Below are 114413 nucleotides of genomic sequence, written 5' to 3' on the forward strand. Positions count from 1 at the left end.
TGAAACATTTTCAGTTAGCAGGACATAAACCTGTGGCTTTAGTAGGAGGTGCTACTGGTATGATAGGTGATCCTTCAGGTAAATCGGCCGAGCGAAATTTACTCAATGAAGAAACTTTAAAACATAACCAAAATGCCATTAAAGAACAGTTGTCACGATTTTTAGATTTTGATAGTGATGCTGATAATGCGGCCCTAATGGTAAATAATTATGACTGGATGAAAACTTTCTCGTTTCTTGATTTTATTAGAGATGTGGGTAAGCATATTACGGTTAATTATATGATGGCCAAAGATTCTGTTAAAAAAAGACTGTCATCAGAGTCTTCTGTAGGGATGAGCTTTACTGAGTTTACCTATCAATTGGTTCAGGGTTATGACTTTTTGCATTTATATCGAGAAAAACAATGTACCTTACAAATGGGAGGAAGTGATCAATGGGGAAATATTACTACAGGTACAGAGTTGATAAGACGGGTTGATTCTGGTAAAGGCTATGCCTTAACCTGGCCGTTAATCACAAAAGCTGATGGTACTAAATTTGGTAAAACCGAAGGTGGTAATATTTGGCTTGACGCCGAAAGAACATCGCCCTATAAATTCTATCAATACTGGTTAAATACTAGTGATATTGATGCTGAAAAATATGTCAAAATATTCACATTCTTATCAAAAGAAGTGATTACATCGATTATAGAGCAACATCAAGAAGCGCCACATTTACGAGTGTTGCAGAAACGTTTGGCCGAAGAAATTACGGTAATGGTACATTCTCAAGAAGATTTAGATAATGCCATAAAAGCAAGTAATATTCTTTTTGGAAAATCAACAAGTGACGACTTGAAGGCACTCAATGAAAAGACTTTTTTAGATGTGTTTGAAGGTGTGCCACAAGCGCAAGTTGCAAGTGTCGAAATAGAATCAGGATTAGATATTGTAGGGGCTTTAGCAGAAAAAGGGGGCTTTTTAAAATCAAATGGAGAGGCTAGACGCGCTTTAAAAGAAAACTCTATATCCGTCAATAAAGAAAAAGTAAAAGAAGATTACCAGATTACCCCCAATGATTTAATCAATGGAAAATTTGTGTTATTGCAACGCGGTAAGAAGAATTATTTTGTTCTTCAAATTGTATAAAAATAGAGCCAGACTTTAAGAAGAATCGTCTAGCTCTATTTAGCTAACCAACTAATAATTAATTTTTCTTTTACTTAACACCTCTTTAGTCGGGAGGGTTTATAGGTGCTTACAATTATTTTAAATTTTTTTAAAAAACCATAAGATTACAGCCTCTAATGTCTGAGTTGTCAAAGCGGCCAATCACTTCAAATAGTCCATTTTTATAGGATTTTCCTAAGTCTTGAGTGGCAATAAATGAACATGAATTAATATTGGCAAGATCAATAATATTTAAGCCGCCTGTTGTGTTTGTGTCTTGTATAGAGAGCGCGTCTTCAGGATCTCGAGTTAAAACGTTCATCCACGGGGGGCATTCAAAAAGACCTTCACCTTTTGAATAAGCCTGACTCAAAAGCTCTGTCATACCATATTCACTATGTATGTGATTTACGCCAAATTCTGTTTTTAAAATATGATGTAGCTCTGTTCTAATGAGCTCTTTTCTTCGGCCTTTCATACCGCCTGTTTCCATGATAATGGTATGGTTCAAATTAAAGCTATGAGCCTCAACCAAATCTAATAAAGCAAAAGAAACGCCTATGAGTAATGTTTTTTTGCCTTTAGCATCTAGTTTTACCAAGGTGTCTTTCAATGTAGACAGATTGTTGAGGTAAAACCCGCTTTCATCGTGTTTTGATGTTTTTATCATGGTGTCTACCATGTAAATTAATGAAGAACCTTGGCGTTCCAAATAGGAAGGTAAAAGGCCTAAAATGACATAATCTTCAATGTTTCCGTAAAAGTGTTTAAATCCTTTGGTAAAACTCTTTATGTACAGATTTAAATCGGTTACATGATGCTTACTGGTGTTATCTCCTGTGGTTCCAGAACTTGTAAAGGTAGTTTGTATTTGGTTTTTTGAACTGACTATGGTTTTTGTTTTAAAAAACTCAATAGGGAGAAAAGGAATGTCTTTAATGGAATTAACATCACTAGGATGTATATAAAGTAAATCACAGAATGCACGATACACTTTGTTGTTTTGAAATTGAAACTTAAAGATTTGTAATGCTAAATCTTCAAATTCTTGTTCATTGCTAATATTAAATATTGAGGCTGTGTCAATCATAGATTTATGAAAGCTACAAAAATATGTAAAATAAAAAAGTGTTGCTATGGCAACGCTTTTTTATTAGTTTTAAAATTAAGGTTATTTTGTAACCAGTTTTTTTGTTATAGTTGCCCCGTTTTGATGAATTTGAGCTAAGTAAACACCTGCTTTTAGAGATGATACGTTTAAAGTATTTTGGGCGATTTCTGTATTTATTATTTGGTTTCCCAGCATGTCAAAAATTAAGACATCAATTTTGGTATTATTGTTACTTGATATGTTAAAGTATCCCAAAGAAGTTGGGTTAGGAAAAATAGAAAATTTATGTTTTTGAGTATTTTTTATTGTTAAGGTGTTATTATCAATCACTGAAAGGTCGTCCCAATATACAACTGCCGATCCATAAGTTCTAACTTCGAATCGTAAACCATTAACTCCAAATGATGGAGCAGTAACGGTGGTCATGTATTGTTGCCATGAAGCATTACTGGGTAAATAACTATTATTCGGTCCGTGTAAAGCATCATCGGTAGTAGCATCCATTACTGTGCTTAAGCCATTTAGCCAATAACTCCAAATTCTTGCGTCAGTACCATCTCCAGACTCAACGTAATACCAAAAAGATATTGTATACGATTCTCCTGGTATTATTAGTAAGTTTTGGGTTAAATCCGATGTTCCTGCGGCTTCAACTTTAGCAGAAAAGGTACCGCTATGTACTATACCTGATTCTTGACTTATATGTTCATATTTATCCCAATTAAGCGGGCTATGATCTCCCCAAATCTCTAAACCACCATTAATCAAAATTTCTTCTTGAGAAAAATTTAAAAAAGTCGATAACACAAAAAATAAAAAGCAAGTTTTTTTCATGTAGTTTTAAATTTAATTCACTCTATCTAAAGATAAAGAATTTTTTTGAATAAAGCAAAAAAACACACATGTAAATAGTTGGTTTTCAAGGCATAGTGCTTTGTGCTCTTTTTGTTTTAGGTGGAAGTATGGATGAAATAAATGTACTGAAAGTACCTTTAATGTAAGCTTTTATAAAAAGTAAAAAAAATCTAATGCATTAATGAATAACTAACTTACGGGTTTCACTAACATTGTTTTCCGTGATTTTTAAAAGATATACCCCAGTTTTTAAATTAGAGATGTTCAATTCTTTAGAGATGATGTTTGTGATTAAAATGCGTTTCCCAATCACATTAAAAATTTCTATTGTCTTTGGAGCGTTTAGTTTTGATGAGATATTGATATAATTATGATATCTATTGGCTGGATTTGGATAAATAGAAAGTCCTTCAATTCTTTGATCAAAACTTTCACTAGGCTTGTTTTCTTGAGCGTATGTGCAAGGTATTGAAAATAAAATTGTTATAATAAATAAAAAGAAAACGTAGTTTTTTTTCATTCGCTTTATTTAGTGTTATAAAGTTAAAGAATTAATGCAAAAGTGATGCCAAAAAATGTGTTAAAGGTTCGTTCCTTTGGTCGAAAGATTAAATTGGTGTAAGAGCTTTGTTATCTTAATGTTATTAATTTTGTAATTTTAATGAAATTATGTTAATAGTTTTATATTTGACTTAGACAAACAACCTTATAAAATGAAGAAAAAAGATATCAAGATTTTATTAGTTGATGATGAACCTGATATTTTAGAAATTGTTGGGTATAACCTATCTAATGAAGGGTATCAAGTTTTTACTGCCGAGAACGGACACGAGGGGGTAAAGAAAGCAAAAAAGGAACAACCGCATTTAATTATATTAGATGTTATGATGCCTGAAATGGATGGTATTGAGGCCTGTGAACTCATTAGAAAAAACCCAGATCTCAATAATACCATAGTTACTTTTTTAACGGCAAGAGGAGAAGATTATTCTCAGGTAGCCGGTTTTGATGCAGGAGCAGATGATTATATTACTAAACCTGTTAAACCTAAGGTCTTAGTAAGTAAGGTTCAAGCATTATTAAGACGCTTTAAAGAAGAAGATGTGTCTGATACTGTAAAAGTGGGTAACCTTGTTATTAATAGAGATGAATATAAAATAACATCAAAAGGCAAAGAAATTATTCTGCCCAGAAAAGAGTTTGAATTATTGTCTTTGTTGGCGTCTAAGCCAGGAAAAGTGTTTAAACGTGACGAGATACTTGATACAGTTTGGGGCAATGAAGTGGTTGTTGGAGGTAGAACTATTGATGTTCATATAAGAAAACTAAGAGAGAAACTGGGGGATGATAGCTTTAAAACAATCAAAGGCGTTGGGTATAAGTTTGTAGATTAATGCAGACCAAATTTAAGAAGTCATACAAATTTGCGATTAGAACCGCAGCTTATATAACCTTATATATAACACTCATAATGGGTGTTTTTTTATATGCGGTGTATGAATTAGAATGGTTGTATATAATACTTTTTGGGTTATGTGTGTTTCTTTTTTCTTTTCTTACCATTCAAATTAGTGTTGAACGGTTTATTTACAAACGTGTTAAGAAGATTTATGATGATTTAACCTTACTTGAATCAGCAAGCTTAAGTGATGGTCCTATTACCACCAATATGAAAACCTTAACCGAAGAAATAGATAAGTTTGCTAGAGATAAAAAGATTGAAATAGAAACCCTTAAGGTTCGAGAACAATACCGAAAAGAATTTCTTGGAAATGTATCTCATGAACTAAAAACACCACTTTTTACAGTTCAAGGGTATATTTTAACTCTGCTTGACGGTGCTATGAATGACAAAGATATTAGAGAGAAATATCTTTTAAGAGCTAGTAAAGGTATTGAACGTTTGGGGTATATAGTTAATGATCTGGATATGATTACCAAACTCGAAGTAGGTGATTTGAGTTTAGATATTCAAGAATTTGATATCGTTGAATTGATAAAGAGTGTGTTTGAAATGTTTGAGATAAAAGCCCAAAAAAAACGCATTACGTTAACTTTTGACAGGGTATATTCAAAGCCTATCATGGTTCGGGCAGACAAGGAACGTATACAGCAGGTTTTATCAAATTTAATTGTTAACTCTTTGAAGTACGGTAGCCAAAAAGGTACCACTGAGGTAAGTATAGAAAACCTCATAAAGAATAAAGTTATTATTAGAGTTACCGATAACGGAGAGGGTATCGCTGCGGTACATGTGCCAAGGCTATTTGAAAGGTTTTATAGGGTTGATAAAAGCGGTTCTAGAAAAGAAGGCGGATCTGGCCTTGGGCTTTCTATCGTAAAGCACATTATTGAGGCACATCACGAAAAGATTTATGTGGAAAGTGAGTATGGTGTGGGTAGTGAATTTTCTTTTACCTTAGAAAAGGTTGAATAATTCCTTAAAATTAGTTGTTTCTTTAGGCATAGTTAAACCTTTGTAAAGCGGTACATCAATTAATTTTTTTACAGTAAACTCATCTTGGGAGCAGCTAGGTACAATGTTTAGCTCTGTAAATCGTTTTGCTAAATATTCTTGTTCAAACTGCCCAGGAGTTGGGATAAAAAATGCCTGTTTCTCTAATTTAGCCAAATCCATAACAGTGGTATACCCCGATCTGCACAAAACGCCTGCACTTGTATTCATGGTTTTTTCAAGTTCTTCAGAAGTCATAAAGTTGTAAAGGGTTATTTTATCTCTTACTTCAACATGCTGCTCTTTTTCCATCAAACCTCTTACAACAATGATAGATCCGTGGTATGATTTTAGTTCCATTAATAATTTCTCTTCTAATAAGGTGCGCTGTGGTTCAGGTCCAGATAGAAGTACCAATAAGTTAGTTGTTATTTTTGTCTTACTCTTGTTAAACCTACTTAACGGACCAATGTATTTAACGGGAATATCGATTTGTTTAGATCTACTTAATTTCCCACTTAAGTTGTTGACGTTATCAAAATCAGGTACCCAGCAGGCGTCAAATTTTTTAATGAAGCTTAAGTGCATTTTGGTGCTTAACCATGAGGTGCTACCGCTTAAAACATTAAGCTGATGTGTAATAAATATAGAAGGAACGTTTTTATGTCGAACACCGAGTCTATTGTCTGAAATAATACCCGAAATTTCATTAAGCTCTAAAATTCTTTTAATAGCCTTTTTTTCTTCTTTTATAGCATTGATAATTTTGGGAGAATCTTTTAGTAATTTCAGTTTAAATAATTTTCCGTTTTTTGCATAGGTGATGTTATAGGAGGGTAATTCAATAGAAGACAGATTAGGAAATTCTTTACGCAGTAATTGTAATGCACTGCCATCACTAGCAATGATAGGAACAAAACCTTCACTAATTAGCGCTTTGACAATAGGAATACATCTTGTGGCATGCCCAAGTCCCCAATTTAAAGGAGCCACTAAAATTCGCTTTTTCATATTAACTGTTTTAACCTATCTGTTCTATCCTTAGATGGCTTTGTGCAAGTTATGCTATCAATTGCTCCATCACCAGAAGTAAGTTTTAATCAAAATCAAAGATAAGCATAGAGTAACTCTCGTATATTTCCGTAATTTTACCAAAAATATGATAATAATAAGAAATAGTTAATAGACCTTGGGAAGCAAGAATAAACTTAGGCGATTTAAAGAAAACGAAACGTTTAAAAACGTGATTCAACCAACACGAGACATGTTGGTACATTCAAACTTTAAATTGAAAGGAAAGTGGCGCGAAACTTTTTTTAAAAATGAAAACCCTTTGGTTTTAGAATTAGGTTGTGGAAAGGGAGAGTATACGGTGGCACTAGCAAAAAAGTACCCAAATAAAAACTTTATTGGCATTGATATAAAAGGCGCTCGATTTTGGCGCGGTGCAAAAACGGCTGTTGAGAAGCAAATAGAAAACGTAGCCTTTTTAAGAACCCAGATTGAACTTATTGATTATGCGTTTGGAGACCAGGAAGTTGATGAGATTTGGATAACTTTTCCTGATCCTCAAATAAAATATAAACGTACTAAGCACCGTATGACGAATGCTCAATTTTTAGAGCGGTATAAAAAAATTTTAAAACCAGAAGGCTTTATTAACCTTAAAACGGATAGTGAATTTATGCACGGTTACACACTTGGGTTGTTGCACGGTGCTGGGCATGAGGTGGTTTATGCAAATCATGATGTTTACAAACAGGAAGGTAGCCCAGAAGAAGTAACAAGTATTCAAACGTTTTATGAATCTCAATATTTAGAGCAAAATAAAGCTATAACATACATTAAGTTTAAAATTAAGCCGTAGTGGATATCACCTTTATCTTTTTACTCGGCTTATTTTTTGCTTTTATAGGGGTGATTCCACCTGGGTTGCTTAATATGACGGCTGCTAAAATTAGTTTAAAAGAAGGTCATGTACGGGGTATTATGTTTTCCATTGGGGCATGTGTTATTGTAGCTGCCCAAACCTATATAGCAGCTATTTTTGCAAGATATCTTAGTAAGCACCCCGAGGTCATTGATGTGCTTCGGCGTGTGGCTGTTGTCATTTTTATTTTAATAACGGTTTATTTTCTTTTTATTGCTAAATCTAAAGCCCAGCCTCAGGTAGAGCCTAAAACAAAGAGTAAGCACAGTCGGTTTTTTCAAGGGGTTTTTATGTCAGCACTTAATGTGTTTCCTATACCTTATCAAGCTTATATGACCATTACCTTGGCTTCCTTTGGATGGATGACCTTTGAAGGGATAAGTATATTTTCTTATGTGTCTGGAGCGGTTACAGGTACATTTGTAATGTTATACATGTATATTTTCTTTTTTGATAAAATAAAGAGCAAATCACTAACCTCTCAGAAAAATATGAATCTCATCATTGGCAGTATAACAGGTGTGATATCTATTGTCACAATAATAAGTATTATAAAAGAATTTTAATACGTTTTCATGAAAGCTGAAACGCTAAATTTCTTTGAAAGAGTCTATGAAGTAGCTAAACAAATTCCGTACGGAAGAGTCACGAGTTATGGCGCAATTGCTAAGTATCTGGGAGCCGCCAGGAGTGCTAGAATGGTAGGGTATGCTATGAATGGCTCAGTAGGAAAAGAGGTCCCAGCTCATCGAGTGGTTAATCGTAAGGGGCTGCTAACGGGGAAACATCATTTTGATGGTACAAATTTAATGCAGCAGTTATTAGAGAGTGAAGGTATTGAGATTCTTAATCATCAAATACAAAATTTTGAAGCCGTTTTTTGGGATCCTAGCATAGAATTGTAGTTGGTTTTTATCCTTTTAAAATGACACAGGGTAAATAAGTTACGGCTAATTAAAACATTAGAAAAACTTATTGGAAGTAGTTTTTCCCTTAAAGGGATATTAATTATCTTTGTTGTTTAGAATTAATCTGAATAAATGAAGCTGAATAAAAAAGACATTTTAAAAGCACTTGAAAGCATTACTGTGCCTGGAGAAGGACAGAATATGGTTGAAAGTGGTGCTGTAAAAAACATCGTTACTTTTGGTGATGAGGTAATTGTAGATATTACTATAAAAAATCCAAGTTTACAGGCAAAAAAACGTACGGAGGTTGATATTTTAAAAACCATTCATGAGCAGGTTTACGAAAAGGCCAAAATAAAAGTAAACGTTACGGTTGATGCACCTCAAAACCCAAAGCCCAATGTTATAAAAGGAAAACCAATTCCAGGTATTAAAAATATTATAGCGGTAGCTTCAGGAAAAGGAGGTGTTGGTAAGTCTACTGTCACAGCCAATTTAGCGGTTAGTTTATCTAAAATGGGCTTTAAAGTGGGGGTTTTAGATGCCGATATTTACGGGCCATCCATTCCAATTATGTTTGATGTGGTTGCCGAAAAACCGTTGGCTGTTACTGTTGAAGGCAAATCTAAAATGAAACCCATAGAAAACTATGGTGTTAAAGTGTTATCTATTGGTTTCTTTACAAAGCCTAATCAGGCGGTAGTTTGGCGTGGACCCATGGCTGCCAAGGCATTAAATCAAATGATTTTTGATGCCCATTGGGGTGCATTAGATTTCTTATTACTTGATTTACCTCCAGGAACAGGTGATATTCATTTGAGTATTATGCAATCCTTACCCATTACAGGTGCGGTTGTGGTAAGTACACCACAAAATGTAGCCTTGGCTGATGCCAAAAAAGGTGTGGCTATGTTCCAACAGGATAGTATCAGCGTGCCAGTATTAGGAATTATTGAAAACATGGCGTATTTCACGCCAGAGGAGTTGCCAGATAATAAATACTATATTTTTGGACAAGAAGGCGCAAAAAATCTGGCTTTAGATTTAAACGTACCATTCTTAGGAGAAATTCCATTAGTACAAAGTATTAGAGAGGCTGGTGATTTTGGGCGTCCGGCGGCATTACAAACAGGTACACCTTTAGAATCTGCTTTTGAAGTTTTAACACAAAATGTTGTTGAAGAAACCGTAAAGCGAAATGATGATTTGCCCCCAACAGAGGCTATAAAAATAACAACTATGGCAGGATGTGCTGCGGTTAAAAAATAAGCTATGAGTTCAGAAGAAATTAAAAATAATGTCATGAAGGCTTTAGATGAAATTCGTCCGTTTTTACAAAGTGATGGGGGCGATATTTCGCTTTTGGCTATTGAAGATAATGATACTTTGGTCAAAGTACAACTAAAAGGAGCTTGTGTAGGTTGCAGTGTGAATCAAATGACGCTAAAATCAGGGGTAGAAATGACCATTAAAAAGTATGCACCTCAAATTGAGCAAGTCGTTAATATTGAGGCGTAAACCCGTTATTAAGTGTAAAAGTTTTAATCAAAAGGACATTCCATTGAGAAAGGGAATCTAAAAAATATATTATTTTGATGATTTCACATTTTTGGTCAGTATCTCTAAATTTCACAAATCAATTTTATTAAATAATAGACAGTTAGGTTAAATTTGTGGCACGAATGATGACACACTTTACTAAGGTCTAAAAAATAGTAATGGAAGACGTAAATATTAAAATCACAGACAGAGACGGAGTAACCCATGAGATTGTAGCTCCTACAGATATGGCTATGAATCTTATGGAAGTAGTAAGATCATATGAACTGGCGCCAGAAGGCACCATAGGTGTATGTGGAGGTATGGCCATGTGTGCGTCATGTCAGTGTTATGTTATTAGCGATACGAAACTCCCAGAAATGAGTGATGACGAAGAAGCTATGCTATCAGAAGCTTTTGATGTAAAAGATAACAGCCGATTAGGGTGTCAAATTCAAATCACGCCAGAAATGGAAGGGCTTGAGGTAGAACTTGCCCCTGAAAGTTAGAAGACTATTTTCTACCTGATTATCCTTTCATTGTGTATTATTTAATGCATGATTTATCTATAATTGAGTCCGTTTTCAATACGTTTTCAGTATAAAAATAACAAAATAGCGGAATGAAATCTGGTTTCAATCCGCTATCTCTAATTGTTTTTTTAGGTTTTCCTAATGATTAACATGCGTGAAAATTTTGCTCACTATTTTCCAGTGGCCATCAATTTTTGTGAGTGATAAATAATCATAGTAATTAAAACCCAACATAGGTACATGTAGTTTAACCATGGCTATGTTACCTAAAATTTCTATTCCTAAAATTTTCATTTGAAAAGATTCATTTAATTCATTGGGACTTTGCCTGTTTTCTACACCTTTGAGGTATTCCTTACTGTTTTTTGAATATTCTGTACCATTAATATCTCCAAAAATTAAGGTGTCTTTTTGAAAGCAAGACGCAAGTTGGGAAATATTTCCGTGATATATACCTTCAAAGTAATTTGAAATTAACTTTTCGATGTCTTTTATATGGGTGTTAAACATAATTTTATTTTTTAAATAGCATGGCCAATGGTGTGCCCACCTGCCACATTAATAGTTTCTCCTGTTACAAAATTTGATGTGGCTAAATAATATGCGGCTTCAGCAACCTCTTTCGGTTCTCCAATTCGGTTTAACAGATGTAAACCAGAAAGACTATCGGCATCTTCAATTCCTATTTTAGCTTGTAACGGACTTCTAATTATACCAGGAGCAATGGTGTTGACTCTGATATTGTTTTTTCCAAATTCTGCGGCTAATTGTCTTGTTAATGTATGAATTGCACCTTTACTTGTTAACGGTGCTGTAGCAGGAAATCCAGCAATGGCGTGATCAACCAGAACAGTACCAATGTTAATAATAGATCCATTGTTTTGTTTCAACATTTCAGGAATTACTACTTGAGAGGTGAAAAATGTTCCTTTTAGGTTTACGTTCCAATATTGGTTCAAATCATCTTCTTCCACATCTAAAAATGGCTTTGGAGAAAACACACCCGCATTGTTTATTAAAACATCAATGGTCTCAAATTCTTTTAAGGCAAGATCTCTTAGTGCCAGACCTGTTTCTTTTTTACTAATATCTCCAGCTAAATAAATGACGTTTGAAGGTTTGCCTAAATCATCATACGCTTTTTTTAAGTTTTCTTCGTTTGATGAATTCATTACAACCTGATATTCATGTGAAGCAAAATATCGGGTCATTTCTTTTCCAATTCCTGTCGATGCCCCAGTGATAATTACGGTTTTGTATGTCATTTTACTTGATTTTTGGTTCCTGAATACTGTTGTCCATTTACGCCCCAATTTGACGCTGGAACTTCATCAATTACTACATGCGTTGTTTGTGGGTTTTTGTTGAGAATGTTAACCATTAGTTGTGTTGCTCCAGCAATTAATTGGCGTTTTTGTTCTGGTGTTACCTGTTCATCTGTAACTTTAATGTTAATGTATGGCATAATTTTTAAGTTAAAATATTGTCATACAAAGTTGAAGAGAAGTGAGTAGTTTGAAAAGGAGTTATGTCACAGTTTTAATGTGAGGTATGTCACATAACTAGCTCAAGAGTGAAGTTTTATGCTTTTAATCTGCTTAAGGTTTCTCTAGAAACACCTAAATAAGCGGCAATCATTTTTTTAGGAACACGCTGAAAGAGTTTTGGGTACTGCTCCAGAAGCAGATTATAGTTTTCTTTAGTTGAATTTTTCAATAAACATAAAATTCTATTTTGAAGTGCAATTCTGCCCATTTTGCTTTTTTTAGCCCAAAACCGTTCCATTTTATGCATTTGAGAGGTAAGTTTGTCTCTATTTTCAAACGATATGTATAGGAGTTCACAATCTTCTATACAATCTATAGAAATCTTTGACTTTGTTTGTTTTACAAAAGATTCATAATCTGTAATCCACCAATGTTCCATGGCAAATTGCAGGATGTGTTCTTTTCCCAAATAATCAACAAAGTAGCTTTTAATACATCCATTAATAATCCAATATTCTTTATTTACAATGTCTCCTTCCTGAACAAGGTATTGGTGTTTGCGTTTTTTTATAGCCGTAAAATGACTCAAAATAAAGTCGAATTCTTCATCAGTCAGACTAATAATTTCTTCAATATGTCTTCTTAATGGATGTGTCATTTTATGTTATTCAATGATTGATATAAAAATAGAAAAGTGATTTTAAACAGGAATTATCTATTTATAAAAAACTTGAAATGTAAGCTGTTAAACTTTGAGCGTCTAATCCAATACGTTTATGAAGTTCAGAAACCTTACCGTGTTCTATAAAATGGTCAGGAATACCAAGTGTTTTAATAGAGGAAGTATAGTTGTTTGATGCCGCAAATTCCAGTATGGCACTTCCAAATCCACCTTTAATGCTATTATCTTCAATGGTAATGATGGTTTTATGTGTTTTAAATACCGTATGCAAAAGGGGTTCATCTAATGGTTTTACAAAGCGCATATCAATATGTGAAACATCAAGATTACTTATGGCTCCAGTAACATGTTGCGCCATATTCCCTATACTTAATACAGCAAGGTTAGTTCCTTTTTTTAAGAAAGCAGCTGTACCTATTTCAATGCTTTCAAAGGGACGTTTCCAATCTATCGTCACACCACGCCCTCTAGGATATCGTATGGCAATAGGTTGGTTCAAACCAAGCTGAGCCGTAAACATAATGTTGCGTAATTCTATTTCATTTCGAGGAGCAAAAATGATTAGGTTTGGAATACTTCGCAGGTAACTTAAATCGAAAGTGCCATGGTGTGTAGCTCCATCTTCACCTACTAAACCCGCTCTGTCTAAACAAAAAATAACGGGAAGCTTTTGAAGTGCCACATCGTGAATCACTTGATCATAAGCGCGTTGCATGAAGGTAGAATAAATGTTGCAAAAGGGTATTAAACCTTGTGCTGCCATGCCAGCAGCAAGCGTCACTGCGTGCTGTTCTGCAATGCCAACATCAAAGGCACGTTGTGGTATTTCAGTCATCATAAATTTTAAGGAACTACCTGTAGGCATGGCGGGCGTGATACCAACAATACGTGCGTTTTTTTTGGCAAGCTCAACAATGGTTTTACCAAACACATCTTGATATTTTGGCGCTTGTTCCAGCGTTGAAGTTTCAAATAAATCCCCTGTTTTAGCATTAAATTTCCCTGGAGCATGATATTTTACCTGATCTTTTTCAGCTTGTTTTAAACCTTTGCCTTTGGTAGTAATGACATGTAAAAATTTAGGGCCTTTAATGTCTTTTAGTCGCTCCAATTCACTGATGACAGCACGTAAATCATGACCATCAATAGGACCAAAATAGTTGAAATTTAAGGCTTCAAAAATATTATCTTGCTTTTGGGTGCCTTTTTTTACGTTTGTTAGGTACATTTTTAAGGCGCCAACACTAGGGTCAATTCCAATAGCATTATCGTTTAATATAACTAAAAGATTAGCATCGGTTACGCCAGCATGATTTAAACCTTCAAACGCCATACCACCAGCAATGCTGGCATCTCCAATAACAGCTATGTGGTGCTGGTTAAAGTCGCCTTTCAGTTTTGAGGCGATGGCCATGCCTAAAGCCGCTGAAATTGAAGTAGAAGCATGGCCAACTCCAAAGGCATCATACACGCTTTCCTCTCGGTTTGGAAACCCACAAATACCATCTAATTGTCGGTTAGTATGAAAAATAGCTTTTCTCCCCGTTAGAATTTTATGACCGTAAGCTTGATGGCCTACATCCCAAATGAGTTGGTCTTTGGGGGTGTTAAACACGTAGTGTAATGCAATAGTGAGTTCAACAACCCCAAGGCTTGCTCCTAAATGCCCTTCTTTAGTGGCCACAATATTAATGATGAACGCTCTTAGTTCTTGAGCGAGTTTTGGAAGTTCATCAGGTTTTAAATGACGAAGATCTTCGGGTGAACTAATTTGGTCTAGGAGACTTTTTTCCATGTGACAAAAATACGAGAATGAAATTGTATTTTTGTTACTATGATAGAACCTTTTGATGATACTTATTTTATGAAAAAAGCGCTTCAGGAAGCTGAAGTGGCTTTTGAAAAGGGCGAAATTCCCGTTGGCGCTGTTATTGTGGTTGATAATAAGGTGATTGCCAGAGGGCATAACTTAACAGAAATGTTGTGTGATGTTACGGCACATGCCGAAATGCAAGCCATTACAGCCGCTGCTAATTTTTTAGGAGGTAAATATTTAAAAAATTGCACTTTATATGTCACGCTAGAACCCTGCCAGATGTGTGCTGGTGCTTTATATTGGAGTCAAATTTCCAGAATTGTTTATGGTGCAAGAGATGCAGAACGCGGTTGTATTAATCTGAATACAAAGTTGCATCCTAAAACGGCGATTGAAGGAGGTGTTTTAGCAGATGAAGCAGCTAGTTTAATGAAACGATTTTTTATTTTAAAACGGAATTTAAATTAGCCATAATCTTTTGTGGCATTTAATAGTTATTCTTGCGCTGGTTTTCACGCATTTTATCTAAGTTTTCCTTAGTAATCATATAATCTTTTACGTTTTTTCCTTTCCAGCGATAATAGGAAAATAATGGAAAAACTACCAAAAATAAGCCTGCTACACCATAACCAATAAGTTTTTCGGTATAGACTACGTTAAGGGTGAATCCTAGAATGATACTGGTAATCGCTGCTAAGGCGAGTATGGCTATAACGTATTTCATGACATTGATAAAAAACTATTGAGTGAAATTAATAAGTTGTTGTCTGTATGCGGTTAGTAATTTAGATTTTGAAATATAACCGTAATATTTTCCTTCCTTAATAACGGGCAAATTCCAAGCGCCACTCGTTTTAAAGCGTTCCATAATATCATTCATAGAGTCTTCATCATAATTAATGGTACCATGATCGGCATGCATTAGTGATGACGCTTTAACTTTGTCATATAAATTAGCGTCAAACATCATATGGCGCATATCATCAAGCCTAATAACGCCCAAAAATTCATGGTTGTCATTCACTACAGGGAAATGATTTCTGGACGACTTTGCTACGGCATTTTTCAAAATATATCCCAGTGTCATATCGGGTTTTAAAATCACAAAATTGTTCTCAATAACCTTATCAATGTCAAGCACCATAAGGACATTCTGGTCTTTGTCATGTGTCATGAGCTCGCCACGCTCCGCTAGTTTAAGGGTGTAAATGGAATGAGACACGTAGTATTTTGTCATAGAGAATGATATAGCAGAAACAATCATTAAGGGCACAAATAGTTCATAACCACCTGTAATTTCTGCAATGAGGAAAATGGCGGTTAAAGGAGCGTGGAGTACACCAGCCATAAGACCAGTCATACCAATAAGCGTGAAATTTGATTCTGAAACATGAAAATCTAGTCCCAAGTTATTTATCACTTTGGCAAAGCCATTACCAATGGCACTACCCATAACTAGCGTAGGAATGAAAACTCCTCCAACGCCGCCAGCCCCAAAAGTAGTAGTCATAGCTATGGCTTTAAAGGCAGCAATACCAAATAGCAATCCTATAACAATCCAAATATTATTCAAATCAAAATTAAAAGGTGTTTTACCAATAGCCGCCAAATGATCGCCCTTTAGTAAGTTGTTCATTATACCATAACCTTCACCATAAAGCGGCGGTATACAATAAAGCATAGATCCTATGGCTACACCACCAATTAATAAGCGGAATGCTCTACTGTCATACTGTTTGAAGTAATTAGAAATAGAAAAAAAGACTTTTGAAAAATAGACAGAAGCTAAAGCCGTTACAATACCCAGTACAGCATAAAACCCAATGTCTTTAACCATAAATTTGTCTGTTAGTTCAAACCGTAAAAGAACATCTGTGCCAAGAAATAAATAGGATGTTACCACAGCAGAAACTGAAGCGAGTAATAACGGAACCAATGAGGCAAACGCTATATCTAAACTAAAAATTTCAACAGCAAATACAATAGCGGCAATAGGTGCTTTAAACATAGAGGCCATGGCACCAGCAGCAGCACAACCAATAAGTAGCATTCGGGTTTTGGCATTCATATGAAAAAGACGCGCTGCATTTGATCCTAAAGCGGCACCCACACTTACGGCGGGACCTTGAAGACCTACAGATCCTCCAAATCCAGCGGTTAAGGGTGCTGTGATTAAGCCTGCATAAATATTATATCTAGGGATGATTCCATTTAGTTTTGAAATAGCATATAAGGTTGACGATATACCATGACCAATATGTTTTTTAAGCCAAGTTTGTTTGATAATATAAACCAATAACAAACCAATTATGGGTAATACAAAATACAAGGTACTTTGGTAGTCGTGAAAAATATATAAGCCAAAAAAGTAACGAATATAATGTGTTAAGTTTTTAAGCGTAACGGTACCCATTCCAGCCAAAAAACCAACTAATATGCTTAGTATATAAACAAATTGACGTTCTGAAATATGTTTGTATTTCCAGATTAAAAACTTTCTTAAAAGACTTTTACCTGTAGTGGGCATAGTATAAAATTACTAAAAAATCCTGCGTGAAGCAGGATTTTATTTTATGATTTTAAATTTAGTTTTAAGCTCAATTCTTCAAGCTGTTCATCATCAATAGGAGCAGGAGCGTCAATCATAACATCACGCCCCGAATTATTTTTAGGGAAGGCAATGAAATCTCTAATAGTTTCCTGTCCTCCTAAAATAGCAACTAATCTATCTAGTCCGAATGCTAATCCACCATGTGGCGGCGCACCATATTGAAAAGCATCCATTAGAAAGCCAAACTGTGCTCTGGCTTCTTCTGGAGTGAATCCTAAATAATCGAACATGAGCGATTGTGTTTCCTTATCATGTATTCTTATAGAGCCACCACCAATTTCGTTACCATTTAATACCAAGTCATAAGCATTTGCTTTTACTGATCCTGGATCTGTTTTTAGTAATTCTATTTGTTCTGGTTTTGGTGAAGTAAAAGGATGATGCATGGCATGATAACGCTCGGTGTCTTCATCCCATTCTAACAGCGGAAAATCCATGACCCATAATGGTGCAAATTCATTAGGGTTACGTAAGCCTAAACGTTCTGCTAGTTCCATACGTAAGGCACTTAATTGTGCACGAACTTTATTGGTGTCGCCAGAAAGTACACAAATTAAGTCACCTGCTTTGGCACCAGTTACTTCAGCCCATTGAGCCAGATCTTCTTGGGTATAAAATTTGTCAACTGAAGATTTAAAGGTTCCATCTTCATTACATCTGCAATACACCATGCCCAATGCTCCAATTTGTGGACGCTTTACCCAAGAAATTAATTGGTCAATCTCTTTTCTTGAATAACTATTTCCGCCAGGAACGGCTATGCCAACCACAAGCTCAGAACTATTAAAAACACCAAAATCTTTATGCTGCGTTACGGCATTTAATTCGCCAAAGGTCATTCCAAACCTAATATCTGGTTTGTCGTTTCCATATAAACGCATGGCATCATCGTATTGTATTCTTGGAAATTTATCAACATCAACACCATTAATTTCTTTAAGTAAATGACGAGTTAATCCTTCAAAAGCATTAAGAATATCTTCTTGCTCAATAAAGGCCATTTCACAGTCTATTTGCGTAAACTCTGGCTGCCTATCGGCACGTAAATCTTCATCTCTAAAACACTTTACTATCTGAAAGTATTTATCCATACCACCTACCATAAGTAATTGCTTAAAGGTTTGTGGCGATTGCGGAAGGGCATAAAATTGGCCCTCGTTCATTCTTGAAGGTACTACAAAATCACGAGCACCTTCAGGAGTAGATTTGATTAAATAAGGCGTTTCAACTTCAATAAAGCCTTCATTTGATAAATAATTTCTAACCTCTTGCGTTACTTTGTGTCTAAAAATTAAACTGTTTTTTACAGGGTTTCTGCGGATATCTAAATAACGATATTTCATTCGGATATCTTCGCCACCATCTGTTTTATCTTCAATAGTAAATGGCGGTAATTTAGCTTCATTTAAAACCGTTAACTTAGATACTAAAATTTCAATTTCTCCAGTAGGTAAGTTAGGATTTTTTGAAGCACGCTCAATAACCTGTCCAGTCACTTGAATGACAAATTCCCGACCTAGATTTTGAGCTCTTTCAATAAGTTCTTTGGAACTGCGCTCTTCATCAAACACTAATTGTGTGATGCCGTATCGGTCTCTTAAATCAACCCAAACAATAAATCCTTTATCACGAGATTTTTGAACCCAGCCTGATAATATAACTTCTGTATTGATGTGAGCAGCTCTTAATTCGCCGCAGTTGTGACTCCTGTACATAGTTGTAAAATTGAGGTGCAAATTTAGTGAAGTTAAACGATTTAATTTATGAAAAAAGCCTCAATAATTATATTGAAGCTTTTTTACAGATAATCGAGTTAGTCACACAATTAATTATATGTATTAGGCTATGTTATCACTGTATTTGGCTACCCTATCTTTAAATAACCACATTTTGAATTTAGTGACCAAGTAAAATAAAATGGGAACAACAACCAGTGTTAAAAACGTAGCTACTAATAAACCGTAAATTACGGTCCATGCTAATGGTCCCCAGAAAATAACATTGTCCCCACCTACATAAATATGGGGGTTAAATTCGCTAAATAAGGTAAAAAAGTTAATGTTTAATCCTGTGGCCAATGGAATTAATCCTAAAATAGTAGTAATAGCCGTTAGAAGTACAGGGCGTAAACGAGCTTTACCGCCTTTTACAATGGCTTCTAAAAGCTCATTTTGATTGATGTATTGATCTTCATTTAAGTTGTGTTCTACCTTTTTTCTGTCAATAAGCAGTTGTGTGTAATCAAGAAGAACCACACCGTTATTTACTACAATTCCGGCAAGCGAAATAATACCCATCATGGTCATCATAATAACAAATGAACTCCCTGTGACTACAATACCGCCAAATACCCCAATTAAACTTAAGAATATAGCGAGCATAATGATGCCTGGTTTTGAGACTGAGTTAAATTGAAAGATTAATATGAGAAAGATTAGACCCAAACCAGCTATAAACGCTCCATTTAAGAAGTTTTGTTGTTTTTGCTGTTCTTCAATTTGACCTGTGTAATCAATTTTAACACCATCGGGCTTTTCGGTAAAACCCTGCATGTCTTTCTGAATTTCACTAACAATAGCGGCGGCATCAATAAACCCTGGTGCTAGAGCCGAATAGAGGGTTACCACACGCTTTACATCTTTATGTTTAATGGCACTGAACCCCGAACTATTATTTTGTTTTGAAACTGCAGACACAGGAATTTCCTTTATTTGCCCAGAGGCCATATCTCTAAAGGTTATTTTTTGGTTGAAAATAGCACTGGTATTATACCTGTTTTCTTCATTAAACCTTACATAAATATCATAGTCTTCGCCATCTTCTTTGTAAATACCGGCCTTAGCTCCAAAAATGGCATTTCTTAACTGCTGTCCCACCTGACCAGATGTAATACCCAATTCTCCTGCTTTTTTTCTATCAACAAGCACTTGCATGGAGGGTTTTGATTTATTGACATCAATTTTTAACTCATCAATACCTTGAATGTTTTGAGCATTGATAAAGGCGCGCATTTTCTCAGCAGTAGCAATAAGCTCGGAATAATCTTCACCTTCCAATTCAATATTAATAGGGTATCCTGCTGGAGGACCAACGGCATCTTTTTCAACAGAAATAGCAACACCTGGATAGACGTCTTTAAGGGCTTCCTGAACTTTTTTGAGTAATTCCTGACTATCAGCTCCACGTCTAAATTTAAACTCCCTCATAGTAGCGGTAATCTTGCCTCGATGTGGCATCTCAGCAGCCGATCCGCCATCTGTTTGCGGATTTCCTGCACCTTCACCCACTTGAGAAACCGCACTTTCAGTAAGGAAATTATAATCACCATCCATATATTGAGGGTCATTTATAATTGCATACACCCGCTTTTCAATATCTTTTGTGATGGCATTGGTTTTGTTAATTTCAGTACCTTCAGGGTATTCAATGTAAACTATGATTTGATTGGGCGTGTTATCTGGAAAGAATTCCACTTTTGTTCTTTGAGTGCCAACAGAAGCACCAAAACCCATAAATGCAATAAAAAGTAAGACAATTGTGCTTATGGTTATTGCAACAGGTTTTCTGCCACTTAAAGCAAAACGCAAAGTTTTTTCATACGCGCGTTCCCAATTTGGGAGTATGTTGTTTTGAAATCCGTTAGCCCATTTTCTTAGAAAAAGTCTGTAAATCCATAATAGTATAACAGTAACTATCATTAATGTACCTAGACCTCTATACGCACCACCAAATATTAAAATTAATAAGCCAATACTACCAACAATTATGGAGATTCTAATAATGGACTTTAAGGGCATATTCTTATCTTCAACAGTCATAAATTGAGAGACTAATACTGAATTGAAAAATATGGCAACAAATAAGGATGAGCCAAGCACAACAGAAAGCGTGATTGGGAAGTAAATCATGAATTGCCCCATAACCCCAGGCCATAACCCAAGCGGAATAAATGCAGCCACTGTGGTAGCTGTTGAAATGATAATAGGAAACGCAATTTCTCCAATTCCTTTTTTGGCCGCTTCAATGCGGCTCATGCCTTCTTCAGACATGAGTCTGTAAACATTTTCAACCACTACAATGCCGTTATCTACCAACATACCTAATCCCATGATTAATCCGAAGAGAATCATAGTATTCATAGTATATCCTAAGTTGTTGAGAATCATTAGTGACATGAACATAGACATAGGAATGGCAAACCCAACAAACAGGGCGTTTTTAAACCCAAGGAAGAACATTAAAACAGTGACTACCAAAATAATACCAAAAATAATATTGTTGATTAAATCGTCAACCTGGCCAATGGTTTTTGAGGATTGATCATTGGCTATTGTTACTTTTAAATCTGGAGGGAATACATTATCAATGGCATCTTTTACTATAGTTTGAATTTGTTCAGCCGCAGCCACCATGTTTTTACCTGCTCGTTTTTTTACGTCGAGCATCACAACAGGGTCTCCAAACTCTCTTGCAAAGGTGGTTTTGTCTTCATCTTTAAAGGTGATTTTGGCAATGTTTTTAAGGTAAATGGGGTTGTTACGCTCAGACTTCACTACAAAATTTTCAAGTTCTTCAGGGTTTTGAATTTCACCTAAAATTCTGATTGTTCTGCGCTGACCGCTGGTAATTAAGTTACCTGCAGACATGGTCATATTTTCTCTGCTAATGGTATTTATAACATCATCAAAACTTACTTGAGCAGCCATCATTTTGTAAATATCAACAGCCACTTCAACCTCCTTTTCTTGGGCGCCTCGTATGTCTACTTGTTTAATCTCTTGAAGGCCTTCAATTTCATCTTCCAAATACTCCCCGTATTCTTTTAACTTATCTACAGGGTAGTCTCCAGAGATGTTAATGTTTAAAATGGGGATTTCTTCAGACATGCTAAGATCAAAAACGTTAGGTTCTACTTTGGCACCGTTAAATGTGGGCCAATCTTCGCCAGCTGTTTCAGAATCTACTTCGTCTTTCACCTTTTGTTTAGCGGCTTCAACCGAAATATTTTCATCAAATTCAACAATAACGATTGAATAGTCTTCTTGAGACGTTGAGGTAATCTCTACAACGTTGCTTACCGTTTTTAACTTATCTTCAATAGGATCTGTGATGAGTTTTTCAATATCTTCCGCAGTATTTCCAGGGTATATGGAACTTATATATATTTTAGTCTCTTTAATTTCAGGGAAGTTTTCACGAGGCATACTAAAGTAAGCGCCCGCGCCAAGAATAAGTATCAAGGCAATTAAAACATACATGGTTGTTTTATTGTTAATTGCCCATGATGATAGACCAAATTCTTTGTTTACTTTTTTCTGTTTATCAGTCATTTGCTTAGTCTTTGGAATTAATTTGAAGCTTCAATCTCAAGAATTTTAACCTCTTGCCCATCTTTCACGCTTCGGGCACCTTCATCAATGATTTCATCGCCATTTTCAACACCAGAAAGCACTTCAATCACGTCACCTTGTGTTCTACCAGTTTCAATGAAAGTACGTTTCACACTAGCTTTGTTTCCCGATTTATTCACAGTTGTGTAAACATATTGCTGTCCTTGAGCGTTTTCTGAAATAATACTTTGCGGAATTAAAATAGCTTTTGGATTTGTATAATCATTTATACTTAGTTTGGCTGTCAAGTTTGGCTTAATCGATTTATCTTCATTAGGAACAGCAACTTCTACTTTAAAGGTTCTGTTGGCTGGATTGATATAGTTTCCGGCTTGACGCACTTTGGTGTCTACCTCTTTATTAAGAATAGGGAAGTTTACCTTCACGGCTTTACCAGGAATGATATGAGATACATAACGTTCCGGAACATCTGTTTCTATGTACATGTGTTCTAGGTTTACAATTCTAAATAATTGAGATTGACCTGGAGCCACTACACTACCTTGTTCTGTAATCACATCATCAATAGTGCCTGAAAACGGAGCTCTTACTTCAGTTTTGGCAATTTGTTGCTTCAATTGGTCTCTGGCTTGAATTTGTGCTTCATAAGAAGCTTTTGCTTGTAAATATTGAATTTCACTGCCAATTTTTTGTTTCCACAAGCGGTCTTGACGCTCAAAAGTAGTTTCAGCTAAATTTGCTTGAATTTCTAACTGTGATAGTTGTTGACTCAAGCCGCCATCATCAATTTTAGCGAGAAGTTGGCCTTTAGTTACGTTTTGGCCTTCTTTTACATATACTTTGGTTAAAACCCCCGAAAATTCAGGGTAAATAACAATATTTTGTTTGGTGTTAACGCTGCCTTGCAATTCAACAAAGTGATTAAAAATGGTTTCATGAACTTTAATAGTGGTGATTAAAGGCACTTTAGATTGCGGACTTAATTTTTTTATTGCCGCTTCAAGCGCTTTAAGTTGGGCAGAAATATCTTGAGCCTCTAGGTCTAGTTCAGATTTCTTTTTTCTGATAGATTCCAGATTCTGTGATGCAATAATATCTTCAACTGAGTGTTTGCTGCCAGACCCACAGGACAATAATATAGCCGAAACGAAAAGTAAGGTATATAGGTTTCTCATTTTGTTTATGTTTTGAATGGATAATTTATTGGTTGACGGTGTTTAATAAGGTTTCAAGCTCTGCTTTTCTGGTGATAACATCTAGCATAGCCTTTAGAAAATCTTGTTGCGCGGTGTATAGTTGAATTTGTGCCTGTCTTAAATCAAAACTAGATGCAATGCCTTCAAAAAATTTAGTTTCGTTTTTGGCTTCTATACGTTTTGCTAAATCCAGATTTTCTTTTTTGTTTGAATAATCTTCCAGAGCAAATTGATAGGCGCTTCTAGCTGTTGCCACGTCAAGCTTTATACGTTGTTCGGTTTCCATAAGGTCATCTATGGATTTTTCTAAATTAATTTTAGCGCGCTGTGTTGATGCTCCACGCATCCCCGAACTAAAAATAGGAATGCTTAGGTTTACACCAAATAGGGATGAACCAAACCAAATTTGATCACGGTTGGTAAACGTAAATGTATTGCTGTTTCCTGTATATCCGCCATTAAGAAAAGCACTTAAAGCAGGTAGAGCTTTGCTTTGTTCTAGCTTTACCAAAAGTTCTTTTGATTCTTTATTATTTTCAGCAATTTGGTAGTCTATTGTGTTTTCAACAGAATATGGATCATTGATTAAATGCAAGTCTACATTTTGAGCTGTTAATGTTTCTAAATTATCAGTTAGAATTATAGGATGATCAATATCTAAACCTAAGGTCATATTAAGCATTTGATACGATACTTTCTTAAGTCTGGTATAATTATTTAATGCGCTTTCAATATCAGATAGGGTAATTTTTAGTTGTTCAACACTTTCTTCTTCTTCTAAACCATTTTCATAAATTTTGGTAAGCTCGTCTAGATTCTTTCTTAGTGTATTTCTGTTTTCAATTAGAATTTTTTCACCTTCTTCGGTTACCAAAGTATTTCCGTAGGCATTTATGATAGCCTTTCTAACTTCTAGGTCAGTTTTTATGGCAGCATTTTTTGAAATTTCTAAGAATACCTTAGTAGATTGCAAGCCTACAATATAGGTGCCATCAAATATTTTTTGTGTTACAGTGGCTGAGGCGTTAAGGTTTTGTTTGGTACCAAAGGTAATAGGAACAAAAGTGCCTGGTTCTCCGCCAGCAATTTCTCCTGGAAGTAAACTAACGGGCTGCTTAATAAAATTTTGGTACTCAATATTCGCATTCAACTGAGGTAAACCAATAGCAATGGTTTCCCATTTTTGTTTGTAAGCCGCTTCTATATCGCGCTTGGCATTTTTTGCATTTCTGTTATTCTCTAAGGCAAAATCTATAGCCTGATTTAAAGAAAAGGTTTGAGGCGCTTCTTGCGAATAACCAGAGATGACAAATACTAAACTAAAAAATACAATTAGTTTCTTTTTCATTGTTATGATTGATTTTTTGTAATAAACATATTTAATAATTCAAGTCCTTGAGGAGTCACAATGGCTCTTAAATGATATTCTAAATAACTCTCAATTAGGTATTCCATGGAGAAAATGGTCTGCGGAAAAAAAGTTTCGTCTTTTATGCCGGTCATACCATTAAAATAGATGCGTGATATGAAATTTACATCTAAATTTGATCGGAATAAACCCGTATCAACCCCCTTTTGAAGACTCTTTGTTACACAATCATGCATTTTTTCAAACTGTTTTATGTGCAGTTTTCTAAAAATATCAGGGTAGTATTTTTTAAGTTGGTATTGCGGCGAGGTTTTTTCGTTTTTTAGGTACTTTAAAACAAATAGTTTAATATCGTAAAGTTCTTCAATAGGATTGGTAGAGTTATTGCAAATACAATCAATACCATCACAAATAGTTTCAAAAACCTCAAAGGTCACGGCCTCAACAAGCTTGGTTTTGTTTTTAAAGTGTACGTATATCGTTTTCTTTGATATGCCTAATTCATTGGCAATATCGTCCATAGTAACACTTTTAAAACCAAGTGTTAAGAACAGTTCTGCCGATTTGTTTATTATTTTATGTCTCATATAGTGACGGCAAAAGTACATTAGGAAACTTTAAAAACCAAAATAGTTTCCGTAGTATTAATGATTTCTTAACATTAAATTGATGCAGGTGCTTTTTAATATGAGGAATTGCATTATTTTTGTTTGATGCATTCAGTAGAACACTACCAACAGGAATTTATCGATTATTTAAAGCGGTATGCCACCGTAAAGGAGCCGCATAATCTGTATGAGCCCATTGTTTATATACTTGGTTTAGGCGGCAAAAGACTCAGACCAGTGCTTACCTTAATGGCTGCTGATATTTTTGGCGGTTCTTATAAAGAAGCTATGAATGCAGCCTTAAGTGTAGAGGTGTTTCATAACTTTTCATTGGTTCATGATGATATTATGGATGATGCACCGTTGCGCCGCGGGCACACTACGGTTCATGAAAAATGGGATGTTAATACAGGTATTCTGTCTGGCGACGCAATGTTGATTATGGCGTATCAACTTTTTGAATATTATCATGCTGAAACGTTTCAGGCTTTGGCTAAATTGTTTAGTGTAACAGCCTTGCAAGTATGTGAAGGCCAACAATATGATGTTGATTTTGAAACAAGAACAGATGTAACGGTAGAGGCGTATTTAAAAATGATAGAATATAAAACAGCCGTTTTGGTAGCAGCAGCGTTAAAAATGGGTGCTATAGTAGCCAAAGCTTCAACCGCAGATCAAGAAGGTATTTATGATTATGGTAGAAATTTGGGGATTGCATTTCAATTACAAGATGATTATTTAGATGCTTTTGGTGATCCTAAAACCTTTGGAAAACAAGTAGGAGGTGATATTATAGAAAATAAAAAAACTTATTTATTTATAAAAGCTCTAGAATTTTCAAATGCAAGTGATAAAGCTGAATTAGCCCAATTATTTTCAACCAATCCTGAGGATGTTCAGGCTAAAATTCAAAAAGCTAAGCATTATTTTGTGGAATCAGGAGCTGCTAAAGCAACTAAAGCGGCCATTCAAAAGTATACAAATAAAGCTTTTTCGGTTTTAGAAACGCTTGATATTTCTAATGATAAGAAAGAGCTGCTAAAAGCGTTTGGCAATAGCCTAATGAATAGAACGGTGTAATGAAATTACCAATAACATTTGAGGGCTTAATAAAAGAAGCTAATCAATTACAATTATACCAAAAGCTCATCTTTCAACTCAACAAAGATTTTCAGTTGGCTAATATAGATGTTAGCTTTCATGAAGATATTTTGCCTGAAAGCTTAAGAGTAATACTCCAAGAAACGGTATTCAATTTAATTCAGAACAAATTTATGGAGTATTTGAATCTGCTATATATTATTGATGTTTCTGAAGATGACATTAAACGACTTGAAGAAGCTGATATACTTAGGCTTTCAGAAGCTGTATCTTTCTTAATTTTAAGACGAGAATGGCAAAAAGTATGGTTTAAGAATTATTATTAAGCTTTAATTAAGATAAATTAGTCTTAATTAATAAATTATTTATAACTTTGCACAGAATAAGGAAAGAGATATATGTTTTCAAAGGCTTGTGAGTATGGTATAAAAGCAGCTATTTTTATAGCAACTAAATCCTATGAAGGAGAGTTGGTAAGCCCAAAGGAAATTTCACAAGAAATTGATTCGCCTCAAGCGTTTACAGCTAAGATATTACAAGCGTTGGTGAGGCATGGTGTGGTTAATTCTATTAAGGGGGCCTATGGCGGTTTTCAAATTGATAAAAATAGAATTGCAACCGTGAAATTATCTCAAATAGTAAATGCCATTGATGGTGATGGTATTTATAATGGATGTGGCTTAGGCTTGCATAAGTGTGATGAAGAGCATCCTTGCCCAGTTCATGACAAATTTAAAACAATACGCACTGAGTTAAGAGAGATGCTAGAACACACTAGTTTAGAAGAGTTAGCGCTTGATATAAAATCGGGGGTGTCATTTTTAAAGACGTAAAAAAATTTAAAACAAAAGAGGACAAAAATATCCTAAATAAACGTAAATATGGAAGTAATAAGTAATAATGCACAAAAACAAATTGGACAATTTGTAGCAGATGATTTTAGAACAGCAGCAGTATTTGTAAATTATGGTATTGATTTTTGCTGTAGAGGTCACAGAACAGTTGAAGAAGTGTGCCAAAAAAATGGTATTGATACCAATGAGTTATTAGATAAACTGGATGCCGTATTAAGTTCAAAAGCAGATCAGTCTATTGATTATAAATCATGGCCTATAGATCTATTGATAGATTACATTGAGAAAAAACACCATAGGTATGTTGAAGCTAAAATTCCTGTGTTAAAGCAGTTTTTAGATAAACTTTGTCGTGTTCATGGCGAGCGTCATCCAGAATTATTTAAAATTAATGAGTTGTTTACGGCTTCAGCAGGTGAATTGGCTGCTCATATGAAAAAGGAAGAGTTGATACTTTTCCCATTTGTTAAAAAAATGGTTGATGCTACCATGAGTCAAAATGCTATTGAAGCGCCTCATTTTGGAACGGTTGAAAACCCTATAGAAATGATGAAGCATGAGCATGATAATGAAGGTGTTCGGTTTAGAGAGATAGCTGAATTAACAAATAACTACAATCCACCTGCAGATGCCTGTAACACCTTTAGAGTAACCTATGCTATGTTGGAAGAGTTTGAGCAAGATTTACATTTACACATTCATTTAGAGAATAATATTTTGTTTCCTAATGCGGTTAAGCTAGAAAAACAGTTTAGCTAACAAAAATAAAAGTTGCATCTGCATGAATGCCTACTTCGTTTAAAGCCAGAAAGTTTTATCTTTCTGGTTTTTTATTTAAAACTGTAAATTTTAAGAATATCATTGTAATACAATAAATGAAGCAAAAATATTTTGTTGCTATTTGCTTGTTTAACTTTTTTGTAGCTGCCCTAATGGGGTTACTGCTTAGGTATACCTATTTGGGTGATATTCATTTTAATTATCGTTTTCTAACCCATGCGCACTCACATGTAGCTATGTTAGGATGGGTGTATTTGTTGCTTTATAGTCTTTTTGTTCATCATTTTATTCCCGAAAAACGACCAGTTTACTACAGACTTTTTTGGTTGACGCAATTAGCGGTTATGGGTATGATGTTAAGTTTTCCTTTTCAAGGTTACGCCAGCATATCTATAGCATTTTCAACACTTCACATATTTTGTAGTTACTATTTTTCATATTTATTTTTTAAGAATGCCCAGTTTGGATCTGTAATTACTAAATACTTAACTAGAACATCCTTGGTATTTATGCTTATATCAACTATTGGAGTCTGGTGCTTAGGGCCTGCGGTTACTATGTTGGGTAATAGGTCTGCATTTTATCAAATAGCGATACAGTTTTTTCTGCATTTTCAGTTTAATGGATGGTTTATCATTGCTGTTTTGACCGTTTTGTTTCATGTGTTAGAAGTTCAAGATGTGAAATTATTTAGACCTTTTTTGGGGCTACTTGTGCTTTCAACTATTTTAAGCTTAGCATTGCCCGTGCACTGGTTTTTGCCTCATCCATTCCTTATAAAAGCTAATATAGTTGCTGTTTTGTTACAACTCATTATGTTGTTTTTGTTTTTAAAAATCATCAAACCTTATCAAAAAGCGCTATTAGCATCCAACTCCAAAACGGCACTTTACGTGTTTGGGTTTTCGGTGTTTTGTTTTCTGATAAAAATAGGGATGCAGTTAACAGTGTTGAGTCCAAAATTTGCAGAGGAGGTGTTCCAGCATAGAAATTTTGTTATTGGATTTATTCATTTAACCATGCTTGGCGTTATTTCAGGGTTTTTGTTGTTTTTTATTATTAAAAATCAATGGGTAGCTAGCACAGCATTGTTAAAAGGCGGTGTTTTATCTTTTGTATTAGGATTTGTGTTAACAGAGATAATTTTGCTCATTCAGGGGTATAAATATTTTACAGGAACAGGCATTATGGAAAACTACTATGTAGCATTGTTTCTATTCAGTATGTTAATCCCGATTGGTGTTTTGGTGTTTTTAATTCAAGTGTTAAGGAATAATCACTGACATATTTACATAAAAATTACGACCTTGCCTCGGAATATTATTCCAATCAGCAAACGTTGAGTAATGCGTATCTAAAATATTTTCTATCCCGTATTTGAACACTATTTTGTTGTGTTTTACATATAGTATATTACCAAAGTTTAGGTGTAATACAGCGTAAGCTGGTGTTTCGTTTTCCCCGTAAAATGGACTGTATTTGCTTTGATTGCCATTACCCTCAAGTTGAATGGCTCCGTTAAACTTAGGGGTACCATAGTTAACTTCGGCTAAATATGAAAGAGGCTTTATTAAAGGTAAATTATTGTGGTTGCTTCCGCGTCCGTAATTATATCCTATGGTGCTGTTAAACGAAAAAGCCTTAGATATAGAAATATGAGCGTTGAGGTACACATTAAAAATAGATGCATGGTTTAATGCTTGGTACACCCTAACGCCATTAGCGCCTATGGTCATTGGGCTAATATCTGGATCAATTTCACCAATAATATAGTCTGAAATGTGAAAGAAAGAGGATTCAAGCCCTAGCTTTATAGTTTTAAATTGGTATCCAGATTTAATATTAACTTCAATAGCTTTTTCGTTTTTTAAGTGCGGATTTCCTATGTAATCATATTTGTCAAAACTATTAAATAGAAAGAAACCATAACCTTCACTAACAGACGGGGCACGTTCACCATAACCTAACCCCAACGTTGTATTAAACTGATTTTTTTGAAAGGTGTAATCGGTTGATATACTCGTTAAAAATCGGGTTTGTGTGTCTTCCATATCTGGGTAAAAAATTTGAAGACTATGGAGTCCAACATCATTGGCTACTTTGTTAAGGTGATATCCTAATCTTGTATGGAAAGAAAGACTTTCAAAAGTGTTTAATTGCCAGTGATCTTTAGCGTATAACCCCGAGTAAAATGTTCTTACATCTGGCCAAGTGTACATAAACATGTCGGGTTCGTTGGGGCTATTTGAAAACATGGTCATTTCTGCTAGTGACCGATTGTGATAGCCGTTAAGATTCATTAAAAAATGATGCTTGTTGGCATTAATTTTCATTTTACTATAAAACCCATAAGTGTCACTCCAGCCAGGCATATCCATTCGTATGGGGACATCTGGGCGGTTGCTGTCATCCATGATGTGTGTAATAGAGTTGAAGTAAAATTTGGTTTCTAAAGATTTTATAAAGGTAGATTGGTTTTTGTAGTGATATGAAGCAGATGCAATAAAAGCTTCGGCTAATGATACATCCATAGGAAGCGCAGGATAGCCCACGTCAGTTGCCTTGTCATAAATGACATTGGTTTCAATTGCCTGCTGATTTGTGAGTTTGTAGCCGCCCTTAAATGAGAGGTTGTATTTTTTAAATTGAGAATAGGCTACTTCCTCATTACCACCAGCTTTATAATTATCAGATGTTCTATAAATACCATCAGTAGTGAGGTAAAGTTTGTCTCCAGAATATTCAAAATCAAGCCCCGCCATTTTATAGTTTCCGTTGGTTTCATACCCCAAATCTGCACTCGTTTTTAGTCCACTTTCATTAAAATGGGATGATGCTATTTGTAAATCTATACCACCACCAACACAATGACCATTTTCAGTACCTTCTTGCCCAGAATTAACAGTGACTTGTTCTAGGTTTGATACATCTACATATGAGGTAATAGGATCCATTTTGTCTGTACAGGCACCAAATATTTGCATACCATCTATCGTCACATTGAGTCGGTCACTAATCATATTATTTATAGCAGGTTCCCAAGCATAGTTTCCTCGTTTTATCATGGTCACTCGGTTAGATTTTTCAAGATAAGTATCAACACTTGAAAGTGTTTTTTCTTGTCTGTAGTTACTGAGCTTGCGTTCAGCTACCACAATGATTTTTTCAAGTTCGGTGGTGTCTCTTTTAGTAACTACATTGTTTTGAGCAAACAGGGTATGTCCAAAAAGTACACTGGCAACTACAATTATGAGGTGTTTCATAATTAATTAGATAGAATTTTTGTTTGCATGAAGTTGCTTATTTCAATCAAGCAACTTCATGATATGTAATAAGTATGTGCGTTAAAATTCCAACTCTAAATACAGTGAACTTTTTTCGTTGCTTTCAGTCACATCTTCGCCTTTTAAAACCGTGTCAGAGGTATTTAAAAGTTTAAGATTAAGAACCCAATAGCCTGTCATGGTTAATGATAAATCACCATGATACATCGTATCTGAGCTGTTAAAGCTTAAATCGGTATTATTTGGTGAGCTATGATTGCCCATTCCTGGCATTCTCGGATCTAACATAATTGTATAATTTTCAACCACAGGGAAAGACATCATACTCTCCATTTTATAAAGTCCTACGGTGATATCATTGATTCCAATACTAGGGTCAAGAGGCTCTATAAGTGCAATAATATATCGTGTGTCATCACTGCCCATAAAACTGGTTACGTTTTGTTTGGCAGACTGCATAACATTAATCGTTTCAGTGGCGCTGTACTCCATACCATTAATGCTGTAGTTAAGTGTAAGTGACCAGCCAGAACCATCGGTGTTTGTCATTTGATAAACAACGGAACCTGTATATAACGTTTTTTTGTTTGAAACTTTTGAAATCGTAGAGTGGGGTGATGAATGCAGCATGCTTGGCATTTGCATCATAGGTGTCCAAGCTATATTAGCATTTTCAAAATAACTTTGCTCAGTATTGTTTTTAATTCGGATAAAGACCTCATTGTAACCAGTTTTAAATACACCAGATTTACTGTATAATTCTATGGTGTGCTCGTTGGTTGTGATATCCTGAATTTTTTTCAATTCTGCAATTTCATCAATGGTTTGTGGGGTATCGTCGTCATCTGTTGAACAGGACATAGATAATATGACGATACAAATAATTGGCAATATATATTTTAGTTTCATTTTTATTTTTTTAAAAAAGGTATAGGTATATAGCTTAGTTATGTCGTTCTAAAAAAGAAGACATAAAGCGTCTGAAGCCGAAGTAGTGGCTTCTATGAGTTTTAATAAAAATTAACTAAAATTTGGTGGCGGTGTTTCTACCTTTAAAAAGGCTTTTGTGATGCGGATAGATGTATATAATTGGGGTTTTTTAGGGGTCAAAGTTGTATTAAAAACGTTTTTAAAAACATTGTGGTAAGACACTACATAAAACGTATCTAAAGCAGTACGTTTATTGTTTTGAGCTGGTGCTTCACTATTTGTGTCTGCATTATTTTTTACCAATTGTTTTTTAAGGTGACATTTACCATTACAACCTTTTTGATCTTCTTTTTGAACACATAAGGTTTTAGCGATAAAATCTTGATTAATTATAAAACCACCAACAATAGCTAAGGTGTTTATATTGTTGGCCAACAATATAAACACAAGGCACAATGCTGTTGTTTTATGAATCAAGGTTTTAATCACGCCGCGAAGTTAAATGATATGTTACATAAAATGAAGTTTTTTAGTAGTATAGTTTTTAGTTTAAAAATCTTTCTTTTTCGACTTGGTTACTATTCTTAAAATGGGTAATATAATCCAAATTACTAAAGTCGTGAAAGAAATAATCAGACCAAAGTTCGTCCCAAAAAATTTTTTAAAAATGGCCCCAGTGTACCCCAACAGGGCAGAGATATCTAATTTTAATAGAATCAATGTTCTTGACAAGTCAATGGGATTTAGCATGGTACCTACTAAAGATAATTTGTCTAAAGGATAGTCTTCAAAGAGAATAAGCGACATTAAAAAAAGACCATCGTAAATAATAGCTAAAAACAGCCATAATAAAATGGCAAACCCGAACCCTTTTATTTTATTTTCGTAAGATAAAGCAATGTTAAAGGCCAAGGCAGTAAAAATAAAAGTTAAAAAAGTACCTGTTATAAGCAACAGTGAAAAATCCCATATGGCAGAAGATTTAAATAAACCATAGAAAATAAATGGAATACCAAGCCCCAAAATTAAACTCATAGATAAAGAAATAGCTACCCCAAAATACTGTCCTAAAAAAATAGAGGATCGTTTGAGTGGTTGAGCAAGTAAAAGTTCGGTAAATTCTTTGGAATTATAATAGTACATCACACCAAAAATAGTTCCTATTAAAGGCACCAAAACAATAATCACATTCATCAAGGTAATCACTGCTTTTGATAAGTTGTTATTTAGAAACAATAGCACCATTCCAAGGAGCAGGTAAAATGCAAAATATACATAGCTCCAACGGCTACGCATTAAATCATAAAAACTATATTTTAATATTTTAAGCATGGTTTTCTTGTAAAATGGAGGCTATGGCATGTTCAAAATCAGGTTGATTCGTTTTTGTTTTTAAATCGCTAATACTGCCTTTAAAATAAATTTGTCCTTCTAATAGAAATACAATCTCATCTGAAACTTCTTCTACAAAACTCATAATATGCGAGGTAATTAAAATGGTTTTTCCTTTTTGCTTTTCTATTTGAATTAAATCTTTCAATCTTATCAAAGCAATAGGGTCTAAACCCGTGGTGGGTTCATCTAAAATCACTAAGGGGCTGTTAAACATAAAGGTTAGCACAAGGTTTACTTTTTGTTTGGTGCCACCGGAAAGGTTGCCCAGTTTTTTATCTAAAAAAGGGGTTAATTTGAAGCGTTCAATTAAAGCTTTGTCAAGCTCGGTTTTGCCTCGCAAATCTTTAATCATTTTAATAAGTTCTTTAACTTTTAAGTTGTTTGGAAAATTGGCTATCTGTGGTAAATAATCAATTTGATGTCTGTATTTTGACTGATGTTTCGTGCTTTCACCAAATACAGCGATAGAGCCTTTATTAGGAATAACCATCCCTAAAATAGATTTTATCAGGGTTGTTTTACCAGATCCATTGGGGCCAAGAATTGCGAAAATTCCCCCATTACCAATTGTTAAATCCAGACCTTTTAAAACGGTGTTTTTTCCGAAGGATTTATGTAAGTTTTGAATGGTTACCATACTATTTGTTTGGTTAATGGGTTATTGTCTAGTAAATTATTAGGTGTAAAAACAGGAGATACTTTTTCAGAAAAATCTATGACATCAATAAACAGGCTACGTAGTAAAATGATGGTTTCTGGTGTTCTGTTTACAATGTACGAAAACAGTTTTACTGGCCTGTATGGTACATCGCCAATGCCATCTTTATTTAAATCGTAGCCTGTGTAATTACTCCAATAGTTTTTGTCGAACGTATTATCATTAACCTTGCTGTTGTAAGATATATCAAAAGAATTGTACAGAAAGTTGTTTTCTATAAAGTGATTGCCGTAACAAGCACCACGCACCTTAATGGCCCAGCCATTACTTTCAAAATTGTTATGTAAGTAGTTTATTCTATTTGACCCTTCAATATTAATTCCAATAGTATTTTCTTTAAAAGTGTTACCCTTTATTTCAGCATCATTAATTTCTTTTAAAAGCATGCCGTAAGAGGCGGTGCCCCAGTTTTCCTGAAAGGTATTGTTTAGCATTTTTATTTTTTTTGAAAACATAACAGCTACGCCAGCACCATTGTTTTCAAAAGTATTATCTTGATACACATCGTTATTTGAAAACATAAAGTGTAGGCCATATCTTAAATTTTCAGTGCTAACATTGTTTTTTATGAGGCAGTCATTAGAAAATTCTAAGTAAATACCATCCCGAACATGTTCTACGTGATTATTTTCAATTTCAATATGATTACTGTACCAAAGTTGAATACCATTTCCAGAATTGTATTCTTCAACGGCATTACCAATAATCTTGTTGTGATATACACGCCCGTAATTTGATTTTTCAAGATAAATTCCGAAAAATAATTTTTCAAGTACGAGATTTTGAATTATGAAATGGTTGCTGCGTTTTACTCTTATGGCAGCATAGTCTTCCGTATAACTGGTGCCCACATTGATGATGAATAGGCCATCAACAGTAACACTGTCGGCTATTATGGTAATAACTTCTCCTTTAAGTTCCCCATCAATAAGAGGGTAGTCTTTACCCAGAATAGTAAGGGGTTTGTCTATAGATATATTATGTTCTTTATAGGTCCCTTTTTTTAGAATAATGGTATCAAAATCTTTAGCTTGCAAAATGGCTTGTTGCAACGAAGAAATAGGGCAGGTTTCACAAACCTCAATGTTTTGAGCATAATTAGCAAAGGTCATAATGCATATGACAAATAAAAAAAGAAATATTCTTGTCATTAACTTAGTTGCTAAAGTGTTTTAGTAAGGTGTCCCAAGAATAGGTTTCGCCTCCTTTTTCTAGTTGTAATTTTTCAGCATCAGCTTGCGTTTTAAACGCAGACAAAAAAGCACCCATGGGGCTAGGAATGTTTTTACTGATTAAAAAGGTAGCTTTTGTGGCATCAATCAGTGCTTCGGGTTCTAAGTAATCATTGGATAAGTATAGTTGAATTGCAGCAGTGTCAAACTCATCCATGAAATTAATCATGCATTCTGTAGCGTCAAATTTATAGACTTTTCCTTTTTTAGTCACTATCTCTGCGGCATGTACTTTATCAACAATAGTCATTTTACAAAAATGACACCCATCGGTTCCATAGGCTATAGGCTGAGGTGCAACCTGACACCCAAAGTATAAGGGCAGTATGAGTATTGTTAAGGTCTTTTTTAGTGTTTTCATTTTTTTAGTGTTTTAGTTTCTCAAATCAAGCCGTAGAGTTTTTGGCTTTTTTGCCAATAAGGTGCGCTACAAACGAAAAAGCGATGCCTAATCCTAAAAATAAAGCACCTAGTTGTGGGTAAGAGTGTGCTCTAAAATTTAAAATATCTTTGCTTCCAAAAAGAGGTGGTTGAAACCCCATGACTGAACCGTCTGGGTTTGTAAATTTCATGATGGCTTTTGGGTCAAGGTCATGACCGTAATCATGTTCCCATAAATAGAAGTCATATAGCCCAGCAGAACACATGATAATCATTAAAATAAACCATCCTAAAAACCATTTGTAATTTCCTTTAAAAGCAATCAATAGACCTATTACCGTAGAAGCAATAATGGCAATTGGGAAAATTTTGAATTCAGGAATGGCCTCAGGTATATATTTCATACCTACGTAGTGATTCATGAGATTAATGTTTTTAATGTCATGCGGATGAACGTCTGAAAAATCATTGATATGGATGTACATGCCTAAAGGTGTTGGGTATTGAGGCGCTTCAAGCGTTATTTTCCAAAGCGGGAAAAGAAATAGCCCTAAGGGTAATATGGATGCTACTAGCATTACTATGTTTGACCTTTTCATATGTTCTAGAAGTCTTATTTTTAAAGTATAGTGTTTTAAAAAAGAAAGGCGAGAGCGAAAACGAGCTCTCGCCTGAATAAGAGAATAAACACTAAAACAAAATTCTCTTATAAGCTATCAACTATTCGATATCTTCTCCTAACGACCATTTTAATGGTGTGCTAGCGTTTGCTGATGACACACGTACATAACCCTGCATTTCTTGATGTAGTGCAGAACAGAAATCGGTACAATAGAAAGGCCAAACCCCAACTTGTTTTGGTTCCCAAAGGAAGGTTTCTGTTTGTCCAGGCATGATGAGTAGTTCAGAGGTATTGGCACCTATTATACTCACGCCGTGAGGTACGTCATAATCTTGTTCTAAGTTTGTAATGTGGAAATAGACTTTGTCACCAACTTTAATACCTTCAATATTGTCTGGAGAGAAATGGGAGCGAATGGTGGTCATATAAACATGTACCACATCACCTTCACGAACTACTTTAGTGTCGGCTTCATTTTTGCAGGCATAAGGGTGTTTATTGTCTTCTAACTTAAATAGTTTTTTAGATCTCGGTTTAATTAAATCGGCAGGGCATCCAGCAGCATAATGTGGTTCCCCAACTGTTGGAAAATCTAAAAGAAGTTCCATTTTTTCACCTGAGATGTCATATAACTGAGCGGATTGTGTTACCTCTGGTCCTGTTGGTAAATAACGGTCTTTAGTAATCTTATTCATTGCTACTACGTATTTACCCCAAGGTTTTTGGGAGTTTCCTCCAGGAATCATTAAGTGCCCCACAGAGTAATAACAAGGCTGTCTATCTACAACTTCCCAGGTGCCAAGTTTCCATTTTACCACTTCCGAAGATATAAAGAAGGTAGTGTATGCATTTCCTTTACCATCAAATTCTGTGTGCAATGGACCTAACCCGGGTTGCTCAACAACACCTGCCAAAACATCTTCAAAATTTAAAATAGGAATACCATAAGCGTCACCAGCTACTTTGTTATCTTCGATGGCTTTTAGCATTTTAGTAAAAGAATGTACCGTTAAGTTGGCAGAAAGTTTACCATTACCAACAATATATTCACCTGATGGGTCTACATCGCAACCGTGAGGCGATTTAGGGGTTGGTAATAAATACACAGCGCCAGGCACATCGGAAGGGTTAACTACCAAAACTTCTTTTTTCATGGTAGATGTTGCAGTATGTGTGTCTTCATCATAAACATTATGCGCATAGTTGGCTGGCATCATTTTGCCACCACCATTGTTTACATACTCTTCAATTTTTTTCCAGTTTATAGCCGCTATAAAATCTTTGTCATTTTGAGAGGCATTAACCTCAAGAAGTGTGCTTGCTTCTTCTGAGTTATAAGTTGAGAAGAAAAACCAACCATGCGAAGCACCACGACCAGGGTGCGCTAAGTCATAATCAAATCCAGGCATAATTACTTGGAATTTGATATCCATATGACCATGCTCAGGATCTACGGAAATGAAGGATAGGGCACCTTTAAAATTACCTTTGTAATCTTTAATAGGCATGTCTTTCTGAGGAATCGGAATAGAGAAACGTGTTCCTGCAACTACGTATTCTGTATTTTCTGTAACAAATGATGAACTATGGTTGCCTGCACTATTGGGTACTTCAATAATTTCGGTTGTTTCAAAAGTAGACAAGTCAATTTTTGCAATACGAGGCGTATTATTACCATTAATGAACACCCAGCGCCCGTCAATGACCCCATTGGTTTGTGAAATGTCAGGGTGATGCGAATCATCCCATGGTACAAAACCGTGAGATGTGTTTAGCATGGGCTTGGTCTCTTCGTTATAGCCATACGCCTTTTCCGCATCCTGTGAGAATACAGGGATAACTTTAAATAAACGGCCTGATGGCAACCCGTAAACAGATAATTGACCGCTAAAACCTCCGGAAATAAATGCATAGAATTCGTCATGTTCTCCTGGAGCCACATAGACTTTTTCGGCTACGTTACCAGCAAGCGCTCCAGACTTTCCTCCAGATTTACTTGAATTGTTGCAACTGGTGAATGCTAAAAGAGCACTTAAAATAACCATTGCAGATTTGAATATATTTTTCATTGTATTTATAAATTAGTTTAATTAGATGCTTTCGATGGTGGTAAAAGTACTTTATCAATAACATGAACAATGCCGTTTCCAGCTTTAACGCTGGCAATAATATTAGCCCCGCCAATAACAGGTTTACCATCAACAACTTCTACTTGTACGTACTGATTGTTGGCCTGCCCTAATTTTTTAAGTTTAGTAAGAATAGAGGTGCTTAAATTTCCAGGAGTTACATGGTATTTTAGGATGTTAGCTAAGGTTTCTTTATTCTCTGGTTTTACAAGGTTTTCAACAGTGCCTTCAGGTAAGGCGGCAAATGCGGCATCTGTTGGAGCAAAAACAGTAAGAGGTCCTACGTTGACTAAGGCGTTTTCTACTTGTGCAGCCTGGACTGCGGCAACTAAAGTTTTATGGTCGGGTGAGTTAATAGCTATTTGTAAGCAGTTTGGAGTAGCCTCGTCATCTTGAATAAAAGCTTGCCCTGTTTTTTGTTTAGGTGCATTGGCTTCAGTTGTAGTGGTTTGCACCTCCTTGGTTTCATTTTTACAGGAGTAGCATACAACTGCAAAGACAAAAAGAAGGACTAATGGTTTAAAGGTTTTCATATTTAGTGGTGTTAGTTGATTATTTTAGCGTTCTAAAATATTCTAAAATCGCTCTAGCATCTTCTTCCGATAAATTTTGATTAGCCATTGGAGAACCGTTAAATTCTATTAATAAAGCTTTAGCAAGCGGGTCTTTCTGAACCATTTCATCAGGATTTAAAATCATGTTCATAACCCATTCAGGGCTTCTGCGATCTAAAATGTTTTTGGGTGCAGGACCAATGAATTTTTTATCAGGTCTGTGACAAGCCGTACACATATTTTTAAAAACATCGGCACCGTGATTGGCCATGTCTTGGTTGACTTCGGCATCAAGTGTAATGGATGTTATGGGGCCTATCCCTTTATTGTTAAGGTCAACAGTTTTTGAGGCAGGAAGTGTCTCTGCTTTTGTTGTATTGGTTGTTTCAGTAACAGTTTTCTTCTCATAAGAGAACCCTGCTTTCTTTTTTTCTTCTTTGCCGCCGCAGCTAATCAGAAGAGCAATTAATAAAGTAGATAGGATATTACGTGTAGTTTTCATAAAAAAGTATTTAATCAAACAAATTTAGGATTCCTATACGTGAAAAAACATGATAAAAATCATATTTAAGACAAAATTGTCTTAATTAAGAGTCTTGTAAATTATCATGCTTTTATGCCTAAATAATAGTTTATGTTTTGAGCTAAGTGCTAAAAGTAAAAGCGAATAAAAGGCGCCCATGGTTCGCTGTAAATACTTTTGTTATCATTATACAAAACATCATACCTAATGCCAAAAGCTACAGGGCCATTGCGATAGCCTGCTCCTAGATATAACGCAGGAATCCAATAGTTTTTATTTCTAAAATTTAAGTAAGGTTCAAACTTTCTATTCACATTAAGTTCTTCAAATTCAGCTGAAAGTTGAATTTGAGGAATAATATTGTAAAGTCCAATTAAACTACCTCCTAATATAGTAGAATGATAAATGTTTTTTTCACTGTTATAAGTGAAATTGAGTCCGAGACCTAAAGCAAATCGTTGATCAAATTGATAGATGGCACTTGGCGCTAATGTACCACTAAAAAAACCGCTTCCAAAATTTAAACCTATACCACCTCCGTAACGTACATGACTCCAAAAATTGTTCTTGTATTCTTGAGCATTTAGGTTTTGAAAGCCGATAAAACTAAAGAAAGTAATGGTAATAATTATTTTATTAATTGAAAAAAAATGTTTGATCATGATGCGATATTGATAAAATATTAACAGCTTTAATGTTAAATTCGTTAAATGCTTATTTCCAAGTATAAATATACTTAAAGAATAATCTAATTTTACCAAAAGTTGTATTTTTGGGGGATATTTTTGATTAACCTACAGGGGATTATAACACACAATGGATAAATTTTCATTTTTAAATGCAGCGCATACAGCGTTTTTTGCTGATTTATACGATCAATATTTACAGAATCCAGATGCGGTAGAACCAAGTTGGAGAGCTTTTTTTCAAGGCTATGATTTTGGTAGTGAAAACTATGGATTGGATGGCGAGATTATTGAAGGTGTTTCTACTCAAATACCAGAGCATGTTCAAAAAGAATTTAATGTTGTTAGGTTGATTGATGGCTATAGAATGCGTGGGCATTTGTTCACAAAAACAAACCCCGTAAGAGAAAGACGTTCCTATACGCCAACTTTAGATATTGCTAATTTTGGGCTTTCAGATAGTGATCTGGATACGATTTTTAATGCAGGTGAAGTGTTAGGTGTTGGAGCTAAATCGTTACGCGATATCATTAGCCATCTAGAGCGCATTTATTGTAGTTCCATTGGGGTTGAATATATGTATTTGAGAAACCCAGAAGTTATTTCATGGTGGCAAACGCAACTAAATGAAAATGACAACCAACCTAATTATTCTTCGGAAACTAAAAAATATATTCTTTCAAAACTCAATCAAGCAGTTACTTTTGAAAACTTTTTGCAAACAAAATATGTTGGTCAAAAACGATTTTCATTAGAAGGAGGAGAGTCCTTAATTCCTGCTATTAGTAATGTGTTGTTTTATGCCGTTGAGAAATATGGGGTAAAAGAATGTGTGTTAGGAATGGCACATAGAGGACGTTTAAGTACACTTGTAAATATTTTTAGAAAACCCATGAAAGAACTCTTTAGTGAGTTTGATGGTAAAGATTTTGAAGATGAAAATATTGATGGTGATGTAAAATACCATTTAGGGTTAACGCTTGATAAAACCTATCAGAACGGCAAGAATATCAAGATGAATTTGGTGCCAAACCCATCACATCTTGAAACAGTAGCCCCTGTGGCTGAAGGTATAACCCGGGCTAAGATTGATAGTGATTATGCTGGTGATGATTCTAAAATCATTCCTATTGTAGTACATGGTGATTCAGCCATTGCAGGACAGGGTGTAGCCTATGAGGTGGCTCAAATGAGTCAATTAAATGGATATAAAACAGGAGGAACTATACACATTGTAGTAAACAATCAAATTGGATTTACTACAAATTATTTAGATGCACGTTCAAGTACTTATTGTACAGATGTGGCCAAAGTGACATTATCTCCAGTATTACATGTAAATTCGGATGATGCCGAAGCGGTAGTTCATGCCGTTGAGCTGGCTTTAGAGTACAGAATGCGTTACAAAAAAGATGTTTATATTGATTTGTTGGGCTATAGAAAATATGGGCATAATGAAGGTGATGAGCCTAGATTTACTCAGCCAAAACTTTACAAATACATCTCAAAGCATAAAAATCCGTTCAAGATTTATTCAGATAAGCTTATTGCGGAAGGTACCATAGATAAAGGCTATTCAAATCAAATAGTAACAGAGTTTAAGGAGACGCTTGAAACAGCCTACACAGAGTCAAAAGAGGAAGAATCTTCAAAGGTTAGAGAGTTTATGGAAGACCGTTGGAAAGGTTTTGAGCGTAAAGGTATTGAGGCCATGTTATATTCTGAAGATACTTCCTATCCTAAGGATAAACTTGAGCATATTTCAAAAATAGTATCTACGGTTCCTGATGGTGTTAAGTTTTTACGCAAAGCAGAACGAATTTTAGCAGGACGTGCCAAAATGGTTTTTGAAACCGATACCTTAGATTGGGGTATGGCAGAAACCTTAGCCTATGGTAGTTTACTGGAAGAAGGTTTTAATGTTAGAATATCAGGTCAAGATGTTGAACGAGGCACTTTTAGTCACAGACATGCCATTCTTCGTGATGAGATTTCTGAAGAGCGTATAAACCTATTGAATACCAATCCTGAGAATACCGGGCATATGGATATTTATAACTCCTTTTTATCGGAGTACGGCGTATTAGGTTTTGATTATGGCTATGCTATGGCAAATCCAAATACACTAACCATTTGGGAAGCTCAGTTTGGTGATTTTAGTAACGGCGCTCAAATTATTTTTGATCAATACTTATCGGCAGCTGAAGATAAATGGAAATCACAAAATGGTATAGTGGTATTATTACCACATGGTTATGAAGGGCAGGGGTCAGAACATTCATCAGCTCGAATGGAACGTTATCTTCAGTTATGTGGAAATGATAATATGATTGTTGCCGATTGTACCACACCAGCAAACTTTTTTCATCTGTTGCGTAGACAAATGAAACGTAATTACAGAAAACCACTTATCGTATTTACCCCAAAAAGCTTGTTGCGTCATCCAAAAGCGGTGTCTTCAATGAGTGAACTAGCGTCAGGTACTTTTCAAGAGATTATTGAAGATTCCATTGCGCCAGAACATGTTAAAAAGTTGGTGTTCTGTACGGGTAAATTCTATTATGAATTGCTTGAAGAACGCGAAGCTTCAAACAGAAATGATGTGGCTTTAATAAGAATTGAGCAACTATTCCCTTTACATGAAACGAAGTTGCAAGCAGTTATTGATAAGTATGCAAATGCTGAAAAATATATTTGGGCTCAAGAGGAACCAAGAAATATGGGGGCTTGGAGTTACATGTTGCAACGTATGAATTTAGTAAAGCTTGAAGTGTGCTCAAGAGATTACAATTCTGTTCCAGCACCAGGGTCAAGTACTAGAGATAAAAGAAGACAAAGACGTGTTATTGAGAACGTTTTTGAATACTAATAAATCAAATTAAATACACTTATAAAATTATAACGAATGATTTTAGAAATGAAAGTCCCTTCTCCGGGAGAATCAATAACAGAAGTTGAAATAGCAACATGGTTGGTTGAAGATGGTGATTATGTTGAAAAAGATCAGGCCATTGCTGAAGTTGATAGTGATAAGGCAACATTAGAATTACCAGCAGAAGTTAGTGGAACCATTACACTTAAGGCTGAAGAAGGTGATGCGGTTGCCGTTGGTGCGGTAGTGTGTTTAATTGATACCAGTGCTGCAAAACCTGAAGGAGGAGACGCTCCTAAGAAAGAAAAAAAGGAAGAAATGCCTAAAGTTGAAGCAGCAAAAGCGTCAACTTCAGAAGAAAAAACATATGCAACAGGAAGTGCCAGTCCAGCTGCTAAAAAGATTTTAGCTGAAAAAGGTATGGAGGCTAGTGCTGTAAAAGGCACAGGCAAAGATGGCAGAGTCACTAAGGAAGATGCGGTTAAGGCGGTGCCTTCTATGGGGACACCAACAGGAGGAAGTCGAGGTACTTCTAGGAGTAAAATGTCAATGTTAAGACGTAAAGTAGCAGAGCGTTTAGTAGAAGCTAAGAATACTACGGCGATGTTAACTACTTTTAACGAGGTGGATATGTCACCTATTTTTGCTTTACGTTCAGAGTATAAAGAAACGTTTAAAGATAAACATGGTGTAGGTTTAGGATTTATGAGTTTCTTTACATTGGCGGTGGTAAGAGCATTAAAAATGTATCCTGCTGTTAATTCTATGATTGACGGAAAAGAAATGCTTTCTTATGATTTTTGTGATATAAGTATTGCAGTTTCTGGACCAAAAGGACTTATGGTTCCTGTAATTAGAAATGCTGAAAACCTAAGTTTTAGAGGTGTAGAATCTGAAGTAAAGCGTTTGGCGTTACGTGCGCGTGACGGACAAATTACGGTTGATGAAATGACAGGAGGTACGTTTACTATTACCAATGGAGGTGTTTTTGGTAGTATGTTGTCTACTCCTATTATTAATCCGCCTCAAAGTGGTATTTTAGGCATGCATAATATTGTAGAGCGCCCCGTTGCGGTTGATGGTAAGGTTGAAATACGCCCTATTATGTATGTGGCCCTTTCTTATGATCATAGAATTATTGATGGAAAAGAGAGTGTAGGTTTCTTAGTGGCGGTTAAAGAAGCGCTTGAGAATCCTGTGGAAATTCTTATGAATAATGATATTAAAAAAGCTTTAGAATTATAAGCTTTTAAAAAATGTTATATGTAAAAAAGGGGGTGTTATGAAAATAACACCCCCTTTTTTTCGGATTCGGGAATTCTTGATTTTTTAACTAATAGATAATCATAAAAATATTTACAAACACAATAGCTACAACTAAGAATACTAACCCAACGATGCAGCACTTTGTAAGGATATGGTCTGTTTTCATGGTTGAATGATTTCGCATGTTGCTTTGCAATAGTTTTGAAGGTTAAATACTCTGCACCTTTACGATGCAGAGTAGATATAAATTCTCTCTCAAAAGAATTTAATTAATAGCATCTCAAAGATAAAGAAGACTAAGCAGAAATAAAATACGCATTACTACGTATTTTTATGATTTCTAAGCTTTTAAAAGCAAGAAAGCCCTAGATTATCATAATCTAGAGCCTTCTATAATTCTCCCTAAGAACTAATTAATAGCTCTGTAAAATTAATGCGTTATTCTGATATATAAAATACGCACTAGTACGTATTTTAAAGGAAGTTTTTGTTTGTATTTGCCCAAATAAGTAACGATGTAGGTTTATTGTCTAGCCCTAATTTATGAACCATATTGCTCCGGTGTTTTTCTACAGTTCGTATTGAGATTGATAGCTCGTTAGCAATTTCTTGGCTGGTTTTATTATGGGAAATTAATTGGGCAATCTTTAATTCGCTTTTAGTGAGTAGATTGAGGTCTTCGGGTGTTTTTATTGTATCACTTGAGTTTAGATATGAAGCAATTTCTTCACTAAAATAAGGTTTGCCTTCAACAACATGTGTTATACAGGTTTCAATTTCTTCAATAGCAAACTCTTTTAGTATATAACCATAGACATTAAAGGCTTTTGCTTTATCATATAAATCTTCTTCCTTGTCAAACGTGATGAGTATAATTTTAGTAGGTAAGTCGTGCTTCATGCAAGCTTCTGCTATTTCTAGTCCGGTTTTATAAGGCATTCGTATATCAAGGATGGCAATATCTGGTTTGAGCTTTACAATAAGATTGTATGCCTTTTTTCCGTCTTCTGCACTGCCCACCACATTAAAGCCTCTAGAAGTTAAAAAATCTGTTAATCCCCGCAACAATAAGGGGTGGTCATCTGCAATCACTAGAGATGTAATCATAGGAGGTAAAAACGCTATTAATTAACCTAATTATAACTTTAAATATAAGTATTTCTTCTGATAATCAATGATGGCTTTGGCTTTTTTCAAGATATCGGCTCCAATAATACCATCAACGGGTTTGGAGTTATGGTTAATAAGAGCAGTGTTTACATGTGTAAGATTAAAGAGGACAAGAAGAATTTTGTTGTTGCTCCATTTGCCAATTTTAATTTTATTTTTTTTAGCCATTTTGGTGTCCATATTTATGGCGCCAGCGCCAGCTGCTTTAATAATAGAATCTTCAGCCTTTAGCTTAAATCGTTCTATACCTTCAAACCCTACACAAGAACTCGAAGCACCAGTATCTAATATAAACAAACCTCGTTTGCCATTTATGCTAGCTTTAATTTCAAAGTGGTTTGTTTTGGTTAAATGTAATTTTACTTTAGCATAACCTTTTTCCAGAAGAAATTCTTGAAGCGTTTCCATCTTATTTATTTTAAACAAATATAATCATGTAAAAACGATTATTTTTACAAAAAAATTAAGTTTAATTAAAGCAGGATATACTTGATTATTACTGATACACATACCCATTTATATAGCGAAGCATTTGAAGAGGATAGACAAGAAATGATTGAACGGGCGATTGATGCTGGAGTTTCCAGATTTTTTATACCAGCTATTGATGCAACCTACACAGATGCCATGTTACAATTAGAAAAAGATTTTCCAAATCATATTTTTTTAATGATGGGCTTGCATCCTACACACGTAAACGAAAATTATAGAGAGGAGCTAGAACATGTGGCTTCTATGTTGTCTCAAAGAAAGTTCTATGCGTTGGGTGAAATTGGGATTGATTTATATTGGGACGCCTCTACTTTAGAGATTCAAAAAAAAGCGTTTAAATACCAAATACAACTGGCAAAAAAGTATAAACTACCTATTGTAATTCATTGTAGGGAAGCGTTTGATGCGATTTTTGAGGTTTTAGAAGAAGAAAAAGATGCTAGTTTATTTGGCATTTTTCATTGCTTTACAGGGACTTTAGAGCAAGCACACCAAGCCCTATCTTATAATATGAAATTAGGTATTGGTGGGGTCGCCACGTTTAAGAACGGGAAAATTGATCGGTTTTTAAGTCAGATAGACTTAAAACATGTCGTTTTAGAAACCGATGCACCTTATTTATCACCAGTACCATTTAGAGGAAAAAGAAACGAGAGTGCTTATATTATAAAGGTGTTAGAAAAGCTTTCTGAAATTTATAGTAAGCCTGTTGAAGAAATTGCACGTATCACCACTCAAAATTCAAAAGAGGTATTTAAAATCTAGCCTATGCGTAAAGTCAAACCTAATATATTACTCCTTTATACTGGTGGAACCATTGGTATGATTAAAGATTTTCAGTCTGGAGCTTTAAAAACATTTGATTTTAAAACATTACTGGATAAAATTCCAGAGTTACAATTACTAGATTGCAAGATTGATACGGTTTCTTTTGAAGAGCCTATAGATTCTAGTAATATGAACCCAGAATTATGGGTTAAAATAGCGGAAATAATTGAAACACATTATTTAGAGTTTGATGGTTTTGTTGTGCTTCATGGTAGTGATACTATGAGTTATACGGCCTCTGCTTTAAGTTTTATGTTAGAGGATCTAACAAAGCCAGTCATTTTTACTGGGTCTCAGCTGCCTATTGGCGACTTAAGAACCGATGCTAAAGAAAATTTAATTACCTCCATTCAAGTAGCCTCATTACAGGAAAATGGCGAATCGGTAATCAAAGAAGTTTGTTTGTATTTTGAATATAAGCTGTACAGAGCCAATAGAACCACGAAATTAAACGCTGAAAATTTTCAAGCCTTTGCCTCATTCAATTATCCTGAGTTAGCAGAGTCGGGCGTGCATTTAAAAATCAATCGTGAATATATCTGTAAATTAAATCACAAAAACACACTCAAGGTAAACAAACGTTTAAACAATAATATTGCTATTGTTAAATTATTTCCAGGGATAACAGAGGTTTTTTTAAAAAATGTGCTAGCAACACCTAATTTAAAGGCGGTAATTCTTGAAACTTATGGCGCAGGAAATTGCCCTAATGAAGATTGGTTTTTAAATACCTTAAAGGAATATATTAAGGCAGGGATATACCTTATTAATATCACACAATGTTTAGGAGGAAGTGTTATGATGGGACATTATGAAACAAGTGAGGCGTTAGAGCGTATTGGCGTCATTTCAGGGAAAGATATGACTACTGAAGCTGCCGTAGCTAAATTAATGTACATGCTTGGGCAGAACATGTCTGATTCTGAATTTAAGACGATTTATGAGACGTCCTTACGTGGTGAATTGGGTGCTTAGTTAAAAGTATTTTAATTCTATCAGTACCATTTGGCTTAAACACCAAAAGAAGCACCTAAGGATTTGGGTGTCTAAATTCTAAATAATCTTGTTTTTCCATACGGCCCCTATGCTTCCCATATTGTTCAAGTTAAGTCTTCTTTCAATAGTTCTTCCTCCTGCAAAGGACCAATTTGCACCTACACAGCCATAAGAACCTCCAGAGATATTTTTTGCTTGTGACTTCATCGTATGCTATTTGTGATGAAGCAGAGGTATGTTTAAATAAAATAATGATTAGTGTTTAAAAGCTTTACTCTTAGTGAATTCTTTCTAGTGAGGGGTGACTTAGTGTAAGACGAAGGTTGGATTAACGTATGAAAGCATCAAAGCGTGTTAAAAAGCAACTTAAAAGTAAACAAAATGCCTGGGATGTTGCTGTCAATCTCCTTTTTTTAAGTTCACCAATAAAACTAATTTTAAAATCATAGTAAAGTTTTATGTTATATAACCTGTTTAAAACCACCATTAAAGCCATATTTGGCGCTATATTGATGTAAAATTAACTCTTAAAATTTGAAGGTTAGCAGTTTTTTTTGTTATTTCAGCCCCCAGTAATTTAATGTAAACAAAAATACAGAGAGGTGGCCGAGTGGTCGAAGGCGCACGCCTGGAAAGTGTGTATACCTCAAAAGGGTATCGAGGGTTCGAATCCCTTCCTCTCTGCTGTTATTTTTTGTTATTTAATTGCTTTTTTTTTATATCTTTAACGCTTTAACTAATAAAATTAAGATCGAGAACAATGAAAAGATTATTTTCTATCCTAGCCATTACAGGAATGATGGTATTTGGAACTGCTAATGCAACTACAATTGCAAACACAACTACAGCTGTAACAACCGTAACCGTAGCGCAAGAGGACGATGCTGCGCCAGCGCAAGAGCTTGGATTTCACCAAGAATTAAAAAAGAGGTTTATAGAAGGAGGACCTGGGTTTATGGGGATTGTATTGTTATGTTTAATTTTAGGATTGGCAATTGCTATTGAAAGAATTATCTTTTTGAATCTTTCTACTACAAATACAAAAAAATTAACGCAAGATGTTGAAGATGCTTTAGCATCAGGTGGAGTAGAAGCTGCAAAAGAAGTTTGTAGAAATACAAAAGGACCTATCGCATCTATCTACTACCAAGGGTTAGATAGAACTGATGAAGGTCTTGATGCTGCTGAAAAAGCGGTTGTAGCTTATGGAGGTGTACAAATGGGACAATTAGAAAAGAATGTATCTTGGATATCTTTATTTATTGCCTTAGCACCAATGCTTGGTTTCATGGGTACGGTAATTGGTATGATTCAAGCATTTGATAAAATTGAAGCGGCTGGTGATATGCAACCATCACTTGTTGCAGGAGGTATTAAAGTAGCTCTTTTAACAACGGTATTTGGTTTAGTAGTAGCTATTATCCTTCAAATTTTTTACAATTATATTATTGCTAAAATTGATAGCATTGTTAACAGTATGGAAGATGCTTCTATTACGTTAATGGATCTATTAATTAGAAACAAGAAGTAATAATTAAAATTTAAAAGATATTATGGGTTTACATAAAATATTAAAAATAGTAGCGTTCGCACTTGCTATTATTGGTGCCATTTTTGCACTAATGATTATGGCAGGTGATGAGTCGACTGCTAACGATATGAGCGGAAATATGCTCTACATTGCCTATGTTGTACTGGGTATTGTATTATTACTAGTAGTCTTGTTTGTAATTAAAGGATTATTTGCAGGTAATATTAAAAAGACCTTAGTCACTGTTGGAGCCTTTTTAGCCGTTGTTGTAGTGTCTTATGCTATGTCTTCAGGAACCGATTTAGATTTAACACCATTTACTCAAAAAGGAGTAGATATTACTGAGTCTACTTCAAAGTACGTGGGAGCTGGTTTATATACATTTTATGTTCTTGCTTTTTTAGCAATTGCCTCTATGTTATACGGCGGAGCAAAGAAATTATTTAATAAATAACAAAAACTATGGCGAAAAGAGCAGCACCAGAAGTAAACGCAGGCTCCATGGCCGACATTGCTTTCCTTTTATTAATTTTCTTCTTAGTAACAACTACTATTGAGACAGATTCTGGTATTAACAGAAAACTTCCCCCAATGGAAGAGTCTGATCAAGATGTTATCATTAAGCAAAAAAATATTTTTACTGTATTATTAAATGGTAAAGATCAATTGCTCGTTGAGGACGAATTAATGGAATTGAAGGATCTAAGAAAAGCAGCAATTGAATTCTTAGACAATGGAGGAGATGGTTCATGTGACTATTGTAAAGGGCCTAAAGACCCTAGTTCTTCTGATAATCCAGATAAAGCAATCATTTCCTTAAAGAATGAACGTGAAACAACATACAAAACATATATAGCAGTACAAAATGAGCTTGTGGCCGCATATAATCATTTAAGAGATGCCAGGGCGGAACAGTTATATGGTATGTCATTCACTGAAATGGAAGCTAACTATAAAGATGTTAATTGGCCTGGGAATAAAGATAAATTGAAGAAGCAGATAGATCAAATTAAAGTTGATTATCCTCAAAAGCTTTCAGAAGTACAATAATTTAATATTTAGAACATGGCTAAATTTAATAAGAAAAAGAAAGGTGATTTGCCTGCAATATCTACGGCTTCCTTACCGGATATTGTATTTATGTTGTTATTCTTCTTTATGGTAGCTACTGTAATGAGACAAAACACCTTAAAAATTGAAAATAACTTACCATTCGCTGATCAAGTTGAAAAACTTGATAAGAAAGATTTGGTAATGTATATCTACGCAGGTAAGCCTAGTGCAAACTATAAGCAGTTTGGTACTGAAGCCAGAATTCAGCTTAATGATGATTTTGCAAGTGTCAGTGAAATTGCAGCATTTATAGCAGCTGAAAGGGCTTCAAAAAGAGAGGAGTTAGTACCTTTCTTAACCACTGCTCTAAAGGTTGATAAAGATGCTAATATGGGCTTAATTGGAGATATAAAACAAGAGCTACGTAAAGTAAACGCTCTAAAAATAAATTACACTACAAAAAAAGGTAGTGTTTTTGGAAGAGATTAGTTTTTACTCTTAATTTTATAAGAAAAAGGTGTTTTGTTATCAAAACACCTTTTTTGTTTGTATATATGTATACGCTAATACTATCTTAGTATTTCATATTGAAATTTTATATTGGAAATGAAATATTGTTTTTCGGTTTTCTTTGTCGTCTTTATTTCGCTAACTATTTTTGCGCAAGAGAAGCTGCCTAAGTCTGGTGTTGTCGATTCACTATACAAAGAGGATCATTTTTACGCAACAATGACTTATAATTTGCTTACCAATACCCCTGTTGGACTGCGGCAACGTGGCTTTTCTCTTGGTTTTAACCTCGGTTATCTAAAGGATATGCCTGTTAATAAAGCCAGAAATAAGGCTATAGCCATAGGTTTGGGCTATTCAACAAATTCGTATAATCATAACATTCTTATTTCAAAGGATGCTAACGGTGTTTTCTTGTATAATATTATTCCAGAAGGAAGTAGCTTTTCAAAAAATAAAATATCTACGCATTTAATTGAAGTCCCTTTTGAATTCAGATGGCGAACATCTACCCCGACTGATTTTGAATTTTGGCGAATTTATGCTGGATTTAAGGTGGGATATTTGTTAACGCATACTACAAAGTATATAGGTGACTTAGGAAGCTTTAAATACAGTAATAACCCACATTTTGATAATTTTCAATACGGACTTATGGTAAGTGCAGGATATAATACGTGGAATATTCATGTGTATTATGCGCTTAATCCTATATTTTCTGAGCAGGCTAAAATAGATGGAGCACGTATTGAAATGAGTACGCTAAAAATTGGTTTGATGTTTTATATCCTTTAAACCTTTATTTTACGAAAATACCCGTTATAACTAATTTTTGTTTGGGTATATTTCTTTGCATAATATGGGGATGCTAAAATAAGACATCAAAAGAACCTATATCACGAGCAGATGACCTAGCATCGGCAGATGCTATTTTAAAATTGCAAAGAGAAGAAGGTTAGTATCAGTTAATACAATTGGAGGCGACACCTCAGATGGTGGAAGGCTTAAATGATACTGTTCAGAAAAGGCATATCTTGAAATAAAGCAGAGGTTAAACTTTCATTCGGTAGAAATGATAAAGAAAGACCAATCGTATTGGGTGTATAGGTTTAAAGGACAGTTTGAATAAGGGATTGAGGTTGAGGTGAGAACTGTGCTAAATACTCAAGGTAAATTAACTGCGTTTTTTTGAAACCTTGGCGGCATATACTCTAACTGCTACAACCAATAGGGTATTAAAATAAGTTGTGGCAATACCCCGATAAAAAAGCCCACCACTAGTTCTACGGCAACATGTGCTTTTACATGTAATCTTGAAGTGGCAACAGCACCAAGAACTAGGGTCATGACAGACAATGTGCCTACTATATTTATACTAAAGTGAACACTTAAGGCAATAAAAAACATGGTTAAACCAGATATTCCAATTAAATGAATACTGGCCTTAAACTTCATAATAGCTAGCATTAAACAGGTCATACTAGAAATAAGAATACCTAAGAAAAAAAAGTAGAGCTCTATAGATTCTGTAGGCGGTAAGATACGTTGAATGATAATAAGATTAATGATGCAGTTAAGCAATAACGGATACACACGCTCTTTAGTTGTTGTTAAATAGAATGACTTTACTTTTCCTAATACCTTTAAAAAGAAATAGAGTAGAATAGGTAATAAAATTGTTAATATGAATAGTGAGATTAATTTTGCTTTTACCACATCAGGGGCAACAAATCTAGGGGTTTTTGAGAAATAAAAAATAACCCCCAACAATGGCATAAACAACGGATGAAAAATAAAGGAAAGGCTTTTAAGGAACTTATCTGTCATATTTTTTTTCTTAGACGTGCCACTGGAATATCTAGTTGCTCCCTATATTTGGCCACTGTTCGTCTTGCAATAGGATAGCCCTTTTCTTTTAGAATAGCGGCCAAGGTTTCATCGGTTAATGGCTTTTTTTTGTCTTCTTCCTCTATAACGGTTTCTAATATTTTTTTAATTTCTTTCGTTGATACATCTTCTCCTTGATCATTTTTCATAGATTCTGAAAAGAACTCTTTGATGAGCTTGGTACCATAAGGTGTATCAACATACTTGCTATTGGCTACTCTAGATACGGTAGATACGTCCATATTAATTTCATCAGCAATATCTTTTAAAATCATTGGTTTTAAGCTGCGCTCATCACCTGATAGAAAATAATCTTTCTGATAATGCATAATGGCGCTCATGGTCACAAACAACGTTTGCTGACGTTGTTTAATAGCTTCTATAAACCATTTGGCAGCATCTAATTTTTGCTTGATGAAAATGACAGCGTCTTTTTGCGATTTAGATTTATCTTTGGCATCTTTATACCCTTTCAACATGTTGCTATATTCTCTGGAAACATGCAGTTCTGGAGCATTTCTACCATTTAGGGTTAATTCTAATTCACCATCCACTATCCTAATGGCAAAATCGGGAACAACGTGTTCAACAATTTTATTATTTCCAGCGTATGAGCCTCCTGGTTTTGGGTTTAAATGTTCAATTTCTGAAATTGCTTCTTTCAATTGATCTTCGGAAATGTCAAACTTTTGGAGTAATTTTTTGTAGTGCTTTTTGGTGAATTGCTCAAAAGCATAATCAATAATATTAATTGCTAAATCTGTTGCGGCCGTTTTTTGTTTTCTATGTAATTGAATACTCAGGCATTCTTGTAAATTTCTTGCTCCTACACCAGCTGGATCTAATTGATGTACAATGTGAAGCACGTCCTTTATTTTGTCTTCAGTGGTATATACATTTTGAGTGAACGCCAAATCATCCATGATGTCACTCAAATCTCTTCGTATATAACCGCTTTCATCAACACTACCGACTAAAAACTCAGCAATATCACGTTCTTCATCTGATAATCTATAGGTGTTTAATTGATTTGTTAGGTGTTGTGTAAACGATGTGCCTGCCGCATATGGGATGCTTTTTTCCTCATCATCACTACTATAATTGTTGGCTTGAGTTCTATAATCTGGGATTTCATCATCACTTAAATATTCATCAACATTAATGTCTTCGGCATTGATAGATTCGGTATCATTAAAGTCATCAGATGAATTATCAAATTCGTTATCTATATCATTCAGACTATCTTCTTTACCACCTTCAAGTGCTGGGTTTTCTTCTAGCTCTTGTTTTAAGCGCTGTTCAAAAGCCTGCGTGGGCAACTGAATCAATTTCATTAACTGAATTTGCTGCGGCGATAGTTTTTGCGATAATTTAAATTGTAATTGTTGTTTTAGCATGCCTAAAAGGTTACTTGATATCAAAAATAATATAATTAGATTAATTACCTACCCAACTTTGAAGGCTTTTATGAGTTCAAATGGATTCTAATACCAAGCTTTTATAATCGTTAAGCAGTTATTTGTAGATGCTTGCTGGGAGCTACTCTCCTTTGGGGGTACAAATTATATTGTTTTATATAGACAGATCAGTTTTGCCCATGGATCTTAAAGGATTACTATACGTTTTTACTTAGAATAGGTGTTATGCAAAAATCAAGTTAGAATTCAGCGTTTTGAGGTGTTCTTGGAAAAGGAATAACATCTCTAATATTGCTCATACCCGTTGCAAACATTACTAAACGTTCAAAACCTAGGCCAAAGCCAGAATGTACTGCAGTACCAAATTTTCTTAAATCTAAGTACCACCAAAGTTCTTCTTCTGGAATGTTTATTGCGGCCATTTTTTCTTTTAAAACATCTAAACGTTCTTCACGTTGGGCACCTCCAACTATTTCACCAATCCCTGGGAATAGAATATCCATGGCGCGAACCGTTTTGCCATCATCATTTAAACGCATATAAAAGGCCTTAATGTTGGCAGGATAATCAAACAAAATAACAGGACATTTAAAGTGTTTTTCTACCAAATAACGCTCATGCTCACTTTGTAAATCGGTACCCCATTCATCTATAATGTACTTGAATTTCTTTTTCTTGTTAGGTTTTGAATTTCGTAGAATATCAATAGCTTCAGTATAGCTTACTCTTTTAAAATGGTTGTCAGTAACAAAGTTTAGCTTTTCAATTAAAGACATTGGGCTGCGCTCAGCTTGAGGTTTTTTCTTGTCTTCATCTTGTAAGCGCTTATCTAAAAACTCTAAATCTTCGCGGTTGTTAACTAATATGTATTTAATAACATATTTCATAAAGTCTTCAGCCAAATCCATATTGCCAGCCAAATCCATAAAGGCTACTTCTGGTTCAATCATCCAAAATTCAGCCAAATGCCTTGACGTATTTGAGTTTTCTGCTCTAAATGTGGGGCCAAAGGTGTATACTTTACCCAGTGACATAGCATAGGTTTCTGCCTCTAACTGCCCAGAAACCGTTAGGTTTGTTTCTTTTCCAAAAAAATCTTTTGAATAATCTACGTTGCCATTTTCATCTTTCGGCGGATTTTCAGCATCCAATGTTGTTACCTTAAACATTTCGCCAGCACCTTCAGCATCACTTCCCGTTATAATAGGGGCATGCATGTAATAAAACCCGTTTTCATTAAAGTATTTATGAATAGCAAATGACAATGCGGAACGCAAACGCATTACGGCGCTAAATGTATTGGTTCTTGTGCGTAAGTGTGCATGTTCTCGTAAAAACTCAAAGGAATGTTTTTTAGGCTGAATAGGGTAGGTGTCTGGGTTAGAATCTCCTAATACGTCTAATTCTTTTACTTGAATCTCTACCTGTTGTCCCTTTCCTTGGCTTTCAACAAGTTCTCCTTTTACATGAATGGCCGCACCTGTGGTAATGCGTTTTAAAAGGGCTTCATCAAATTGTTCAAAATCAACAACGCATTGTATATTATTAAGTGTTGATCCATCGTTTAGCGCAATAAATCTGTTAGCTCTAAAGGTTCTTACCCATCCTTTTATTTCAACATCAGGTATAACAATTTCTTGCGACAGTAACTCCGAAACAGTTCTTAATTGCATAAATACTAGTTTTAAAATGTAAATATAAAGGTTTCAGCTTTTAAATTTGAAATATTAAAATGAAAAATCAATAAAAAATTTCGTTTAAAAGTCATAATAATGTTTTAATCTGTAATGATTTCTAAAGTGATTAACTTTGTTCTTATTCCTCCTCATCATCATCGTCAGGTATAATATTAATAGAGGGTTCTCTAAGTACCTGTTTGTTCGCAATGTTACGTTCAAGTGATAATAATAATGAAGGTAATAGTAATAAATTAGATAACATAGCAAACAGTAATGTGGCAGAAACCAGTGCCCCCAATGCTACGGTACCTCCAAAACTAGAGATGGTAAATACTGAAAACCCAAAAAACAATACAATAGAGGTGTAAAACATACTTACCCCTGTTTCTCTAAGTGCTCCGTAAACCGATACTTTTATTTTCCATTTGTTTGCTTGCAATTCTTGCCGGTATTTAGCCAGAAAATGAATGGTGTCATCTACAGAAATACCAAAGGCAATACTAAATACCAAAATGGTTGATGGTTTTATGGGCACCCCTAAATAGCCCATTAATCCAGCGGTAATTAATAAAGGTAATAAATTAGGGATAAGCGAAACTATAATCATTCTAGCCGATCTGAACATATAAGCCATGAAAAGAGCAATTAATAAAATAGCCAGAGATAATGAAATAGCTAGGTTTTTAACCAAGTATTTGGTTCCTTTTTGAAAAACCAAAGCCTTACCCGTCATGGTAACATTATATTTTTCTTTTGGGAATACTTTATCAATCTTGGTTTGTAGGTTTTCTTCAATACGTTCCATTTTGTCCGTACCTATATCTTTCATAAAGGTGGTGATACGCGCATATTGCCCCGTACTATCTACAAAGTTTTTAAGCAAATCAACATTAGAAGAGGAGTTTTTTGCATAAGACAATATAAAGTTGTTCTCTTGTGAGGTTGGAAGCTGATAGTATTTAGGATTGCCATTATAGTAAGCTTGCTTTGAATATTTAACCAAACCAACTACCGAAATAGGTTTTGAAAGCTCGGGTGTTTCAATGATCAACTCTTCTAGTTCATTCATACGCTTCAGTGTAGACAGCTTCATAACCCCCTTTTTCCGTTTGGTATCCACCATTATTTCCAATGGCATAATACCGTTAAATTCATCTTCAAAGAAGCGAATGTCATGCACAAAATCAGATTCTTGTGGCATATCTTCAATCAAACTCCCCGATATTTTTATTTGATAAATACCAATAATACTAACGGTTAATAGGATAACGGCTGTAATATAAATGGTTATTCTCCTATGTTTCACCATTCGTTCCATCCAATTTACAAATCCTCCAATCCAGCGTTTGTTTAAATGCTCTAGATGCCGGTCTTTTGGGAAAGGTAAAAACGTATAAATTATAGGAATAATAAGTAAACAAAGTACAAAGATGGCCAATATACTTAGCGAGGCAACAACTCCAAATTCTTTTAATAGTTTGCTTTCGGTTAAAATGAATGTGGCAAACCCAGAAGCAGTTGTAACATTAGTCATTAATGTAGCATTGCCTACTTTCGTAATAACACGTTGCAATGACTTTACTTTGTTGCCATGAAGCTTTACTTCATGTTGGTATTTGTTGATTAAAAAAATACAGTTGGGTATACCAATAACAATAATTAGAGGCGGGATTAGTGCGGTTAATACGGTAATTTCATAATTGAGGAAACCAATAATACCAAGCGTCCACATAACGCCAATGCACACAACAATGAGTGAAATAAAAGTGGCTCTAAATGATCGGAAAAAGAAAAAGAATATAATAGAAGTGACTAAAAGGGCAGCAAAAATGAATAGGCCAATTTCATCTACAATATTTTGTGAGTTCAGTGTTCTGATGTAAGGCATTCCTGAAACGCGAACATCTAGATGATACTGGTCTTGAAAGGCTTCAATATTTGGAAGTAGCACATCTATAATAAAGTCTTTTCTCGCTGGTGTGTTTACAATATCTTTATTTAAATAGATGGCTGTCCTTACAGTTTTAGTGTCTTTGTTGAATAAAAAATTGTCGTAAAAAGGATATTTCTTAAACAACTCATTCTGCAACTTTTCTATTTGAGCTACTGAAGCTATAGAATCTTTTATAAAGGGTTCTAGTTTAAACCGTTCATGTTTTGTGTCCTTTATGAGTTTTTGTAAATCTTGAATAGAGATAACAGTTTCAACAGCTTCATTAACTTTAAAAGCATCTGAGAGATGATTCCAAGCGTTTAGTTTTTCAATAGAAAAAAGAGTCGAGTCTTTAACGCCTATAACAATAAGGTTTCCTTCTTCTCCAAAGGTTTTTAAAAAATCATTATATATAAGATTTACCTCATGGTCATCTGGTAACAAATTGGCTTCAGTATACGTGAAACGCATATTTTCCCATTTAAGACTAAGCAGAACAGTAGCGGCGATTATACCAATAAGTATAATAATTTTATTACGAAGAATTAGTCTGGCAACGACATCCCAAAAGTGTTTGGTTAAAAGTTTAAGCATACGTCATTTTAAAGAAGCGCAAAGGTAGAAAAATCAGGCATAATACCTCAAAATGAGACGTTAAAAGTGAATTTAAACGCAACATTGTCACTAATGTTAGGAAGGTGGTAAGCACCATAGCGATATGTAAAGCTTAAACCGAACCCAAACAGTAATTTGTTGAATTCAAAACCAGATTCGGTAAACCCGTGCTTTAAAGAGCTAAAAGTTATATTGTCATGTCTTTCAGGATTGTCCATGTCTCCTATGGCATACCTAGAAATTAAAACCAACTGTGGTTTTAACTTATCAGAAATTTGAAACGGTGGTAAAAAATATCTAAACTGAATGGTGGCAAATTTATCAGAAAAGAATTCATTAAAATACATGGTTTCAAAACTGTTTAAGCCGGCCACGGTAAAGCGTTGTAGTATTTTTTCTTTTGTAATGTTATTGGGGTAGGCATGGTACAGATGGGTGAGTGGGGCATCGCCAATAGCCATACCAGTAACTAGAGTAATTTGCCCGTAATGGTTGGGGTTCTGACCAATCTTTTCAATAACCTTAAAATCAAACTTTGAGAAGTCAAAATCACCTTTAAAGGCATTTTTAAAACTTTTTGTGTATTGAAACGAAAACTTCGGGAATCCCGATTTTGTTTCTCTCATACCAATAGGAGTGGGTTCAAATTTACTAAACGGACTCCATTGAAATCCTACAATACCCGTAGTTATATTAAAAGAGTGATACGATGTGTCATTTAAAAGGTAGTTGTAGCTATAGGTAGGCTCAATATTACTTACTGCAAATTCGGCTTCTGATAGAAGGTGGGGTGCTATTTGATGTTCTATAGCCACTGCTGTTGTTATGTGCTTGTGAAACAAATCAATATTTAGCAAACGAGGTTCAAAAAACTGAAATACCCTAGAGTCTGTTATGTACCGTGTACTCCCCGTTTCTTGTAAATCATCTGTATAGGTTGCATTTAACCAAGTATTAGTTTTTTGAGCTAACCTAATACCTCCTCCAAAACTGTATTTAAATCTATGGTCTCTAAAACCGTAAACTGCATAGGTGTTGAATCTGAATTTTTCAGAAAAAGTATGGTTTGTTACTCCGCCTAGTCCAGTACGAATCCCTTCGTAATGGTTGTATTTTACTAAATACCTAAGGTCAAAATTAAAGTACTTGGTAGGGAAATAACCATTTCCAATACTTTTAAGTAATAAGTTTTTGTTAATAGAGTCTCGCTGAGGCTCATTAGTAACATCAATTGGCTCTTGTGATTGTGCCAAAAAAGTCGAAAAAATAGCTAATAAAAAAAATGAGCTTTTTGGCATTTAAAAACCGTTTATAGGCAGAATTATGAAAAAAGCGACATGGTAATAGTCGCTTTTCTATTATACGGTCATGATTTCTTTTTCTTTAGTATCAAAAAGATCATCAATAATTTTTACAAATTTATCGGTAAGCGCTTGAATATCAATTTCAGCATTCTTTTTTAGGTCTTCTGAAACATCATCATTTTTCTTAACCTCATTCATGGCTTCTTTTCTAGCCGTTCTAATGCTTATTTTAGCATCTTCTGCTTCAGCTTTTGCTTGTTTAGCTAATATTTTTCTTCGTTCTTCAGTTAATGGTGGCACATTAATGATTATAACCTCGCCATTATTCATAGGATTAAACCCTAGGTTGGCATAGGCAATGCCACGTTCAATTTCTTGTAGCATACTTTTTTCCCAAGGTTGAACAGAAATGGTTCTACCATCTGGCGTGTTAACATTAGCAACTTGCGATAATGGGGTTTGTGAACCATAATAGTCAACCATAACACTACCAAGCATGGCAGGGCTCGCTTTTCCTGCTCTTATATTTAAAAATGCCTTTTTTAGATGAGCAATGGCGTTATCCATTGATTCCTTTGTGGTGTCTAATATAAATTGAATGTCTTCGTTCATTGTTTTAATTTTTAGGGATTAAATCAAAAATTGCGCCAAGTATTAAACGTTAACTACAGTACCTATATTTTCGCCAGAAACTACTTTAAGTAAATTTCCTTTTTTATTCATGTCAAAAACAATAATAGGTAAATTGTTTTCTTGACTTAAGGTAAAAGCTGTTGTGTCCATAACTTTAAGACCTTTACGTAGTACATCATCAAAACTTATGGTGTTAAATTTAACGGCATTGGTGTCTTTTTCCGGATCTGCATTGTAGATACCGTCAACACGGGTTCCTTTTAAAATAACATCGGCTTCAATCTCGATAGCACGCAATACAGCGGCAGAATCAGTTGTAAAATAAGGATTTCCAGTACCGCCACCAAAAATAACTACACGGCCTTTTTCTAAATGGCGCATGGCTTTTCTTCTAATAAAAGGTTCGGCTACTTCATTTATTTTTATAGCGGTTTGTAATCTTGTTGGCATACCAGCATCTTCTAAAGCACCTTGTAAAGCCAATCCATTAATAACCGTTGCTAGCATACCCATATAATCCCCTTGTACACGGTCCATACCTTTACTAGCTCCAGCCACACCTCTAAAAATGTTACCGCCACCTATAACAATGGCTACTTCAACACCTTTGTCCATTATCGTTTTTATGTCTTGCGCGTATTCTGCCAAGCGTTCAGAATCAATACCATATTGGCGTGTTCCCATGAGTGCTTCACCAGATAGTTTAAGGAGTATTCTTTTATATTTCATGTTTTGTTTTAACTGAAGTTGCGCAAAATTACGTATTTTTTTTATTTTGGAATTTATATAAAACCTTAATTTTAGAATAAAAAAACCACTATTCAAGGGAATAGTGGTTTTATATGAATGTGTCCGCCAAAGCGGAAATGGTTCATGTTATCCTACAGTAGCACGTTTAAAACCAACGATTTCAACATCTCCAAAAGAAGCAACATAGTCTGCAACTGTTTTCTTTTCATCTTTGATGAATTTTTGATCCAATAGACATTGTTCTTGATCTAAAGTCGTGTTGTCAGAAATGAAACGTTCCATTTTACCTGGTAAAATTCGGTCCCAAATCTTTTCTGGTTTACCTTCAGCAGCTAACTCTGCTTTAGCATCTTCTTCAGCTTGTGCTAAAACTTCAGGTGTTAATTGTGCCATTGAGATGTATTTAGGTACATTTTTAAGTGTTTTACCTAAACGGCCAAGCTCAATATTGTCTTTTTCTATAACTGCAATTCTTGCTTCAGTTTCAGACGCCACATAAGCAGGATCAAAATCTTTGTATGATAATGATGTAGCCCCCATTGAAGCAACTTGCATAGCTATGTCTTTTACTAAAACATCAGCATTATCAACCTTTGCAGTTAAACCAACTAAAGCAGCAATTTTGTTAATGTGTACATAAGACCCCACATAAGCAGCTTCTAATTTTTCAAAAGCTGTAATGTCTAGTTTTTCGCCAATAACCCCAGTTTGCTCAACTAATTTTTCAGCAACAGTCATACCACCAAAATCGGCCGCTAAAAAGGCTTCTTTTGAATCGTGGTTTAAAGCGATATCAGCTAAATCATTAGCAAGTGCTAAGAAATTTTCATTTTTACCAACAAAGTCTGTTTCGCAGCCTAAAACTATGGCAACACCCGCTGTTTGGTCTGCATTGATTTTAGCTACAGCAGCACCTTCAGAAGACTCTCTGTCAGCTCTTTTTTCTGCTACTTTTTGTCCTTTCTTACGTAAAACTTCAATAGCTTTATCAAAATCGCCTTCAGCCTCAACCAAAGCTTTCTTGCAATCCATCATACCTGCTCCAGTTGCTTGTCTTAATTTATTAACTTCTGCAGCTGTTACTTTTACTGTAGTACTCATAGTAATTATAATTTAAAAAAAGTCGTTCAATTTATTTCCTGCAAAGAAAAGAACTAAACGACTTATTTGTGTTGTATTAATGTTTTTTATTCTTCTTCTTCAGCAACGGCTTGTTTAGCTTTTGCTTTAGTAGTTTCTTTTGCAGAGGAACTTGCTTCTTTTTCAGCTTTACGCTCAGCTAAACCTCCGGAAATTGCAGATGTTACATGAGATAAAATCTTATCAATTGATTTTGAAGCATCATCATTTGCAGGGATAACATAGTCAACCTGACGTGGATCAGAGTTGGTGTCAACCATTGCAAAAATAGGAATGTTTAATTTTTGAGCTTCTTTAATCGCGATATGCTCACGCTTAATATCTACAACAAATAAAGCACCTGGTAAACGCGTCATGTCACTAATAGATCCTAAGTTTTTTTCTAACTTAGCTCTTAAACGATCTACTTGTAAACGCTCCTTTTTAGATAATGTATTGAAGGTGCCGTCTTTCTTCATTCTATCAATAGAAGCCATTTTTTTAACCGCTTTTCTAATAGTAACAAAGTTAGTTAACATACCACCTGGCCATCTTTCAGTGATGTAAGGCATATTAATTTCTCCAGCTTTTTCAGCAACAATATCTTTTGCTTGTTTTTTTGTTGCAACGAATAAAATTTTACGTCCTGAAGCGGCAATTTTTGCTAATGCAGCTCCGGCTTCTTCAATTTTAGCCGCTGTTTTATATAGATTAATGATATGGATACCGTTACGCTCCATATAAACGTAAGGCGCCATGTTTGGATCCCACTTACGTGTCAAGTGCCCAAAGTGTACACCTGCTTCAAGTAATTCTTTTACTTCTACTGCCATTTTGTAATAGTTTACGTTCTGTTGAATTAGCAATGATTAAGTGGTCCTTTTAAAAATTCGCCTTAATCATTTAGATGCTAAACTAATTCCTGTCTTATTTATAGACCAGGACAACAATAACTGTTTTTTAAATTTTTGATATAGATGTGAAACAAGATAGTTTATGCCGCACATCTGAAAATGATATTAACGTTTAGAGAACTGGAATTTCTTACGCGCTTTCTTCTGACCGAATTTTTTACGCTCTACCATTCTTGGATCTCTTGTTAATAAACCTTCTGGTTTTAAAGTTAATCTATTCTCAGCATCAACCTCGCACATAGCACGAGAAATAGCTAAACGAACAGCTTCTGCTTGACCAGTAATACCACCTCCATATACATTTACTGTAATATCAAAGTTGCTTTCATTGTTAGTCAAAGCTAATGGTTGCTTTACTTTGTACTGTAACGTAGCGGTAGTAAAGTAATTAGCTAAGTCTTTTTTGTTAATCGTAATGTTTCCGCTTCCCGCAGATACATAAGCACGAGCAACAGCCGTTTTTCTACGGCCGATTTTGTGAATTACTTCCATTAATTAAATTCGTTTAAATTGATTGTTTTTGGTTTTTGAGCTTCGTGTTTATGCTCTGAACCAACAACAACGGTTAGATTACGGAATAAATCGGCACCTAATTTGTTTTTAGGTAACATTCCTTTTACTGATTTTTCTACTACTCTTGCAGGATCTTTTCCATACAATTCTGTAGCAGTTAAACTTCTTTGACCTCCTGGGTATCCTGTGTGACGAATGTATGATTTCTCAGCCCATTTGTTACCGGATAATGTGATTTTCTCTGCGTTGATAATGATTACATTATCTCCACAATCAACATGAGGTGTGAAGTTTGGCTTGTGCTTACCTCTTAATAGTTTTGCAACTTTTGAAGCTAAACGACCAAGCGCTTGACCTTCAGCATCAACCAAAACCCACTCTTTATTTACAGTAGCTTTGTTTGCTGAAATCGTTTTGTAGCTTAATGTGTCCACACTAATTGATTTTTAATTATTAAACATTCCTCTCTCAAAAAGAGTTTGCAAATTTACGATTATAAATTTGATTACCAAACCCTGCTGCGGGTTTTTTTGTTATTGAAAATCAGCTAGCTGAAGTCATATTATGTGTTGTATTATGTTAGGTAGGTATAAATTGTTTTATTTGGTGTAAAGCGCAGGTTTAAAATCGGGTAATATCTACAAGTTGAATGGTGGCTACCAAATACACATTATCACTCAACGGATTTACAACCATGGATGCTTTTATAGGAATAGTAATTTTGTCTGTGTCAACAAGATTACGTTTTAATGAGACTCCAATATCATTAAAGCCTGCTTTGCTAGAGTAGAATGTGGGACCGCTTAAATCGTTCCAACTAAAAGAATACCCTATATGCGCTTCTATTTTGTAATCTCCAGCTTTTTTGCTGTAAGTCACATTAAAGTATTGTGTATAGCGCTGTTCTCCCCGTCTTAATAAAATGTCATTGGCATCATCTTCAGGTAAGGATGGCCGGTCTCTACCAAATAAAAAGGTTGATGACAACAGTGAAAAATGATTAGATAGTTTAAAGCTTGCCATAAAATCTAAAAGGCCACGTGTGGTTTCTGGATTAAAATCAAAAAAACCAGACGCTGTGGGGATATTGGTAATACCTTCCGTGAAATTGTAATACCAGTCTAATCTTAGATTGAATTTTGGTCTGTAATAAATAAGAATAAGATCGGTTTCTTGATATGCACTATTTGTATTAACCCCTCCGTAAAATCCTAAAATAAAATCACCATATTTAACACCTGCTTGTGTAGCTAAAACAGGTGTTTTTGAAGGGGTAAGCCCTCTAAATACATTCATGGTTTTAAAAGCAAAAGACATATCGTAGGTAAATTTACCCTCTTCTACCTGAATAATTTCGTCTTCAAGAATACGGTCTTCGTTTTGAGCTATGGTTTGAGCACTGAGAGCAATAAGGATAGCAAAAAGAATGATTTTCTTCATTTTAATTTGTATTTAAATTAATTAATAAAGCCGTATCAAGGTTTCACCTTGTAACCCCTAAATTGGACAAGAAGGTTGAAAACTTAGTACAAAGCTATTTTGATTGACACTATGCATATTATAAATTAACTAGACAATAATAAAAAGCATTTATTTTAATTTAACATCGTCATCTTCTAATTTGTTTTATTAGTACTCTAACAACATACAGCATAAAAACTAGAATTAAACATAGCAGTTCTTTTTTTAAGAATATTTGTTAGTTACTTTTTTGGTTTTAGATAAACGGACTTTCCTTCTTTTATCGTTTCTAAAACAAGAATTTCTTTGATGTCTGCCTCAGGAACTTTTAACGGGTTTTTATCAAGAACTACTAAATCTGCTAATTTTCCAACTTCTAATGTGCCTTTACTATCTTCTTCAAAATGCTGATAGGCCGACCAACTCGTAATACCCTGCAAAGCTTCGTAGGCTGAAATTTTTTCGTCTGCTCCAATAACTTGTCCAGATCGCGATTTGCGTTCTACAGAAATCCCTACCATACGCATCAGGTTTGGTAAGGCTACTGGTGCATCTGTATGAATAGTGATTTTCACACCTTTATCCAAAGCTGTTCTGGTAGGGCTAATTTTATTACCTAAACTGTCTCCAATGATTTGTTTATGCCAATCTCCCCAATAAAACGTGTGCAATGGAAAAAGTGAAACCATTAAATTAAGGTCTTTGGCATCATCTAACTGGTCTTTACGTATGTATTGACCATGTATAATAACATCACGCCTTTTATCATGACTATAGCGCTCTTCCAATTTTCGCATAGTTCTTAACAGTTGATCTGCAGCCGCATCGCCGTTGGTATGACTTAGTATTTGCCAGTTGTTTTTATACCCTTTTTCATAAATGGTTAGTAAGGTGCTATCACTTGGTATGGCAGGATAGCCTTTATAGTTGGCGTCTTGTCCATCGGGTGGTATTAAATATGGAATTGTTCTCCAAGCGGTTCTACCTTGAGGAGAACCATCTAGGGTCACTTTCATACCTCCAATACGATAATGATTATTGTATGTGGTACTATTCCAAGGCGTACTCATCAACTCATCAACAACAGTGTAATCGATATAGCTGACTACATCTAATTTTAACTTGTCATTTTCTGATGCAGCCGCAAGCATATCATGACTAGCTTTCATGGTTCTACCATCCTGAGCCGTTGTATAGCCATATGATAATGCCATATTTTGACCAGCTTCAAAGAATTTATCCGAGGCTTCCTTAGTTACAGGAGTGGTTGCCTTAAAGGCATAAGGTATAGCAGCAAGCTCTTCTAAAACCCCATTGGGTTCATTGCTGCCTTCTTCTCGCCTAATAACCCCTCCTTCGGGATTTTTAGTACTAGCATCATAGCCTATTTTTTCTAGACCTTTAGAGTTAACAACAGCAAAATGCCCTGAAATATGAACAATCATAACTGGAAATTCTGTGGTTACCTCATCTAGATCATGCTTCGTTGGAAAACGTTTTTCTTCTAATATAGAATCATCAAATCCCATCCCAAAAACCCAACCAGTTAAGGCTCTGTTCTCTGGAGTATTCCATGCTTTTAGAATTTTAATAAGTTCGGGTATGTTTTTAGCTCCAGCATCTGGGGGAGGTAATATTTGTGCCCCAATAGCCTGAATACTAAATGCTGTAAAATGAGCGTGACCATCAATAAAACCAGGCAACATAGTATTGCTGTTTAGGTTAACTTTTTTGGCGTTGCTAAATTGCTTTTCAGCTTCATTAAGCGTACCTACAAAGGCAATCTTGTCCTCTTTTACAACCAAGGCCTCTGTATATGTTGGTGTGGCACCTTTCATAGTAAGTATGTCTCCCCCAAAATACAGCTGCGCATCAAACGATTCTTTTTTCTCTTGCTTACATCCAAAAGTGAAGCACATGCTTAGCACCAACAATATAATTGCTGTTTTTCTTTGATTAGTTAATTTCATAGTAAATGTATTTGCAATAGTTTTAATTTTTTTTAAACACCAGAATATTCAAGAAAAACATGTTTAGGTTTTTAACTTAAAGCTACAAGTAGCTGATTTTTAGCGCTTCATTTATATTTAAAGATAGTAAAATCATGGGAGTTATGAATGACAGTTACTTGAATTAAATAAGACAAACTCTAAACCTTATTTATAGCTATTTAACTTCACTATTTATTTTTTTGACGGTTTTCTCCAAATAAAGCATTAGTGTAGCACATTATTCCTAATTCTAAGCCCGCTCGTTGAGACTTGTTGAAAGCACTAGAATAGGTCAATGCAACTATCCATTTTTTACTTTCCCATCTTACACCCGCACGATAACTAATGGGTGCGTTTGCTTGACCAGCAGTTCCAAATACTTCCCCAACGATAGCCGATTGTGGAATGACTTTATATATTGCAAGTCTTGAGCTATAAGTGAAACCCCAAGCCGTAGTATTTGTTTGTTTATGATCTAAGTTTACCGTTGCTCCTGGTAATATATCTAAAAGCACATTATTTTTAGCAAAAGCAAACGTGGCGGTACCCATAACCCACCAGGATTGAAAACTACTGGTTATTTCTCCGTAGTCTAAATGGTGAGGAAACAAACCAACTCCTCCCAGTACTGAATAGCCTGCTGTTTCTGCTTCGTTTTGATATAACCGGCGCTTTAAATAAAAAGAAGGGTTTATAAAAGCTTCTGAATTGGTTTTAGGGTCATTATAATAATATACAAACTGTGAATTAAACTCCCATTCGGGTAAAAAGGCCAGTATGGCATAAAATTGCGCATAATCCTGTCCGGCAGTAGCCACTAACGTACCCACACCATGAGGCGCCACCCACTGATTGTCTCCTGCAAATTGTTGCCCATAAACGTGCCCTGTAAAGAGAGTGATAGATAAAACGTAAAACCCAATAAATAGTTGTTTGTTTGGCATGAAACTATTGCTTTTAGAATTTTCATTGTTAGAATGAAATAACCCCTATATATAAGCTAATCGCTGCTCTCTTTAAAATTCAAATTTAGCCATGGTTTGCAGTCTGTTAGCTTCCCCGTAAGCATCATTAGAGGTTCGTTGTGCACCCCAAATGTATTCAGCACCTATTGTGAAGTTTTTATCAAATCGATATACCAGATTTAAATGACCAATACCACCGCGTTTTAATGCAAAATCGGCTCGTGATGCTGGTGCACCAAGCCATCCATACGCATAATTTATATTGCTTTCTAATTTAGGAGCCCAACGATGCATAAAACCAACTAACGCTGATTTGGCTATCATTGGTTCAAGTTTTCCATCGGCATTTAATACGGCATTGGCGTTACTGCCAGCAAAGGCTATAATATTTTCCCCGCAAGCGGAACCGTAATTAAGGTTGTAGGTAAAATAATTGTTTTCACCAATATACTGTCTTCCCGCAACCACAAAATTCCATTGAATGGTTTGATCGTAGGGGCCTGTATTGGTGCCATCCCAACGTAATTGAGCCACACTTGTTCCTAAAAATAACACACCAGTTTTCCAACGGTAATCCATTCTCAAAGCGAGTAAAGGGAGTTGCAAAGATGCCTTGCCATCAAAATTGTTAGGGTTTTCAATGCCTAAAAAGTTCTGGTTTTCTATGGCTGCAGCAATTTTTATTTTGTCTGTTATTTGTTTTTGATACCTTACTTGTATGGAGCGACCTCCAAACAGGGCGTCACCAGCAGCAAAATCAATCATAAAGGCCATAGATTCTAAAAATGATAAGGTGGTCCAGGTTTGACCAATGATGAAATCGCCAGCGCCAATATAAGCGTGTCTTATTCTAAAATAACCAGAAGTATTGAACCAGTCGCCTTCAAAAAATAAATGTAATGGTATTTTTCCTTCGGCATGGCGTCTTACATCAATGTTAAAACGAGTTTCTTTAACCAAAAAATGGGTGTATCCTTCATTACCAAATTCAGGTTGCCCTTCTACAGGTATGGTTGACATGAGAAACTGGTCTTTATCTCGGGTGCCATTAAAGTCATACAAAAAGTCAGCTTTTAAATAGCCTCCAATTTTCATTCGAAAATCGGTACCAAACATGGGCCATGACCCTGGAAATTTAGAACTAACAAGATGTTCTCTAGCTGTTTTTAAAACACTTTCTTTAAGATCCTCTTTTGGTGTTTCTAATGGATTAGGAATAGAGTCTTTAACCTGAGCCTGAAGAGTTAAAGAAAAATAAAGGCTTATTAGTACGGAAAAAAAGCTACTACTTTTCATATATAGAAATTTAATATTTGTAATGTAGTCACCATAGCATGAATAGAAAATAATTTTCACTTACTATGCACTTTGACTAGCAATCATATGGTTTGTGTATCACGAAATAACGCATAAAAATAATTCAATTTATAATAAAAAGTTCATGTAATTTGTAGAATTTTCTATTATAAATTGAATTGTATAGTGATTTACCAAGGTAATGGAACTACCGGGGCAAATGTAAATCTAATTTGGTGTTGCGGGCCAAAGGCATCAGGAGAAGCTACATAATACCAGTATTGTAAGCCCATTCTAACTGGTAACTTGCCGAACTTTAATACTTTTTGCGCACCTGTTCCTATTGGTAAGGATAGTTTATTGCCTTTAGTACCACGATGATTGTATGCATACGTTGGTGTGGCACTAATTTGCCAACCTTTGCTGAGATTTACGGTATAAAAATACTGTCCAGCTGTAACGCTTGCACTTTTAGGCCCTGTACTTGTGCCAAATACATCATTGGTGAAAATGGTACCTCCCGCATAATCTTTTACACTACCAACACCTATGGCTTGACTCACCATTAAACCTAATACACCCCATTTGGTGAGTTTAGCAGCCATTATTTCAGGGCCAAGCGTTACCTGGCTTGCTCTTAATGCTTTGTTTGAAGCCGTAGGAAAACCTCCAAAAACACCAACCAAGGTAATCCATTTTGATGGCCAGGTTTTACCTATGGCTACATCGGCACTAATGTTACCTAAACCGCCTTTATTTTCAAAACCATTTATCCCTAAAACCGGTTGTGATAAGAAAACAGGTATTAATGGCCTCACATAAAGATTTATACCTTGTGAAATAGGAATAGGTAATGACGGTTGAAAATTCAATACAAAACCATTTTGATTAGCATCTGGAATATCGCCATTGTAATTTACATAATCTATAGGGAAAAGCATTTGGCCTAATGTGGCATTTGGGTTAGCCAGTTTTTTTGCTAATTCTTCATCAGAATCTGGTTTTTTACTGTCTCCTGTATCTTGGGCATTTACTACTAGAAAGGACATAATAAGGTGCAGTAAAACAGCACAAATTATGTTTTGTCGTTTTTTAAGAGTAATCATAGTCATAGTTTTTAAATGTTATTTTAGGTGTAATATTAAAGGTAATATTATTTGTTTTGGCTTAAAATGTTATGATGCTTCATAGATTACAAAAAGAACATCAATAGGCCTCAAGTGAAGCAATATTACCTCACTTAAGGCCTTTTAATATAATCTATTTTAACGTGTTTTTATACACTTTACCATCCTTCATGATTAGCTGAAATTTTTCGTCATATTCTTGCATAACGCTAAGGTCTTTCATTGGGTTACCATCAATAATAATCAGGTCTGCATAGGCGCCTTCAACAATTTTACCCAATGGCCCTTCTTGATATGGGTGGCGCGGACCACTCAATTCTAACAGACGAGCGTTATCAGAAGTAACCATTTTTAACACTTCATAGTTAGTAAACCAAGTGCCCATTCTTACCAAATAGAGGCTTTGCTGTGCGGCTTTAGAGGCGTCCATTAATTGGTCTGTACCAAAAGCGACATTTACACCTAGCTTGCGTGCTTGTGTATATACATTGTTAACAGCGTCTGTAACTTGAAGCCATTTTTTTTCGCTAACAGGACTTGCCCATTTCATGTCGTCTGCAAACATAGCTTGAGGACTTAGCCAAGCATCATGTTCTTTCATTAGTTTTAAAGTTTCGTCTGAGGCAAAAAAACCATGCTCTATACATTTTACACCAGCCAATATAGACTTCTTGATGCCTTCATCTGTCATTACATGAGCATGTACATAGGTGTTAAAGTTTGCGGCTTCTTCTACGACAGCTTCTATTTCTTCTACAGAGAATTCACCAACATCTAGCGGGTCGTATTGTGAAGATACGCCTCCGCCGGTACAAATTTTTATTTGCGTAGCACCGTACTTTAAAATTTCTCTTGATCTTTTACGTACTTCTGGCACGCCATCAGCAATCATGGCCATCATATTACGTTCCCAGTAGCTGAGTTCTGAAGTAGAGTTCCTGGGGTTTTCTGCTAGTACCGTATGAAAATCGGCATGTCCAGAAGTTTGACTCATAAATGGCCCCGATGGTAAAATACGATGCCCTGGATATTCTCCAGAATCTATTAGTTTTTTAATGGCAAATGGATTTCCTCCTGGGTCTCTAACCGTAGTAAAACCACGCATCAAAGTGAGTTTAGCGCCCGTCATACTTCGAATAGCTACTTCTGGCATATCGCCTTGATTTAGCATAAGTACAGTTGCTGGGGTATACGCATAAGTGGTATGCCAGTGCACATCAATAAGGCCTGGCATTAGAAATTTTCCACCAGCATCAATAACTTCAGCGCCTTTCGGGGCTTTTATGCTTTTGGCTATTTGTTTAACCAGATTATCTTCCACTAGAATATCTGTGCCTTCAATGAGCTTTTCATTTACACCATCAAAAACGTTGGCGTTTTTAATAAGTATGGATGAAGTTTGCTTTTTTTGACTAAAAGCCATAAGGCTTAAGAAAAGCATTAATAGAACTAAGGTTAATTTGTTGTTTTTCATAAAAAAATTTAATGGATTAATAGCTAAGTAATTTATTTTTTAAGCTCTTTTAGATTATCAAATATGGTATAAAAGAAGCCAATAGATTTGGCATATTCATCAACCAAAATACGCTCATTCACACCATGGAATCCTTTAAATTCTTCGGTGTTTTCTAATTGAATAGCAGTGATGGTATATACATCTGGTGCAAAATCACGTGCCTGAAAGTGTTTAGAATCTGAACCACCAATTACAAAGAAAGGCGATACAATTAAATCATTACCATAGATTTGACGAATGGTTTTTTCAAGCATATTATAAGCTGGATTGCCTACCTGTGCTATGTTGGTAGCTGGTGTTGAAGCAGAAATGTCTCTAATTTGAATGCGATCATCGTTAATTGCTTTTTTAATATGTTCAATGATCACTTCTGGAGTATCACCTGGCATAGGTCTGAAATTTACAACAGCGGTTGCTGAAGGTGGCAATACATTATCTTTAATACCTGCATTAAACATGGTGGTAGCTATTGTAGTATGTAACATGGCTCTTGTTACTTCATTTTTTGTCATGCTCTCAATGAATTTTTTTTCCATGTCTGTGAGTTCTCCATCTTTACCAAAAGCAACCGCAGCAAATAGAGGCTGTAGTGATTCATCTAATTCTGGCCCCATATAACGGTATTGCGAACGAACCGCAGGATGTATTTTATAAGGAAACGGAGCTGCTTCTAATTTCGTAATCGCTTTTGCCAAAATACCAATGTTAGATTCTTCTGGAGGCATAGAAGAATGCCCACCAATACCATGTATAGCCAATTCTAAACTAATAAACCCTTTTTGAGCAATACCAATTAATGCCGTATTGTCTTTAATACCTGGAAATATACCAGGAGTTAATGGAGCGGACTCATCCATAACATAAGCAAATCGCTTAATACCTCGTGCTTCTAGAACATCGGCTACTTTTTTGGCACCTTCTGCACCTCCTACTTCTTCATCCTGTCCAAATACAAAATAAAGGGTACGTTCTGGCTGCCAACCTTCTTTAAGTTTCATTTCGGCTGCCTCTAAAATAGCATGAATTTGATTTTTATCATCTAACACCCCGCGGCCCCAGATGTAACCATCTTTTACAGTGCCTGCAAAAGGCTCTACTTTCCATTCTCCCCTAGATTCCTCAGGAACTGGCACAACGTCTTGATGGGCATAAAATAATGCTGGTTCTAAACTAGGATCTTTACCTTCCCAAGTGTAAAGTAAACTGTAAGGTCTAGGATCGCCATGTAGTTCTTTTTTTAGTGTTTTATGTACTAAAGGGTATGATTGTTCTAAAAATTTATGATACCCCTCAAAAGCTTTGGTATCAAAATCATCTCTGTCTTGGTTAGATATTGTTTTAAAAGTTACGGCTTTTGATAGTCTTTTAACCGCAGCATCTAAATCGACATCAACAGATATTTGCTCAATACCTGTCATCTGCATAGAAGTAAAATTTTCTAGGTTAACAGGTTCTGAAGGTTTTTCTTCTGACGTACTTTGTCCTGATTTTTGGTTGCAACTAAAGCATAGGGCAAGGGAGCATATTCCAGCGTAATAAATAAATTTAGATTTCATATGATTACTATTTTTGAAGTTCATTGTTAGTTGTTTTTTTTAAACGATATCATTTTTTAATAATAATAAAATGTTTGGGGGAATCTGAAAAGGTTGTTGTTTTCTCAAGGGACTTTATTTGAACTAACCCTGACTGCATAGGTATAGTTTGCTCGCCAATACATATCCTCCAAATATGGGAATAAAGCTATGTTTTCAGGAATTTGTTTTACTGGTGTTCTTTTTAAATAAATTTTGCTGAATAATTTGACCTTTTCAATGATGCCATCAACTACACCAGCAATTTTTATGAACATGGCTTTTTGTTCGCTAATTAGAAAAAATAGAAATGAACAAAACACTAAGAATGTTGAAATTCTTGTATTCATAAAATGTTAGTTAGAGATTAATAAAGCAAGTTGGCAAATGAAAACCAATATAAAAATAAGCATTTTTTTATAAACTATGCGTGCATTATAAAAAAAGTATACCATGTTAATGATTTCTTAACATTGTTTAATGTTTGAGAAAAACATTAAACGTATTTCTTTTAAAATTAGTGGTTTAAAAAGAAAATTAGTGCTAAATGAGCAATACGATTAAGCATTGTGTATGAAAACTTTAAAGAAATTTTAAAAAATTTGAATACGTTTTAGCTGATAAAAAGCTTCAGAGAAATTAAAATAAAGCCCCTTACTATTTTTTCCAATACCAAAATCTACACCTACATTCATCCTAGGTTGTACTTCATACCGAAAGCCAACACCGCCATTTGGTAGCCAATTTTGAAAGTCTTCAAAGCTATTTCCTATAGAACCTGTTCCTAGCCAGGTTACAATACCTACTTTGCTCATGTCTTTCATTTTATTTAAAAACATATAGCGCCATTCGCCTATGAAGGCCATCCCAAATTTGTCACGGTATACCCCGTTTAAGTAGCTTCTTAATAAATCTGTTGAACCAATAAGTGTCAATGCACTATAAGGCACATGTCCCATGGCTTTTCTAGTGTATAATTTTACAGCTAAAAGATTCTCTGGTCTATTTAAGGTTTTATAATAACTAGCATCTCCTTAAATATTTCAAGTGTAACAAAATAGGCTCACTATGAAATTCTCTATATTTAGAACTTCATAGTGAGTCTTTATCCTGGAACCTAACAGTCTAGTGTGCTATTTATTATCTAATGACAAAGCTGCTGCTCTCATATATCCTACAGGGCGATTAAGGTCAACGGATGAACTGAAATATACACCTACAAAGTCCCGCTTAGGGTCAATGTAGATTCCCTGACCATTGTGTCCCAACTTGGCAAGAGCCCCATCTTCCCATAAGAAGTCAAATTGAGCGCCACTTCCTATTACGGCTTGATCACCTAAGTATTTATAAGCTGTTTTTCCTACAAAGTTTTTATTGAAAATTTCAGCAGGTATCATGCTCTCGAATAAGTAGTCAATAATCTCTTGTGATATTACTTCTTTGCCTGTAATTCGCTGGAAAGATGGTGTGTATAGTAGGCCAAATCTTCCCATATCCTCAAGCGTTGAATTCATAGCGGTAGCTGAATGAATGGTTCCATCAGGGAACAAGTTGGGCACAAATTCACCAGTACCGGCATATTTGAAGAGTCTATCGTATAGGTGATCCACCATTTTCTTTCCAGTGACGTTTTCAATGGCTACACTCAATACTTGCGTATTCATACTAGCATACTGATACAGGCTATAGGGTTCAGCAATTTTTTTTGCTTCACGAATTACATCTATCCAATCTTCATGCTTTCCTTCGTACAGGTCTCCAAATGAGGCTTGGTAGTAGCGCTGTTCCATAGTGCCGTATTTGTACATATTACCCGATACATCATCAGCATTTAAACCTGCCGACATGGTTAAAACCGCTCGAACGGGAACATTATCCCAATCGCTACCCTTTAATCTTGGAACGTAATCGGTAATTGGAGCGTTATCATCCACTTTACCTGATACAATTAAATCCATCATAAGCGTGCCGGTAACAGCTTTGGTTACAGACATCCAAACATGCTTGTCTTCAGGGCGCATTCCAGGGTAATTTTCATAAACCACTTTTCCCTTATGTATCATCATGATGGCCTGTAGTCTAGATTCGGAAGAATTCGTGTACTCGATTAGCGTTGGAAATGCATTCCCTTCTACGTCATCATAGGTAATCTCATCGAACCTGCTATCCAATACTCTCGGCAACTCAAATTGATTCTCTGAAGCTGGCACCACGGCACTTGGTAAAAATTCCCACATGAAATTGTGGTAATAGAGAGCATCATCCATACCGGTCTCTTTATCATCCATAACATCCGAGGTGAAATGTCTTGCAGAGAATAAATCTTGAGCCCTACGCATTCTGTTGAGTGGGTAACCTTCTTCAAGAAGTTTTTTATGCTCAGCTACCGTTAAATTATTCTTTTGTCCTGCATATTTTTTAAGAAATACTTCAGTGTTTGGAGGCACAGAAGTCGTTTTTTCTGTAGAAGCACTAGCTTCCGTTTTTGTGTTTTCTGTTTGGCTACAACTTACTGTAAGCATTGCAATAGCTAGGATTGCTATAAATCTAGGATAAAAATTTGTTTTCATGATTTTTATTTTTATTAATGTTTTTTAATTAATTATCATGATGCAAAGATGCTATGCTTTTAGCAGGTATGCTTATAAGGTAAATTAAGAACCATGCTTAATCTAGATTAAGGTGTAAGGTTCTTACTTGATTTTACTTAGTAATTAGTCGGTTTATAAAGCAAATAGAAGTTTGTAGGTATAATAATTGAACAATAGGTATCCATTGTATGAGTTCAAATAAATAGGAATAAATACGTAATTAGGTATATGTTTAAATTATACATATCTGCAGTATTGTGATAAGAATTCGTTCAATATATGTTAATTAAAAAAGGGGAGGTTTAGATTTTAAAAAAAGTATTAAAAAGCTTCAGAGAAATTAAAATAAAGCCCCGTACTATTTTTTCCAATACCAAAATCTACACGTACATTCATTCTAGGTTGTACTTCATACCGAAAGCCAACACCGCCATTTGGTAGCCAATTTTGAAAGTCATCAAAGCTATTTCCTATAGAACCTGTTCCTAGCCAGGTTACAAGACCTACTTTACTCATGTCTTTCATTTTATTTAAAAACATATAGCGCCATTCGCCTATGAAGGCCATCCCAGATTTGTCACGGTATAACCCGTTTAAGTAGCCTCTTAATAAATCTGTTGAACCAATAAGTGTCATGGCGCTATAAGGCACATGTCCCATGGCTTTTCTAGTGTATAATTTTGCAGCTAAAAGATTCCCTGGTCTATTTAAGGTTTTATAATATCTAGCATCTAATTCAATAGCTTCAAAGTTTTGATTACCTCCTAATTTATCGGTGGCATTATAATAAGAAAAAGAGATGTAAGCGCCTTTATAGGCATTTACCACAATATCTCTGCTATCAAAAGTTAAGGAATAAAAGACGCCAGACTCCCTTATTTTTGGTCCAAATTCTATGTAATTGGGGTCAATGGCCATTATGGGGTTGGTTTCTTTTACGTCAAAATTACTATACATAAAGGCTATACCTCCATAAAGATTTGGTAGTATTTGATACTCTATTTTGGGTTCAACCTGATAAAATGTTCTGTTGTATTCTGAGGTGTCTTCACCTTTTTCAATAGCAGCATTGTTTTCATATCCTATGCCAAAATAATCGGCGCGAACGTTAGAGAATTTTGCAGCCATTCTTGCTCTTAACTTATTATCTAGCCAAAACGTGTTAACAATAGACCCTAGCGTAATATTACCTCTGGTACTGATGCTACCAAGTAATGGAATAGATGAACGCTGTAAATTTTTATTGGCCCTATTGGTACTGAATGTATATAGTAGTCCGCCCCCAAGTAAAGCCCCTGATTCGGGTGTATAACCTGGACCAGCAAAAATACTGAGAAAAGGACCGCCAACAGCAATAGTAGAGTCCTTTCGTTGTTGTCTCTTTTTTAGAGAGGAGGTAATCTTTCCAAAAAAGGATTTGCTTTGTCCAGATACAGGATTAACAAAAGTAAGAACGATAAATAGAGTACTTAATTTTAAAAATTTAAACACAGTATGTTGCTAAAATAGTTAAAGGGTTAAACCAGATAGGAAATTGTTACCTTTAATTCCAAACCTATATCCCAATCCAAATACAACTTGTTGTCTACTTCCCAAGAATGAGTAAATTCCTGTAAAGGTATATCTTTTGTTGATTTGCATATTAACCCCTAAACTCATACTTACAGGATAATACATGGTTTTGTCAAATCGGTATTTTAGTTCAACAGGTTCATTACTTGATAGCCACCTTGAAGCTCCATCATAAATGGGGAATAACACCTCTTGTTCACTGTCTGGTAGCTCATCATACCAATCGTTTAATTGGTTTAAAGCCGCTGCTTTCTTTTCAGGGGTAATACCGACCAGTTTTTCTAAATCAACGGTACCACTGCCGCCTTTACTAATACCCAAATATTGAGCACCCACTAAAACGACAAGGTTTCGGTCTGGGCGTTTAGGAAATCGAAACATATAACCACCTCTACCTCCTAAAACAATGGTTTTTGAAGGCTGATCTAAGTTTTTCATAAAGGTCCATACCATAGTAAAATCTCCCGATAAAACTAAAGGACCAACACCACCCGCCACAACAGTACCCCAACCAATTCCTGTTCCATTATTGTTGGTATTAAAGGTTAAATCAAAAGGCAACCCTAAGTTAATTTCAGTTTGAGAGTTTATTCGTCCTGCTATACCGTAAAAATTTAAAAATGGTAGCAACCAAAAATCATATCTTACATTAACAGCATTGACATCTGCTTGAATTTTTCTGAATCGTGCTATACCATCTATACCTATTAAATTATCAGAATCGAACCCTACATAAGCATTACTTATATTTATATTCTGTCTAGACCATGCGTAATTAACTCCAATACCATTGGGATAAGGTAAATCGAACCCCATTTTTCTTAATTTAGACCCCAAAATAGGAAAATGCCATTCGTAAGGCGTTTCCATTAAGCTGTCCCGATATTTTTGATATTCTTCTGAAATACTTATATTGGCTATCTGACCCATACATGAGCCTTTTACTAAAAATAACCCAATTATTACAGCTATATATGTTATATTCTTTTTAATCATGTCTGAGTACAATTGTTGCTTCTTTAAAGTTATTAGCTATTTGAACATTATCCCATGCTGATTTGTAAATGAGCAAGGATATAATGGTTGCAACGCGTTCTTCTGTAATAGTGTCTTCAAAAATACCACTATTTACAACGGCATCTATTAAGTTTTGAACCAGTTGTTCTATGTCTGTTTCTTTAATCTTCTGAAGCACAGGGAGCAATACATTTTTAATGTTCTCTTCGGTAATAGTGTCTTTAATAATGTCTAAGTCTAAAATAACCTTAGCGAAAAAGTTAGCCACGGCTTCGGCATTAAGATTGGCAAAGGCTTCCAAAATTGGAAGAAGTAGGGATTTTACTTTTTCGGGCGTGATATTTTCAGAAATAAAATCATTAAGAGCATTGGCTATAGCTAAACTGGTAAGCTCTGGGTTTATATTTTCTAGAATAGGGCTTAAAAAATCAGTTAAATAGCTAATAATCTCTGGGCCAATTTCAGGTTCAAGGCTCAATAACCATTCAGCAATAGTGCTTCCTGCTATTTCCGGGTCAATAGATTGCAAGTAAGTGATACCAAGTTGAAACGCAGAACTTATATTGTTTTGGTTTAAAAACTGACTGATGATTAATCCTGCCACCTCATCAGCAGCCTTTTCAGGGCCACCAACAAGACCAATTACGGGTTTAGCAGCAATAAAGGCAGCCTTAATCGTACTTTGCATGCTTTCATAATCTGGCTGTAAATTAATGTCTGAAAAACTATCATTAATTACATTAACAATGCCTTCTATGGCATTAGTGGCCTCTGTAGCCAATTCTCCCATTTTTAAAATAGATGTTTCATCAATTTTTTGTGTAAATGGTAGAATTAAGTTAGATACGTTTTCCTGGTTAATCCATATGTCACTAACATAATAGGCTAGCGTATCAGAAACTGTTGTTATTTTTTCTTCATCTAATTTTGTAAAATCACGCCAAGCATCGGTAAGTACTGGTTGTAATACATTGGGTGCAAAAACTTCAAAAAATAGGTTAACAATTAATGTTGAAATTGTTTCAGATACCTTCTCAGCATTGGTAGGAATAGATTCTATGTAAGGAAAAATGACTTCGTAAATGGTGTCGGCAGTGATATTTTCATTGATGAACGCCACAATAACCGCACTGATGTCCTCTGAAACTTTATCAGGGTCAATATTGGTCAATTTTTCTAGTTGTTCTTTAAGTAATTGGGTTAGCGCAGATTCCCAGTCTATTTGAGAGAGCACCTTATAGATTTCTGAGGCAAGAAATTTAGCAGCAGTTTCCTCATCAAATTCATTTATAAATTCTAGTTTTCCCGAAATGGCATCAACAATAACGTTGTTAATTAAAGATTGTAGCTTCTCATTATTGAAAAGCAAATGAGCCATGAGGTCTCCAATCTTCTCGGGTGATTTATTGGCCACTTTATCAATAAGGTCTTGATTGACTTTATTCACTAATCTGGCGATACTTCCTTGATTTGCAGTTAAAATAATTTCATTGTTATTACCATCGTATAAATAGTCATAAATTAATTTCTCTGCAGCGCTTATTCTTACATTTTTATCGTTAAAAACAAAATATTTAACATCTTTATCGCCTCCAATCAAATCTAACTGACCGTCTTTGGTCAAAACTTTTCCATCATGGGTAAAATTCACTTTGTAAGTGCGCATCTCAGAGGCATCAAGCACCATATCGTCCAAATCGTAAATGCCTTTTTTTATCAAAGAATCCGTACTGTTAAATAGAATTGGTGGTGGGATGTCATCATTGGCCACTTCAATTTTAAATTTAGCCAATTTCCATTCGTATTTTCTTAAAATGGTGTTAGCCTCATCAACAGCTTCAATAACGGTGTCAACTGGTTCTTCACAAGTAAACAACAATAGCAAAAGCGGAAGTAAGGCAGCATGAAGCTTCCTCATAGCATTTTTATTTTTTATAATTTTTAATCAAATTTAACAAACTTTTAGGATATTGTATTAAGAATTGAAATTTTATAATGGGTATAAAAATGAGGCATTGCCTTTTCATTATGTTTACTAGTTAAAGGTTTGCGTAATCAAGTAATGGTTGGTCTCACTGTAAGAGTCAATTTAATTTTGGTTATTTTTGCAGCGTTATGCAAGAGTTAAAACTTTCAAATTGGTTGCCTACCACAAACAAAGAGGTGAAAATTCGCGGTTGGGATGAGCTCGATGTCATCCTGTTTAGCGGTGATGCCTATGTGGATCATCCATCATTTGGTCCTGCTGTTATTGGACGTATTTTAGAAAGTTACGGGTTAAAGGTGGCTATTGTGCCCCAGCCTAATGTGAATGATAATCTTCAGGATTTTGTAAAATTAGGGTCGCCAAAGTTATTCTTCGCCGTTACAGGTGGTTGCATGGATCCTATGATTAGCAATTATAATGCTAATAAAAAACGTCGGGATAAAGATGCATATACACCGAATGGTGATATTGGATTTAGACCAGATTATGCTACTTCTGTTTATACCAAAATACTTAAGGATAAATGGCCCAATGTACCCGTGTTGATTGGTGGGATAGAAGCGTCATTACGTCGTGTTACCCATTATGATTATTGGAGTGACAGGCTAATGCCAACCATTTTAGAAAGCTCTAAAGCGGATATGTTGGTATATGGTATGGGTGAGCAACCCTTACGGGAAATTGTGCGTTTGCTTCAAAAAGGCGTACCATTTAGCAGCATTAATACTGTAAAACAAACGGCTGTTTTACTGAGTGAAAAAGATAAAATACCAAAAAATAGTAATTGGGAAGATGTAGAGATTGTTTCACATGATATTTGCTTGAAAGACAAAAAGGCGTTTGCATCTAATTTTAAAATTATTGAGCAAGAGTCCAATAAATTGGCAGCACGGCGTATTTTTCAGAAGGTAGGAAATAAAACCTTGATGATTAATCCACCCTATCCTACCATGACGGAAGAAGAGATTGATGCATCTTTTGATCTACCTTACACGCGTTTACCACACCCGAAATACAATAAACGTGGCCCGATTCCAGCCTTTGAGATGATTAAGTTTTCTATTAACATCCATCGAGGCTGTTTTGGCGGTTGTAGTTTTTGTACTATTTCGGCGCATCAAGGAAAGTTTATTGCGTCGCGAAGCCAGGCGTCTATTTTAAAGGAAGTAGATACCGTGGCAAATATGCCTGATTTTAAAGGGTACTTGTCTGATATTGGTGGGCCAAGTGCCAATATGTATAAGATGAAGGGAAAAATACAAACTATATGTGATAAATGTGTAGCACCTTCATGCATTTCACCTGTTATTTGTAGTAATCTGGATACCTCTCATAAACCTTTAACGCAGTTATATCAAGCGGTTGATAATCATCCTAAAGTAAAAAAATCGTTTATAGGAAGCGGTATTCGTCACGATATGTTGGTGCCAGAATTCAATAAAAATGCGGACCCTAAAGAGTTAGATGATTATACTGAAGAGGTTATGACCAAACATGTTTCTGGGCGTTTAAAAGTAGCACCAGAACATACCAGCGACCCCGTATTGAAATTGATGCGTAAACCATCATTTACTTATTTTCATAAGTTTAAAGAACGTTTTGATAAGATTAATGTAAAAAACAAGCTGAAACTTCAGTTAATTCCATATTTTATTTCGAATCACCCAGCTTGTGAAGCTGAAGACATGGCTAATTTGGCTGCCGAAACTAAAGACATGGGTTTTCAGTTAGAGCAGGTGCAAGGGTTTACGCCTACCCCTATGACGGTAGCTACTGTTATTTATTACAGTGGGTATCATCCGTACACCTTAAAAAAGGTGCGCACCCCTAGAACCAGAAAGGAGAAAGATGAACAGCACCGTTTCTTCTTCTGGTATAAAGATGAAAATAAAGCGTGGATTAGAAATACCTTGAATAAATTAGGGCGTCAAGATTTGTTGGATGTCTTGCTTCCGAAGAAGGAAGAGCAATGGCGCAAAAACAAGCCTGGTAAACCAAAACACACCTTTAATGATGCCGTGCCATTTAATAGAAGAAAAAACAAGGTAAAATACCGCTCGAAGAAAAAACCGCGTTAGCAACTATTTTGTTGCACGCTCTAATCTGTCGTTGATAGATTTTCCAAGGCCATGATTAGGTAAGCGTTCTGCTATAATAATGTCTATATTTTCATGATCCAATTGATGAAGGGCATCATACAATCGCGAGGCGGCTTCTTCTAAATTTCCGGTTTCTGATAAAATTATTTGTGATGAAACTTCCCTGTTCAACTTGTTTCGAAATGCTAAAATGCCAATGCGTTTGTTGCTATAGTTTTCAACTACGTCCTCCAAGTCATCAGTTAAAATCGTTTTGGTTGAAGGTGCGTAGTGTCGTTCCAGCATACCAGGTGCTTCCGGACTAATCTCATCTTTGGTTTTAACCTTAACGGGTCCAACCACGGCTTCAATGACCTCAAGCGCTAGGGCTCCAAAACGGTACACAATAGGTTCATCGCCTTCAAAGCCAATAATGGTAGATTCAATACCATTCATACAAGCCCCGCCATCTAATACCTGCTTAATATCGTTTTTAAAATAGTGTTCAACATGTTCGGGTTTTGTAGGACTGATGCTTCCAAACGGATTCGCACTAGGGGCCGCCAACGGAAATTCAATTTCTTCCAACAAAGCCAATGTTACCGGATGATTAGGTACACGCACGGCAACCGTATCTTTTTTAGCGGTAATTAAATCTGGAATTTTAGCTTGTTTTTTCAGTACTAAGGTCATAGATCCAGGCCAAAAAGCTTCCGCTAATAATTTCGCTTTGTCAGGAATATAGCTAACGATTTCTGGCAAATCATCAACCGAAGGAATGTGCACAATCAACGGATTAAAAAATGGTCGTAGTTTGGTTGAAAATATCTTTTTTATGGCCGTTTCGCTGTATATATTTCCAGCCAAGCCATACACGGTTTCAGTAGGGATGGCAACAATATCATCAGTACGCAATATACTTGCAGCTTGCTGTATGTCTTTAGAAATAATGCTCATGGTTAAAAAAAATATGAGGGCAAAATTAATTAAAAAATGAACAATCCAGTCCAAAAACAATTTCAGATATTCATTTTTTCCATTGATGGAAAAACGAATCCAAATAATCTGGGCTTACGAATCTTTATCTAAATTTTTTGTTTGCCTCTCAAGTTTTAGGAACTCGCCTTTAAAATTAGTACTTCATAAAATGTTCTGTTAGGCTCAAACAACCTGAAATTTTACAGGGACTTTACTTCAAGCTTTACGATAAACTTTCGATAGGTCAAAATTAATTTCAACAAAGAAGCAACCTCCAAGAAAAAATGCTTACTCCAGATAATTATAGTGAGACTTTCGATGTTTTAATTTTAAATCATTCAGGACCCTAATAATAAAGAAAGATTAATGCGCCTCTAGCCAATTGTTTCCAACACCTAAATCAACATCTAACGGAACATCCAATTTATAAGCATTTTCCATTTCAGTTTTCACCAAGGTTTTTATAGCTTCTAATTCTGGTTTGTACACATCAAACACCAATTCATCATGTACTTGGAGTAGCATTTTGGTTTTAAAATGACCTCCTTCTAATTTTTTGTAAATATTAATCATGGCAATTTTAATAATATCTGCAGCACTTCCTTGAATAGGCGCGTTTACCGCATTACGCTCAGCAGCGCCGCGAACCACAGCATTACGAGAATTAATATCTTTTAAGTAACGGCGGCGCCCTAAAACCGTTTGCACATAACCATGATCACGAGCAAAATCTACTTGTTCACTAATGTAGTTTCTTAGTTTTGGATAGGTAGCATAATAGGTGTCAATCAATGCTTTTGATTCAGCTCTAGATAAATTAGTTTGATTGCTTAATCCGAAAGCAGAAACTCCATAGATAATTCCAAAGTTTACAGTTTTGGCATTACTACGTTGTTCACGAGTCACTTCTTCAATAGGCACATTAAACACTTTTGAAGCGGTTGAAGCATGAATATCTTCTCCGTTTTTAAAGGCTTCAATCATGGTTTTTTCCTGACTCAATGCGGCAATAATGCGTAATTCTATTTGTGAATAATCGGCTGCCAATAAGGTGTAGTCGTCATTTCTAGGAATAAAAGCTTTTCTCACCTGTCTGCCACGTTCGGTTCTAATGGGAATATTTTGTAAGTTCGGGTTATTACTACTTAAACGTCCAGTGGCGGCCACTGTTTGCATGTAGTCGGTATGCACTCTGCCAGTGGTTTCTTCAACTTGATTCGGCAAAGCATCAACATAGGTGCTTTTTAGTTTTGAAAGTCCTCTAAAGTCCAAGATTTTTTGAATAATATTATGATCTTTTGCTAAGTAACTTAAAACATCTTCAGCAGTTGAATATTGTCCGGATTTTGTTTTTTTAGGTTTGTCAACCAGTTTCATTTTTTCAAATAAAATGATGCCCAATTGTTTTGGTGATGCTATATTGAATGTTTCACCTGCAGCCTCGTAAATACTTTTTTCAAGTGATGCAATGTCTTTATTGAGTTGCTCCGATAACGTATTTAAAAACCCTTTATCTAAATTTATACCTTCTAATTCCATAGCCGCTAAAACCCTTAGTAAAGGAATCTCAATATCATCAAACAGTTTTTGAGTATTGGCTTCGCCTAATTCATTTTTAAAGTGTTCTTTAAGCTGTAGGGTAATATCGGCATCTTCAACAGCATATTCGGTTTGCTTTTCTACTGGAACCTCTTCCATAGATATTTGATTCTTTCCTTTTTTACCAATCAACGTTTCAATAGAAATAGGGGTGTAGTTTAAATAGGTTTCAGAAAGGACGTCCATGTTATGACGCATGTCTGGATTTATCAGATAGTGGGCCAACATGGTGTCGAAAAGTTTGCCTTTAACCTCAATGTTGTATTTGGCAAGCATTTTAATATCGTATTTTAAATTCTGGCCTATTTTCTCAATAGTTTCATTTTCAAAAAAAGGACGAAGTTCTTCTATCAATTCTTGAGCCTTCTTTTGGTCTTTAGGGAAAGGTAAATAGAAGCCTTTACCAACTTCCCAAGAAAAGGCAATACCTACTAATTGTGCAGTTAGAGGGTTTAATCCAGTGGTTTCAGTATCAAAACAAACTGAATGCTGTTTCATCAGGTTTGTTAAGAACAGTTTAGTTGCTAAATTGGTATTTATATACTGATAAAAATGACTGGTTGTGTCAGCTGTTTTTCTGGAGTGTTCTAAAGGAACTTGTTGCTCGTTTGAAAGATCTGTTTCAAACAAGGAAAATTGACCAGCGCCTGCCGATTTGGTTTCTTTTCGAGTGGGTTTTTGTTCTGAAATTGTGTTTCTTTTTGTTTCTTCTACCGGGGTTTCGTCTGTTGAAACGGCGAAGGTTTTTATGAAATTTTCCGTTAAACGCCTAAATTCTAAATCCTGAAAAATTTGTTTCACCGCCTCAATATCAGGGTGGTCTAATTCAAAATCTTTGGCATTGAACGTTACGGGAACATCAAGCATAATGGTGGCTAATTTTTTTGAGAGTAGTCCTAATTCACCATTGGCTTCAATCTTCTCTTTCATTTTGCCTTTAAGCTGATTGGTATTCGCTAGTAAACCTTCCATGCTTCCAAACTGGGCTATAAATTTTTTGGCGGTTTTTTCGCCTACACCTGGTAAGCCAGGTATATTGTCACTAGAGTCGCCCATCATGCCTAAAAAATCAATAACCTGCAAAGGGCTGTCAACTTCAAACTTTTTTTGAACCTCGGGGATACCCCAGGTTTCATAGCCTCCGCCAAAAACGGGACGGTACATAAAAATATTTTCAGTAACAAGCTGTGCAAAATCTTTATCGGGCGTTACCATATAGGTTTTGTAGCCTTCTTTTTCGGCTTGACGCGACAAGGTTCCAATTACATCATCGGCTTCATACCCCTCCTTAACCATGATAGGAATATGCATGGCTTTTAATATGTTATGAATGTGGGGTATGGCGGTTCTTATGCCTTCGGGTGTTTCATCTCTATTGGCTTTGTATGCTTCAAACATTTCAACACGATCTGCACTTCCGCCCTTATCAAAACAAACCGCAAGATGGTCTGGTCGTTCACGTTTTATAACATCTAAAAGGGAGTTCATAAAACCCATAATGGCAGAGGTGTCTTCTCCTTTTGAGTTAATTCTAGGGTTTTTTATAAAGGCATAATACCCTCTAAAAATTAAAGCGTAAGCATCTACTAAAAAAAGGCGTTTTTGTTCTGGCATTTTAAATGTTTTGATAGAAAACCAAAACTACAAAAAGTTACTCGTAATATTTAAATTAATAGAGAATTGAGTCTTTGCTTTCATTTTACTTGCGTTGCCTTGTTTTTCTTAACAATTAGTTAAATAAAAACCAGATGCTTAGCATTGCTTCAGAATACTTTTATCTTTGAGTAAAAAAGATTTATGCTACGTTGGGTTATTTTTATCCTGTTATATCTGTTTATTAGTTTTTATGGATTTCAGGCCATAAAAACAGTTACCAAAAATGTTTGGATTCATTTTCTGTTTGTTGCCATTGCTTTAATTATAGCGGTTAATTTTTTGATTCAGTTTACGGTGTATTCTGAAGGGCGCGTTTTAAACCCTGCTAAGAGTTACGCGTTTGGGTTTTTATTAGCTTATATATCATTCAACTTGGTACTCGTACCCTTATTGTTTGGTGAAGATATTTTAAGAGTTATTCTTGGGGTTTATGATAAGTTAGTTACCAAAAATGATGGTTTTTATTTGCCTTCAAGGCGAAAATTTATTAGTCAGATTGCACTTGGATTGGCGGCTATTCCATTGACGTCGTTATTGTATGGGATGTATCGAGGTAAATACCGTTTCAAAGTCTTAAATTACACCCTGCATTTTGAGGATTTACCAGAGGCTTTTGATGGATATAGAATTACGCAAATTAGTGATATACATTCAGGAAGTTTTGATAATAGAGAAAAGATAGAATATGCGGTAAGTCTTATTAACGAACAGGAATCGGATGCTATTTTATTTACAGGTGATATGGTGAATAATAAGGCATCTGAAATGTTGCCTTGGAAAAACTTGTTCAGTACGCTGAAAGCTAAAGACGGTGTATATTCCGTTTTAGGAAATCATGATTATGGCGATTATGTAAGCTGGTCTTCAAAAGAAGAAAAGCTGCAAAACTTAGAAACTTTAAAACAAATGCAGAAAGATATGGGGTTTAATTTGTTGCTGAATGATACCAAGTTCATTGAAAAAGAAGGACAACGTATTGCTGTAGTTGGTGTAGAGAACTGGGGTAAAGGTGGTTTTAAAAAGGCTGGCGATTTAAAAAAAGCGGCTAGGGAGGTAGATGCAAATGATTTTAAAATTTTAATGAGCCATGACCCCTCACATTGGGAAGCAGAAGTAATTAATGATGCGTATCACTATCACCTTACCTTAAGCGGACATACGCATGGTATGCAATTTGGTATTGAAATACCAGGATGGATAAAATGGAGTCCCGTAAAGTGGCGTTATAAACATTGGGCAGGTATTTATAAAGAAATGGGGCAATATATTAATGTGAATAGAGGATTTGGTTATTTAGGCTATCCCGGGCGTGTAGGGATATGGCCTGAAATTACAGTGATTGAGCTTAAAAAAGGGCAAGCCCAAGCATAAGTATTTGTAAATGTTGTATTTCTCTAGAAATTGCTTACTTTTATAATGATACATAAACGCTTAGATAATGACTAGGGATACATCCTTTTGAAATTAGCATAAGTCTGTGTTCATGTGTTTGACTAATAAACAATAGAATATGTCAAAATTCGGGGAACTTATTGATGTTAAAATTCCAGTTTTGTTAGATTTTTATGCAGAATGGAATGAACAGTCAGAGCCCATGCATCTTGTGCTTAGAGATGTAGCCGCTGCTCTTGGTGACAAAGTTAAAGTGATAAAAATTGATGTTAATAAAAATCAAGAATTAGCAGAAGCTTTGCGCGTAAAATCTACACCAACACTCATTATTTACAAAAATGGCGAAATGAAATGGCGTCAAAGTGGAGAGCAAGATGCCAACACATTGATAGATATTGTGCAAGACTATATGTGAGTATTTATGATTTCTTATATGAGGCTTTTGTGATGTATGACGATAACTAATGTTGCTCTCGCAAAAAGAAGATGCTTCAATATTTGCAAGTTTAGCGCCTAATTAAAATCAAGAGCTTCAAAAGTATATCCTCTAGAAGTAAAGTGAGCTAACACTTTAGGTAAAGCGTATTGCATGTTTTTTGAGGCCTTTACACTATCATGAAACACAATAATACTGCCCGATGTTGCTTTATTAATAACATTATTTAAGCATGTTTCAGGACCAATAGAAGCATTCCAATCAAACGATAAAACATCCCACATAATAATGTTGTAGCCTTTTTCTAAAAGTGTTTTGCCTTGTTTTGGGCTAATTTGACCGTACGGAGGTCTGAATAAATTAGAATAGGTTTTGTTTGAATGTTTTAACTGAGATTTTATAATGTATTCTGCCGCAATAGTATCATTTATATAAGGGTTTGTTTTGGTTTTCCAACCTTTTATATGGTTTTTTGTGTGGTTGCCTATGCTATGACCGTTTTTTACCACAGATTGAAAAATGTCAGGATGTTTTTCAATATTATTTCCAATGCAAAAAAAAGTCGCTTTAGCCTGATAGTCATGAAGCGTCTCGAGTACCCAATTAGTGATTTTAGGGGTGGGCCCATCATCAAAAGTGAGATACAAAACCTTGTTAGTAGTTGCTATATCCCAAACATAGTTTGGGAATAATTTTTTGGCAACTACTGGTGTTTTTACAGGAGCTAAGGGCATGCCTTAATCTATGGTTTTAAAGTGAACTATCTGCTTCTATTTGCGGCGCACTATCATTTTGAATGTCTAACTCAGGTTTTTCAATAATGTCTTCTGGTTCGTCTGGACCATAAAAATGTTTAAAAGCCCTTAAATGATTGTTAAAGATTTCTCCTTCGGTTTCAGCAAAGTCAATGTCGTATTTTATGAGCAGATCCACTAAAGCTTTATAGCGCTGAATATCTGTATAAATATCTTCAAATAAACGTTCTTGATTTTCTACACTCAATTGGCTGTAGTAATACAAGTTTTCTTGATATTTTTTAGAAACTGCTTTAAACAATCGTTGTGCTTTTTCTTTATTTTTAACTTCATAGTATATACCAATGTAGGGCTCTAAAAGTGTGTAATACCCATAATATTCAACAGGCATGTTTTCCATCGCTATATCGGCTACTTCTTCAGCTTTATCAAGTTTGTTTTCGTTTATTAGTTGCTCTGCCAAACGGGCTAAGTTGCCTCTGTAAGTAATAGAGTTTTTTCTGGTTTCTACGTCGTGATAAATATCTGGACTGCCACTATTGCCCCAATCCCAGTTTTTAACTTTTTCATACATCAAATCGCTATCTACACGACCCATATCAAACGGATTTGCTCTATCAACAGGAGTTTTTATTGGTACTAGTTTGTAACACATGCCATCTAGTTGAAGGTAGTCCTTCATCCAGATGTAATCATCATCACCAAAACTTCCACCCGTAAAGTATATAGGGCGTTTCCAATCGTTATTGGCAACCACATCAAGCATCAATAATCGGTTTTTATAAAGCGCACTGCCTTGTATATTTATATCAATATACGGTACAATTTGGTTTGCATCCTTTGGTTTTACAATACCCGATTTTAATACGTTATCTGTGTTAACAGGAATTCTTAAATGCCTTGATGGTAAGTAAGTAGCATTGGCATCTTGGCTTCTTACTTTGTTTAAATCTACACCCTGTTGCTGTAACACGTATTTGTATTTTGTTTTAGGGTTGTTGCTTTGAATAAAATTTAAAGCTTCTTTTACGGTTATGGTATCTTTTGTAACTTCTGAAATGATAATATAATCATTGGTGCCATAACGGTAATTTTCATGTGTAAGTTGTGATGGTATGGGGTCGCTCTCATAAGCTTTGCGTTTCATTTGATCGATATACCAATCGGTTTGAAATAAACTGGTATTTACCACCCGAACATCTGTACGGTAGCCTTCAATTTCTTGAGCATACCAAAGCGCAAAGGTGTCATTATCGCCAATGGTAAATAAGATGCCGTTTTCGGCACAAGAATCGAGGTATTTTTTAGCCATGGCATTGGCGGTATGTTTGCCTGAACGGTCATGGTCATCCCAGTTATTTGCAGCTAAAATGCCTGGTACTAAAATTAAGCATACTATGGTGATTATTGAAGCAGCGAGCTTTTTAGGAAGCATATTTTTAACGGTGTTGTAAATAGCATAAACACCAAATCCAATCCAAATAGAAAATACATAAAACGATCCTACTACAGAATAATCCCGTTCTCGCGGTTCAAAAGGTCTTACATTGGTGTATACCTGAATGGCAATACCCGTAAACAGAAAAAATACAAGCATCACCCAGAATCGGTTTTTGTCTGTATTAAATAAAAAGAAAAATCCTAATAGCCCTAAAATAAGCGGAAGCATATAATAAGTGTTTCTGGCTTTATTGTTTTTTACATCGCTTGGTAAGTTGTCTTGAGAGAGTCCTAAATGCCATTCGTCAATGAACTTTATTCCAGAAATCCAGTTGCCGTGGTTGTCATATCTTCCTTGAATATCATCTTGTCTCCCTGAAAAATTCCACATAAAATAGCGCCAATACATATAACCTAATTGGTATTCAAAAAGATATCTGATATTACTTGCTAATGACGGTTTTTCAATGTCTATATAATCTTTAAACTGTCTTAAGAAGTTATGGTAATCTTCATAATCTATATTGCCTTTTGCTACGTCGTTTTTAAAATTGGCAACAGCAGAACGCAATTCGTTTTCCATTTGATATTCTGACTTCAATTTAAAATTTAAAAAACCAGAAAACATCATATAATTTTCGGCATGCTCTGGACTCCACATGCGTGGTAGAATTGAGGCATGCTTTGAGTTATAGTTTTGCTTTGCGTTTTTGTAATCATTTACAATGACATATTTGCCTTTTTGTTCATCCTTTTCATAGTTGGGTTTGTCATCAATGTAAGGATTGTTCTCATCTAAATAGGCATACTGATCGGTAAACTGAGGTCCATAAAACAAATGGGTCTCAGGGTATTGCTCTAAGTTATAGTACGCTAAAAGTTCTCTGGCACTATCAGGGTTATTCTCATTAATAACTACATTAGCATTGGCTCTAATAGGAAGCATTAACCATGTAGAAAAACCAATAATAATAAAGGTGATACAAAGAATAGCGGTATTTAAATGCACATAATTTTTTTGTCTGGTATATTTTAAGGCATAGAAAATAACCGCCACTAGAGTGATGCCTGCTATGATAGATCCTGAATTAAAAGGAAGGCCAATAGTATTGATGAAAAAGATTTCAAAGGCACTGAATATTTTAAGAATATTTGGAGCAAGCAGTTTAAATACAAACAATAAAACACCCACCGAAACCACATTAGCAATAATAAAGTTTTTTAAGGTAATGGTTTTATAATTCTTAAAATAATAGAGTAAACCAATAGCAGGAATAGTTAATAATCCCATAAAATGCACACCAAAAGAAAGTCCAATGATAAAAGCGATTAAAATGAGCCAACGGTTTCCTCTGGGTTTGTCCATATCTTGTTCCCATCGTAAACCCAACCAAAAAAGAACAGACATAATTAAGGTGGCTAAGGCATATACTTCGGTTTCTACAGCATTAAACCAGAATGAATCGGTAAAAGTAAAAGCTAAGCTTCCAACAAGGCCACTACCCAAAATAGCCATGGCTTTTCCTGGTGAAAGAGGCTTTTCATGATTAACAAGTCTTGTTAACAACAGTGTGATAGTCCAGAACATAAACAAAATAGTAAACGCACTAGCCGCAGCACTCATCATGTTCATCATAACGCCTATTTGGGAAGGCTCAAGGGCAAATATGGAGAAGAATGCGCCGAGCATTTGGAACAGCGGCGCTCCTGGTGGATGCCCCACTTGAAGCTTTGAAGAGGTTAATATATACTCGCCAGCATCCCAGAAACTTACGGTAGGTTCAACGGTTAAGCTATAGGTTATAAATGCTATTAAAAAAGAGAACCAACCTAAAATGGTATTCCATTTTTTATAGTCAAAATGTGCCATGTAACGTAATATTTATTTGCAATGGCGAATTTAACAATAAATATGGTACTGCAAATGTTTTTAAGTAAACCTTAAGCCTTGGTAAATATTTTTTTTAAAAAAAACTTGCGAAAATAAAACTTTGTACTAAATTTGCACCCTCAATTACACAATGGCCTATGGTGTAACTGGCAACACGTCTGGTTTTGGTCCAGAAGAGTCTAGGTTCGAGCCCTAGTAGGCCAACAGAAATTGAATGAAGTCCTTGCTTTTTAGTAGGGACTTTTTGTTTTTATCTGGTTAATGAACACGCTAATGCTTTTTGAGTTTAAATTTTAAAAGTCATAACAGGGCGTTTTGCGTGGTTTACCAAGTCTTCACTAATACTACCATTAAAGAAATGTGAGATACCTTGTCTGCCATGGGTGCTCATACCAATTAAATCGGCGCCAATAGATTGGGAGAAATTCATAATGCCTTTTTCTATAGTCATATCATTATAAATATTCATAGAGCAATCTCTTAGCGAGGTGTCTTTAATAAAATGCGCCATGCGTTCGTGAGATGTGGCTGACACTGTAAATTTGTTGGGGGTATTCACCATAAGTAAATGTAGTTTGGCTTGAAATAGCTTCGCAAAGGTTAAGGCTTTTTTGAAAGCAGGTAAGCATTCCTTTTTAAAATCTGAAGCAAAAACAAAATGGTTTACTTTAAAAGTTGGGTGTTCTTTTTTAATGACCAGAACAGGTGTTTCTGATGTTCTAACCACTTTTTCAGTATTGCTACCAATAAGCAGTTCTCTTAGACCATTGACGCCATTTGACCCCATAATAATCAAGTCTATATCTTCTTTTTTACAGGTTTGGAATATGCCTTTAAAAACCTCACGAAAATCAACCAATTCATGAATATTAATATCTTTTAAAAAGGGTTTGTTTTTTAAGGTTTCAAATTTTTTATTAGCTAATTTCATAAAGAAAATAGCTTCAGGAAGTGCGCTTTGTGCACCTAAGGGGTCAATTTCTTGTAAAGGGATTTCTAGCATGTGTAACAAATAAATGTCGCATGAGTGTTGTTTTGCTAATTGTGCTGCAACTTTTAAGGCGTTTTCAGCCTGAGGGGAAAAATCGGTAGGAACTAAAATTTTTTTCATGCGTTTTAAGAGTTAGGTTGGTTTAAAATCAAAGTCATAATAGTGAAAAAGTGCTGTTGATGTGTTTTTTACGAATCACCTTTATTTTGTTGAACTTCTGTATCTTGATGTATTTAAATTTATGAATTATTCCTTTAAAAATCAATAAAATGTTATATATTTGCACCGTTGAAAGGCGAAATTAAGAATATGAGGGGACGGAAAGTCCCCTCTTTTTATACTAAAAATGTTTAAAACCAAAGTCAAAGAATTATTAGAAGCCGGATTGACTGAGCGTCAAGATTTATTTTTGATCGATTTTTCTATAAATACCGAAAATAATATTAAAGTGATTATTGATGGTGATCAAGGGGTTTTAGTTGAAGATTGTATTCAGATAAGTAGAGCTATTGAGCATAATTTAGACAGGGAAGAAGAAGATTTCTCTTTAGAAGTCATGTCGGCAGGAGCTTCATCACCACTGGTGCATAAACGTCAATACAACAAAAATAAAAATAGAACGCTTAAGGTGAAAACAGCTTCTAAAGAAATAGAAGGAACGCTTACTCAAGCAACTGAAGAAACTATTACTCTTGAGTGGAAGGCCAGAGAACCAAAACCCGTAGGTAAGGGCAAGGTAACTGTTAAAAAGGAAGCCGTAATTCCTTTTGAAGATATTATTGAAGCAAAAGTTATGATTAAATTTTAATTTAAAAGAGATATGGAGAATGTCGCGTTAATTGAATCTTTTTCAGAATTCAAAGACGATAAGCTAATTGACAGAGTAACGTTAATGGCAATTTTAGAAGACGTATTTAGAAGTGCCCTAAAAAAGAAGTATGGCGATGATGATAATTTCGATATTATTGTAAACCCTGATAAAGGTGATTTAGAAATTTGGAGAAATAGAATTGTTGTTGCTGATGGTGAAGTAGAGGATGAAAATCAGGAAATTTCTTTATCAGAAGCCAGAAAAATTGAGCCAGATTTTGAAGTTGGAGAAGATGTGTCTGAAGAAGTTAAGCTTATAGATTTAGGGAGACGAGCTATTTTGGCCTTACGTCAAAACCTAATCTCTAAGATTCATGAACACGACAATACCATCATTTATAAACAATTTAAAGATTTAGTAGGAGAGATTTATACAGCTGAGGTGCACCATATTCGTCACAGAGCTGTTATTTTACTAGATGATGAAGGTAACGAGATTGTTTTGCCAAAAGACAAGCAGATTCCTTCAGATTTCTTTAGAAAAGGAGATAACGTAAGAGGTGTGATTGATAGTGTAGAGCTTAAAGGAGCAAAACCTACGATCATTATGTCAAGAACCTCACCATTGTTTTTAGAGAAGTTGTTTGAACAAGAAATCCCAGAAGTTTTTGATGGTTTAATTACCATTAAAAATGTAGTAAGAATACCAGGAGAAAAAGCTAAAGTAGCGGTAGACTCTTATGATGATAGAATAGATCCTGTTGGTGCTTGTGTAGGTATGAAAGGTTCAAGAATTCATGGTATTGTGCGTGAATTAGGTAATGAAAATATTGATGTTATTAACTATACTAATAACTTGCAGTTGTTTATTACCAGAGCATTAAGCCCAGCAAGAGTAACATCTATTAAAATTAATGAAGAAACGAAACATGCTGAGGTTATCCTAAAACCTGAAGAGGTGAGTAAAGCCATTGGTAGAGGTGGTCATAACATCCGATTAGCAGGTCAGTTAACAGGATATGAAATTGATGTGTTTAGAGAAGGTGCCGAGGAAGATGTTGAGTTAAGAGAGTTTTCTGATGAGATTGAAGATTGGATTATTCAAGAGTTTAGTAAAGCAGGTTTAGATACCGCAAAAAGTATTTTAGAACTTGATGTGAACGATTTGGTAAAACGAACAGATTTAGAAGAAGAAACTATTTATGATGTGATTAGAATTCTTAAAGAAGAATTTGAAGAATAATAAATAAAAGTGCAGTTTTGCATTAATGTTATGCCCTCAAGCGGGTAATGTATATATTTGAGTATTTTAAAGGCAATTTATGGCTGAAACAATTAGATTAAATAAAGTATTACGCGAACTTAATATCTCTCTAGATCGTGCGGTTGAATTTTTAGATTCAAAAGGCATTTCTATAGAGAAGCGTCCAACTACAAAAATTTCTCAGGATACCTATGATATTCTATCTGATGAATTTGAAACAGACGCGAGTAAAAAAATGAGATCGCAAGAAGTAGGTGAAGCGAAGCAGAAAGAAAAGGAGGACTTACGTATTAAACGTGAACAGGAGTTAGAAGCTAAGCAAAAAGCCCAAGAAGCCATAGAATTAGCAAAACAACAAGAGGTAGTTAAAGCGTCTAAAAGCCTATCTGGACTTAAAACAGTTGGAAAAATTGATTTAGATTCCAAGAAGAAGGTAGAGGAGCAAAAACCAATTGAAGAAAAGAAAGAAGAACCTGTTGAAAAGCCAGTAGAACAGCAACCTGTGAAGGAGGAAATTATTAAGGCTAAAGCGCCAAAAATTGCAGTGAAGCCAGTTGCTCAAAATATAGAAACGCCTGTAGAAAAACCAACAGAAAAGCCTGTTGAAGTGCCCATGCCAGAGGCAACTTTGCCAAAGGAAGAAGAAAAACCAAAAGCACTTACCAAGTTGGATGATGAAGGTAATGTGATTCCAGAGGAAAGGGTAAAGACACAATATCAAAAACTTACAGGACCCAAAATTGCAGGTGATAAAATAGATTTATCTCAGTTTAACAAACCTAAAAAGAAGAAAGAAGACAAAAAAGCTGATGATAAGAAAGATGACGCACCTAAGAAAAAGCGTCGTCGTATCAGTAAAGCTGGGGCCGCCAATGCTGGCGGACAGAATAGACCGGGAGGAAATCAACAACGTCCTGGTGGACAGAATAAAGCAGGCGGAAACGATCGTTTTAAAGGAAAAGGACGAAGAAATATTGTTAAAGAAGAGCCTAGTGAAGAAGATGTAAAAAGACAAGTGCGCGAAACACTAGAAAAACTTCAAGGTAAATCCAGTAAAGGAAAAGGGGCTAAATACAGAAGAGATAAACGAGATCAGCATAGAGAACAATCTGAGCTTGATCAACAATTAGAAGCAGCAGAAAGCAAAATACTTAAGGTTACAGAATTTGTAACAGCAAGTGAAATGGCTACGATGATGGATGTTAGCGTAACACAAATCATATCTGCTTGTATGTCTCTTGGTATGATGGTGACCATGAATCAGCGCTTAGATGCTGAAACTTTATCTATTGTAGCTGAAGAGTTTGGTTATAAAGTAGAATTTGTAACAGCTGATATTGAAGAGTCTATTGAAGAAGTTAAAGATAAGCCAGAAGATTTAAAACCAAGGGCTCCAATTGTTACTGTTATGGGACACGTGGATCATGGTAAAACATCGCTATTGGATTATATCCGAGAGGAAAATGTAATTGCTGGTGAGTCTGGTGGTATTACACAGCATATTGGAGCTTACGGGGTAAAGTTGGAGAACGGACAAAAAATCGCCTTTTTAGATACACCGGGTCACGAGGCTTTTACAGCAATGCGTGCTCGTGGTGCTCAAGTGACCGATATTGCGATTATTGTAGCAGCAGCAGATGATGATATTATGCCACAAACAAAAGAGGCTATTTCGCATGCTCAGGCAGCAGGAGTTCCTATTGTGTTTGCTATTAATAAAATTGATAAACCAGATGCTAACCCTGATAGAATTAAGGAAGGCTTGGCACAAATGAATTTATTAGTTGAAGACTGGGGTGGAAAAATTCAGTCGCATGATATTTCCGCTAAATTCGGAACGGGCGTTAATGAATTATTAGAAAAAGTGTTGCTTGAAGCTGAATTATTAGAGCTTAAAGCTAATCCTAATAAACCTGCAACAGGTACTGTTGTAGAGGCATTTTTAGATAAAGGGCGTGGTTACGTGTCAACAATTCTGGTGCAGGCAGGAACCTTAAGAGTTGGTGATTATGTATTAGCGGGCCAGCATAGTGGTAAAGTAAAGGCTATGCACGATGAACGAGGGAATGACGTAGTGGAAGCGGGGCCATCAACACCTGTATCTATTTTAGGTTTAGATGGTGCACCACAAGCTGGTGATAAGTTTAATGTATTTGAAGATGAGCGTGAAGCTAAGCAAATTGCCGCTAAACGTGCACAACTTCAAAGAGAGCAATCTGTAAGAACACAGAGACATATTACACTTGATGAAATTGGACGTAGAATTGCATTAGGAGACTTCCAAGAGTTAAATATTATTCTTAAAGGCGATGTAGATGGTTCGGTTGAAGCGCTTACTGATTCGTTCCAGAAATTATCAACGGAAGAAATTCAAGTGAATATTTTACATAAAGGCGTAGGAGCTATTACAGAAAGTGACGTGCTATTAGCTTCGGCCTCAGATGCTATTATTGTTGGATTTAATGTGCGTCCTGTTGGAAATGCTAGAGCAACCGCTGATAGAGAAGAAATAGATATTAGAACCTATTCTATTATTTATGATGCTATAAATGATCTGAAAGACGCAATGGAGGGCATGTTGTCGCCAGAACTAAAAGAAGAGATTACGGGTACTGCTGAAATAAGAGAAATATTTAAAGTGTCTAAAATAGGAAGTATTGCAGGCTGTATGGTAACCAGCGGTAAGATCATGAGAAGTTCTGGAGTACGATTGATTAGAGATGGTGTTGTTGTGTTTACAGGTGAATTAGCGTCATTAAAACGTTTTAAAGATGATGTTAAAGAAGTGACTAAAGGTTACGACTGTGGTATGCAAATTAAAAATTACAACGACATTAAAGAAGGTGATATTGTGGAAGCCTTCCATGAAGTTGAAGTTAAAAAGAAGCTTAAATAAGCCATAGTTAAAAAATAAGAGAGAACAAAAAAGCAACCATTTAGGTTGCTTTTTTGTTTTAAAAAACCTCAAAAAAATGCTACTTTTTAGGTCTGAAAATAAATGCTGCAGGGAATTTGCCTTTAATTTGTTTTAAGGCTCTATCTGCTTCCAATCGTGTTCTGAAGTTGCCAGCCCAAATTTTAAAATTAGGCGTTTCATATTGAATAATAGAAGGCCAATTTTCAAAAGCATCTTTAAATTCTTTTTGAGCTTCATAGGCATCAGAACGATTGCCTGAATATATTTGAATTTTATAGCGTTCAGAATCACTTTTGTTCAGCTCTTTTTTAATACGCATGAGTTTTTCTATGCTTTTGTCCTGATGTATAGCAACCTCTCCTTGTTGCGCATAACTTTCTAAATGGCTAATAAATATGCAGAAAAATAGAAGAATTATACTTTTTAATTTAGTTGAAATCATATATTAATTGTATTTATGCAAATGTAAAAGTATTAAACTTAAAACGTGGTTATTTTATTATTTAGAATCTCTCTAAATTAACTGTTAACATTCAGTTAGTATTTTGGAAATCGACTTTAAATATTACTTTTGCCACACATTTTATACGTGTGATTTTTTTATTTATTAAATGACAAAAGTCATACCAAAATTAAGAAGTTAATTTAACCACAATATGAAAAAGGTGATTCACCGAAAGTCAAGCAGAAACTTTCTTCGTTTAGGCTTAATTGTATTATTAGCGTTTACAACCTCTCTTTCTGCTCAAGAAGGAGATCCAGCAAAAGGAAAATCTTTATTTAATGCCAATTGTGCTGCTTGTCATCAATTAGATAAGAAGATGACAGGGCCTGCCTTACGACAGGTTGAGTCGCGTTTGTCTGACGAGCAGGGTTTAGATAGAGACTGGCTGTATTCTTGGATTCGTAATAGTTCAGGTTTAATTAAGTCTGGTGATGCTTATGCAAACAAAGTGTATAATGAGTTTGGGGGAGCAGCTATGACTGCGTTTCCGCAATTATCAGATGAGGATATAAATAACATTTTAGCCTATACTGCTGAAGAGAAAAAAGCGCCTGCTGCCCAAGCTGCTGCAACAGGAGCTGCTGCACAAACAACGCAAGCTTCTGGTGGTATTTCAAATGAGATTATTCTTGGAGCCTTAGCTATTCTATTTATTTTATTGGCGCTTGGTCTGTATTTGGTTAATAAAACCTTACGGAGATTTGCGGCGGCTAAAAATATTGAGTTAGAACTTGAAACTGGTAGAAAACCATTGTGGAAAGCTTTTGTTGAGAATCAATTCTTAATGATTGTGGTGGCTATCTTCTTCTTGTTGTCTAGTGCTTATTTTGCTTATGGTTATTTGATGCAGGTAGGTGTTGATCAAGGATATCAACCAGTGCAACCAATCCATTTTTCGCATAAAGTTCATGCGGGAGATAATGGTGTTGATTGTAAATATTGCCATTCTTCGGCTAGAGTTAGTAAAACATCAGGAATTCCATCATTGAATGTTTGTATGAATTGTCATAAGTCAATTTATGAGTACAATGGAGAAACAACACCAGAGTATTCAAAAGAATTTTATGATGGTGAGATTAAAAAACTATATGCTGCTGCTGGATGGGATGATGCAGAGCAAAAGTATACAGGTGATTCTAAACCTGTAAAATGGGTGCGTATTCATAATTTACCTGATTTTGCTTACTTCAATCACTCACAACACGTAACTGTAGCTGGTGTTGAATGTCAAACCTGTCACGGGCCAGTTGAAGAAATGGAAATCATGTATCAACATGCGCCATTAACTATGGGTTGGTGTATTAATTGTCATAGAGAGACTAATGTTGACGTGAAAGATAACGGTTACTACGAGAAAATTCATGAAGAATTGTCTAAGAAGTATGGTGTGGATAACTTGACTGCTGCTCAAATGGGTGGTCTGGAATGTGGTAAGTGTCACTACTAAACGTTTCATGAAAGAAACAATAAATTAATTAAGAAGTAATTCAATTATATAATATGTCATCAAACAAGAAATACTGGAAAAGTGTTGAAGAGCTAAACGAGAACAGCTCTATTGTTGAGACGCTAAAACAAAACGAGTTTGTATCTGAGATTCCTACGGATGAGTTCTTAGGAGATAAAGACACTCTAGAGTCTACAGCCACAACCCGTCGCGATTTCTTAAAGTATGTTGGTTTTAGTACAGCAGCTGCCACTTTAGCGGCTTGTGAAGGACCTGTGAAAAAGTCTATTCCTTACGTTGTTCAGCCAACAGAAATCATTCCTGGTGTTGCAAATTATTATGCAACAACTATTGCTGATGGTTTTGATTTTGCAAGTGTTTTAGTTAAAACCCGTGAAGGTCGTCCAATTAAAATTGAAAATAATAACTTGGCTACGACTCATGGAAGTGCTAATGCCAGAGTCAATGCTTCAGTTTTAGGTTTGTATGATAGTTTAAGAGTACAGGGACCTAAAAAGGAAGGCGCCTCAATTTCTTGGGATGCATTTAATGCAGAAACTACAAAGGCTTTAACTAGTTTGAAAGGATCTGATAAAGAAATAGTACTTCTTACACAAACTTTTGCTAGTCCGTCAACAAGAAATTTGATTGCAGATTTTAATGAAGAGTATGGTAATGTACGTCATGTGGTTTACGATGCTGTTTCAGAATCGGCAGCGGCAGACGCATTTCAAAAGAAATACGGTAAAAGAGGATTGGCCGATTATGATTTTTCTGAAGCTATGACTATTGTTTCTGTTGGAGCTGATTTCTTAGGAGATTGGCAAGGCGGAGGCTTTGATGCAGGGTATTCTAAAAATAGAATTCCAGATCATGGTAAAATGTCGCGTCATATACAGTTTGAGTCAAATATGTCTTTAACTGGTGCTAATGCTGATAAACGTGTGCCTTTAACACCAACACAACAAAAATTAGCCCTTGCTAAGATTTATAGCTTAGTTACTGGAAATAATGTTTCAGTAAGTGGTTTGCCAGAGCAAGTTGAAGCAGCAGTGAAAAGTGCGGCTGCTCAGTTAAAAAAGGCTGGAAGTAAAGGTGTTATTGTTACTGGAATTCAGGATGTAAACGCGCAAACTGTAGTTTTAGAACTTAATGAGTATTTAACAAGTAAAGCCTTCAGTCCTAAAACGGCTTTAAAAACCAAGGAAGGTAATGCGCAAGCTGTTACACAGTTAGTAGAAGACATGAAAGCTGGTAAAGTTGGAGCCATCATTATGAGCGGGGTAAATCCGGTATATACCCTACCAAATGCTTCTGATTTTACTGAAGGATTAAAGAAAGTACAATTATCTGTAGCGTTTTCAATGAAAGAAGATGAAACGTCTACACAAACACAATATATTGCGGCAGCACCTCATTACTTAGAGTCTTGGGGAGACGTTGAAATTAAAGTAGGGCACTATGCCTTAACACAACCTGCTATTCGTCCATTGTTTGATACAAGACAGTTTCAAGACGCTTTGTTAGCATGGACAAACAACAGTCAATCTTACAGCGATTACATCAAGACAATCTGGAATGAGGATATCCTTAACGGGGCTTCATTTAATCAGGCTTTGCATGATGGGTTTTATGTTAGTGAAGTAGCTGAGCTAGATGCCATTGATACTTTAGAAGATAAAACAACTAATCCGGAAATGGCTGAAGCTATAGCTCCGGCTGCAGCGGCTAGCGCATTGGTTTCAAGTGCAAAGTCAAACGGATTAGAGTTAACCCTTTATACTAAAACAGGTATGGGTGATGGGCAACAAGCCAATAACCCTTGGTTACAAGAGTTTCCAGACCCTATCACACGAACCTCTTGGGATAACTACTTAACAGTATCTAAAGCAGATGCTGATGAGTTAGGCTTAATGAATAAGCACGTTGCTAACGGTGCCTTAAACGGTAGCTATGCTAACGTTACTGTAAACGGTGTGACCATCAAAGCGCCTGTTATGATTCAACCTGGTCAGGCTAAAGGGACTGTTGGTTTATCATTTGGATATGGTAGAACGGCTGGTTTAAAAGAAGAAATGCAAACAGGTGTTAATGCTTATGCATTATACCACAATTTCAATAACGTTCAGAATGTAACTATTGAGGCGGCGTCAGGTGAACATGAGTTTGCGTCTGTTCAGTTGCACAATACTTTAATGGGACGTGGTGATATTGTTAAAGAAACCACTTTAGAGATATTCAATACTAAAGATAAAAAACACTGGAATGCTGTACCTGTAGTGTCTTTAAATCATGAAGAAACACCTGTAACATCTCCAGAAGTTGATTTATGGGATGAGTTTGATCGTTCAATAGGACATCACTTCAACTTGTCAATTGACTTAAATGCTTGTACTGGATGTGGGGCTTGTGTGATTGCTTGTCACGCTGAAAACAATGTGCCTGTTGTAGGTAAATCTGAAGTGCGTCGTAGTCGTGATATGCATTGGTTACGTATCGATAGGTATTACTCATCTGAAGTGTCTTTTGAGGGTGATAATGAGAAGAAAGATAACATTTCTGGTTTAGGAAGTTCATTGAGTGAATTTGGTGAAATGGAGCATGCTTCTGATAATCCTCAGGTGGCATTCCAACCTGTAATGTGTCAGCATTGTAACCATGCACCTTGTGAAACAGTTTGCCCAGTTGCAGCTACATCGCATGGGCGTCAAGGTCAAAATCATATGGCTTATAACCGTTGTGTAGGTACAAGATACTGTGCTAACAACTGTCCTTATAAAGTACGTCGTTTTAACTGGTTCTTGTATAACGGAAATGATGAGTTCGATTATCATATGAATGATGATTTAGGACGTATGGTATTAAATCCTGATGTTGTTGTGCGCTCTCGTGGTGTTATGGAAAAATGTTCTATGTGTATTCAAATGACACAGAAAACAATTCTTGATGCTAAACGTGACGGACGCGAAATTAAAGATGGTGAATTCCAAACAGCATGTTCTGCAGCTTGTAGCAGTGGTGCTATGGTATTTGGCGATATCAATGATAAAGACAGTAAAGTTGCAAAACTGAAAGAAGATAACCGTATGTATCACTTGTTAGAGCATGTTGGAACAAAACCAAACGTGCAGTATCAAACAAAAGTGAGAAATACAACAGAAGCATAAATCTAATTAAAGAATCAATTATATAATTATGGCGTCTCATTACGAAGCACCTATTAGAAGACCTTTAGTTACAGGTAACAAATCATACCACGACGTTACTGTGGATGTAGCAAGGCCTGTTGAAGGAAAAGCAAACAAACAATGGTGGATAGTTTTTGGTATTTCACTGGTCGCTTTCCTTTGGGGAATCGGATGTATTTTATATACCATATCTACAGGTATTGGAACTTGGGGGTTAAACAAGACCGTTGGATGGGCTTGGGATATTACTAACTTCGTTTGGTGGGTTGGTATTGGTCACGCAGGAACCCTTATCTCAGCGGTACTTTTATTATTCCGTCAGAAATGGAGAATGGCCATTAACCGTTCGGCAGAGGCGATGACTATCTTCTCGGTAGTTCAAGCGGGATTATTCCCAATCATTCACATGGGTCGCCCATGGTTAGGGTACTGGGTGTTACCTATACCTAACCAATTTGGTTCTTTATGGGTAAACTTTAATTCACCATTACTTTGGGATGTATTTGCAATCTCAACCTATTTATCAGTTTCATTAGTATTCTGGTGGACGGGGTTATTACCTGACTTTGCAATGTTACGTGACCGTGCTATAAAACCGTTCCAAAAGAAAATATACGCTTTATTGAGTTTCGGATGGTCTGGTAGAGCTAAAGATTGGCAACGTTTTGAAGAAGTATCTTTGGTACTGGCTGGTTTAGCAACCCCTTTAGTACTTTCTGTACATACCATTGTATCGTTTGACTTCGCAACATCGGTTATACCTGGATGGCATACAACCATCTTCCCGCCGTATTTCGTTGCAGGTGCGGTATTCTCTGGATTCGCCATGGTAAACACTTTACTTATTATTATGAGAAAAGTATGTAATCTAGAAGATTATATTACTGTACAACATATTGAATTAATGAACATTGTAATTATGATTACAGGTTCTATAGTAGGTGTGGCTTATATTACAGAGTTATTTATTGCATGGTATTCTGGAGTGGAGTATGAGCAGTATGCCTTCTTAAATAGAGCAACAGGGCCTTACTGGTGGGCTTACTGGGCAATGATGACTTGTAACGTGTTCTCGCCGCAGTTTATGTGGTTCAAAAAACTTAGAACGAGTATTATGTTCTCATTCTTTATCTCAATTGTGGTAAACATAGGTATGTGGTTTGAGCGTTTTGTAATTATTGTAACCTCGTTGCACCGTGATTATTTACCATCATCTTGGACGATGTTCTCACCTACATTTGTAGATATAGGTATATTTATAGGAACAATTGGATTCTTCTTTGTATTGTTCTTATTATACTCTAGAACATTCCCTGTAATTGCACAGGCAGAGGTTAAAACGATTTTAAAATCTTCAGGAGACAAGTATAAAAACTTAAGAGAAGCTGGTAAAAGTTTAGTAGGAACTGGTGCTGATGCTAGAACTTCAGGAGACATTAATAAAGAAACACAAAACTAAAAGTAGCATATGGAAGCTTCAAAAGTAATTCACGCTATTTATACAGACGATGATATTTTGATGTCTGCTGTAAAAAAGGTTAAGGCAGAAAAACATCATATAGAAGAGGTTTATACACCATTTCCTGTTCACGGACTAGATCGTGCCATGGGATTAGCACCAACACGTATTGCTATCACCGCTTTTTTATATGGGTTGGTTGGCTTAACGGTGGCTATCACCATGATGAATTTTATCATGATTGAAGATTGGCCACAAAACATTGGTGGTAAACCAAGTTTTAGTTACATTGAAAACATGCCGGCATTTGTGCCTATCATGTTTGAGTTAACGGTATTTTTCGCAGCGCATTTAATGGTAATTACATTTTACTTACGTAGCAGAATGTGGCCATTTAAGAAATCTGAAAATCCTGATCCCAGAACCACGGATGATCATTTCTTAATGGAAATTGCCGTTCATGGAAATGAGGAAGCCTTAGTAGGTTTATTAAAAGATACTGGAGCCGTAGAAGTTAATTTAGTAGATAAAGCCCATTAATAGAGAACATGAAAAGCTTAATTAAAATAGTAGTAATAGCAGTTGTTTTTGTAGGCGTTTCTTGTAATAAGAAAACAGCGCCAAACTATCAATTCATGCCAAATATGTATGAGTCTGCTGGATATGAAACGTATGGTGAAGCGGCATTTCCTAATGGGGTTGAAGCACAGTTACCTGCTGAAGGTACAGTACCTAGAGGATTCGTACCTTTTGATATTGAAAATTCAACAGAAGGTTATGCGTTGGCAAAAGAAACTTTAAAAAGTCCTTTAGATTCAACACAAGTAGATTTTGTTAGAGGGAAAGAACTTTATGATATTTATTGTGGTATTTGCCATGGTACAAAGGGTAACGGACAAGGTAACTTAGTAAAAAGAGAAAAAATATTAGGTATTCCTAGTTATGACGATGCAGGGAGAGCTATCAATGAAGGTAGCATCTACCATACCATCTATTACGGGAAAAACGCCATGGGATCGTATGCTAACCAGCTTAACGAAGAAGAGCGTTGGCAAGTTGTGTCATATGTTTTACAGTTGAAAGCAGATTTAGAAAAATAAGATTGATAAGATTACTATAGATATGTATACATTTTCAAATAAATTAAGAACATTTTCCTTCATTCTAATTATTTTAGGAGCATTAGGTGTGGGTTATGGTTTTATGACATCTCATAAATCTTTTGAAGAGGTTGAGCACTTGTTGGCAGAAGAATCGCATCATGAAGGTGGTCATGCAGAAGTAGCGCATGACGAAGCTAGTCATGGAGCACATGCAACTGTTAACTCACATGGTGAGGAGGCTCATGCTGAAGTTGATGCACATGCTAAACACGTTGAGCATGTACAACATCAAATAGCTAACAGACCTTGGTCGGCATTATATGTAGCTGCCTTTTTCTTTATGATGATTGCCTTAGGTGTATTAGCATTTTATGCTATTCAAATTGCATCACAAGCAGGATGGTCACCAGTATTATTTCGGGTAATGGAAGGTATCACCGCTTATCTATTACCTGGAGCGTTAATTGTTTTAGCTATTGCCGTAGCCTCTGGAACTATAGGACACTATAACTTATTTGTTTGGATGGATCCTGATGTAGTAGCTCATGATAAATTAATTCAAGGAAAATCAGGTTGGTTAAATTTAACAGGCTTTATAATTAGAGGTCTTATATTTATAGGAGGATGGGTTTTATACCGTCATTTTTCTAGAAAGTTCTCTATCGCTCAAGATACCGCCGAAGATAAAAGTAACTTTAAAAAGTCATTCCGTATTTCTGCAGCATTCTTAGTATTCTTTATTTATACCGAATCTATGATGTCTTGGGATTGGATTATGAGTGTTGATCCGCACTGGTTTTCTACCTTATTTGGATGGTATGTGTTTGCTAGTATGTTTGTAAGTGGTATTACAGTTATTGCCTTAATTTCTATTTATTTAAAATCTAGAGGGTATTTGGAGTTTGTAAATGAGAATCACTTACATGATGTAGCTAAGTTTATGTTTGCCATGAGTATTTTCTGGACCTATTTATGGTTCTCACAATTCATGTTGATTTGGTATTCAAATATTCCAGAGGAAGTAACCTATTTTATAGCGCGCTTTAATGATTATAAATTACCGTTCTTAGGTATGGTAGTTTTAAACTTTGTATTCCCAATACTAATGTTAATGAATGCTGATTACAAACGTATTCCTTGGTTTGTTGTAATGACAGGTCTAGTAATATTATTTGGGCATTACGTTGATATATTTAATATGATAATGCCTGCTACTGTTGGAGATAGATGGTTTATAGGTATTCCAGAAATTAGCGCCATTTTACTTTTCGCAGGATTGTTCATTTTTGTAGTGTTTACAGCACTTACAAAAGCACCATTGCTTGTTAAAGGCTATCCGCTAAGAAAAGAAAGTGAAGATTTTCATTATTAATTAAGATTTAAATAAAGACGAACACGATAATATGACTGCTTTATTAACAATTACAGTTTTAGTATTTATTTTAATTGCCATTTGGCAAATGGTAAAGATTTTTGACTTGGCGCAGGCCAAAGTGGAAAATGCTCAAGTTGCTACAGATAATGACAATACCATGAATGGTTACTTAATGATGGGGTTCTTAGCTTTCATTTATGTAATTACCATTGTTTGTGTTGTAAAATGGGGTGATTTACCGTTACTATCCAATGCGGCTTCAGAGCACGGACCAACCATAGATGGGTTAATGATTACCTCATTAGTTATCATCTTTTTTGTGCAAACTGTAACGCAGTTTTTATTACACTACTTTGCGTTTAAATACAAAGGTGAAAAAGGCAAAAAAGCACTGTTCTTTGCAGATAATAATAAGTTAGAGGCTATTTGGACCATCATTCCTGTAATTGTATTAGCGGGCTTAATTATTTACGGATTGAACACGTGGATTAACATCATGGGAGTTGATGAAAGCGATGATCCATTAGTGGTTGAATTATATGCACAACAATTTAACTGGAAGGCCAGATATGCTGGAGCTGATAATACATTAGGAAAAGCTAACGTACGTTTAATTGATATTGACCGCGCTAATATCTTAGGTTTAGATGAATCTGATCCTAATGCTCAGGATGATATCATTACTACTGAACTACACTTACCGGTTGGGAAACCAGTATTATTTAAAATGCGTTCTCAAGATGTTTTACACTCCGCTTATATGCCACATTTTAGAGCACAAATGAACTGCGTTCCAGGTATGATTACCCAATTTGGTTTCACGCCAACTGTAACTACAGCCGATATGCGTCAGAATCCTGACATGCAAGAGAAGGTAAACAGAATTAACGATATAAGAGTTGAAAACAGCAAACCGTTGGTGGCTAAAGGAGAAGAAGCTTTAGAGCGCTATGAGTTTGATTATTTATTGATTTGTAATAAAATTTGTGGTAAATCACATTACAACATGCAAATGAAGATCGTTGTTGAAACTCAAGAAGAATATGATGCTTGGATTAAAGAGCAGAAAGAATTCAAAAACTCTTTAATTAACTAATTAATTTTAAAAAGAAAAACGAAACAAGATTATGTCAGCACACGCAGATACTCACGCTCACGCCGAAGACCACGGACATCATCATAAAGAGACGTTTGTCACTAAATATATTTTTAGTCAAGATCATAAAATGATTGCTAAACAGTATTTGGTTACAGGTACTATTATGGGGGTTATTGGGGTATTAATGTCTTTAATGTTCCGTATGCAAATTGCATGGCCAGAACAACCAAATGTATTATTTGAAGCTTTACTGGGTAAATGGGCTCCTGATGGCGTTATGGATGCTGATATCTATTTGGCATTAGTAACCATTCATGGAACTATCATGGTATTCTTTGTACTTACGGCTGGTCTTAGTGGTACATTTAGTAATTTGTTAATTCCATTACAAATTGGTGCACGTGATATGGCATCAGGCTTCTTAAACATGGTATCTTATTGGTTGTTTTTCCTTTCAAGTGTTATCATGGTTATCTCATTGTTTGTTGAAGCAGGTCCTGCTGCCGCTGGGTGGACTATTTATCCACCGTTAAGTGCCCTGCCTATGGCTCAAGGAGGTTCTGGTATGGGTATGACGTTATGGTTAGTGTCTATGGCTATTTTCATTGCTTCATCATTACTTGGTTCTCTAAACTATATTGTTACAGTACTTAACTTACGTACAAAAGGTATGACCATGACAAGACTGCCTTTAACCATTTGGGCATTCTTTGTAACAGCAATTATTGGGGTGATTTCATTCCCTGTATTATTATCTGCTGCTTTGTTATTGATTATGGATAGAAGTTTTGGTACGTCATTTTTCTTATCAGATATTTTCATTCAAGGGGAGGTATTACATTATCAAGGAGGTTCACCTGTTTTATTTGAACACTTATTCTGGTTCTTAGGTCACCCTGAAGTTTACATTGTGATTTTACCGGCTATGGGTCTAGTGTCAGAAATTATGGCCTCTAATTCACGTAAACCAATTTTCGGATACCGTGCCATGATTGCTTCTATTTTAGCTATTGCCTTCTTATCAACAATAGTATGGGGGCACCATATGTTCGTTTCAGGAATGAATCCTTTCTTAGGATCTGTATTTACCTTTACAACATTATTAATTGCTATTCCATCAGCTGTAAAAGCCTTCAACTGGATAACAACCCTTTGGAAAGGAAACTTACAAATGAATCCAGCAATGTTATTCTCTATTGGATTTGTATCAACATTCATTACTGGAGGTTTAACAGGAATCATTTTAGGGGATAGTGCCTTAGATATTAATGTACACGATACCTATTTTGTTGTGGCTCACTTCCACTTAGTAATGGGTATATCTGCATTGTATGGTATGTTTGCAGGTATTTACCATTGGTTCCCTAAAATGTATGGACGTATGTTAAATAAAAACTTAGGTTATATTCACTTTTGGTTAACAGCTATTTGTGCTTACGGTGTGTTCTTTCCTATGCACTTTATAGGTATGGCTGGTTTACCACGAAGATATTACACAAATTCAAATTTTCCGTTATTTGACGATCTAGCGAATGTTAACGTTGTAATTACCATATTTGCACTGATTGGAGGTATTGTTCAAATAGTGTACTTATATAACTTCTTTTCTAGTATTTACTTTGGAAAGAAAGCAACACAAAACCCATGGAGATCCACAACATTAGAATGGACCACCCCAGTAGAGCATATTCATGGTAACTGGCCAGGGGACATTCCTCATGTACACCGTTGGGCTTATGACTATAGTAAACCAGGTCATGATGTTGATTTTGTACCTCAAATAGTCCCGTTAAAAGAAGGGGAAGAAGAGTTACACCATTAATTATAATATGCTAAGTATACATATAAGGCCTTTCCTGATTTAGGAAAGGCTTTTTGTTTATATTTGTTTTAATCAAAGGGTTCAATAGTTTATTTAAGATGATGTTGCCATGAATGAAAATTTAGATCCAACAAATAATAATTTTTCACCAGAAGAATTTGACGTAGAAAGAAAGTTAAGACCGTTAGTGTTTCACGACTTTACAGGGCAGGATCAGGTGTTGGAGAATTTACAAGTGTTTGTTCAAGCGGCTAATTTGCGAACAGAAGCTTTAGATCACACATTATTTCATGGTCCTCCTGGCTTAGGCAAAACCACCTTGGCACATATTTTGGCTAATGAACTTAATGTTGGTATAAAAGTAACTTCAGGGCCTGTTTTAGATAAGCCAGGTGATTTGGCAGGGTTGCTTACTAATCTTGAAGAGCGTGATGTGCTGTTTATTGATGAGATTCATCGATTAAGTCCTATTGTAGAAGAATATTTGTATTCGGCTATGGAAGATTATAAGATTGATATCATGATTGAAACAGGACCAAATGCCAGAACTGTTCAAATTAATTTAAATCCATTTACTTTAGTAGGAGCTACCACACGGTCGGGTTTGTTAACATCGCCAATGCGAGCGCGATTTGGGATTCAGAGCCGACTTCAATATTACAAAACTGATTTATTGACTACCATTATTCAACGCAGTGCAAGTATTTTAGATGTGCCTATCTCTATGCAAGCGGCTATTGAAATTGCAGGTAGAAGTAGAGGAACGCCTCGTATTGCCAACGCCTTGTTGCGCCGGGTTCGTGATTTTGCTCAAATAAAAGGCAATGGTGATATTGATATAAGGATTGCCAAATATGCGTTAGAAGCCTTAAATGTAGATGCACATGGGCTCGATGAGATGGATAATAAAATACTATCTACTATAATTGATAAGTTTAAAGGAGGTCCAGTGGGGATTACAACAATTGCCACTGCTGTGAGCGAGAGTCCTGAGACTATTGAAGAAGTTTATGAACCCTTCTTAATTCAACAAGGATTTATTATGCGAACCCCTAGAGGAAGAGAGGTTACCGAACAAGCTTATAAACATTTGGGGAGAATAAAAGGATCTATACAGGGCGGACTTTTCTAAAATAGTATATTTTTAAAATCTCTTAAGCCGTTTGTAGAAGATCATATGTCGTTGGTCGAATTAGCGGTAACATAACAAATATATTGGCTAATTATCTGCAATTTTGTAAGGTATGTAATAAAGGTGTTAGTTTTGCTTTAAGATACTTTTAACAAATCTAAATCTTTATGCCATGAGAAGCCCAAACTACTATATTCTATTGGTAATATTAATGTTAATATTAAGCGCATGTGAAAACGATCATGATTACTACACACCTACACCTTTACAGGAAAATTTAGAAAACCGCTTAATTGATTTATATGGTTCATTAGAATCTTTAGAGCTACCAGCTTCTAATGATTTTACCGCTATCCCAAGTGATGTTAAAAATCCTCTTACTTCGGCTAAGGTAAAATTAGGAAAGTTTTTATATCACGAAACGGCATTAGCTTTGAATCCAACTAAAGAAGAAGGTATGGGTACCTATTCATGTGCCAGTTGTCATCATGCTGCTGCCGGATTTCAAAGTGGAATCATACAAGGTATTGGAGAAGGAGGCATAGGTTTTGGTATTCATGGTGAAGACAGAGTTAAATCTTCAACCTATGAAGCAAATGAAATTGATGTGCAACCTATTAGATCTCCCAGCATTCTTAATGCCGCATATCAAGAAGTTATGCTATGGAATGGTCAATTTGGAGCTAAGGGAATGAATGCAGGAACAGAAGCTAGTTGGACACCAGGAACACCAAAAGAAACGAATACCTTAGGTTTTGAAGGCGTAGAAACTCAGGCTATCGCAGGACTTGGTGTTCATAGAATGATGGTTGATAAAAATATTTTGTATAATGCTAATTATATAGATTTGTTTGATGAGGCCTTTCCTAATGATCTGGAGGAAATACGCTATAGTAAAACAAATGCAGGTTTAGCTATTGCTGCTTATGAAAGAACTGTATTGCCAAATGAAGCGCCTTTTCAAAAATGGCTTAAGGGGGATGTTAAAGCCATGAGTAATGAAGAATTGGCTGGGGCATTGTTGTTTTTTGATAAGGCTAAGTGCTACATATGTCACTCTGGTCCTGGTTTAAACGGCATGAGCTTTCATGCTTTAGGGATGAATGATTTAGCTGGAGAAAACGTGTTCAATGATATTGATGAGGCTACTCGAAAAGGAAGAGGAGGTTTTACGGGTAAAGAAGAAGATAATTTTAAGTTTAAAACGCCACAATTGTACAATCTTAAAGATGTTGAATTTTTAGGCCATGGAGGAAGTTTTAGTTCGGTAAAAGAAGTGGTTACTTATAAGAATAAAGGTGTAGCTGAAAATGCGGAAGTACCTTTAAATAAGTTGTCTTCTTTATTTGTTCCTCTAGGTTTGTCAGAACATGAGGTAGATTTGATAGCACTGTTTATTGAAAACTCGTTATATGATTCAAAATTAATGCGTTATCAGCCCGAAAGTTTACCTTCAGGTAATTGCTTAATCAACGCAGATGCCCAATCTTCTGAGGATATGGGGTGCAATTAATTTTAAAGTTGCATCGCACAAAATAAGTAAATCAAAAATTGTAGTTTAGAGTTTTAAATAGAAGGCTGAGTTCAACCCATAAGTGCAACACACTTATTATTTAGGACTTCAATAGGGTTATTATAATTAAACTTTCTAATAGGTCTGTAATTTAGTAATTTTTCAACTTCTTTTATTCTTTTGATTGAT

At 35.4% G+C, this 114413-nt stretch carries 101 protein-coding genes, 2 tRNA genes and 1 pseudogene (1 of these 104 running past the window's edge); 42 read left to right on the forward strand and 62 right to left on the reverse strand.

What is annotated here, in order from left to right; genetic code table 11:
- Nucleotides 1-1133, forward strand: partial view of a tyrosine--tRNA ligase gene (gene tyrS / locus FGF67_RS09405; RefSeq protein ID WP_139697074.1) — the 3' portion only. The gene continues 163 nt to the left of window position 1, outside the view; 1133 of the gene's 1296 nt are visible here — the last part of the coding sequence; its start codon lies off the left edge, out of view; it ends in the stop codon at nt 1131-1133.
- A 130-nt stretch (nt 1134-1263) separates the two neighbouring features.
- Here the strand turns inward: tyrS and FGF67_RS09410 are convergent, their stop codons facing one another.
- The 3 genes from FGF67_RS09410 to FGF67_RS09420 form a co-directional block, all read right to left on the reverse strand.
- On the reverse strand, nt 1264-2244 hold the full coding sequence (locus FGF67_RS09410) for a LuxE/PaaK family acyltransferase (protein WP_139697076.1): 981 nt from the start codon (nt 2242-2244) through the stop codon (nt 1264-1266).
- A gap of 81 nt (nt 2245-2325) precedes the next feature.
- On the reverse strand, nt 2326-3099 hold the full coding sequence (locus FGF67_RS09415) for a T9SS type A sorting domain-containing protein (RefSeq protein ID WP_139697078.1): 774 nt from the start codon (nt 3097-3099) through the stop codon (nt 2326-2328).
- A 199-nt stretch (nt 3100-3298) separates the two neighbouring features.
- Nucleotides 3299-3640, reverse strand: coding sequence for a T9SS type A sorting domain-containing protein (locus FGF67_RS09420; protein ID WP_139697080.1), 342 nt, complete (start codon nt 3638-3640; stop codon nt 3299-3301).
- Nucleotides 3641-3833: 193 nt separating this feature from the next.
- On the opposite strand from FGF67_RS09420, the gene FGF67_RS09425 reads away from it, so the two are divergent.
- Nucleotides 3834-4514, forward strand: a complete 681-nt coding sequence (locus FGF67_RS09425) for a response regulator transcription factor (protein WP_139697082.1) — start codon at nt 3834-3836, stop codon at nt 4512-4514.
- Nucleotides 4514-5557 (forward strand): sensor histidine kinase, encoded by a 1044-nt coding sequence (locus FGF67_RS09430; protein ID WP_139697084.1) that lies wholly within the window; start codon nt 4514-4516, stop codon nt 5555-5557. The genes FGF67_RS09425 and FGF67_RS09430 overlap by 1 nt, the downstream gene beginning before the upstream one ends.
- Here the strand turns inward: FGF67_RS09430 and FGF67_RS09435 are convergent.
- Nucleotides 5540-6586, reverse strand: a complete 1047-nt coding sequence (locus tag FGF67_RS09435) for a glycosyltransferase (protein WP_139697086.1) — start codon at nt 6584-6586, stop codon at nt 5540-5542. The genes FGF67_RS09430 and FGF67_RS09435 overlap by 18 nt on opposite strands.
- Before the next feature lie 178 nt (nt 6587-6764).
- On the opposite strand from FGF67_RS09435, the gene trmB reads away from it, so the two are divergent.
- The 6 genes from trmB to FGF67_RS09465 all read left to right on the forward strand — a co-directional run bounded on the left by trmB (nt 6765) and on the right by FGF67_RS09465 (nt 10461).
- Nucleotides 6765-7442 (forward strand): tRNA (guanosine(46)-N7)-methyltransferase TrmB, encoded by a 678-nt coding sequence (trmB, locus tag FGF67_RS09440; protein ID WP_139697088.1) that lies wholly within the window; start codon nt 6765-6767, stop codon nt 7440-7442.
- Nucleotides 7442-8071 carry a LysE family translocator gene (locus FGF67_RS09445; RefSeq protein WP_139697090.1) on the forward strand — a complete coding sequence of 210 codons (630 nt, stop codon included), beginning with the start codon at nt 7442-7444 and terminating at the stop codon, nt 8069-8071. The genes trmB and FGF67_RS09445 overlap by 1 nt, the downstream gene beginning before the upstream one ends.
- A 9-nt stretch (nt 8072-8080) precedes the next feature.
- Nucleotides 8081-8410 (forward strand): MGMT family protein, encoded by a 330-nt coding sequence (locus FGF67_RS09450; protein WP_139697091.1) that lies wholly within the window; start codon nt 8081-8083, stop codon nt 8408-8410.
- A 135-nt stretch (nt 8411-8545) separates the two neighbouring features.
- The gene (locus FGF67_RS09455; protein WP_139697093.1) at nt 8546-9682 is read left to right on the forward strand and encodes an Mrp/NBP35 family ATP-binding protein; all 1137 of its coding nucleotides are present in this window, start codon (nt 8546-8548) and stop codon (nt 9680-9682) included.
- A gap of 3 nt (nt 9683-9685) precedes the next feature.
- Nucleotides 9686-9931 (forward strand): NifU family protein, encoded by a 246-nt coding sequence (locus tag FGF67_RS09460; RefSeq protein ID WP_139697095.1) that lies wholly within the window; start codon nt 9686-9688, stop codon nt 9929-9931.
- Nucleotides 9932-10131: 200 nt separating this feature from the next.
- Nucleotides 10132-10461: a 2Fe-2S iron-sulfur cluster-binding family protein gene (locus FGF67_RS09465; protein WP_139697096.1), complete on the forward strand. Its 330-nt coding sequence runs from the start codon at nt 10132-10134 to the stop codon at nt 10459-10461.
- 162 nt (nt 10462-10623) lie between these two features.
- Here the strand turns inward: FGF67_RS09465 and FGF67_RS09470 are convergent, their stop codons facing one another.
- The 5 genes from FGF67_RS09470 to dxs form a co-directional block, all read right to left on the reverse strand.
- Nucleotides 10624-10995, reverse strand: coding sequence for a nuclear transport factor 2 family protein (locus tag FGF67_RS09470; protein ID WP_139697099.1), 372 nt, complete (start codon nt 10993-10995; stop codon nt 10624-10626).
- 11 nt (nt 10996-11006) lie between these two features.
- Nucleotides 11007-11750: an SDR family NAD(P)-dependent oxidoreductase gene (locus tag FGF67_RS09475; RefSeq protein ID WP_139697101.1), complete on the reverse strand. Its 744-nt coding sequence runs from the start codon at nt 11748-11750 to the stop codon at nt 11007-11009.
- Entirely contained in the window at nt 11747-11950 is a 204-nt protein-coding gene (locus FGF67_RS09480; protein ID WP_139697103.1) for a tautomerase family protein, read from the reverse strand. The genes FGF67_RS09475 and FGF67_RS09480 overlap by 4 nt, the downstream gene beginning before the upstream one ends.
- Before the next feature lie 116 nt (nt 11951-12066).
- A complete protein-coding gene (locus FGF67_RS09485; RefSeq protein ID WP_139697106.1) occupies nt 12067-12630 on the reverse strand; it encodes a Crp/Fnr family transcriptional regulator in 564 nt (187 codons plus the stop codon).
- 61 nt (nt 12631-12691) lie between these two features.
- On the reverse strand, nt 12692-14449 hold the full coding sequence (gene dxs, locus FGF67_RS09490) for a 1-deoxy-D-xylulose-5-phosphate synthase (RefSeq protein ID WP_139697108.1): 1758 nt from the start codon (nt 14447-14449) through the stop codon (nt 12692-12694).
- Nucleotides 14450-14488: 39 nt separating this feature from the next.
- Between dxs and FGF67_RS09495 the strand changes: the two genes are divergently transcribed.
- On the forward strand, nt 14489-14938 hold the full coding sequence (locus tag FGF67_RS09495; RefSeq protein WP_139697110.1) for a nucleoside deaminase: 450 nt from the start codon (nt 14489-14491) through the stop codon (nt 14936-14938).
- Nucleotides 14939-14957: 19 nt separating this feature from the next.
- On the opposite strand, the gene FGF67_RS09500 is transcribed toward FGF67_RS09495, so the two are convergent.
- The 7 genes from FGF67_RS09500 to FGF67_RS09530 form a co-directional block, all read right to left on the reverse strand.
- On the reverse strand, nt 14958-15194 hold the full coding sequence (locus FGF67_RS09500) for a hypothetical protein (RefSeq protein ID WP_139697112.1): 237 nt from the start codon (nt 15192-15194) through the stop codon (nt 14958-14960).
- A 15-nt stretch (nt 15195-15209) separates the two neighbouring features.
- On the reverse strand, nt 15210-16997 hold the full coding sequence (locus tag FGF67_RS09505; RefSeq protein WP_139697114.1) for a chloride channel protein: 1788 nt from the start codon (nt 16995-16997) through the stop codon (nt 15210-15212).
- Between the two features lie 44 nt (nt 16998-17041).
- The gene (gene aspS / locus FGF67_RS09510; protein WP_139697118.1) at nt 17042-18796 is read right to left on the reverse strand and encodes an aspartate--tRNA ligase; all 1755 of its coding nucleotides are present in this window, start codon (nt 18794-18796) and stop codon (nt 17042-17044) included.
- A 123-nt stretch (nt 18797-18919) separates the two neighbouring features.
- Entirely contained in the window at nt 18920-22411 is a 3492-nt protein-coding gene (locus FGF67_RS09515) for an efflux RND transporter permease subunit (RefSeq protein WP_139697120.1), read from the reverse strand.
- Between the two features lie 17 nt (nt 22412-22428).
- Nucleotides 22429-23607, reverse strand: coding sequence for an efflux RND transporter periplasmic adaptor subunit (locus FGF67_RS09520; RefSeq protein WP_139697122.1), 1179 nt, complete (start codon nt 23605-23607; stop codon nt 22429-22431).
- Nucleotides 23608-23632: 25 nt separating this feature from the next.
- Entirely contained in the window at nt 23633-24976 is a 1344-nt protein-coding gene (locus FGF67_RS09525; RefSeq protein WP_139697124.1) for a TolC family protein, read from the reverse strand.
- Nucleotides 24977-24978: 2 nt separating this feature from the next.
- On the reverse strand, nt 24979-25584 hold the full coding sequence (locus tag FGF67_RS09530; RefSeq protein ID WP_139697126.1) for a TetR/AcrR family transcriptional regulator: 606 nt from the start codon (nt 25582-25584) through the stop codon (nt 24979-24981).
- Nucleotides 25585-25710: 126 nt separating this feature from the next.
- On the opposite strand from FGF67_RS09530, the gene FGF67_RS09535 reads away from it, so the two are divergent.
- The 5 genes from FGF67_RS09535 to FGF67_RS09555 all read left to right on the forward strand — a co-directional run bounded on the left by FGF67_RS09535 (nt 25711) and on the right by FGF67_RS09555 (nt 29623).
- Entirely contained in the window at nt 25711-26685 is a 975-nt protein-coding gene (locus FGF67_RS09535) for a polyprenyl synthetase family protein (protein ID WP_139697128.1), read from the forward strand.
- Complete coding sequence (locus FGF67_RS09540; RefSeq protein WP_139697130.1) at nt 26685-27032, forward strand: hypothetical protein; 348 nt, start codon at nt 26685-26687, stop codon at nt 27030-27032. Before FGF67_RS09535 ends, FGF67_RS09540 begins: the two co-directional genes overlap by 1 nt.
- Before the next feature lie 72 nt (nt 27033-27104).
- Complete coding sequence (locus FGF67_RS09545; protein WP_139697132.1) at nt 27105-27539, forward strand: RrF2 family transcriptional regulator; 435 nt, start codon at nt 27105-27107, stop codon at nt 27537-27539.
- A gap of 48 nt (nt 27540-27587) precedes the next feature.
- Nucleotides 27588-28319 (forward strand): iron-sulfur cluster repair di-iron protein, encoded by a 732-nt coding sequence (ric, locus tag FGF67_RS09550; RefSeq protein ID WP_139697134.1) that lies wholly within the window; start codon nt 27588-27590, stop codon nt 28317-28319.
- A 116-nt stretch (nt 28320-28435) separates the two neighbouring features.
- A complete protein-coding gene (locus FGF67_RS09555; protein WP_139697136.1) occupies nt 28436-29623 on the forward strand; it encodes a hypothetical protein in 1188 nt (395 codons plus the stop codon).
- Here FGF67_RS09555 and FGF67_RS09560 read toward each other — a convergent pair.
- From FGF67_RS09560 to FGF67_RS09615, 12 genes are all read right to left on the reverse strand, one after another.
- Entirely contained in the window at nt 29606-31603 is a 1998-nt protein-coding gene (locus tag FGF67_RS09560) for a TonB-copper family protein (protein WP_139697138.1), read from the reverse strand. The two genes, FGF67_RS09555 and FGF67_RS09560, sit on opposite strands and share 18 nt — an antisense overlap.
- Before the next feature lie 81 nt (nt 31604-31684).
- Nucleotides 31685-32533 (reverse strand): hypothetical protein, encoded by an 849-nt coding sequence (locus tag FGF67_RS09565; protein WP_139697140.1) that lies wholly within the window; start codon nt 32531-32533, stop codon nt 31685-31687.
- A gap of 111 nt (nt 32534-32644) precedes the next feature.
- Nucleotides 32645-33031: a hypothetical protein gene (locus FGF67_RS09570; RefSeq protein WP_139697143.1), complete on the reverse strand. Its 387-nt coding sequence runs from the start codon at nt 33029-33031 to the stop codon at nt 32645-32647.
- Between the two features lie 72 nt (nt 33032-33103).
- Nucleotides 33104-33886, reverse strand: coding sequence for an ABC transporter permease (locus FGF67_RS09575; RefSeq protein WP_139697145.1), 783 nt, complete (start codon nt 33884-33886; stop codon nt 33104-33106).
- Nucleotides 33879-34586 carry an ABC transporter ATP-binding protein gene (locus FGF67_RS09580; RefSeq protein WP_139697147.1) on the reverse strand — a complete coding sequence of 236 codons (708 nt, stop codon included), beginning with the start codon at nt 34584-34586 and terminating at the stop codon, nt 33879-33881. Before FGF67_RS09580 ends, FGF67_RS09575 begins: the two co-directional genes overlap by 8 nt.
- Nucleotides 34580-35818 (reverse strand): nitrous oxide reductase family maturation protein NosD, encoded by a 1239-nt coding sequence (locus FGF67_RS09585; RefSeq protein WP_139697149.1) that lies wholly within the window; start codon nt 35816-35818, stop codon nt 34580-34582. The genes FGF67_RS09580 and FGF67_RS09585 overlap by 7 nt, the downstream gene beginning before the upstream one ends.
- Before the next feature lie 4 nt (nt 35819-35822).
- Nucleotides 35823-36260: a nitrous oxide reductase accessory protein NosL gene (locus FGF67_RS09590; protein WP_139697151.1), complete on the reverse strand. Its 438-nt coding sequence runs from the start codon at nt 36258-36260 to the stop codon at nt 35823-35825.
- Between the two features lie 25 nt (nt 36261-36285).
- Complete coding sequence (locus FGF67_RS09595; protein WP_139697153.1) at nt 36286-36879, reverse strand: hypothetical protein; 594 nt, start codon at nt 36877-36879, stop codon at nt 36286-36288.
- 121 nt (nt 36880-37000) lie between these two features.
- Nucleotides 37001-38971, reverse strand: coding sequence for a Sec-dependent nitrous-oxide reductase (nosZ, locus tag FGF67_RS09600; protein ID WP_139697155.1), 1971 nt, complete (start codon nt 38969-38971; stop codon nt 37001-37003).
- A gap of 17 nt (nt 38972-38988) precedes the next feature.
- On the reverse strand, nt 38989-39564 hold the full coding sequence (locus tag FGF67_RS09605; protein ID WP_139697157.1) for a fasciclin domain-containing protein: 576 nt from the start codon (nt 39562-39564) through the stop codon (nt 38989-38991).
- A gap of 19 nt (nt 39565-39583) precedes the next feature.
- A complete protein-coding gene (locus FGF67_RS09610) occupies nt 39584-40087 on the reverse strand; it encodes a c-type cytochrome (RefSeq protein WP_139697159.1) in 504 nt (167 codons plus the stop codon).
- A gap of 149 nt (nt 40088-40236) precedes the next feature.
- Nucleotides 40237-40770: an alpha-ketoglutarate decarboxylase gene (locus tag FGF67_RS09615; protein ID WP_233244050.1), complete on the reverse strand. Its 534-nt coding sequence runs from the start codon at nt 40768-40770 to the stop codon at nt 40237-40239.
- Between the two features lie 154 nt (nt 40771-40924).
- Here FGF67_RS09615 and FGF67_RS09620 point away from each other — a divergent pair, with 154 nt between their 5' ends.
- Together FGF67_RS09620 and odhB are read left to right on the forward strand one after the other, a co-directional pair.
- Nucleotides 40925-43663, forward strand: a complete 2739-nt coding sequence (locus FGF67_RS09620) for a 2-oxoglutarate dehydrogenase E1 component (protein WP_139697161.1) — start codon at nt 40925-40927, stop codon at nt 43661-43663.
- A gap of 36 nt (nt 43664-43699) precedes the next feature.
- Nucleotides 43700-44911, forward strand: a complete 1212-nt coding sequence (odhB, locus tag FGF67_RS09625; RefSeq protein ID WP_139697163.1) for a 2-oxoglutarate dehydrogenase complex dihydrolipoyllysine-residue succinyltransferase — start codon at nt 43700-43702, stop codon at nt 44909-44911.
- A 495-nt stretch (nt 44912-45406) separates the two neighbouring features.
- Here odhB and FGF67_RS09630 read toward each other — a convergent pair whose 3' ends face one another.
- Nucleotides 45407-46039 (reverse strand): response regulator, encoded by a 633-nt coding sequence (locus FGF67_RS09630; protein ID WP_139697165.1) that lies wholly within the window; start codon nt 46037-46039, stop codon nt 45407-45409.
- Between the two features lie 30 nt (nt 46040-46069).
- The gene (locus FGF67_RS09640) at nt 46070-46510 is read right to left on the reverse strand and encodes a retropepsin-like aspartic protease family protein (protein ID WP_139697167.1); all 441 of its coding nucleotides are present in this window, start codon (nt 46508-46510) and stop codon (nt 46070-46072) included.
- Between the two features lie 81 nt (nt 46511-46591).
- Here FGF67_RS09640 and FGF67_RS09645 point away from each other — a divergent pair, with 81 nt between their 5' ends.
- Nucleotides 46592-47359 (forward strand): TatD family hydrolase, encoded by a 768-nt coding sequence (locus tag FGF67_RS09645; RefSeq protein ID WP_139697168.1) that lies wholly within the window; start codon nt 46592-46594, stop codon nt 47357-47359.
- A 3-nt stretch (nt 47360-47362) separates the two neighbouring features.
- On the forward strand, nt 47363-48397 hold the full coding sequence (locus FGF67_RS09650) for an asparaginase (RefSeq protein ID WP_139697170.1): 1035 nt from the start codon (nt 47363-47365) through the stop codon (nt 48395-48397).
- Between the two features lie 78 nt (nt 48398-48475).
- On the opposite strand, the gene FGF67_RS17255 is transcribed toward FGF67_RS09650, so the two are convergent.
- Nucleotides 48476-48625, reverse strand: a complete 150-nt coding sequence (locus FGF67_RS17255; protein WP_158293208.1) for a hypothetical protein — start codon at nt 48623-48625, stop codon at nt 48476-48478.
- A 389-nt stretch (nt 48626-49014) separates the two neighbouring features.
- On the opposite strand from FGF67_RS17255, the gene FGF67_RS09655 reads away from it, so the two are divergent.
- The 6 genes from FGF67_RS09655 to FGF67_RS09680 all read left to right on the forward strand — a co-directional run bounded on the left by FGF67_RS09655 (nt 49015) and on the right by FGF67_RS09680 (nt 52307).
- Nucleotides 49015-49102: transfer RNA gene (locus FGF67_RS09655), tRNA-Ser, on the forward strand.
- Nucleotides 49103-49178: 76 nt separating this feature from the next.
- Nucleotides 49179-49949, forward strand: coding sequence for a MotA/TolQ/ExbB proton channel family protein (locus FGF67_RS09660; protein WP_139697172.1), 771 nt, complete (start codon nt 49179-49181; stop codon nt 49947-49949).
- Between the two features lie 22 nt (nt 49950-49971).
- The gene (locus FGF67_RS09665; RefSeq protein ID WP_139697174.1) at nt 49972-50403 is read left to right on the forward strand and encodes a hypothetical protein; all 432 of its coding nucleotides are present in this window, start codon (nt 49972-49974) and stop codon (nt 50401-50403) included.
- A gap of 8 nt (nt 50404-50411) precedes the next feature.
- On the forward strand, nt 50412-50999 hold the full coding sequence (locus FGF67_RS09670) for an ExbD/TolR family protein (RefSeq protein WP_139697175.1): 588 nt from the start codon (nt 50412-50414) through the stop codon (nt 50997-50999).
- A 15-nt stretch (nt 51000-51014) separates the two neighbouring features.
- Nucleotides 51015-51491, forward strand: a complete 477-nt coding sequence (locus FGF67_RS09675; RefSeq protein ID WP_139697177.1) for an ExbD/TolR family protein — start codon at nt 51015-51017, stop codon at nt 51489-51491.
- Between the two features lie 117 nt (nt 51492-51608).
- Complete coding sequence (locus tag FGF67_RS09680; RefSeq protein WP_139697179.1) at nt 51609-52307, forward strand: porin family protein; 699 nt, start codon at nt 51609-51611, stop codon at nt 52305-52307.
- Between the two features lie 423 nt (nt 52308-52730).
- On the opposite strand, the gene FGF67_RS09685 is transcribed toward FGF67_RS09680, so the two are convergent.
- The 24 genes from FGF67_RS09685 to FGF67_RS09800 form a co-directional block, all read right to left on the reverse strand.
- Nucleotides 52731-53339: a hypothetical protein gene (locus tag FGF67_RS09685; RefSeq protein ID WP_139697180.1), complete on the reverse strand. Its 609-nt coding sequence runs from the start codon at nt 53337-53339 to the stop codon at nt 52731-52733.
- Nucleotides 53336-54796, reverse strand: coding sequence for an RNA polymerase factor sigma-54 (rpoN, locus tag FGF67_RS09690; RefSeq protein WP_139697181.1), 1461 nt, complete (start codon nt 54794-54796; stop codon nt 53336-53338). Before rpoN ends, FGF67_RS09685 begins: the two co-directional genes overlap by 4 nt.
- A gap of 260 nt (nt 54797-55056) precedes the next feature.
- Entirely contained in the window at nt 55057-56490 is a 1434-nt protein-coding gene (gene asnS / locus FGF67_RS09695; protein WP_139697183.1) for an asparagine--tRNA ligase, read from the reverse strand.
- A gap of 142 nt (nt 56491-56632) precedes the next feature.
- On the reverse strand, nt 56633-59023 hold the full coding sequence (locus tag FGF67_RS09700) for an efflux RND transporter permease subunit (RefSeq protein ID WP_139697185.1): 2391 nt from the start codon (nt 59021-59023) through the stop codon (nt 56633-56635).
- Nucleotides 59024-59070: 47 nt separating this feature from the next.
- On the reverse strand, nt 59071-60342 hold the full coding sequence (locus FGF67_RS09705) for a hypothetical protein (protein WP_199240677.1): 1272 nt from the start codon (nt 60340-60342) through the stop codon (nt 59071-59073).
- Nucleotides 60343-60402: 60 nt separating this feature from the next.
- On the reverse strand, nt 60403-60960 hold the full coding sequence (frr, locus tag FGF67_RS09710; protein WP_139697188.1) for a ribosome recycling factor: 558 nt from the start codon (nt 60958-60960) through the stop codon (nt 60403-60405).
- Nucleotides 60961-61002: 42 nt separating this feature from the next.
- Complete coding sequence (gene pyrH, locus FGF67_RS09715; RefSeq protein ID WP_139697190.1) at nt 61003-61710, reverse strand: UMP kinase; 708 nt, start codon at nt 61708-61710, stop codon at nt 61003-61005.
- Between the two features lie 147 nt (nt 61711-61857).
- Nucleotides 61858-62832 carry a translation elongation factor Ts gene (tsf, locus tag FGF67_RS09720; RefSeq protein ID WP_139697192.1) on the reverse strand — a complete coding sequence of 325 codons (975 nt, stop codon included), beginning with the start codon at nt 62830-62832 and terminating at the stop codon, nt 61858-61860.
- Between the two features lie 86 nt (nt 62833-62918).
- The gene (rpsB, locus tag FGF67_RS09725) at nt 62919-63683 is read right to left on the reverse strand and encodes a 30S ribosomal protein S2 (RefSeq protein ID WP_139697194.1); all 765 of its coding nucleotides are present in this window, start codon (nt 63681-63683) and stop codon (nt 62919-62921) included.
- A gap of 186 nt (nt 63684-63869) precedes the next feature.
- Complete coding sequence (gene rpsI / locus FGF67_RS09730; protein WP_139697197.1) at nt 63870-64256, reverse strand: 30S ribosomal protein S9; 387 nt, start codon at nt 64254-64256, stop codon at nt 63870-63872.
- A complete protein-coding gene (gene rplM / locus FGF67_RS09735; RefSeq protein WP_139697199.1) occupies nt 64256-64711 on the reverse strand; it encodes a 50S ribosomal protein L13 in 456 nt (151 codons plus the stop codon). Before rplM ends, rpsI begins: the two co-directional genes overlap by 1 nt.
- 187 nt (nt 64712-64898) lie before the next feature.
- Entirely contained in the window at nt 64899-65717 is an 819-nt protein-coding gene (locus FGF67_RS09740; protein ID WP_139697200.1) for a hypothetical protein, read from the reverse strand.
- 263 nt (nt 65718-65980) lie between these two features.
- On the reverse strand, nt 65981-67708 hold the full coding sequence (locus tag FGF67_RS09745; RefSeq protein WP_139697202.1) for an amidohydrolase: 1728 nt from the start codon (nt 67706-67708) through the stop codon (nt 65981-65983).
- Between the two features lie 209 nt (nt 67709-67917).
- Nucleotides 67918-68673 carry a hypothetical protein gene (locus FGF67_RS09750; protein ID WP_139697204.1) on the reverse strand — a complete coding sequence of 252 codons (756 nt, stop codon included), beginning with the start codon at nt 68671-68673 and terminating at the stop codon, nt 67918-67920.
- 72 nt (nt 68674-68745) lie between these two features.
- Nucleotides 68746-69990: a DcaP family trimeric outer membrane transporter gene (locus FGF67_RS09755; protein ID WP_139697206.1), complete on the reverse strand. Its 1245-nt coding sequence runs from the start codon at nt 69988-69990 to the stop codon at nt 68746-68748.
- A gap of 191 nt (nt 69991-70181) precedes the next feature.
- On the reverse strand, nt 70182-71096 hold the full coding sequence (locus FGF67_RS09760) for a hypothetical protein (protein ID WP_139697208.1): 915 nt from the start codon (nt 71094-71096) through the stop codon (nt 70182-70184).
- A gap of 154 nt (nt 71097-71250) precedes the next feature.
- Nucleotides 71251-72591, reverse strand: a complete 1341-nt coding sequence (locus tag FGF67_RS09765; protein WP_139697210.1) for a metal-dependent hydrolase family protein — start codon at nt 72589-72591, stop codon at nt 71251-71253.
- Nucleotides 72592-72623: 32 nt separating this feature from the next.
- Nucleotides 72624-74189 carry a M20 family peptidase gene (locus FGF67_RS09770; protein WP_139697213.1) on the reverse strand — a complete coding sequence of 522 codons (1566 nt, stop codon included), beginning with the start codon at nt 74187-74189 and terminating at the stop codon, nt 72624-72626.
- 104 nt (nt 74190-74293) lie between these two features.
- On the reverse strand, nt 74294-74557 hold the full coding sequence (locus tag FGF67_RS09775) for a hypothetical protein (RefSeq protein WP_139697215.1): 264 nt from the start codon (nt 74555-74557) through the stop codon (nt 74294-74296).
- A 243-nt stretch (nt 74558-74800) separates the two neighbouring features.
- Nucleotides 74801-75166 carry a hypothetical protein gene (locus tag FGF67_RS09780; RefSeq protein WP_139697217.1) on the reverse strand — a complete coding sequence of 122 codons (366 nt, stop codon included), beginning with the start codon at nt 75164-75166 and terminating at the stop codon, nt 74801-74803.
- 174 nt (nt 75167-75340) lie between these two features.
- Nucleotides 75341-76777 carry a serine hydrolase domain-containing protein gene (locus tag FGF67_RS09785; RefSeq protein ID WP_139697219.1) on the reverse strand — a complete coding sequence of 479 codons (1437 nt, stop codon included), beginning with the start codon at nt 76775-76777 and terminating at the stop codon, nt 75341-75343.
- A 342-nt stretch (nt 76778-77119) separates the two neighbouring features.
- Nucleotides 77120-78289, reverse strand: a complete 1170-nt coding sequence (locus tag FGF67_RS09790) for a BamA/TamA family outer membrane protein (RefSeq protein WP_139697221.1) — start codon at nt 78287-78289, stop codon at nt 77120-77122.
- Nucleotides 78290-78307: 18 nt separating this feature from the next.
- A complete protein-coding gene (locus tag FGF67_RS09795) occupies nt 78308-79366 on the reverse strand; it encodes a hypothetical protein (RefSeq protein WP_139697223.1) in 1059 nt (352 codons plus the stop codon).
- A complete protein-coding gene (locus FGF67_RS09800; protein ID WP_139697225.1) occupies nt 79359-81305 on the reverse strand; it encodes a hypothetical protein in 1947 nt (648 codons plus the stop codon). Before FGF67_RS09800 ends, FGF67_RS09795 begins: the two co-directional genes overlap by 8 nt.
- Before the next feature lie 197 nt (nt 81306-81502).
- On the opposite strand from FGF67_RS09800, the gene FGF67_RS09805 reads away from it, so the two are divergent.
- Nucleotides 81503-83452: a YgiQ family radical SAM protein gene (locus FGF67_RS09805; RefSeq protein WP_139697228.1), complete on the forward strand. Its 1950-nt coding sequence runs from the start codon at nt 81503-81505 to the stop codon at nt 83450-83452.
- A 3-nt stretch (nt 83453-83455) separates the two neighbouring features.
- Here FGF67_RS09805 and FGF67_RS09810 read toward each other — a convergent pair whose 3' ends face one another.
- Nucleotides 83456-84409: an L-threonylcarbamoyladenylate synthase gene (locus tag FGF67_RS09810; protein WP_139697229.1), complete on the reverse strand. Its 954-nt coding sequence runs from the start codon at nt 84407-84409 to the stop codon at nt 83456-83458.
- A 384-nt stretch (nt 84410-84793) separates the two neighbouring features.
- Complete coding sequence (gene polA / locus FGF67_RS09815) at nt 84794-87643, reverse strand: DNA polymerase I (RefSeq protein ID WP_139697231.1); 2850 nt, start codon at nt 87641-87643, stop codon at nt 84794-84796.
- 183 nt (nt 87644-87826) lie between these two features.
- Between polA and FGF67_RS09820 the strand changes: the two genes are divergently transcribed.
- Both FGF67_RS09820 and FGF67_RS09825 read left to right on the forward strand, forming a co-directional pair.
- Nucleotides 87827-89056 (forward strand): metallophosphoesterase, encoded by a 1230-nt coding sequence (locus FGF67_RS09820; protein WP_139697233.1) that lies wholly within the window; start codon nt 87827-87829, stop codon nt 89054-89056.
- Between the two features lie 139 nt (nt 89057-89195).
- Nucleotides 89196-89492 carry a thioredoxin family protein gene (locus FGF67_RS09825; RefSeq protein ID WP_139697235.1) on the forward strand — a complete coding sequence of 99 codons (297 nt, stop codon included), beginning with the start codon at nt 89196-89198 and terminating at the stop codon, nt 89490-89492.
- A 98-nt stretch (nt 89493-89590) separates the two neighbouring features.
- On the opposite strand, the gene FGF67_RS09830 is transcribed toward FGF67_RS09825, so the two are convergent.
- Nucleotides 89591-90247, reverse strand: coding sequence for a polysaccharide deacetylase family protein (locus FGF67_RS09830; RefSeq protein WP_139697236.1), 657 nt, complete (start codon nt 90245-90247; stop codon nt 89591-89593).
- A 16-nt stretch (nt 90248-90263) separates the two neighbouring features.
- Nucleotides 90264-93578, reverse strand: a complete 3315-nt coding sequence (locus FGF67_RS09835) for a DUF2723 domain-containing protein (RefSeq protein WP_139697238.1) — start codon at nt 93576-93578, stop codon at nt 90264-90266.
- Between the two features lie 152 nt (nt 93579-93730).
- On the opposite strand from FGF67_RS09835, the gene FGF67_RS09840 reads away from it, so the two are divergent.
- Nucleotides 93731-93803, forward strand: a tRNA-Gln gene (locus tag FGF67_RS09840).
- An 82-nt stretch (nt 93804-93885) separates the two neighbouring features.
- Here FGF67_RS09840 and FGF67_RS09845 read toward each other — a convergent pair.
- Nucleotides 93886-94710 (reverse strand): universal stress protein, encoded by an 825-nt coding sequence (locus tag FGF67_RS09845; protein WP_139697240.1) that lies wholly within the window; start codon nt 94708-94710, stop codon nt 93886-93888.
- Between the two features lie 226 nt (nt 94711-94936).
- On the opposite strand from FGF67_RS09845, the gene rimP reads away from it, so the two are divergent.
- The 3 genes from rimP to infB all read left to right on the forward strand — a co-directional run bounded on the left by rimP (nt 94937) and on the right by infB (nt 99560).
- Entirely contained in the window at nt 94937-95398 is a 462-nt protein-coding gene (gene rimP, locus FGF67_RS09850) for a ribosome assembly cofactor RimP (protein ID WP_139697242.1), read from the forward strand.
- Between the two features lie 12 nt (nt 95399-95410).
- Entirely contained in the window at nt 95411-96643 is a 1233-nt protein-coding gene (nusA, locus tag FGF67_RS09855) for a transcription termination factor NusA (protein WP_139697244.1), read from the forward strand.
- A gap of 79 nt (nt 96644-96722) precedes the next feature.
- Entirely contained in the window at nt 96723-99560 is a 2838-nt protein-coding gene (infB, locus tag FGF67_RS09860; protein ID WP_139697245.1) for a translation initiation factor IF-2, read from the forward strand.
- A gap of 79 nt (nt 99561-99639) precedes the next feature.
- Here the strand turns inward: infB and FGF67_RS09865 are convergent, their stop codons facing one another.
- On the reverse strand, nt 99640-100023 hold the full coding sequence (locus tag FGF67_RS09865) for an SPOR domain-containing protein (RefSeq protein ID WP_139697247.1): 384 nt from the start codon (nt 100021-100023) through the stop codon (nt 99640-99642).
- Nucleotides 100024-100237: 214 nt separating this feature from the next.
- On the opposite strand from FGF67_RS09865, the gene FGF67_RS09870 reads away from it, so the two are divergent.
- The 10 genes from FGF67_RS09870 (at nt 100238) to FGF67_RS09915 (ending at nt 114224) form a co-directional block, all read left to right on the forward strand.
- Nucleotides 100238-101533: a c-type cytochrome gene (locus tag FGF67_RS09870; RefSeq protein WP_139697249.1), complete on the forward strand. Its 1296-nt coding sequence runs from the start codon at nt 100238-100240 to the stop codon at nt 101531-101533.
- Nucleotides 101534-101586: 53 nt separating this feature from the next.
- Entirely contained in the window at nt 101587-104700 is a 3114-nt protein-coding gene (locus FGF67_RS09875; protein ID WP_139697251.1) for a TAT-variant-translocated molybdopterin oxidoreductase, read from the forward strand.
- 28 nt (nt 104701-104728) lie between these two features.
- Nucleotides 104729-106180: an NrfD/PsrC family molybdoenzyme membrane anchor subunit gene (gene nrfD, locus FGF67_RS09880; protein WP_139697253.1), complete on the forward strand. Its 1452-nt coding sequence runs from the start codon at nt 104729-104731 to the stop codon at nt 106178-106180.
- 9 nt (nt 106181-106189) lie between these two features.
- Complete coding sequence (locus FGF67_RS09885; RefSeq protein WP_139697255.1) at nt 106190-106720, forward strand: DUF3341 domain-containing protein; 531 nt, start codon at nt 106190-106192, stop codon at nt 106718-106720.
- 8 nt (nt 106721-106728) lie between these two features.
- Nucleotides 106729-107280, forward strand: a complete 552-nt coding sequence (locus FGF67_RS09890; protein ID WP_233244051.1) for a c-type cytochrome — start codon at nt 106729-106731, stop codon at nt 107278-107280.
- Between the two features lie 22 nt (nt 107281-107302).
- Nucleotides 107303-108655: a quinol:cytochrome C oxidoreductase gene (locus tag FGF67_RS09895; RefSeq protein ID WP_139697257.1), complete on the forward strand. Its 1353-nt coding sequence runs from the start codon at nt 107303-107305 to the stop codon at nt 108653-108655.
- 31 nt (nt 108656-108686) lie between these two features.
- Nucleotides 108687-109754, forward strand: a complete 1068-nt coding sequence (locus FGF67_RS09900; RefSeq protein ID WP_139697259.1) for a cytochrome c oxidase subunit II — start codon at nt 108687-108689, stop codon at nt 109752-109754.
- Nucleotides 109755-109785: 31 nt separating this feature from the next.
- On the forward strand, nt 109786-111579 hold the full coding sequence (locus tag FGF67_RS09905; RefSeq protein ID WP_139697261.1) for a cytochrome c oxidase subunit I: 1794 nt from the start codon (nt 109786-109788) through the stop codon (nt 111577-111579).
- Nucleotides 111580-111688: 109 nt separating this feature from the next.
- On the forward strand, nt 111689-112711 hold the full coding sequence (ruvB, locus tag FGF67_RS09910; RefSeq protein WP_139697263.1) for a Holliday junction branch migration DNA helicase RuvB: 1023 nt from the start codon (nt 111689-111691) through the stop codon (nt 112709-112711).
- 172 nt (nt 112712-112883) lie between these two features.
- On the forward strand, nt 112884-114224 hold the full coding sequence (locus tag FGF67_RS09915; protein ID WP_139697265.1) for a cytochrome-c peroxidase: 1341 nt from the start codon (nt 112884-112886) through the stop codon (nt 114222-114224).
- A gap of 71 nt (nt 114225-114295) precedes the next feature.
- On the opposite strand, the pseudogene FGF67_RS17700 reads toward FGF67_RS09915, so the two are convergent.
- Nucleotides 114296-114413: pseudogene (locus FGF67_RS17700) on the reverse strand (IS30 family transposase); the annotation flags it as partial.

It is taken from the genome of Allotamlana fucoidanivorans, assembly GCF_006265225.1.
Lineage (GTDB): Bacteria > Bacteroidota > Bacteroidia > Flavobacteriales > Flavobacteriaceae > Allotamlana > Allotamlana fucoidanivorans.

Bases quoted from the DNA above. Each gene is read 5' to 3' on its own strand.
- FGF67_RS09410 (WP_139697076.1), bottom strand. From the start codon at position 2,244: ATGATTGACACAGCCTCAATATTTAATATTAGCAATGAACAAGAATTT.
- FGF67_RS09415 (WP_139697078.1), bottom strand. From the start codon at position 3,099: ATGAAAAAAACTTGCTTTTTATTTTTTGTGTTATCGACTTTTTTAAAT.
- FGF67_RS09420 (WP_139697080.1), bottom strand. From the start codon at position 3,640: ATGAAAAAAAACTACGTTTTCTTTTTATTTATTATAACAATTTTATTT.
- FGF67_RS09425 (WP_139697082.1), top strand. From the start codon at position 3,834: ATGAAGAAAAAAGATATCAAGATTTTATTAGTTGATGATGAACCTGAT.
- FGF67_RS09430 (WP_139697084.1), top strand. From the start codon at position 4,514: ATGCAGACCAAATTTAAGAAGTCATACAAATTTGCGATTAGAACCGCA.
- FGF67_RS09435 (WP_139697086.1), bottom strand. From the start codon at position 6,586: ATGAAAAAGCGAATTTTAGTGGCTCCTTTAAATTGGGGACTTGGGCAT.
- FGF67_RS09450 (WP_139697091.1), top strand. From the start codon at position 8,081: ATGAAAGCTGAAACGCTAAATTTCTTTGAAAGAGTCTATGAAGTAGCT.
- FGF67_RS09455 (WP_139697093.1), top strand. From the start codon at position 8,546: ATGAAGCTGAATAAAAAAGACATTTTAAAAGCACTTGAAAGCATTACT.
- FGF67_RS09460 (WP_139697095.1), top strand. From the start codon at position 9,686: ATGAGTTCAGAAGAAATTAAAAATAATGTCATGAAGGCTTTAGATGAA.
- FGF67_RS09465 (WP_139697096.1), top strand. From the start codon at position 10,132: ATGGAAGACGTAAATATTAAAATCACAGACAGAGACGGAGTAACCCAT.
- FGF67_RS09470 (WP_139697099.1), bottom strand. From the start codon at position 10,995: ATGTTTAACACCCATATAAAAGACATCGAAAAGTTAATTTCAAATTAC.
- FGF67_RS09475 (WP_139697101.1), bottom strand. From the start codon at position 11,750: ATGACATACAAAACCGTAATTATCACTGGGGCATCGACAGGAATTGGA.
- FGF67_RS09480 (WP_139697103.1), bottom strand. From the start codon at position 11,950: ATGCCATACATTAACATTAAAGTTACAGATGAACAGGTAACACCAGAA.
- FGF67_RS09485 (WP_139697106.1), bottom strand. From the start codon at position 12,630: ATGACACATCCATTAAGAAGACATATTGAAGAAATTATTAGTCTGACT.
- dxs (WP_139697108.1), bottom strand. From the start codon at position 14,449: ATGGAAAAAAGTCTCCTAGACCAAATTAGTTCACCCGAAGATCTTCGT.
- FGF67_RS09495 (WP_139697110.1), top strand. From the start codon at position 14,489: ATGATAGAACCTTTTGATGATACTTATTTTATGAAAAAAGCGCTTCAG.
- FGF67_RS09500 (WP_139697112.1), bottom strand. From the start codon at position 15,194: ATGAAATACGTTATAGCCATACTCGCCTTAGCAGCGATTACCAGTATC.
- FGF67_RS09505 (WP_139697114.1), bottom strand. From the start codon at position 16,997: ATGCCCACTACAGGTAAAAGTCTTTTAAGAAAGTTTTTAATCTGGAAA.
- aspS (WP_139697118.1), bottom strand. From the start codon at position 18,796: ATGTACAGGAGTCACAACTGCGGCGAATTAAGAGCTGCTCACATCAAT.
- FGF67_RS09515 (WP_139697120.1), bottom strand. From the start codon at position 22,411: ATGACTGATAAACAGAAAAAAGTAAACAAAGAATTTGGTCTATCATCA.
- FGF67_RS09520 (WP_139697122.1), bottom strand. From the start codon at position 23,607: ATGAGAAACCTATATACCTTACTTTTCGTTTCGGCTATATTATTGTCC.
- FGF67_RS09525 (WP_139697124.1), bottom strand. From the start codon at position 24,976: ATGAAAAAGAAACTAATTGTATTTTTTAGTTTAGTATTTGTCATCTCT.
- FGF67_RS09530 (WP_139697126.1), bottom strand. From the start codon at position 25,584: ATGAGACATAAAATAATAAACAAATCGGCAGAACTGTTCTTAACACTT.
- FGF67_RS09535 (WP_139697128.1), top strand. From the start codon at position 25,711: ATGCATTCAGTAGAACACTACCAACAGGAATTTATCGATTATTTAAAG.
- FGF67_RS09540 (WP_139697130.1), top strand. From the start codon at position 26,685: ATGAAATTACCAATAACATTTGAGGGCTTAATAAAAGAAGCTAATCAA.
- FGF67_RS09545 (WP_139697132.1), top strand. From the start codon at position 27,105: ATGTTTTCAAAGGCTTGTGAGTATGGTATAAAAGCAGCTATTTTTATA.
- ric (WP_139697134.1), top strand. From the start codon at position 27,588: ATGGAAGTAATAAGTAATAATGCACAAAAACAAATTGGACAATTTGTA.
- FGF67_RS09555 (WP_139697136.1), top strand. From the start codon at position 28,436: ATGAAGCAAAAATATTTTGTTGCTATTTGCTTGTTTAACTTTTTTGTA.
- FGF67_RS09560 (WP_139697138.1), bottom strand. From the start codon at position 31,603: ATGAAACACCTCATAATTGTAGTTGCCAGTGTACTTTTTGGACATACC.
- FGF67_RS09565 (WP_139697140.1), bottom strand. From the start codon at position 32,533: ATGAAACTAAAATATATATTGCCAATTATTTGTATCGTCATATTATCT.
- FGF67_RS09575 (WP_139697145.1), bottom strand. From the start codon at position 33,886: ATGCTTAAAATATTAAAATATAGTTTTTATGATTTAATGCGTAGCCGT.
- FGF67_RS09580 (WP_139697147.1), bottom strand. From the start codon at position 34,586: ATGGTAACCATTCAAAACTTACATAAATCCTTCGGAAAAAACACCGTT.
- FGF67_RS09585 (WP_139697149.1), bottom strand. From the start codon at position 35,818: ATGACAAGAATATTTCTTTTTTTATTTGTCATATGCATTATGACCTTT.
- FGF67_RS09590 (WP_139697151.1), bottom strand. From the start codon at position 36,260: ATGAAAACACTAAAAAAGACCTTAACAATACTCATACTGCCCTTATAC.
- FGF67_RS09595 (WP_139697153.1), bottom strand. From the start codon at position 36,879: ATGAAAAGGTCAAACATAGTAATGCTAGTAGCATCCATATTACCCTTA.
- nosZ (WP_139697155.1), bottom strand. From the start codon at position 38,971: ATGAAAAATATATTCAAATCTGCAATGGTTATTTTAAGTGCTCTTTTA.
- FGF67_RS09605 (WP_139697157.1), bottom strand. From the start codon at position 39,564: ATGAAAACCTTTAAACCATTAGTCCTTCTTTTTGTCTTTGCAGTTGTA.
- FGF67_RS09610 (WP_139697159.1), bottom strand. From the start codon at position 40,087: ATGAAAACTACACGTAATATCCTATCTACTTTATTAATTGCTCTTCTG.
- FGF67_RS09615 (WP_233244050.1), bottom strand. From the start codon at position 40,770: ATGATCAAACATTTTTTTTCAATTAATAAAATAATTATTACCATTACT.
- FGF67_RS09620 (WP_139697161.1), top strand. From the start codon at position 40,925: ATGGATAAATTTTCATTTTTAAATGCAGCGCATACAGCGTTTTTTGCT.
- odhB (WP_139697163.1), top strand. From the start codon at position 43,700: ATGATTTTAGAAATGAAAGTCCCTTCTCCGGGAGAATCAATAACAGAA.
- FGF67_RS09630 (WP_139697165.1), bottom strand. From the start codon at position 46,039: ATGATTACATCTCTAGTGATTGCAGATGACCACCCCTTATTGTTGCGG.
- FGF67_RS09640 (WP_139697167.1), bottom strand. From the start codon at position 46,510: ATGGAAACGCTTCAAGAATTTCTTCTGGAAAAAGGTTATGCTAAAGTA.
- FGF67_RS09650 (WP_139697170.1), top strand. From the start codon at position 47,363: ATGCGTAAAGTCAAACCTAATATATTACTCCTTTATACTGGTGGAACC.
- FGF67_RS17255 (WP_158293208.1), bottom strand. From the start codon at position 48,625: ATGAAGTCACAAGCAAAAAATATCTCTGGAGGTTCTTATGGCTGTGTA.
- FGF67_RS09660 (WP_139697172.1), top strand. From the start codon at position 49,179: ATGAAAAGATTATTTTCTATCCTAGCCATTACAGGAATGATGGTATTT.
- FGF67_RS09665 (WP_139697174.1), top strand. From the start codon at position 49,972: ATGGGTTTACATAAAATATTAAAAATAGTAGCGTTCGCACTTGCTATT.
- FGF67_RS09670 (WP_139697175.1), top strand. From the start codon at position 50,412: ATGGCGAAAAGAGCAGCACCAGAAGTAAACGCAGGCTCCATGGCCGAC.
- FGF67_RS09675 (WP_139697177.1), top strand. From the start codon at position 51,015: ATGGCTAAATTTAATAAGAAAAAGAAAGGTGATTTGCCTGCAATATCT.
- FGF67_RS09680 (WP_139697179.1), top strand. From the start codon at position 51,609: ATGAAATATTGTTTTTCGGTTTTCTTTGTCGTCTTTATTTCGCTAACT.
- FGF67_RS09685 (WP_139697180.1), bottom strand. From the start codon at position 53,339: ATGACAGATAAGTTCCTTAAAAGCCTTTCCTTTATTTTTCATCCGTTG.
- rpoN (WP_139697181.1), bottom strand. From the start codon at position 54,796: ATGCTAAAACAACAATTACAATTTAAATTATCGCAAAAACTATCGCCG.
- asnS (WP_139697183.1), bottom strand. From the start codon at position 56,490: ATGCAATTAAGAACTGTTTCGGAGTTACTGTCGCAAGAAATTGTTATA.
- FGF67_RS09700 (WP_139697185.1), bottom strand. From the start codon at position 59,023: ATGCTTAAACTTTTAACCAAACACTTTTGGGATGTCGTTGCCAGACTA.
- FGF67_RS09705 (WP_199240677.1), bottom strand. From the start codon at position 60,342: ATGCCAAAAAGCTCATTTTTTTTATTAGCTATTTTTTCGACTTTTTTG.
- frr (WP_139697188.1), bottom strand. From the start codon at position 60,960: ATGAACGAAGACATTCAATTTATATTAGACACCACAAAGGAATCAATG.
- pyrH (WP_139697190.1), bottom strand. From the start codon at position 61,710: ATGAAATATAAAAGAATACTCCTTAAACTATCTGGTGAAGCACTCATG.
- tsf (WP_139697192.1), bottom strand. From the start codon at position 62,832: ATGAGTACTACAGTAAAAGTAACAGCTGCAGAAGTTAATAAATTAAGA.
- rpsB (WP_139697194.1), bottom strand. From the start codon at position 63,683: ATGGCAGTAGAAGTAAAAGAATTACTTGAAGCAGGTGTACACTTTGGG.
- rpsI (WP_139697197.1), bottom strand. From the start codon at position 64,256: ATGGAAGTAATTCACAAAATCGGCCGTAGAAAAACGGCTGTTGCTCGT.
- FGF67_RS09740 (WP_139697200.1), bottom strand. From the start codon at position 65,717: ATGAAGAAAATCATTCTTTTTGCTATCCTTATTGCTCTCAGTGCTCAA.
- FGF67_RS09745 (WP_139697202.1), bottom strand. From the start codon at position 67,708: ATGAAATTAACTAATCAAAGAAAAACAGCAATTATATTGTTGGTGCTA.
- FGF67_RS09750 (WP_139697204.1), bottom strand. From the start codon at position 68,673: ATGCCAAACAAACAACTATTTATTGGGTTTTACGTTTTATCTATCACT.
- FGF67_RS09755 (WP_139697206.1), bottom strand. From the start codon at position 69,990: ATGAAAAGTAGTAGCTTTTTTTCCGTACTAATAAGCCTTTATTTTTCT.
- FGF67_RS09760 (WP_139697208.1), bottom strand. From the start codon at position 71,096: ATGATTACTCTTAAAAAACGACAAAACATAATTTGTGCTGTTTTACTG.
- FGF67_RS09765 (WP_139697210.1), bottom strand. From the start codon at position 72,591: ATGAAAAACAACAAATTAACCTTAGTTCTATTAATGCTTTTCTTAAGC.
- FGF67_RS09770 (WP_139697213.1), bottom strand. From the start codon at position 74,189: ATGAAATCTAAATTTATTTATTACGCTGGAATATGCTCCCTTGCCCTA.
- FGF67_RS09775 (WP_139697215.1), bottom strand. From the start codon at position 74,557: ATGAATACAAGAATTTCAACATTCTTAGTGTTTTGTTCATTTCTATTT.
- FGF67_RS09780 (WP_139697217.1), bottom strand. From the start codon at position 75,166: ATGGGACATGTGCCTTATAGTGCATTGACACTTATTGGTTCAACAGAT.
- FGF67_RS09785 (WP_139697219.1), bottom strand. From the start codon at position 76,777: ATGAAAACAAATTTTTATCCTAGATTTATAGCAATCCTAGCTATTGCA.
- FGF67_RS09795 (WP_139697223.1), bottom strand. From the start codon at position 79,366: ATGATTAAAAAGAATATAACATATATAGCTGTAATAATTGGGTTATTT.
- FGF67_RS09800 (WP_139697225.1), bottom strand. From the start codon at position 81,305: ATGAGGAAGCTTCATGCTGCCTTACTTCCGCTTTTGCTATTGTTGTTT.
- FGF67_RS09805 (WP_139697228.1), top strand. From the start codon at position 81,503: ATGCAAGAGTTAAAACTTTCAAATTGGTTGCCTACCACAAACAAAGAG.
- FGF67_RS09810 (WP_139697229.1), bottom strand. From the start codon at position 84,409: ATGAGCATTATTTCTAAAGACATACAGCAAGCTGCAAGTATATTGCGT.
- polA (WP_139697231.1), bottom strand. From the start codon at position 87,643: ATGCCAGAACAAAAACGCCTTTTTTTAGTAGATGCTTACGCTTTAATT.
- FGF67_RS09820 (WP_139697233.1), top strand. From the start codon at position 87,827: ATGCTACGTTGGGTTATTTTTATCCTGTTATATCTGTTTATTAGTTTT.
- FGF67_RS09825 (WP_139697235.1), top strand. From the start codon at position 89,196: ATGTCAAAATTCGGGGAACTTATTGATGTTAAAATTCCAGTTTTGTTA.
- FGF67_RS09830 (WP_139697236.1), bottom strand. From the start codon at position 90,247: ATGCCCTTAGCTCCTGTAAAAACACCAGTAGTTGCCAAAAAATTATTC.
- FGF67_RS09835 (WP_139697238.1), bottom strand. From the start codon at position 93,578: ATGGCACATTTTGACTATAAAAAATGGAATACCATTTTAGGTTGGTTC.
- FGF67_RS09845 (WP_139697240.1), bottom strand. From the start codon at position 94,710: ATGAAAAAAATTTTAGTTCCTACCGATTTTTCCCCTCAGGCTGAAAAC.
- rimP (WP_139697242.1), top strand. From the start codon at position 94,937: ATGTTTAAAACCAAAGTCAAAGAATTATTAGAAGCCGGATTGACTGAG.
- nusA (WP_139697244.1), top strand. From the start codon at position 95,411: ATGGAGAATGTCGCGTTAATTGAATCTTTTTCAGAATTCAAAGACGAT.
- infB (WP_139697245.1), top strand. From the start codon at position 96,723: ATGGCTGAAACAATTAGATTAAATAAAGTATTACGCGAACTTAATATC.
- FGF67_RS09865 (WP_139697247.1), bottom strand. From the start codon at position 100,023: ATGATTTCAACTAAATTAAAAAGTATAATTCTTCTATTTTTCTGCATA.
- FGF67_RS09870 (WP_139697249.1), top strand. From the start codon at position 100,238: ATGAAAAAGGTGATTCACCGAAAGTCAAGCAGAAACTTTCTTCGTTTA.
- FGF67_RS09875 (WP_139697251.1), top strand. From the start codon at position 101,587: ATGTCATCAAACAAGAAATACTGGAAAAGTGTTGAAGAGCTAAACGAG.
- nrfD (WP_139697253.1), top strand. From the start codon at position 104,729: ATGGCGTCTCATTACGAAGCACCTATTAGAAGACCTTTAGTTACAGGT.
- FGF67_RS09885 (WP_139697255.1), top strand. From the start codon at position 106,190: ATGGAAGCTTCAAAAGTAATTCACGCTATTTATACAGACGATGATATT.
- FGF67_RS09890 (WP_233244051.1), top strand. From the start codon at position 106,729: ATGAAAAGCTTAATTAAAATAGTAGTAATAGCAGTTGTTTTTGTAGGC.
- FGF67_RS09895 (WP_139697257.1), top strand. From the start codon at position 107,303: ATGTATACATTTTCAAATAAATTAAGAACATTTTCCTTCATTCTAATT.
- FGF67_RS09900 (WP_139697259.1), top strand. From the start codon at position 108,687: ATGACTGCTTTATTAACAATTACAGTTTTAGTATTTATTTTAATTGCC.
- FGF67_RS09905 (WP_139697261.1), top strand. From the start codon at position 109,786: ATGTCAGCACACGCAGATACTCACGCTCACGCCGAAGACCACGGACAT.
- ruvB (WP_139697263.1), top strand. From the start codon at position 111,689: ATGAATGAAAATTTAGATCCAACAAATAATAATTTTTCACCAGAAGAA.
- FGF67_RS09915 (WP_139697265.1), top strand. From the start codon at position 112,884: ATGAGAAGCCCAAACTACTATATTCTATTGGTAATATTAATGTTAATA.